99 protein-coding genes, 8 pseudogenes and 1 riboswitch (2 of these 108 running past the window's edge) are annotated in these 115343 nt (G+C 65.3%); of the genes and pseudogenes, 56 read left to right on the top strand and 51 right to left on the bottom strand.

The window, feature by feature from the left end:
• Positions 1 to 122 carry the beginning of a crotonase/enoyl-CoA hydratase family protein gene (locus tag LKE06_RS21875; RefSeq protein ID WP_228001210.1) on the bottom strand. 679 nt of this gene lie to the left of the window's left edge, so only the first 122 of its 801 coding nucleotides appear in the window; the start codon lies at positions 120 to 122; its stop codon lies off the left edge, out of view.
• A gap of 264 nt (positions 123 to 386) precedes the next feature.
• On the opposite strand from LKE06_RS21875, the gene LKE06_RS21870 reads away from it, so the two are divergent.
• Positions 387 to 725: an STAS domain-containing protein gene (locus LKE06_RS21870; protein WP_228001299.1), complete on the top strand. Its 339-nt coding sequence runs from the start codon at positions 387 to 389 to the stop codon at positions 723 to 725.
• 114 nt (positions 726 to 839) lie between these two features.
• On the opposite strand, the gene LKE06_RS21865 is transcribed toward LKE06_RS21870, so the two are convergent.
• Entirely contained in the window at positions 840 to 1877 is a 1038-nt protein-coding gene (locus LKE06_RS21865) for an LLM class F420-dependent oxidoreductase (RefSeq protein ID WP_228001209.1), read from the bottom strand.
• A gap of 116 nt (positions 1878 to 1993) precedes the next feature.
• Between LKE06_RS21865 and LKE06_RS21860 the strand changes: the two genes are divergently transcribed.
• From LKE06_RS21860 to LKE06_RS21835, 6 genes are all read left to right on the top strand, one after another.
• Positions 1994 to 2653: a cyclodeaminase/cyclohydrolase family protein gene (locus LKE06_RS21860; protein ID WP_228001208.1), complete on the top strand. Its 660-nt coding sequence runs from the start codon at positions 1994 to 1996 to the stop codon at positions 2651 to 2653.
• Between the two features lie 160 nt (positions 2654 to 2813).
• Positions 2814 to 3563: a L,D-transpeptidase gene (locus LKE06_RS21855; protein WP_228001207.1), complete on the top strand. Its 750-nt coding sequence runs from the start codon at positions 2814 to 2816 to the stop codon at positions 3561 to 3563.
• 119 nt (positions 3564 to 3682) lie between these two features.
• Positions 3683 to 4402, top strand: coding sequence for a DUF8176 domain-containing protein (locus LKE06_RS21850; protein ID WP_228001206.1), 720 nt, complete (start codon positions 3683 to 3685; stop codon positions 4400 to 4402).
• Positions 4403 to 4607: 205 nt separating this feature from the next.
• A complete protein-coding gene (locus tag LKE06_RS21845) occupies positions 4608 to 5060 on the top strand; it encodes a CBS domain-containing protein (protein ID WP_228001205.1) in 453 nt (150 codons plus the stop codon).
• A 28-nt stretch (positions 5061 to 5088) separates the two neighbouring features.
• Positions 5089 to 6378: an ArsB/NhaD family transporter gene (locus LKE06_RS21840; protein ID WP_228001204.1), complete on the top strand. Its 1290-nt coding sequence runs from the start codon at positions 5089 to 5091 to the stop codon at positions 6376 to 6378.
• A 43-nt stretch (positions 6379 to 6421) separates the two neighbouring features.
• Positions 6422 to 6973: a TerD family protein gene (locus tag LKE06_RS21835; protein WP_228001203.1), complete on the top strand. Its 552-nt coding sequence runs from the start codon at positions 6422 to 6424 to the stop codon at positions 6971 to 6973.
• Between the two features lie 288 nt (positions 6974 to 7261).
• On the opposite strand, the gene LKE06_RS21830 is transcribed toward LKE06_RS21835, so the two are convergent.
• Positions 7262 to 8116, bottom strand: coding sequence for a bifunctional 5,10-methylenetetrahydrofolate dehydrogenase/5,10-methenyltetrahydrofolate cyclohydrolase (locus LKE06_RS21830; protein WP_228001202.1), 855 nt, complete (start codon positions 8114 to 8116; stop codon positions 7262 to 7264).
• A gap of 163 nt (positions 8117 to 8279) precedes the next feature.
• On the opposite strand from LKE06_RS21830, the gene LKE06_RS21825 reads away from it, so the two are divergent.
• Together LKE06_RS21825 and LKE06_RS21820 are read left to right on the top strand one after the other, a co-directional pair.
• Positions 8280 to 9152, top strand: coding sequence for a YdcF family protein (locus tag LKE06_RS21825; RefSeq protein ID WP_228001201.1), 873 nt, complete (start codon positions 8280 to 8282; stop codon positions 9150 to 9152).
• 54 nt (positions 9153 to 9206) lie between these two features.
• Positions 9207 to 10037, top strand: coding sequence for a putative protein N(5)-glutamine methyltransferase (locus LKE06_RS21820; protein WP_228001200.1), 831 nt, complete (start codon positions 9207 to 9209; stop codon positions 10035 to 10037).
• A gap of 147 nt (positions 10038 to 10184) precedes the next feature.
• Here the strand turns inward: LKE06_RS21820 and LKE06_RS21815 are convergent, their stop codons facing one another.
• The 3 genes from LKE06_RS21815 to LKE06_RS21805 are packed head-to-tail and all read right to left on the bottom strand — an operon-like array spanning position 10185 to position 13099.
• Positions 10185 to 11111, bottom strand: a complete 927-nt coding sequence (locus LKE06_RS21815) for a short-chain dehydrogenase/reductase (RefSeq protein WP_228001298.1) — start codon at positions 11109 to 11111, stop codon at positions 10185 to 10187.
• Between the two features lie 42 nt (positions 11112 to 11153).
• Positions 11154 to 12227: a PDR/VanB family oxidoreductase gene (locus LKE06_RS21810; protein WP_228001199.1), complete on the bottom strand. Its 1074-nt coding sequence runs from the start codon at positions 12225 to 12227 to the stop codon at positions 11154 to 11156.
• Positions 12224 to 13099, bottom strand: coding sequence for a metal-dependent hydrolase (locus LKE06_RS21805; RefSeq protein WP_228001198.1), 876 nt, complete (start codon positions 13097 to 13099; stop codon positions 12224 to 12226). Before LKE06_RS21805 ends, LKE06_RS21810 begins: the two co-directional genes overlap by 4 nt.
• Before the next feature lie 44 nt (positions 13100 to 13143).
• Between LKE06_RS21805 and LKE06_RS21800 the strand changes: the two genes are divergently transcribed.
• Positions 13144 to 13848: a TetR/AcrR family transcriptional regulator gene (locus LKE06_RS21800; protein WP_228001197.1), complete on the top strand. Its 705-nt coding sequence runs from the start codon at positions 13144 to 13146 to the stop codon at positions 13846 to 13848.
• Between the two features lie 481 nt (positions 13849 to 14329).
• Positions 14330 to 14719, top strand: a complete 390-nt coding sequence (locus LKE06_RS21795; protein WP_228001196.1) for a hypothetical protein — start codon at positions 14330 to 14332, stop codon at positions 14717 to 14719.
• A 135-nt stretch (positions 14720 to 14854) separates the two neighbouring features.
• On the opposite strand, the gene LKE06_RS21790 is transcribed toward LKE06_RS21795, so the two are convergent.
• Positions 14855 to 16708: a hypothetical protein gene (locus tag LKE06_RS21790; protein WP_228001195.1), complete on the bottom strand. Its 1854-nt coding sequence runs from the start codon at positions 16706 to 16708 to the stop codon at positions 14855 to 14857.
• 321 nt (positions 16709 to 17029) lie between these two features.
• Here LKE06_RS21790 and LKE06_RS21785 point away from each other — a divergent pair, with 321 nt between their 5' ends.
• Entirely contained in the window at positions 17030 to 18493 is a 1464-nt protein-coding gene (locus tag LKE06_RS21785) for an MDR family MFS transporter (RefSeq protein WP_228001194.1), read from the top strand.
• Positions 18494 to 18668: 175 nt separating this feature from the next.
• Here the strand turns inward: LKE06_RS21785 and LKE06_RS21780 are convergent.
• The 7 genes and pseudogenes from LKE06_RS21780 to LKE06_RS21750 form a co-directional block, all read right to left on the bottom strand.
• Positions 18669 to 18940 (bottom strand): annotated as a pseudogene (locus LKE06_RS21780) (Ada metal-binding domain-containing protein).
• Between the two features lie 13 nt (positions 18941 to 18953).
• A complete protein-coding gene (locus LKE06_RS21775; protein WP_228001297.1) occupies positions 18954 to 19619 on the bottom strand; it encodes a 2OG-Fe(II) oxygenase in 666 nt (221 codons plus the stop codon).
• A gap of 103 nt (positions 19620 to 19722) precedes the next feature.
• Positions 19723 to 20331, bottom strand: coding sequence for a methylated-DNA--[protein]-cysteine S-methyltransferase (locus LKE06_RS21770; RefSeq protein WP_228001193.1), 609 nt, complete (start codon positions 20329 to 20331; stop codon positions 19723 to 19725).
• The gene (locus LKE06_RS21765) at positions 20331 to 20804 is read right to left on the bottom strand and encodes an RNA polymerase sigma factor (RefSeq protein ID WP_228001296.1); all 474 of its coding nucleotides are present in this window, start codon (positions 20802 to 20804) and stop codon (positions 20331 to 20333) included. The genes LKE06_RS21770 and LKE06_RS21765 overlap by 1 nt, the downstream gene beginning before the upstream one ends.
• Before the next feature lie 49 nt (positions 20805 to 20853).
• Positions 20854 to 22782, bottom strand: coding sequence for an exodeoxyribonuclease V subunit alpha (gene recD, locus LKE06_RS21760; RefSeq protein ID WP_228001192.1), 1929 nt, complete (start codon positions 22780 to 22782; stop codon positions 20854 to 20856).
• 76 nt (positions 22783 to 22858) lie between these two features.
• A complete protein-coding gene (locus tag LKE06_RS21755) occupies positions 22859 to 26251 on the bottom strand; it encodes a UvrD-helicase domain-containing protein (protein ID WP_372477406.1) in 3393 nt (1130 codons plus the stop codon).
• Positions 26248 to 29829 (bottom strand): exodeoxyribonuclease V subunit gamma, encoded by a 3582-nt coding sequence (locus LKE06_RS21750; RefSeq protein WP_228001191.1) that lies wholly within the window; start codon positions 29827 to 29829, stop codon positions 26248 to 26250. Before LKE06_RS21750 ends, LKE06_RS21755 begins: the two co-directional genes overlap by 4 nt.
• Before the next feature lie 237 nt (positions 29830 to 30066).
• Here LKE06_RS21750 and LKE06_RS21745 point away from each other — a divergent pair, with 237 nt between their 5' ends.
• Both LKE06_RS21745 and LKE06_RS21740 read left to right on the top strand, forming a co-directional pair.
• Positions 30067 to 30264: a hypothetical protein gene (locus LKE06_RS21745; protein WP_228001294.1), complete on the top strand. Its 198-nt coding sequence runs from the start codon at positions 30067 to 30069 to the stop codon at positions 30262 to 30264.
• A gap of 250 nt (positions 30265 to 30514) precedes the next feature.
• A complete protein-coding gene (locus tag LKE06_RS21740; RefSeq protein ID WP_255649596.1) occupies positions 30515 to 31264 on the top strand; it encodes a serine hydrolase in 750 nt (249 codons plus the stop codon).
• A 63-nt stretch (positions 31265 to 31327) separates the two neighbouring features.
• Here LKE06_RS21740 and LKE06_RS21735 read toward each other — a convergent pair whose 3' ends face one another.
• Positions 31328 to 32815: a cytochrome P450 gene (locus tag LKE06_RS21735; RefSeq protein ID WP_228001189.1), complete on the bottom strand. Its 1488-nt coding sequence runs from the start codon at positions 32813 to 32815 to the stop codon at positions 31328 to 31330.
• A gap of 227 nt (positions 32816 to 33042) precedes the next feature.
• On the opposite strand from LKE06_RS21735, the gene LKE06_RS21730 reads away from it, so the two are divergent.
• The gene (locus LKE06_RS21730) at positions 33043 to 34518 is read left to right on the top strand and encodes an NAD(P)/FAD-dependent oxidoreductase (RefSeq protein ID WP_228001188.1); all 1476 of its coding nucleotides are present in this window, start codon (positions 33043 to 33045) and stop codon (positions 34516 to 34518) included.
• 218 nt (positions 34519 to 34736) lie between these two features.
• Positions 34737 to 35573 (top strand): DUF4564 domain-containing protein, encoded by an 837-nt coding sequence (locus LKE06_RS21725; RefSeq protein WP_228001187.1) that lies wholly within the window; start codon positions 34737 to 34739, stop codon positions 35571 to 35573.
• A gap of 873 nt (positions 35574 to 36446) precedes the next feature.
• Here the strand turns inward: LKE06_RS21725 and LKE06_RS21720 are convergent.
• On the bottom strand, positions 36447 to 37946 hold the full coding sequence (locus LKE06_RS21720; RefSeq protein ID WP_228001186.1) for an MFS transporter: 1500 nt from the start codon (positions 37944 to 37946) through the stop codon (positions 36447 to 36449).
• Positions 37947 to 38050: 104 nt separating this feature from the next.
• On the opposite strand from LKE06_RS21720, the gene LKE06_RS21715 reads away from it, so the two are divergent.
• On the top strand, positions 38051 to 38737 hold the full coding sequence (locus LKE06_RS21715; protein WP_228001185.1) for a TetR/AcrR family transcriptional regulator: 687 nt from the start codon (positions 38051 to 38053) through the stop codon (positions 38735 to 38737).
• 50 nt (positions 38738 to 38787) lie between these two features.
• Positions 38788 to 39768 carry a zinc-binding dehydrogenase gene (locus LKE06_RS21710; RefSeq protein ID WP_228001184.1) on the top strand — a complete coding sequence of 327 codons (981 nt, stop codon included), beginning with the start codon at positions 38788 to 38790 and terminating at the stop codon, positions 39766 to 39768.
• A 99-nt stretch (positions 39769 to 39867) separates the two neighbouring features.
• Here the strand turns inward: LKE06_RS21710 and LKE06_RS21705 are convergent, their stop codons facing one another.
• Positions 39868 to 40431, bottom strand: a complete 564-nt coding sequence (locus LKE06_RS21705) for a DUF3558 domain-containing protein (protein ID WP_228001183.1) — start codon at positions 40429 to 40431, stop codon at positions 39868 to 39870.
• 235 nt (positions 40432 to 40666) lie between these two features.
• A complete protein-coding gene (locus LKE06_RS21700) occupies positions 40667 to 41347 on the bottom strand; it encodes an O-methyltransferase (RefSeq protein WP_228001182.1) in 681 nt (226 codons plus the stop codon).
• Positions 41348 to 41882: 535 nt separating this feature from the next.
• On the opposite strand from LKE06_RS21700, the gene LKE06_RS21695 reads away from it, so the two are divergent.
• The gene (locus LKE06_RS21695) at positions 41883 to 42458 is read left to right on the top strand and encodes a hypothetical protein (RefSeq protein WP_228001181.1); all 576 of its coding nucleotides are present in this window, start codon (positions 41883 to 41885) and stop codon (positions 42456 to 42458) included.
• Positions 42459 to 42980: 522 nt separating this feature from the next.
• Here LKE06_RS21695 and LKE06_RS21690 read toward each other — a convergent pair.
• The 5 genes and pseudogenes from LKE06_RS21690 to LKE06_RS21670 all read right to left on the bottom strand — a co-directional run.
• A complete protein-coding gene (locus LKE06_RS21690; protein WP_228001180.1) occupies positions 42981 to 43217 on the bottom strand; it encodes a hypothetical protein in 237 nt (78 codons plus the stop codon).
• Positions 43218 to 43388: 171 nt separating this feature from the next.
• A complete protein-coding gene (locus LKE06_RS21685) occupies positions 43389 to 43916 on the bottom strand; it encodes a hypothetical protein (RefSeq protein ID WP_228001179.1) in 528 nt (175 codons plus the stop codon).
• Positions 43917 to 43920: 4 nt separating this feature from the next.
• Positions 43921 to 44100: pseudogene (ureC, locus tag LKE06_RS32665) on the bottom strand (urease subunit alpha); the annotation flags it as partial.
• Between the two features lie 300 nt (positions 44101 to 44400).
• On the bottom strand, positions 44401 to 44799 hold the full coding sequence (locus tag LKE06_RS21675; RefSeq protein WP_228001292.1) for a PaaI family thioesterase: 399 nt from the start codon (positions 44797 to 44799) through the stop codon (positions 44401 to 44403).
• 135 nt (positions 44800 to 44934) lie between these two features.
• Positions 44935 to 45048, bottom strand: a pseudogene (locus tag LKE06_RS21670) (redox-sensitive transcriptional activator SoxR); the annotation flags it as partial.
• 226 nt (positions 45049 to 45274) lie between these two features.
• Between LKE06_RS21670 and LKE06_RS21665 the strand changes: the two are divergent.
• The 10 genes and pseudogenes from LKE06_RS21665 to LKE06_RS21620 form a co-directional block, all read left to right on the top strand.
• Positions 45275 to 45571: pseudogene (locus tag LKE06_RS21665) on the top strand (cobalamin/Fe(3+)-siderophore ABC transporter ATP-binding protein); the annotation flags it as partial.
• 36 nt (positions 45572 to 45607) lie between these two features.
• Positions 45608 to 46000, top strand: coding sequence for a BlaI/MecI/CopY family transcriptional regulator (locus tag LKE06_RS21660; RefSeq protein WP_228001178.1), 393 nt, complete (start codon positions 45608 to 45610; stop codon positions 45998 to 46000).
• A gap of 62 nt (positions 46001 to 46062) precedes the next feature.
• Complete coding sequence (locus LKE06_RS21655) at positions 46063 to 47001, top strand: M56 family metallopeptidase (RefSeq protein WP_228001177.1); 939 nt, start codon at positions 46063 to 46065, stop codon at positions 46999 to 47001.
• Positions 47002 to 47075: 74 nt separating this feature from the next.
• Positions 47076 to 48524: a DEAD/DEAH box helicase gene (locus tag LKE06_RS21650; RefSeq protein WP_228001176.1), complete on the top strand. Its 1449-nt coding sequence runs from the start codon at positions 47076 to 47078 to the stop codon at positions 48522 to 48524.
• 3 nt (positions 48525 to 48527) lie between these two features.
• A complete protein-coding gene (locus LKE06_RS21645; protein ID WP_228001175.1) occupies positions 48528 to 49373 on the top strand; it encodes a DMT family transporter in 846 nt (281 codons plus the stop codon).
• 252 nt (positions 49374 to 49625) lie between these two features.
• Positions 49626 to 51062: a GuaB1 family IMP dehydrogenase-related protein gene (locus LKE06_RS21640; protein ID WP_228001174.1), complete on the top strand. Its 1437-nt coding sequence runs from the start codon at positions 49626 to 49628 to the stop codon at positions 51060 to 51062.
• Positions 51063 to 51306: 244 nt separating this feature from the next.
• On the top strand, positions 51307 to 52725 hold the full coding sequence (locus tag LKE06_RS21635) for a hemolysin family protein (protein WP_228001173.1): 1419 nt from the start codon (positions 51307 to 51309) through the stop codon (positions 52723 to 52725).
• Positions 52718 to 53782 carry a hemolysin family protein gene (locus tag LKE06_RS21630; protein WP_228001172.1) on the top strand — a complete coding sequence of 355 codons (1065 nt, stop codon included), beginning with the start codon at positions 52718 to 52720 and terminating at the stop codon, positions 53780 to 53782. The genes LKE06_RS21635 and LKE06_RS21630 overlap by 8 nt, the downstream gene beginning before the upstream one ends.
• A gap of 40 nt (positions 53783 to 53822) precedes the next feature.
• The gene (locus LKE06_RS21625; RefSeq protein WP_228001171.1) at positions 53823 to 54776 is read left to right on the top strand and encodes a 3-methyladenine DNA glycosylase; all 954 of its coding nucleotides are present in this window, start codon (positions 53823 to 53825) and stop codon (positions 54774 to 54776) included.
• Between the two features lie 316 nt (positions 54777 to 55092).
• On the top strand, positions 55093 to 55605 hold the full coding sequence (locus tag LKE06_RS21620; protein ID WP_228001170.1) for a CAP family protein: 513 nt from the start codon (positions 55093 to 55095) through the stop codon (positions 55603 to 55605).
• A 104-nt stretch (positions 55606 to 55709) separates the two neighbouring features.
• Here the strand turns inward: LKE06_RS21620 and LKE06_RS21615 are convergent.
• The 5 genes and pseudogenes from LKE06_RS21615 to LKE06_RS21595 all read right to left on the bottom strand — a co-directional run.
• Positions 55710 to 56000, bottom strand: a pseudogene (locus LKE06_RS21615) (integrase core domain-containing protein); the annotation flags it as partial.
• Positions 56001 to 56236: 236 nt separating this feature from the next.
• Positions 56237 to 57094, bottom strand: coding sequence for a class I SAM-dependent methyltransferase (locus LKE06_RS21610; RefSeq protein WP_228001169.1), 858 nt, complete (start codon positions 57092 to 57094; stop codon positions 56237 to 56239).
• 20 nt (positions 57095 to 57114) lie between these two features.
• Positions 57115 to 57453, bottom strand: coding sequence for a VOC family protein (locus LKE06_RS21605; RefSeq protein ID WP_228001168.1), 339 nt, complete (start codon positions 57451 to 57453; stop codon positions 57115 to 57117).
• Between the two features lies 1 nt (position 57454).
• Entirely contained in the window at positions 57455 to 57631 is a 177-nt protein-coding gene (locus LKE06_RS21600; RefSeq protein WP_228001167.1) for a CopG family transcriptional regulator, read from the bottom strand.
• Positions 57632 to 57879: 248 nt separating this feature from the next.
• On the bottom strand, positions 57880 to 58374 hold the full coding sequence (locus LKE06_RS21595) for a hypothetical protein (RefSeq protein ID WP_228001166.1): 495 nt from the start codon (positions 58372 to 58374) through the stop codon (positions 57880 to 57882).
• A gap of 766 nt (positions 58375 to 59140) precedes the next feature.
• Between LKE06_RS21595 and LKE06_RS21590 the strand changes: the two genes are divergently transcribed.
• Positions 59141 to 60355, top strand: a complete 1215-nt coding sequence (locus LKE06_RS21590) for an IS4 family transposase (protein ID WP_228001165.1) — start codon at positions 59141 to 59143, stop codon at positions 60353 to 60355.
• 143 nt (positions 60356 to 60498) lie between these two features.
• On the opposite strand, the gene LKE06_RS21585 is transcribed toward LKE06_RS21590, so the two are convergent.
• The gene (locus tag LKE06_RS21585) at positions 60499 to 60942 is read right to left on the bottom strand and encodes a hypothetical protein (RefSeq protein ID WP_228001164.1); all 444 of its coding nucleotides are present in this window, start codon (positions 60940 to 60942) and stop codon (positions 60499 to 60501) included.
• 335 nt (positions 60943 to 61277) lie between these two features.
• Positions 61278 to 62765 (bottom strand): ISL3 family transposase, encoded by a 1488-nt coding sequence (locus LKE06_RS21580; protein ID WP_228001291.1) that lies wholly within the window; start codon positions 62763 to 62765, stop codon positions 61278 to 61280.
• A 233-nt stretch (positions 62766 to 62998) separates the two neighbouring features.
• Between LKE06_RS21580 and LKE06_RS21575 the strand changes: the two genes are divergently transcribed.
• Positions 62999 to 64405 (top strand): outer membrane protein assembly factor BamB family protein, encoded by a 1407-nt coding sequence (locus LKE06_RS21575; protein WP_308188413.1) that lies wholly within the window; start codon positions 62999 to 63001, stop codon positions 64403 to 64405.
• Positions 64406 to 65206: 801 nt separating this feature from the next.
• Here LKE06_RS21575 and LKE06_RS21570 read toward each other — a convergent pair.
• Positions 65207 to 67387 (bottom strand): malate synthase G, encoded by a 2181-nt coding sequence (locus LKE06_RS21570; protein WP_228001163.1) that lies wholly within the window; start codon positions 67385 to 67387, stop codon positions 65207 to 65209.
• Positions 67388 to 67611: 224 nt separating this feature from the next.
• Between LKE06_RS21570 and LKE06_RS21565 the strand changes: the two genes are divergently transcribed.
• From LKE06_RS21565 to LKE06_RS21545, 5 genes and pseudogenes are all read left to right on the top strand, one after another.
• Positions 67612 to 67956 (top strand): SDR family oxidoreductase, encoded by a 345-nt coding sequence (locus LKE06_RS21565; protein ID WP_228001162.1) that lies wholly within the window; start codon positions 67612 to 67614, stop codon positions 67954 to 67956.
• 44 nt (positions 67957 to 68000) lie between these two features.
• Positions 68001 to 68205 (top strand): annotated as a pseudogene (locus tag LKE06_RS21560) (helix-turn-helix domain-containing protein); the annotation flags it as partial.
• A gap of 314 nt (positions 68206 to 68519) precedes the next feature.
• Positions 68520 to 69080 carry an HNH endonuclease gene (locus LKE06_RS21555; RefSeq protein ID WP_228001289.1) on the top strand — a complete coding sequence of 187 codons (561 nt, stop codon included), beginning with the start codon at positions 68520 to 68522 and terminating at the stop codon, positions 69078 to 69080.
• A 42-nt stretch (positions 69081 to 69122) separates the two neighbouring features.
• A complete protein-coding gene (locus LKE06_RS21550; protein ID WP_228001161.1) occupies positions 69123 to 69398 on the top strand; it encodes a WhiB family transcriptional regulator in 276 nt (91 codons plus the stop codon).
• Between the two features lie 165 nt (positions 69399 to 69563).
• Complete coding sequence (locus LKE06_RS21545) at positions 69564 to 71153, top strand: VWA domain-containing protein (protein WP_228001160.1); 1590 nt, start codon at positions 69564 to 69566, stop codon at positions 71151 to 71153.
• A 263-nt stretch (positions 71154 to 71416) separates the two neighbouring features.
• On the opposite strand, the gene LKE06_RS21540 is transcribed toward LKE06_RS21545, so the two are convergent.
• Complete coding sequence (locus LKE06_RS21540; RefSeq protein ID WP_228001159.1) at positions 71417 to 72664, bottom strand: cytochrome P450 family protein; 1248 nt, start codon at positions 72662 to 72664, stop codon at positions 71417 to 71419.
• Between the two features lie 470 nt (positions 72665 to 73134).
• On the opposite strand from LKE06_RS21540, the gene LKE06_RS21535 reads away from it, so the two are divergent.
• The gene (locus LKE06_RS21535; protein WP_228001158.1) at positions 73135 to 73767 is read left to right on the top strand and encodes a TetR/AcrR family transcriptional regulator; all 633 of its coding nucleotides are present in this window, start codon (positions 73135 to 73137) and stop codon (positions 73765 to 73767) included.
• Between the two features lie 76 nt (positions 73768 to 73843).
• On the opposite strand, the gene LKE06_RS21530 is transcribed toward LKE06_RS21535, so the two are convergent.
• The 11 genes from LKE06_RS21530 to LKE06_RS21480 form a co-directional block, all read right to left on the bottom strand.
• Positions 73844 to 75454 (bottom strand): PEP-utilizing enzyme, encoded by a 1611-nt coding sequence (locus LKE06_RS21530; protein ID WP_228001157.1) that lies wholly within the window; start codon positions 75452 to 75454, stop codon positions 73844 to 73846.
• Positions 75451 to 76956: a pyruvate, phosphate dikinase gene (locus LKE06_RS21525; RefSeq protein ID WP_228001156.1), complete on the bottom strand. Its 1506-nt coding sequence runs from the start codon at positions 76954 to 76956 to the stop codon at positions 75451 to 75453. Before LKE06_RS21525 ends, LKE06_RS21530 begins: the two co-directional genes overlap by 4 nt.
• A complete protein-coding gene (locus LKE06_RS21520) occupies positions 76953 to 77567 on the bottom strand; it encodes a MarR family transcriptional regulator (RefSeq protein WP_228001155.1) in 615 nt (204 codons plus the stop codon). The genes LKE06_RS21525 and LKE06_RS21520 overlap by 4 nt, the downstream gene beginning before the upstream one ends.
• A gap of 27 nt (positions 77568 to 77594) precedes the next feature.
• Positions 77595 to 78491, bottom strand: coding sequence for a DUF7064 domain-containing protein (locus LKE06_RS21515; protein WP_228001154.1), 897 nt, complete (start codon positions 78489 to 78491; stop codon positions 77595 to 77597).
• Positions 78492 to 79029: 538 nt separating this feature from the next.
• Positions 79030 to 81840, bottom strand: coding sequence for an aminomethyl-transferring glycine dehydrogenase (gene gcvP, locus LKE06_RS21510; protein ID WP_372477405.1), 2811 nt, complete (start codon positions 81838 to 81840; stop codon positions 79030 to 79032).
• A gap of 174 nt (positions 81841 to 82014) precedes the next feature.
• Positions 82015 to 82115, bottom strand: a riboswitch (glycine riboswitch).
• A 131-nt stretch (positions 82116 to 82246) separates the two neighbouring features.
• Positions 82247 to 82810 carry a MerR family transcriptional regulator gene (locus LKE06_RS21505; RefSeq protein WP_308188412.1) on the bottom strand — a complete coding sequence of 188 codons (564 nt, stop codon included), beginning with the start codon at positions 82808 to 82810 and terminating at the stop codon, positions 82247 to 82249.
• A gap of 200 nt (positions 82811 to 83010) precedes the next feature.
• On the bottom strand, positions 83011 to 83484 hold the full coding sequence (locus tag LKE06_RS21500; protein WP_228001152.1) for a bifunctional nuclease family protein: 474 nt from the start codon (positions 83482 to 83484) through the stop codon (positions 83011 to 83013).
• Positions 83485 to 83711: 227 nt separating this feature from the next.
• Complete coding sequence (gene ftsR, locus LKE06_RS21495; protein ID WP_228001151.1) at positions 83712 to 84524, bottom strand: transcriptional regulator FtsR; 813 nt, start codon at positions 84522 to 84524, stop codon at positions 83712 to 83714.
• A gap of 72 nt (positions 84525 to 84596) precedes the next feature.
• Positions 84597 to 85082 carry an oxoglutarate dehydrogenase inhibitor Odhl gene (odhI, locus tag LKE06_RS21490; protein ID WP_228001150.1) on the bottom strand — a complete coding sequence of 162 codons (486 nt, stop codon included), beginning with the start codon at positions 85080 to 85082 and terminating at the stop codon, positions 84597 to 84599.
• Between the two features lie 170 nt (positions 85083 to 85252).
• A complete protein-coding gene (gene gcvH, locus LKE06_RS21485; RefSeq protein ID WP_228001149.1) occupies positions 85253 to 85651 on the bottom strand; it encodes a glycine cleavage system protein GcvH in 399 nt (132 codons plus the stop codon).
• Between the two features lie 40 nt (positions 85652 to 85691).
• Positions 85692 to 86336 (bottom strand): CDP-alcohol phosphatidyltransferase family protein, encoded by a 645-nt coding sequence (locus LKE06_RS21480; RefSeq protein WP_228001148.1) that lies wholly within the window; start codon positions 86334 to 86336, stop codon positions 85692 to 85694.
• A gap of 121 nt (positions 86337 to 86457) precedes the next feature.
• On the opposite strand from LKE06_RS21480, the gene LKE06_RS21475 reads away from it, so the two are divergent.
• From LKE06_RS21475 to LKE06_RS21460, 4 genes are all read left to right on the top strand, one after another.
• Positions 86458 to 88161, top strand: a complete 1704-nt coding sequence (locus tag LKE06_RS21475; RefSeq protein ID WP_228001147.1) for a GMC oxidoreductase — start codon at positions 86458 to 86460, stop codon at positions 88159 to 88161.
• A gap of 56 nt (positions 88162 to 88217) precedes the next feature.
• The gene (locus tag LKE06_RS21470; RefSeq protein ID WP_228001146.1) at positions 88218 to 89342 is read left to right on the top strand and encodes a DUF2252 family protein; all 1125 of its coding nucleotides are present in this window, start codon (positions 88218 to 88220) and stop codon (positions 89340 to 89342) included.
• A gap of 28 nt (positions 89343 to 89370) precedes the next feature.
• A complete protein-coding gene (locus LKE06_RS21465) occupies positions 89371 to 90267 on the top strand; it encodes a nuclease-related domain-containing protein (RefSeq protein ID WP_228001145.1) in 897 nt (298 codons plus the stop codon).
• 70 nt (positions 90268 to 90337) lie between these two features.
• Positions 90338 to 90979, top strand: coding sequence for a phosphatase PAP2 family protein (locus tag LKE06_RS21460; protein ID WP_228001144.1), 642 nt, complete (start codon positions 90338 to 90340; stop codon positions 90977 to 90979).
• A gap of 16 nt (positions 90980 to 90995) precedes the next feature.
• Here LKE06_RS21460 and LKE06_RS21455 read toward each other — a convergent pair whose 3' ends face one another.
• Positions 90996 to 92930: an acyl-CoA dehydrogenase family protein gene (locus LKE06_RS21455; protein WP_228001143.1), complete on the bottom strand. Its 1935-nt coding sequence runs from the start codon at positions 92928 to 92930 to the stop codon at positions 90996 to 90998.
• A gap of 98 nt (positions 92931 to 93028) precedes the next feature.
• Here LKE06_RS21455 and LKE06_RS21450 point away from each other — a divergent pair, with 98 nt between their 5' ends.
• The 4 genes from LKE06_RS21450 (at position 93029) to LKE06_RS21435 (ending at position 98375) form a co-directional block, all read left to right on the top strand.
• Positions 93029 to 93682 carry a TetR/AcrR family transcriptional regulator gene (locus LKE06_RS21450; protein WP_228001142.1) on the top strand — a complete coding sequence of 218 codons (654 nt, stop codon included), beginning with the start codon at positions 93029 to 93031 and terminating at the stop codon, positions 93680 to 93682.
• Positions 93682 to 94617, top strand: coding sequence for an ABC transporter ATP-binding protein (locus LKE06_RS21445; RefSeq protein ID WP_228001141.1), 936 nt, complete (start codon positions 93682 to 93684; stop codon positions 94615 to 94617). The genes LKE06_RS21450 and LKE06_RS21445 overlap by 1 nt, the downstream gene beginning before the upstream one ends.
• Entirely contained in the window at positions 94614 to 96248 is a 1635-nt protein-coding gene (locus LKE06_RS21440) for an ABC transporter permease (protein ID WP_228001140.1), read from the top strand. The genes LKE06_RS21445 and LKE06_RS21440 overlap by 4 nt, the downstream gene beginning before the upstream one ends.
• Before the next feature lie 204 nt (positions 96249 to 96452).
• A complete protein-coding gene (locus tag LKE06_RS21435) occupies positions 96453 to 98375 on the top strand; it encodes a vWA domain-containing protein (RefSeq protein ID WP_228001139.1) in 1923 nt (640 codons plus the stop codon).
• 100 nt (positions 98376 to 98475) lie between these two features.
• Here the strand turns inward: LKE06_RS21435 and LKE06_RS21430 are convergent, their stop codons facing one another.
• Positions 98476 to 99330 (bottom strand): LLM class F420-dependent oxidoreductase, encoded by an 855-nt coding sequence (locus tag LKE06_RS21430; RefSeq protein WP_228001138.1) that lies wholly within the window; start codon positions 99328 to 99330, stop codon positions 98476 to 98478.
• Between the two features lie 209 nt (positions 99331 to 99539).
• Here LKE06_RS21430 and LKE06_RS21425 point away from each other — a divergent pair, with 209 nt between their 5' ends.
• From LKE06_RS21425 to LKE06_RS21405, 5 genes are all read left to right on the top strand, one after another.
• On the top strand, positions 99540 to 100997 hold the full coding sequence (locus tag LKE06_RS21425) for a threonine/serine exporter family protein (RefSeq protein WP_372477410.1): 1458 nt from the start codon (positions 99540 to 99542) through the stop codon (positions 100995 to 100997).
• Positions 100998 to 101067: 70 nt separating this feature from the next.
• A complete protein-coding gene (locus LKE06_RS21420; protein ID WP_228001137.1) occupies positions 101068 to 101748 on the top strand; it encodes a biliverdin-producing heme oxygenase in 681 nt (226 codons plus the stop codon).
• Positions 101749 to 102303: 555 nt separating this feature from the next.
• Positions 102304 to 104346, top strand: a complete 2043-nt coding sequence (locus LKE06_RS21415) for an SDR family oxidoreductase (protein ID WP_228001136.1) — start codon at positions 102304 to 102306, stop codon at positions 104344 to 104346.
• A 276-nt stretch (positions 104347 to 104622) separates the two neighbouring features.
• A complete protein-coding gene (locus tag LKE06_RS21410) occupies positions 104623 to 105282 on the top strand; it encodes a TetR/AcrR family transcriptional regulator (RefSeq protein ID WP_228001135.1) in 660 nt (219 codons plus the stop codon).
• A 2-nt stretch (positions 105283 to 105284) separates the two neighbouring features.
• Complete coding sequence (locus tag LKE06_RS21405; RefSeq protein WP_372477404.1) at positions 105285 to 106970, top strand: FAD-binding dehydrogenase; 1686 nt, start codon at positions 105285 to 105287, stop codon at positions 106968 to 106970.
• Between the two features lie 19 nt (positions 106971 to 106989).
• Here the strand turns inward: LKE06_RS21405 and LKE06_RS21400 are convergent, their stop codons facing one another.
• Both LKE06_RS21400 and LKE06_RS21395 read right to left on the bottom strand, forming a co-directional pair.
• A complete protein-coding gene (locus LKE06_RS21400; protein WP_228001133.1) occupies positions 106990 to 107928 on the bottom strand; it encodes an expansin EXLX1 family cellulose-binding protein in 939 nt (312 codons plus the stop codon).
• A 193-nt stretch (positions 107929 to 108121) separates the two neighbouring features.
• The gene (locus tag LKE06_RS21395) at positions 108122 to 108859 is read right to left on the bottom strand and encodes an IclR family transcriptional regulator (RefSeq protein ID WP_228001132.1); all 738 of its coding nucleotides are present in this window, start codon (positions 108857 to 108859) and stop codon (positions 108122 to 108124) included.
• Between the two features lie 183 nt (positions 108860 to 109042).
• Here LKE06_RS21395 and LKE06_RS21390 point away from each other — a divergent pair, with 183 nt between their 5' ends.
• Together LKE06_RS21390 and LKE06_RS21385 are read left to right on the top strand one after the other, a co-directional pair.
• Entirely contained in the window at positions 109043 to 109522 is a 480-nt protein-coding gene (locus LKE06_RS21390; RefSeq protein ID WP_228001131.1) for a nuclear transport factor 2 family protein, read from the top strand.
• An 83-nt stretch (positions 109523 to 109605) separates the two neighbouring features.
• Positions 109606 to 110658, top strand: a complete 1053-nt coding sequence (locus LKE06_RS21385; RefSeq protein ID WP_228001130.1) for an aminotransferase class V-fold PLP-dependent enzyme — start codon at positions 109606 to 109608, stop codon at positions 110656 to 110658.
• On the opposite strand, the gene LKE06_RS21380 is transcribed toward LKE06_RS21385, so the two are convergent.
• Positions 110644 to 111063 carry a 3,4-dihydroxy-2-butanone-4-phosphate synthase gene (locus LKE06_RS21380; RefSeq protein WP_228001129.1) on the bottom strand — a complete coding sequence of 140 codons (420 nt, stop codon included), beginning with the start codon at positions 111061 to 111063 and terminating at the stop codon, positions 110644 to 110646. The genes LKE06_RS21385 and LKE06_RS21380 overlap by 15 nt on opposite strands.
• A gap of 237 nt (positions 111064 to 111300) precedes the next feature.
• On the opposite strand from LKE06_RS21380, the gene LKE06_RS21375 reads away from it, so the two are divergent.
• The 3 genes from LKE06_RS21375 (at position 111301) to LKE06_RS21365 (ending at position 113333) form a co-directional block, all read left to right on the top strand.
• Positions 111301 to 112200: a helix-turn-helix domain-containing protein gene (locus LKE06_RS21375; RefSeq protein ID WP_228001128.1), complete on the top strand. Its 900-nt coding sequence runs from the start codon at positions 111301 to 111303 to the stop codon at positions 112198 to 112200.
• Entirely contained in the window at positions 112190 to 112399 is a 210-nt protein-coding gene (locus tag LKE06_RS21370; RefSeq protein WP_228001127.1) for a DUF397 domain-containing protein, read from the top strand. The genes LKE06_RS21375 and LKE06_RS21370 overlap by 11 nt, the downstream gene beginning before the upstream one ends.
• Positions 112400 to 112847: 448 nt before the next feature.
• Entirely contained in the window at positions 112848 to 113333 is a 486-nt protein-coding gene (locus LKE06_RS21365) for a hypothetical protein (protein WP_228001126.1), read from the top strand.
• Positions 113334 to 113446: 113 nt separating this feature from the next.
• Here LKE06_RS21365 and LKE06_RS21360 read toward each other — a convergent pair.
• Together LKE06_RS21360 and LKE06_RS21355 are read right to left on the bottom strand one after the other, a co-directional pair.
• A pseudogene (locus LKE06_RS21360) lies at positions 113447 to 114002 on the bottom strand (IS5 family transposase); the annotation flags it as partial.
• A gap of 84 nt (positions 114003 to 114086) precedes the next feature.
• Positions 114087 to 114929 (bottom strand): IclR family transcriptional regulator, encoded by an 843-nt coding sequence (locus LKE06_RS21355; RefSeq protein WP_228001125.1) that lies wholly within the window; start codon positions 114927 to 114929, stop codon positions 114087 to 114089.
• 174 nt (positions 114930 to 115103) lie between these two features.
• Between LKE06_RS21355 and LKE06_RS33285 the strand changes: the two are divergent.
• Positions 115104 to 115232 (top strand): annotated as a pseudogene (locus LKE06_RS33285) (VOC family protein); the annotation flags it as partial.
• A 24-nt stretch (positions 115233 to 115256) separates the two neighbouring features.
• Here the strand turns inward: LKE06_RS33285 and LKE06_RS21345 are convergent.
• Positions 115257 to 115343, bottom strand: partial view of an NAD(P)H-dependent amine dehydrogenase family protein gene (locus tag LKE06_RS21345; protein ID WP_228001123.1) — the 3' end only. 996 nt of this gene lie beyond the right edge of the window; only the last 87 of its 1083 coding nucleotides appear in the window; its start codon lies off the right edge, out of view; its stop codon occupies positions 115257 to 115259.

Genomic DNA, 115343 nt, shown 5'->3' with positions numbered 1-115343 from the left:
TCGACAGCGTCCTCGATGGCACCGATGATGTCCTCGTCGGTGATGACGTTGCGCGTCTGCGGACGATTCAAGGTCCATGTCACGACATCATCGACGCGACTGACCAGGAGCGGATCGCTCATATTCATGACTCCAATTCGGATAGGACGATGCCGACGTCGACGATAAACAGTCCGTCGGCCCTCACCGTGCCAGGGTTGCGGTCGAATTCCGCAACTGCTTGGGTGATCCCCGCTGCCACCAGCAGGTACGGTAGGTTCGCGCGAACAGAAATTCCTTGCGGTTCGCGGCACTTCCGGAGTCGGTGCGGCAAGATCGGGCGGTTCATGGCAGATTGTGATGATGTGACCAATTCTTCCGGAGACGCGTATCCCCTCGCGGACACAATGACCACCACGGTGACAATGCCCGACGGCGCGACGGTGCTGACGGTGGCCGGCGAGGTCGACCTGGCAACGGCGTCCGCGCTGGAAGCCGCCATCGAGGGCATTCTGGGTGGCAAACCGGCGGCCCTGATCATCGACCTGACCGCGGTCAGCTTTCTCGCCTCGGCGGGCATGGCCGCACTCGTCGGGGCACATCAGCGGGCCGGAGAGGCGACAGCCATCGCCGTTGTCGCCGATGGCCCCGCGACCAGTCGCCAGCTGAAGATGACGAACCTGGATCAGGTATTCGCATTGCATTCGAGTCTGGACCAGGCTCTGGCCGCATTCCGCGAATCCTGAAGTCCGGCAGGCCGACAGCTCGCGGCCCGGGCCGTCACCGCGCCCGAGGCAATGGCGGCGGACAGTTCGCGTCGAACTGTCCGCCGCCGTATCGGGGCGAACCGCGTCCAATCCTCAGCAGAGTTCGCGCAACTGCTCGACCAACTTGACCCGCTCCGCCGCGGTGGCGGCCATCGGGACGACGTTCAACACGGTGACGCCCGCCTCGGCGAACGCGGCGATACGCTCCTTGACGTAGCCTGCGGGGCCGACGAGGGAGATGGCGCTAACGAGGTCGTCCGGGACGACCTTCGCGGCCTCTTCCTTCTTGCCCGCCAGGTACAGCTCCTGGATACGATCAGCCTCGGCGCCGTAACCATATTTGGTTGCCAGTGCGTGGTAGAAGTTCTGGCCCTTCGCACCCATGCCGCCGATATAGAGCGCGAGGTGCGGTTTCACGAATTCCAGTAGCGGCGTGACGTTTTCGCCGATCGCCAATGCGGGTCCGGCATACACATCCAGCGCGCCCAGAACCGGATCACGCTTGGCTAGGCCGGCATCGAGCGATTCGCCCCATATTTCCTTCGCCTTTTCCGGGAGGAAGAAGATCGGCTGCCAGCCTTCGGCGATCTCGGCGGCCAGCTGTACGTTCTTCGGGCCGAGAGCCGCGAGCAGCACCGGAATACGTTCGCGCAGCGGGTGATTGATCAGCTTGAGCGGTTTGCCGAGGCCGGTGCCCTCGTCTGCGGGCAGCGGGATCTTGTAGTACTTGCCGTCGTACTCGAGGCGCTCGCGACGCCACACCTTGCGGCAGATCTCCACGAGTTCCCTGGTGCGCCCGATCGGCGCGTCGTAGGCCACGCCGTGGAATCCTTCGATCACCTGCGGGCCCGAAGCGCCGAGGCCGAGCACGAAGCGACCGTCGGACACGAAATCCAGGCCCGCCGCGGTCATCGCGGTCAGGCTGGGGGTGCGGGTGTAGATCTGCAGAATGCCCGATGCGAGTTGCAACCGGGTCGTTTTGGCAGCCAGGTAGCCGAGGGCGCTGACGGCGTCGAAGGAGTACGCCTCGGGGACGAAGACAACGTCCAAGCCGGCCTGCTCCAGGTCGGCCACTTCTGCCGCGGCCTCTTTGAAACCGCCTGAGTAGTTGATGCCCAATCCGATCCGCATAGCACTCAACATAACCGCAGCTACGGACCGGGCATGCACCGGCCACCCGCGCGCGAGCGGTAGCGTATTCGCGATAGTTCCCGTTGTCGCCGAAGGAAAACGAAAGGCTACCCGCCGTGTCGCAGCCCACCACGTCATCCAAGGAAACTGCGCCCTCTTTCGGCGGGGCCACTCTCGGGCAATACCTGGCCGACTTGGCCGCGAAGGTCCCCGCACCCGGCGGCGGCGCGGTCGCCGCGCTACATGCCGCACAGGGCGCGGCGTTGGTGGCCATGGTCGCGCGCTACACCACCCGGGCCAAGGATGTCGAGCACCGCCCGATCATCGACCGCATTATCGAGGCCGCCGACGCCGCACGCGATCGCGCGATCGCCCTCGCCGACGCCGATGCGGCCGCCTTCACCGCGGTCGGTGCGGCCTACAAGCTGCCGAAGACCACCCCCGAGGAACTCGCCGGACGCACCGAGGCGATTACCGCCGCTCTGGTTCAGGCCGCGCGGGTGCCTGCCGCGGTCGTCGACGAGGCCGATGAGATCCTGTCGCTCGCGGCGGAGCTGCTCCCGATCGGCAACCCCAACGTCGTCACCGATATCGGCGCGGCGGCCGATGCCGCTCGCGCCGCAGCGACGAGCTCCCAGCTCAATATCGAGATCAACGTCGCGTCCCTGCGCGCCGAACAGGGCGACCGATTCGCCGCCGTACTAGTGCGTGTCGAGGAGATCATGGCGCGCGCCGACGGCCTGCACGCCGACGTGCTGCACGCCGTACGCAGCTGACCGGCACGGCGGAATTTTATCTACACCGCACGTAGCGAGATCACTGCCCGCCGGAACAGGCACGCGTACACGCCTGCCGTTACTCTTTCGGTACCTCGTGTTGATCATGAAGTCCTAAAATGGATCTCTGCCTACCACACCGTCTAGAAGGGGTGGAGCCATGAGGAGCGTGCTTCGCTACATTTTCCTCGTGATCATGGTGCTGGCCTTGGCCACATTCGGATCCGGAGCGGCATTCGCCACATCCATCGGGACGTCATCAGCCGACAAAATCGCGGCTGTGAGACCATCGGCCGACCAGCAGGTCGGCGTCGCGCACCCGGTCACGATCCGGTTCACCACAGCCGTCGCGGATCGTGCCCGCACCGAGCGAACCGTCGACATCAAGTCCACACAATCGCTCGCGGGCACTTTCGCATGGCAGAGCGATCGCGAATTGACCTGGACGCCAACGGGATTCCTGCCTGCCAGTGCACCCATATCGGTGCAGATAGGCAATGCGCGCACCGAATTCCGAACCAATGCCGGTGTTGTGGGTGACGCCGACATGTCGAATCACACCTTTACCGTCACCGTCGGCGGTGTCGCCCGAACCATGCCGGCCTCGATGGGGAAACCGGGTTATGAGACCCCGACAGGAACCTTCCCGATTCTCGAGAAGTTCCGTTCCGTGGTCTTCGACTCGCGCACCATCGGCATCCCGCTGAGCTCGCCCGAGGGGTACGTCATCAATGGCGAATACGCCGAACGTCTCACGTGGGGTGGCGTTTTCGTACACTCCGCGCCTTGGTCGGTGGATTCACAAGGTAATTCGAATGTCAGTCACGGCTGTATCAATCTCGCCCCGGATGACGCGACGTGGTACTACGAAATGGCTGGTGTCGGTGACCCGGTCACCGTGCACTGGTAGAGGTCACGATGGACGGGCGCCGTTCGAGCCCGTTACTTGCATTGCGCCGCATCCACAGTATTCTGCGGAGCTATCGAAAGGGAACGAACCTGACGGTATGAGCTGATGAAGGCGGGGAGATGGATCGACCGGGTATGCGCACGCGGCCGAAGAAGCCCGATTGGGGTGACCGGTCCGAGTGGATCGACCCGCTACCGCCCGCACAGCAGCCAGCGCACAAGCCCACTCCGGACTACTCCTATGCCGACAGCGATGTTTTCGACCGGATGATCGATCGGTCCCGGGTGCGACGGTGGTACCAGCTTCCGTCGAGCCGTCGCCGATGGGTTCCCGCACTGATCGGGTTCCTGGCAGCGTCCGCGGTCCTGGTCACCGTATTCCTACTGTTGCGCTCTGCCCCGGCACCGGCCCCCACCGCAGCACCGAATCCGTCGCCGCCCGCCCGACCGGCACTCACGCCAACGGCGGAATGCCCGGCCCGATCGGTAGGCAACATCATTCAAGGCAACGGCCAGGGTGGGGCGGATTCCGGTCCCGCTGTCATCCTCGCGTTCCAGTACGCCTATTACGTCTCCCGTTCCAGCGAGTTGGCCCGCACGGTGGTAGCGCCTGACGCCGCCGTCTCCCCCGCCCCCGAAATCCAGCAGGGCATCGACACCATCCCGGCGGGCACCACGCACTGCGTCACCATCACCCCCGGCGCGTTCGCCGGCCAATACCTCGTCCGGATCAGCGAATACCGCCCCGGTATCAAAGCTGTCGCCTATAACGCCCAACTGGTGACCACCGCCCGTAGCGGCGACCAAACCCTGATAACCGCCATCGCGGCGGCCCAGTAGCCCTACGCCGGGTTTGCCCTCGCTCGATCTTTACGGCATCTTTACGGGTGGTGCGCCGGGAAGTCTGGTCGGCAAACCCGACCCGTATCGCGGGCCGGGAGGTCCGGCGATGGGAAGTTCCTGGTGCGCGCGCTCAACTCCGGTGTGACCATGGACGGCGACGGATATCGGTCGGCAACTGCACGACGGGTCGTATCGTGCTGGTATGCAGGCAAGTCAGATAGCCGAGGATTATCCCGCAGTGCCGGTGGACTCCGATGCGCTGGCCGCGGCGAAGCTGCTGGCCGAACATCGGCTACCTGGGATCGTGGTGGTCGATGGCAATTCGGCTCCGCTCGCGGTGCTACCCGCCTCGCAGGTGGTGCGTTTCCTGGTGCCGGGCTATGTGCTCGACGATCCATCGCTGGCCGGTGTGTTGTCGGAGTCGGTGGCCGATCGGGTCGCGGAAGCGTTGCGTGGCAAGACCGTTGGCGAACTGCTGCCGGAATCGAAATCGAAGGTAGTGGTGCCGGTGGCACGTGCCGACGACACCGTGGTGGAAGTGGCCGCCTTGATGGCGCGGTGCCGGTCCCCGCTGGTCGCGGTTGTCGACGAGAAGCGGATAGTCGGGGTGATCACCGCGTCCCGCCTGCTCCAAGTCGCGCTTTCGGCGACATAAGTCGCGCCTGCCGGACGGGTGACCCACGATGACCGCGGTCGCGGTCGTCGTGTTCGTGGTGGCGTATGCGCTGATAGCCACCGAACGCATCCACAAGACCACGGCCGCGCTCGGTGGCGCGGCGGTCATTCTGGCGTTCGGGGTACTCGATTCCGAGCAAGCGTTCTACTCCCACGACACCGGTGTCGACTGGGATGTCATCCTGCTCTTGTTCGGGATGATGGTCATCGTCGGAATCCTGCGCCAGACCGGAGTTTTCGAGTACACGGCGATCTGGGCGGCCAAGCGCGCCAAGGGATCTCCGGCACGAATCATGATCATGCTGGTGTTGATCACCGCGGTCGCGTCGGCGTTTCTGGACAATGTCACCACCATCCTGTTGATCGCGCCGGTCACCCTGCTGGTGTGCGACCGGCTCGGCATCCGGCCCGCGCCATTTCTGATCGCCGAGGTATTCGCATCGAATATCGGCGGCGCGGCCACGCTGATCGGAGATCCGCCCAACATCATTATCGGCAGCCGAAGCGGGTTGTCGTTCAACGACTTCCTGGTGCACATGATGCCGATCGTGGTCATCGAACTGGTCGTGTTCACCCTGATTCTGCCGGTGCTGTTCCGTGGCTCGTTCGACGCCGACCCCGGCCGCATCGCCGATGTAATGGCACTCGACGAGCGCGAAGCGATCCGGGATCGACCGCTGCTGATCAAATGTGGCGCGGTCCTGCTGGCCGTGTTCTGCGGCTTCGTCGGCCATTCGGTCCTGCACATTGCCCCGGCGGTAGTGGCGCTACTCGGCGCGGGTGTGCTGGTACTGATCTCCGGTGTCGAGTCCGAGGACTACCTGTCCGGTGTCGAATGGGAGACGTTGCTGTTCTTCGCGGGACTGTTCGTGATGGTCGGGGCGCTCGTCGAAACCGGTGTGGTGGCGAGGATGGCCCAGTGGGCCGCCGACGCCACCCACGGCGACGCGCTGGTGGCGGTGCTGCTGATTTTGGTGGTATCCGCGCTGTTGTCGGGGATCATCGACAACATTCCGTATGTGGCGACGATGAGCCCGCTGGTCGCCGACCTCGCCGCGGGCGTCGACAACCCTATACATGCCGATGCGCTGTGGTGGTCGCTGACGCTGGGCGCGGACTTCGGTGGCAACCTCACCGCCGTCGGCGCCAGCGCCAATGTGGTGATGCTCGGCATCGCGGTGCGAGCCGGTGCGCCGGTTTCGTTCTGGGAGTTCACCCGCAAAGGTGCGGTCGTCACCGCCGTCACCGTCATTGTCGCGGCGCCGTATCTGTGGCTGCGCTATTTCGTTCTGAGCTGACAACCAGGCGACAACGACGCCGCCCCGACCGATAGGATCGATAATGTTCATCACGCTTCGAGACGAGAGCGGGACCGCACTCGACTATGTCACCATGGCGCTGGGTTGGGATCCGGTCCGCACCCGCCGCAGGCCCGGCTCACGAAGCAAAGACATCGATCTGAACGCGGCCGCACTGTTGTTCGCCGGGAACGCGATCGCCGATGTCGTTTACCACGAACAGCTCATCTCCCGGGACGGTTCGGTGCGTCACCTCGGGGACAGCACGACCGGAGAAGGCAAGGGCGACAACGAGATAATCACAGTCGACCTCACTCGATTGGCACCGGAGGTCACCACGGTGATCTTCGTCGTGACGTCGTACACGGGTCAAACCTTCGAGCAGATCGAGAACGCGTTCTGCCGCGCCATCGACGGCGTCTCCGGCATCGAAATCGCCCGCTATGACCTCAGCGGCGGCGGCGCCTACACCGGCCTGGTAATGGGCAGAGTGGTTCGCGCGGACGGGTTTTGGCAATTCGAGTCGATCGGCGAGGGGATACGGGCACAGCACCCGGTTGAAGCGGTGGCACAGCTGACGGCCTTCGTGATGTAGCCAGGCGGCGCCGATTCGGATGTCAGCCGCCCACCAGGCGGCTCGGGCATCAGCCTGGGGCAGTTCATGCTGCTGAGACCGTTCGCCCCGGATGCCGCGATCGCCTCTCAGCAGCTGAGCGCCTCGACATCGCCCGGACGGACACCCCCGCCGACTGTATGAAGCAGCAACACACTACGAGAACGCGCGCATCCCTTCGCCCGGTCATCGAGCTATCGGCGACTGCGACGCCACTACACGACAACCACCGCACCGGCGGTTCACATCATTGGCGAGTCGTCTGCGAATTCAGGCGCGGCGAGCGTTTTCGGCGGCGGTGACGACGTGCCGCATGAGCAAGGCCGTGGTGACGGGGCCGACGCCGCCGGGGACGGGGCTGAGGGCGGATGCTTTAGCGCGCACGGAGTCCGCTTCGACATCGCCGACGATTTTGCCGTCGGGGGCTTCGTTGGTGCCGACGTCGACGACGACCGCGCCCTCGCGGATGTGTTTACCGGTGACGAGGCCGATGCGGCCCGCGGCGGCTACGACGATGTCGGCGGTGGCGGTTACCGAGGGGAGATCGGCGGTGCGGGAGTGGGCGATGGTGACCGTCGCGTTTTCGGCGAGCAACAACTGCGCCAGCGGCTTGCCGACGATATTGGAACGCCCGACTACCGTCACATTTCGACCCGACAGCATGATCTGGTGCTGCTTCAGGAGTTCCACGACCGCCTCGGAGGTGGCGGGGACGAAACCCTCGAGGCCGCTGGCCAGTAGCCCGAGCGACAGCGGGCTGACGCCGTCGACGTCCTTGGTCGCGGCGATCGAGGAGCTGACGTCATCGAGAGTGATGCCGGCGGGCAGGGGCGTCTGCAACATGATCGCGTCGGTGGACGCGGCGGCGCTGTGCGCCTCCAGTTCGGCCCGGATTGCGGCCACAGTCGCATCGGCACCGAGATCGACTGTCTCACAAGCGATTCCGATCCGCTCGGCGGCCTTGCGCAGCGAGTTCACATACCAGGCGCTGGCCGGATCGTCATTGGCCACGATCAGGGCCAGTCGCGGCGCGGTCCCGCTCGCGGTGAGCACGGCAGCGCGCACTTTGGTGTCGGCATTGATGGCGGCGGCGAGTTCCTTGCCGGTCAGCGAAACGGTATCCACGTTGTGACAGCCTAATAGGCGCCGTGAAATAAACCGCGCACTACGCCAAGCAATTACCGGCATATGGCCGATACCAGTCGTATCGTGATGGTTGCTTGCCACCGGCTAACTGCCAGCTGACTTACCGAATGCCCCGTTCATGCGTGGAAAGGTGTCGACTGTAGTGAAGATCTCGAGGCATTGGAAGACCACGGTCGCGACGACGTTCGCGATCGTAACCATCACCGGCCTGGTCGGCGGCCCCGCTCAGGCGGCCCCGGACCCCGACGCTCTCTATAACTCCGCCCAGCGCAACTTCACCGACGGCAACGACGACGCAGGGCGATCGGAGCTGCGCGAACTGATCGGCGCCGATCCCACCGACGCCGAAGCACTGTCCCTGCAGGCCATCTGGTCGCATTACGCGGGCGACCTGCCCGCACTGACCGATGCCATGGCCCGACTGAGCGTGGTCGATCCGGGCATGGCGGCGGGAACCAACAATGTGATCGGCGCGGTCACCGCCGCGGTCGGCACCCTACCGAACCCGCTTCCGGCGATCGTTGGTCCGCAAACCGGGATCGTCGTACTCGGCTACGGCTTGCTGCCCGACGGCGCCCTGCGTCCGGAGCTGGTCAACCGTCTGACGGCGGCCTGGCTACAGGCGATCGCCTCGCCGTTCTCGCCGGTGGTTGTCACCGGCGGCAACCCTCAGAACGGTATTACCGAGGCCGAGGCCATGCGCAACTGGCTGGTCGGTAAGGGCCTGCCCGCCAACCGGATCAGTGTCGAGTCGCGCGCCGGTTCGACGGTGCAGAACGCCCTGTTCAGCACCAATATGCTGCGTGATCTCGGCGCGAACAGCGCGGTCGTGGTGACCTCTCCCAACCACATTCGCCGCGCGGTCGCCGACTTCATCGTCGCGGGCACTCGCGTGGTCGGCGCGACCACCTCGCTGGAACAGTTGGCCTCACAGCTGCTACCGCCCGCCAAGCAGAACCAGCGCGGTATCTATCTCGACGCCACCCGCACATTCCAGCTGGCCACCGCGCGCTAGTCCGGCGGATATCGACTGGCCTGCTCCGGTCCGGCACGGCAGGATGTCCAGGTGATGTCACCGGGAAGTACCGATCTCGTCGCGCGGCTACGCGCGGCCGGCAGCGTATTCGCCGAGGAAGAGGCGGCGCTGCTGGCCGCGGCGGCCGCGGACACCGGCATCGATCTGGAAACCCTGGTTACACAACGCGTTTCGGGGACACCATTGGAATACCTGGTGGGCTGGGCCGAATTTCACGGAATGCGAATCGCGCTCACCCCCGGAGTATTCGTACCCAGGCAGCGCACCGCGTTTCTCGTCGACCAGGCGGCAGCGCTGGCTCGCGGATACAGGCACCCCGTGGCGGTCGACTTATGTTGCGGCTCCGGCGCATTGGGGCTCGCACTGGCCACCATCCTCGCAGCCGACGGGATAGCGATCGACCTCGCGGCCGCCGATATAGAACCCACCGCGGTCGAATGCGCCCGCCGCAATCTCACCCCCATCGGCGCATCGGTCTATCAGGGCGACCTCTTCGAGCCGCTCCCCCGCGACCTGCGCGGCCGCATAGACGTTCTACTCGCGAATATTCCATACGTGCCGTCCGGGATGATCGCCCGGATGCCTCCGGAGGCACGCGATTACGAGCCACGCACCGCACTCGACGGCGGCCCGGACGGCCTGGACATCTTCCGCCGCGTCGTCGAGGACGCCCGAATCTGGCTCGCGCCCGGCGGTCACCTCCTGGTCGAATCCAGCACGCAACAGGCACCGCTGGCCACCGCGATACTGGCCGAACACGGTTTCCGCGCCGATGTCACCGAGTCCGATGAGCTCTATGCCACGGTTGTAATCGGCCATATCAACGCCGGTCGTGAGGTGTTCAGGGCTTCTTGCGGCCGGTGAATTCGTCCATGGAGTGATAGATACCGACGGAGTTGAGGAACAGGTCATGCGGCTTGGTCGGGAGCAGACCGGAAATCGCTTTGTTCAGGCGCCAGTGTTGATATGCCCGGCATCTTCCCCGCCGAGTCCTGAACCCGATCCGGCGGTTCACCTATCGCGAATCGGACTCTTCGACCGCTGTTGGAGATAACGCTCTTCGACGCGATTGATCAACGCGCGCACACCTTCGTCGTCGGCGAGGTACTGGTCGAGAACGACATTGACAGCGCCACGCAACAGGGCATAAGCCTCCCATTGCACTGGTGCGATGGTTCGGGCCGCCCGGCAGGCGATGCCCGAGGCGATCGACTCGGCGGCTTCGCTCACAGTGATGCGACGGTCCAATGGCCACGGCAGCAGCGTCGCCACCTCCGCCCCGAGTTCGTCCTCGTCCAGGGTGTCGTGCGTCATCGCGGTATCGACGACGCCGAAATACGCGACCCCCGCCGTCGCGCCGACCGCGGCGAGTTCCACGCGCAATGCCCGACCGAACTGTTCGACAGCGGCCTTACTCACCATGTACGGCGATCCGGCCATGCCGGGCGCGAAGGCCGCGGCCGAGGACACCACAACAACATGGCCCCCGACCGCGATAATGTCCTCCAGTGCCGGGTGCACCGTATTGAAAACGCCGGTGAGGTTGATCCCGATCACCCGGTCGAAATCCGCTGGGTTCATGGTTCTGATGGTCGCCGGGCGCGGAACCACGCCGGCATTCGCGACCACCACATCGATTCGGCCGAACCGCTCACGAACCCGGGAGATGGCCTCGCGCATACCGATTCGATCGGACACGTCCGCCCGCAGGACGAGCGCCCGCTCACCCATCGAGCGCCCGACCCGCGCGACGGCGGGCTGGTCGATGTCGATCAAGGCAACAAACGCACCTGCGCCATAGAGTTGTTCGGCCAGCGCGCGCCCGATGCCGGTGCCCGCGCCGGTAATGACGACCACCCGATCGTGAACATCGAACTCCGTACCGGAGCCCATCGGTAATCTCAGCACTTGACGGGCGAGGCCGAATACGAAGCTCATCACACCTCTATCTTGCTCCAGCATTCCCGCCACGCCAATGGTTTACAGATCCAGTTCCAATTCGCCGCTGCGCGAGCGCGACACGCAGGTGAGCATCGAACCGTCACGGTCACCGCCGGTCGGCACCCGATCGCGGTGATCGACCTCGCCCGCCAGGACTCCCGCCCGGCAGGTACCGCAGAACCCCTGCTGGCAGGAGTACGCGACACCGGGCACAACCCGCCGGATCGCCGTCAGCGCGGATTCGTCGGCGGCGACGTCGACCTCGGTCGCGCTGCGGCGCAATCGAATACGAAATGACCTGCCATCGCGTACCGGCACCGCCGAGAACCGCTCGGTATGTAGCGACGCCGTCGGGTCGTGTAGCGACAGCACCTCTCGCGCGGCCTCGGCCAGCGCGGGCGGACCGCACACATACACCGCGGCGCCGGTGGGCGTCTGCGAGAAGATCATCCGCGGATCCGGCGTCCCGAACTCGTCGTCCGGTCGCACCACCACATCGCCGCCGGTGTAGCCCGCCAGCTCGCACAGGAACGGCATCCGCTCCCGTTGACGCCCGAAGTACATCAGCCGCCATGGTATTCGGGCGCGCTCGGCCTCCGTCAGCATCGGCAGGATGGGGGTGATCCCGATGCCGCCGGCCACGAAGAGATATTCCGACGCCGAAATCAATGGGAAGGCATTGCGCGGCCCGCGCACCGTCAGTCGGTCACCGGCGCGCAGTTGCTCGTGGATCTCTCGAGAACCGCCGCCACCATTGTCCAAGCGGCGCACCGCGATTCGATAGCGGCACCGGTCGGCCGGGTCGCTATTGAGCGAATATTGCCGTTGCCGTCCGGACGGGAGGAACACGTCGATATGCGCGCCCGGCGTCCACGCGGGCAGCGGCGCACCGTCTGGGTCGCGCAGCTCCAGGCTGACCACCCCGTCCGCCTCCGGCGTAATCCGGCCGATTTCGACCTCGAAGTCGTATCCGGAGTGGCGCACCGGGCGCGGATGCGAAAGTAACCGGGCGGCATCGCCTTCGACGAAAACGCGTTTGTAGGCGTCCACCGCCGAGGCGATCATTCGCAGCCCCGCGCCGGGCCGAAACCCCGACCCGACCCGCGCGGTCATGCGTTCGCCGCCCGCGCGGCGGGCGATTGCGCGAGATAGCGCAGCGCATTGTCCATCGGGCCGAGCTGAGAGGGATGGAAGCCCGGCCGCAGGTAGCGCGGGATCTCGGTCAGGAAGGTGGTGGCGCTCGGCACCAGGCCGCGCACCGACGCACCGGCCAGTTGCAGCGGCCACCACCATCTCCCCTTGTTCGGAGAGGGATCACACTGGAACAGGTACCCGCCCGAAATCACGAACAGCACAAGCAATCCGCCACTGGCGATCAGCGCCTGACGTGCTTTGCGCCCGTAGCCGCCGTCCAGATACATATACGCGTCGTAGACCACGCTACGATGCTCGACTTCCTCGGCGCCGTGCCAGCGGATGAGATCCAGCATCGCCGGATGCATCCCCTTGGCCTCGAGCTTGTCATTGGTCAGCAGCCACTCCCCGATGACGGCGGTGTAGTGCTCCATACCGGCGAACAGCGCAAGCCGTTCGCACAACCATTCACGCTTGGCGCGGCCGGTCAGCCCGTGGTCGCCGAGTACCCGATCGATCAGCCAGCCAACGCTGTCCACCATCGGCGCGACGTCGAGCCCGAGCCTTTCCAGCTGGCGGCGCGCCTTCTCATGAGACCCCGCGTGCATAGTCTCCTGACCGATGAAACCGCGGACCTTCTCGCGTAATCGTTCGTCCTCGATCAGCGGCAGCGCTTCGGTGAGCGCCTGCGCCATCGCGCGTTCGCCTTCGGGCAGAACGAGGTGCATCACATTGATGACGTGCGTCGCCATCACTTCGCCGGGGATGTAATGCATTGGCACCGTGTCGAAATCGAAGTCGACGTCCCGCGCGTGGATCGCATGCGCCTGGTCGGTGTAGGCAGCGGACATACATTGAATGTATTTCTGCTATCAGTTGATGTCAACATCACATGATGTCAACTTCTGGCTCGTGGCAGGATCGAGACATGGACGCCGAATCCGACGGATCAATACCGGGCATGCGCCGCTGGCGTGGCCGCCCGCCCGCTGACCGGATCGCCGCGCGCCGCGAACAGCTCATCGAGGCTGCCATCGAGCTGATGGCCACCATCGGCGCCGCGGAAACCTCCATGCGCGGAGTCTGCAGGCAGGCCGGGCTGACCGAGCGCTATTTCTACGAGAGCTTCCCAAACCTCGACGCACTGTTCACCACCGCGCTGGAGACGGTCGTCAACGACGCCCGCGACCAGCTCCTCGCGGCACTGGCCACCGCACCTGCCGACCCGGAAAAGCTTTTCCTCCATGCGATTTCAGCATTCACAGACTACATCGTCGAGGATCGAAGACGCGGCAGGATCATGTTTGTGGAATCCCAGACAACGCGCGTGCTCGGCGACCGCGGCTATGAGCTCATCGAGCAGTTCACCACTCCGATCGCGCTGACTATCGGACTCGGGACCGACGGGCAACCGGTACCGGACCCCTCGGACATCGCCCTGAACTCGCACGCGATCTTCGGCGCGATGGCCTACATGTACCGTCCATGGCTCGATGGAGCCATCGACATGTCGCGAGAACGGTTCGACAACCACGCGACCAGGGTGCTGCGCAACATCGCGGACGCGCGCTCGTCTGAGTCGTCCACTACGGCGGGTTAGCTTCTACCGCAACATAGTTGAAGTTTCGACACCATCCGGTCGAGTCCGTTGGGACCGGTCGAGTCACGAGCGCGTAGCTCGCAGTGCAGTCACTCACAATCCACTGGGTGGCACACCATCTCAGCACCCCGAGCGGTGCCGTCCAGCGAGTCATCTGTAAATTCGCCAGACTTCGCGGCTGCCAAATTTTTGGTGCTGGTCACCGGCGCGTTCACGCTGTCGCCGCTCACACCGATACGGTTTCTCGGCCTCGGCATGATCATCGACGCCACCTGGTCCGGATGCTGCTGGCCCCGGTTTTGGTGAAGTTGATGGCCGCACCAACTTGTGGCTACCCGGGACGGGCGGTCCGCTTCGCCCGAGTGTAGCCGTCGTCGAGCGGACTTCGCGGACCCCGCCCAGTGAATCTGCGTCCATATGGAACCGGCCGGTAATCCGGTGCGTCTCTATCTACAACGCCGACCACTGGAAGGACGACCCCATGGCTGTGGACAGCGCATTCGGTGCCTACATCGAGGATGCGAAGACCGGGACGTTGCGGGTGCGGATGCAGCCGCGGGCTTTCATCGATATCGACAGGGCCTGCCAGGAGTTGATCACCGATCTCGCCACCGCGCAGAACGACGCCCGTGCGTTCAGCGAGCAGGCTCGCTGGGGGCTCGGCGAGGACAGTCCTCGACTGTGGTCCGCGATAGAACTGGTGAAGCTGTTGCGCGAGAAGGCTTTCGGCGGATCCAACAACGCCTACGACACCCTGGGCGACTATCTCGCGGTGGCCACCGAAATTCAGGCGTTGCTCGCGACCGTCCGCGATACCTTCGAACGCACCGACGACGACTTCGCCAGGCGGCTGCACGAGATCAGACCATGAGGGTCCGCCCGCCCCCTGCGGTCTTCCCTATTGCGGCGACCGCGCTCGTGCTGATCACCGGATGCGGTGGCGGAATTCCCCGATGGCCAAGAGCGATGACACGTGAGATCGCCGCCATCGACCGCATGCCGGCGCTCAATTGTCGTAGGACGCGACGCCGACGGGACCGACGCCGAGGCATATGTCCAGTCCTGGTGTGTGAGCACCGATCCGAAGGGCGGAACCGCTACCGACCACACGCACGAAAACGGTATTCAGGCCCTGTTGAACTGGGGCCACGACCGGTTCACCGTGTTCGAAGGATACGGTGATCTCACCGTCCCGACTCGCGAGATAGTTGAGTTGGGCCGTCCATTCGTGCTCGAGCATCGGGCCGTCGAGCGGTACGTCGATGGGCTGGGCACGGTCGATCCGGTAGCCGCAGTCCGGGTCAGGGCCTGGTCGGATGCTTCGGTTCCACCAGACCGCCGCTTCGACGATTTCACCGGTATCGGTGATCATCCGCAGGTGCGGTGTCGAATCGGCGAAGGTTCCCCGAGGTGTGATGGGCGCGAGCACCCGGCTTGTCAGATTCTGCGGGTATGCCAATGGACTCAGGACATTCCACGGCACCTCCTGATCGAGCAGGGGTACGCCATCCCATTCGCTAAGTGCCGAATTCACGGTGGTGACATATGTTTTCGTCGGCCCGGCGCGCCACGATCGAAAGAACGTATGCGTGGACCAGAGACTGCTTGCGACGAATACCAGCACGAACGCGATCGCCACACACGGGCCGGGACGAGACGCGTCCGCTCGCCACGACGTCCGCGCGGGCGCACGCAGCAGCAGCGCACCGGCGGCGGTCAGCACCACCGCTACGTCGGCGAGGTAGCGCAGGGACTGCATCAGTTCGGTCGCGGTATTCGGGCCACTGCGCGCCAGGGCCACCGGTAGCTGAGCCACCAGGATGTATGCCGCAACCACCAACCAGACCGGCCCCACCCGAATCCGTGCCCGCATCGACACCACGACCACCGCACCCAGCACCACCCATGCCGCCGCCACCGCCCACCACGGCGCATTCGCCCACGGAGTCGACGGCAGCCACCGCTCCCAGATCCACGGCCCGCCGAGCAGGGTCGGCACAATACCGCTCGACGTCGCACGCGGCAGCAACTGCCTCAATTCATCCGGACTGCTGTGCACTGCGGCCACGTTCACCACCGTGAGGTATCCCGGCAACCAGCAGGCGAGCACCAGGCCGGATCCGATCCACAGTGCGCGACCTCGTCGGGCCACTACTCGAATCGGTGCCGCGTCGCCGTCGACGTGCCGAGCGAGCGCGGCGACGGCGAACGCGACGAATGCGACGATCACCGATTTCTCGAAGAACAGCAGCGCCACCACCAGCACCGCGATCCCCGAGATGGCGTAGCGGCGTCGACCGGTGCGATCCAGCAGCACCGCGTCGGCGATCACCCAGGCGAGTGCGAATTGCAGCGGCAAGGCATTCAGCGCGGCGGCCCACCATGCGAACGCGGGCAGTGTCAACGGGGAGAACAGATAGAACACCAGCGGGATCAGGATCTTCCACCGCACCCCCACCAGCACGATCAGCATCCGCAGCACGGCTAACGATGCCGCGAGTTGAAGTATCAGTGTCGACGCCACCGGCCCGGCCCATGTCAGCGGCGCGACCGCGGTCACCACCCAGGCCGTGGCGAAGGCGAGCGGCATGAAGTGCCCGTCGTGGTTGTACAGCAACAGATCCGTCGACCACAGCGGATATTTCGCCGCCCGGCTCACCAGGATGAGATCGTCCCAATAGAAGAACCCACCCCCGGCCACCCACCATCGGATTGCCAACTGCGCGATGATGACGCACCCTGCCGCGACAACCACTGGTGGCACGTTCCGCAACTGCCCAAGCAGCCGGGTCGTCGCCGATGTCGCCGCCTGTCTCGGGACGCGCACGGACCTCGGCAACCCGATCTCGGCGGTGTCCATGGGATCCCACCGTAGTCCCGACGACATGGAGCGAGCGATGACGGGCAATGGTCCAGATACGCGGGGAGGCACGTGACCAGGCTCACGATCCGGTTCCGATATCTCGCCGTAGATACCGCTGACCAGCAACTTCCGCGGAGTTCATGTACGGAGCGGTAGAAAAATCGGGTGTTTTCTGTCGGTGCCGACCGGAATACTGACCCGCGCCCGATGAGTTCGAGCGGCCGAGTCCGTCTCATCCACTGTGGCGCCGGGACGCGATCCGGTGACTCCGCAGCGGGCCACACACTTTCTGCCGACACCCATGCTCCGGAGGTACCGATGCCCGCCGAACCATCCGCTCCCACCTCGGGAGGACGGACACCGACCGTCATTCGGGTGTTGGTGCTCGCGACCTTCGTGGTGATCCTGAACGAGACCATCATGATCAACGCGATCCCGCGCCTGATGGCCGACCTCGCGGTCACCGAGCGCTCGGCGCAGTGGGTGTCCACCGCGTTCATGCTCACAATGGCGGCCGTCATCCCGACCACCGGCTGGTTCCTGCAACGGGTATCGACCCGGCAGGCGTATGCCGTGGCGATGGGGGTCTTCCTGGTGGGTACCGCACTGTCGGCGGTCGCGCCGTCGTTCGCGGTGCTGTTGCTCGGGCGGATCATTCAGGCCGGTGGCACCGCGGTGATGATGCCACTGCTGATGACGACCCTGATGACTGTTGTGCACGAGCACGACCGCGGCCGGGTCATGGGCAATGTCACCCTTGCCATTTCGGTGGCGCCCGCGATGGGTCCGGTGATTTCCGGGTTGGTACTGCAAGTCGGTTCGTGGCGTTGGCTTTTCGTGCTTGTCCTGCCGATCACGGGAGTTGTCACCTGGCTCGGCCTGCGCCAGCTGGAGAACGTCGGTGAACCGCAGATGGGGGCGATCGACTGGGCCAGCGTGTTGCTGGCTGCGTTCGGGTTCGGCGGTCTGGTGTTCGGACTCAGCCGGTTCGAAAGTGACAACCTCACCAGCCCGGCACTGATCGTCGCGGCGGGCGTTGCGCTCATCGCCGGGTTCGTCCTTCGTCAGCTGCGCATGCAACGCACCGGTAACCCGCTGCTCGACCTGCGGGTCTTGCGGGCCGGCACCTATACGAAGGCGCTGGTGCTGATGTCGGTCGCGTTCATGACGATGCTCGGGTCGATGATCCTGTTGCCGTTGTATCTGCAGAACTTGCGTGAGCTGAGCCCCTTGGCGACCGGCATGCTCGTGATGCCGGGCGGATTTGCGATGGGTCTGCTCGGTCCGACCGTCGGGCGCCTGTTCGACCGGTTCGGCGGACGCTGGCTGGTGATTCCCGGATCGATCGGAATCGCCGCGGCGTTGGCCGGATTCACCCAGATCTCGATGTCCATGCCGTACTGGCAGCTGATCGCCCTGCACATCGTGCTGATGGTGTCGCTGGCGGCGACGTTCACCCCGGTCTTCACTCTCGGCCTCGGTGCGCTCCCGCAGCACCTGTACTCGCACGGCAGCTCCATGCTCGGCACCCTGCAGCAGGTCGCCGCGGCCTTCGGCACCGCCCTGGTGGTGACGGTGATGTCGGCCCGCAGCACCACGCTGGTCGACGGCGGCGCCGACCCTGTCAGCGCCGACCTCGACGGCATGCGCCTGGCCTTCTTCGTCTCCGCCGCCTTGGCACTGGTCGTGATCGCGATGGCAGTGCTACTGCCCAGCCGGGCCACCGCACCGGAAGAAGCTGACGAGCCCGACACCACGCCCGTCGAATTGGTCAAGAGCTGAACGGAATTCAGCACGACCCGGACTGTTCGGCCACCTCGCGCGCTTGTGCGGCAACCGATCGGCCTGGGTGGGTTGGCGAGAAGACGATGACCAACGCAAAACAAGCTGGTCATTCGAACGTGGGTACGGGCCCGAAAGCTACCGCGCATCCGGATCCGCGTCATCGACTGATCACTCATCGACAGCTGTTGGGCTGCGATGCTTTCCACGCCCGGTATTGGCCGGGCAGGCAGACAGCGCAGGGACGGTAACCCGCTGCGACCGCCGTGGCCTCGTCGGCGAAGAAGACGCGGTGGCGGCGGTACGGCCACTGGCGAGGGCGCGCAGGGCAGACGGGCAGTCGAGGCGGCCGTAGATTTTGGTGCGACGGTGGCCGCCGAATCCGCCAGGGCTGTGGCTGCGGTATGGGCGGCCATTGGTGCCGGTCAGGGTGAATGCTTCGGACATGGTGTGGCGCTGGTTATTCGGCGTCGTGCAGGACGAGTCCGAGGGTGCGCCGGACACCGGTCCGTATTCTGCTTACGCCATGGCGGACGGGCGCGCGCGACCATCCGCGACTGCTCGGGGTAGGCCGGTCCCGGGTGGTGAAGATCAGGCCGTGGCCCTGTTCCAGGACGGTGACGGTGCCCTTGGATTGGGCTCGGGGGCGTTGTTCGACGAGCAGGAATTCGCCGCCGGTGTGGTCGATACGCGGTCGGTCGAGGCCGATCACGATCTGCAGCGGAAAGACCAGATCGCCGTAGAGGTCGCGGTGCAGGGCATTCCAGTCGTTTTCGGTGTAGCGCAAGAGGATCGGCGTCGGGCGGCGCTGCCCGGCCGCGTGGCAGGCATCGAGCCAATCAGCGAACTCGTCGGGCCATGGTGCCGGATCGCCGAGACGTTGCGCCCACGACCTGGCGATCGGCAACAGCTTGTGGTAGAAGACGGTTCGCAGCGCGGTGATGGGCTCTGGCACCGGGTTCGCGAAGTACCGGTAGGTGCCCTGCCCGAATCGGTGTCGCGCCATATCGACGGTGGAGCGAAATCGCGGTAGGTCGTCCCACATCGCACTGAACTCGGCACATTCCTCCGGAGTCAGCAGCGGTCCGGTTTGTGCGCATCCGTTGGCGTCGATCTCCTCGGTCAGCGCCGCCTATGGTTGGGCATCGACTCGATCCGACAGGGGCACAAGAGTTTTCGATTGTTTCATGGAAGTCTCCGGTTTGTTGCGGATAGCGGATAGCGGTGACTCAGGCCGCTTCGAGCCGCAACAGCGCGTCCTTGGCGGCGATGCCACCCACGTATTGGCCGATGCTGCCGTCGCTGCGGACCACGCGATGACACGGGATCACCACCGGTAGCGGGTTGTGGGCACACGCCGACCCGACGGCGCGCACGGCCCGCGGGTTGCCGACGGCAGCCGCGACCACGGCGTAGCTTTCGCGCCTGCCATAGTCGATCGTTTGCAGATGCTCGATCACCTGACGACGGAAGCCACCGGTGAGCTGGAGATCCAGCGGCAGGTCGAAATGTGCTCGGCGGCCGGTGAAGTACTCGTCGATCTCGCGCGCCGCGCCGTCGAGGCGGGCCGGTGCGGCGAGGACTCGGGGGCTGACCCGGGCGGCCAGCGTGGCAAGCACGGCGTCGTGGTCCTCGTTCGGATAGGCGACGCGAACCAGCCCGGCCGGGGTGGCTGCCAGCAGTAGCGCGCCGACCGGGGTGTCGAGGGTCCGATAGGCGACATCGAGCAGGCCGGCGGTCTGCGCTGCGGCAGCCAGGCGACCATGCAGCTCGGCGAGGAGATTGTGGTCGGGGGTCAGTCCGTCGAAGAGGCCGTCCCCGTGGTCGATCGTGGCCATCATGTTCGATCCTTCGGGTAGAGCTTGCGTAATGTTTTGAGCCCGTCCGCTGCGGCGCGGCGGGCGGCGTCGGTCGAATTACCCAGGAGCTGAGCGATTTCGGCGTGTGGCAAACCTGCCAGGTAGTGGTAGGCGACAGCTTGGCGTTGTTTTGCCGGCAGCGCCGCGAGAGCCGTCCACAGGTCCGGGTCGTAATCGGCGGGATCGGCGTTGGAGGCCGTGCGTTCGGGCAGCGTTTCGGCCGGGACGGGCGCGCGGGTGAGTGCCCTGCCCACATCGATCGCGCGCCGGTGCGCGACGGTGACCAGCCAAGCCTCGATGTTCGTGCCGGAGTCGAGATCGGGATAGGCACGCAATGCGGACAGGAACGTCTCCGACCAAGCGTCGGCGGCGTCGATAGGACCGAGTACCGCCCGGCAGACACGCAGCACCATCGGGCCGTATTCGGCCACCACTTGTTCGAACGGAGGCAAACTCACACTGGGTAGACGTCGGCGGCGCCGAGAACGTGAGATGGCGATGTCACGGCGTACCCGGCGAACTACGCGACAGGCCGCTGGCACGCAACACACGGCGAGCGATGCCCGCCCGGATGGACTCGTCGGTGCCGATGACGCGGACGTGGCTGCGGGCCCGCGTGACAGCGGTGTACAGCAGTTCCCTGGTCAACAGCGTGGACTCGGGTTCGGGCAGGACTACCGACACGGTGTCGTACTGGCTGCCCTGGCTGCGGTGAATGGTCATGGCGAAAACGGTGACAACAGCGGGGAACTGGGTTGGATGCACCAGGTAGGGTTCGCTACCCCGTTGCAGCGCTGCCCGCACAGAACCATCCGGCATCCGCACGATAACGCCGGTGTCGCCGTTGTAGATGCGGGCCTCGTGATCGTTCGCGGTGACCAGCAAAGGTTGGCCGGGATACCAGGAACCCTGATAGGGCTCCGGGCCCGCGCCGCCCGCGAACGCCCATTCGGCCGCCATCCGGTCCCAGCGTTCGACACCGAACGGGCCCTGGCGGTGCGCGCACAGCAGCCGATGTGACTCCAACGCCGTCAGCGCGCCCGCAGCGTCGCCTTCGAGCGCGGCCGCGGTCACCTCCTCGGCCGCTCGCACTATGTCGGCGCGGACCGGCGCGGTCTCCTCGGGCGCGCTCAGCGACAGTTCCGTGCCACCCGCACGCAGCAGTTCGAGTGCGGCATCGGCGTCGCCAGCGCGAATCGCGACCGCGAGTTCGGCGATCTTGCCGCCGAAGCGGCGGCCGCGGGTGAGACGGACAATGCCACCGCGCATCCGAGTGCGTTCGAGGTTTGTCAGCGCCTCCGGATCATCCTCGGCCGCCACCGATTCCAGCGAGTCCGTCACGAGGATCTGATCGAGCACCGGATTCGGCGCTCCGACAATGGGTCCCGCGACCAGATCGGCCAGTACCGCGCCCGCGTCGACCGATGCGAGCTGATCAGGGTCGCCGACCAGTACCAGTCGAGTGTCGGGACGCAGCGCCGCCAGCAGACTGCTCATCATCGTCAGCGACACCATGGAGGTCTCGTCGACAACGATCACGTCGTAGGGCAACCGATTGAATTCGTGATAGCGGAACCGGGTGGTTCGGCCACGCTGCCAGCCGAGCAGTCGATGCAGGGTGGCGGCGGTGAGTTCCGGCAGATCGAGCGAATCGGCCTGCTCGCGCACCGCTTCCTGAAGGCGCGCAGCCGCTTTGCCGGTCGGCGCTGCCATAGCGATGCGGAGCGTGGGCAGTTTCGGTTGCGCCCGTCGGTGTGTGTCGAGCAGCGCCAGGATCCGGGCGATGGTATGGGTCTTGCCGGTCCCGGGCCCACCGGCGACCACGGTGGTCCAGTGGGTGGCGGCCAATGCCGCGGCCAGACGCTGCCGGTCGGGGGCGGCACCGATCGGGGCGTCGAAGAGGCGGTCCAGTTCCCGGCGCACCGCGGCCGCGTCGACAATCGGGTGGTCGCCGGAGCGTTCGGTGAGCACGCGCCGAATTGTCTGCTCCTGCTGGTAATACCGATCCAGATAGAGCAGCGGGCCCGCGTCCTCGCGCCACTGCGCGCCGGCAGGGTCGGCGTCGACGAGTCGCAGGGGTCGCAGCGGGCCGGCCGGCCCACCACACACCAGCGGGCTGATCCGGAGTGCGGCAAGGACTGCGTCGATATCGGGCCACGGCAAGGTCGCCGGATCTACCCCCGCACCGGCATCCCAGGTCTCATCGGCGTCTACGCCGATCTCCCGCATCCGCAGCAACTCCAAACACACCGAACCCGACCGCACCGCTCGCACCGCAAGCGCGGCCGCGAAGAGAACTTCCTCCGAGGACTCTCGTCCCATCCGCCCGAGCCGCAGCGCCACGTGCACGTCGGCTGCCGACAACACCCCTGCCTCATTGAACGTCCGCAATAACCCGGTCCCCCGCTGCGCCAACTGAATAGACGTCACCGCGCCACCTCCTTCGCCGGTCGCCATCCGCCTCGAACAACCACCACGGTCGCGAGCACACCGAATCGTCCCCGGCTCACCGCGGTGCCTCGCCTGCGAGCAGGTCGGAGAGGGCGATGATGAGTTCGGCGGGCGGGTTCCAGTCGAATACGCCGCAGCCGGTGGGGGTTTCGGGACCGACCATGCCGCGGACGAACAGGTAACGTGCCCCGCCGAGGTGGCGAGCGGGATCGTAATCGGGCAGGCGCCAGCGCAAATAGCGATGCAGGGCCGCCGAGTAGAGCAGTGCCTGCACGGGGTAGTGGGAGCGCAGCATTTCGGCGGCCATGCGGTCGTGGGTGTAATGGTCGACTGTGAGATCGCCGGTGCCGAGACGGTTGGTTTTGTAGTCGACGATCACGAATCGGGCTCCGGTGTCTTCGGTGACTCGCAGGACCGCGTCGATGCTGCCGGTGAGATAGCCGCGCAGCGGGATGTCGTCGAGAGCGTCCAATTGGTCTGCGTAGCACACGAAATCGTCATCAGATGGCAGATGATTTCGCAGCAGCCCGGCAATCTGACGCAGTGTCGCGGTGTGGGCGCCCGGGGTGTCGCCGCCGGCGAGCGGCAGCTCGAATTCGAGTTCGTTCAGCTTGTCGCGACTGGAAATATCGGCGAGACAACCGAATCCGAGTGGGGTGCGCAGGACAGCCAATAATGCGGTGGCCAGTATTTCGGGATCGGCCTCGGCCATCAGGTCGTCGGTCGCTTCGCGGCAGCGAGCGTGCACCTCGGTGATCGGGTCGGTGGCATCGGTGTCGATCAGCTCCAGCACGCCGTGCACCAGTGTGCCGAATTCGGCGCCGTAAGGCAGATCGTTCATCAACGACATGGCACCGGATACGGCGGGCCCGACCTCGGCGACGTACAACGCGGCGGGTTCATCTTCCGGTCCTTGCCCCTGCTCGGGCTCGACATCGGTGGCGGCAATGTCGTGGGCGCCCGCCGTCAAGGCCGAGTACGAGGTTCGCCGCCATTGCTGGTCCAGGATGCGCGAGAAATGGGCGGCGGCGAGCGCCCCGGTGGGCGTCTCGACCCGAACCCGCCGGAGTTCGACGGTCTCCGCACCATCGATACCCTCGACCGAGACCGCCTCGGCCGCACCCGCACCCCACGCCGAAAGTCGCTGCACCGCTATGGCATCCGTGGGAACCGGCGCACGGCCCGGAACGAGATCACCGCCATCGGGGCGACCGAGAATCATGCGGTGCAGCGGTGAGGCCGCGGTAGAAATCGCCGGTGCCCACCATGCGACGACCTGGCACATTGCCCGAGTGAGCGCGACATACAGCAGCCGTAACTCCTCCCCGGCTTCCTCGGTTTCGCTGCGCATTTTACGTTCGGCGTAACCACCGGCATCCTGCCCGCCGACATCGAGAACTCGCGCGCCGTCGTCATCGTGGTAAAGCAGCGTCGCGGGGTAGGGATTCTTCGCACTGTCCCAGGCGAAAGGCAGGTAGACGATGGGAAATTCGAGGCCCTTGCTGGCATGCACTGTGGCGATCTGCACTGCCGCCGCGTCCCGATCGAGCCTGCGGCTGCGGTCGGCGACCGACCCCGATGCCGGATCACGCACCCGATCGGCGAGCCAGCGAGTCAGCGCGGTCAACCCGAGCCCCTCGGCCAATGCCACTTGATCGAGCAATTGCGCGATATGCCGCAGATCGGTCAACTGACGCTCACCATTCTCGATGGCCAGCAGTCGTTGCGCCAAATGTGCCTCGGCCGAGAGCTTTTCGAACACCGCCGCGAAACCGGTTCGAGCGAACAACCGGGCGGCCTCACGCAACTGCGCGCTGATACGGCCGACCAGATCGGCACCGCCGCTGTCGATTTCGATCGCGGTAACCCCGAGAAGCGCGGTACACGCCGCCAGCCGGACACGGTCGGCCCGGTGCGGCTGCTCGAGCGCACGCAGCAACCACAACCAGTCGGTGGCACTACTCGTGGCGAACACACTGGTGCCGCCCGCAAGCACCGAAGCGACCCCTACTCGATCCAATGCCGACCGCACGACATCGATTTGAGACCTGGTCCGCACCAACACCGCGATATCACCGGGACCGATTCCCCGATGTAGCGCAGTCGTACCGAGGCCGGCGTCATCCGCGGCCCCGGGCAGTGGTCCGTTGGACTTCCCCTCCACCGTTGCCCCGGATTCCAGCAGCCGGACGATCTCGGCCGCGAGGTCCTCGGCGACCTTGGCGCGCATCCGGCCGACAGCGGGAAACCCCGACTTGTTCAGTGGTCCCGCGCCGGTGCGTGGGAGACAGCGCAGCCGCAGCGGCGTGATGAGGTCGACGGGTCCGGCCAGCCGGGTCCATGGACGGGTGGCGGCGACCGGATAGACCGCGATCTCCTTGTGGCCCAGCGCGGCTCCGCCTTGTAAATGATCGAGCGCGGACAGTAGACCCGCGTCGCTGCGCCAGTTGGTGGTGAGTTCCTTACGAGTGTCAGCGTGATCGATGGCGTCGAGATAGCTGAGGACTTCCGCGCCACGGAAGGCGTAGATGGCCTGTTTGGGGTCACCGACCAGGACGAGGGTGCTGTGACCGTGAAACGCCAGCCGCAGAATGTCCCATTGCAGCGGATCGGTGTCCTGGAATTCGTCGACGAGGGCGACCCGGTAGCGGTCGCGAATACGGCGGCGGGCGCGTGGACCGTGTTCGGGGTCGGCGAGTACGTCGTGTAGTAGGACCAGCAGATCATCGAAGTCACGCAGGCCCGCCAGCCGCTTGCGGCGCTCGGTCTCGGCGCGCGCCGCGGTCCCGAAGGCCACCCGCTCCCCCGCAGCCCCGTCGCCCTTCGGGACCAGCATGGCGTGTCGATCCCGCACCGCGGCGAGCGCCAGCGCGTGCGCCTCTTTCCACGAGAACGGCGGTTCGGTACGGGCGTACCGATGCAGATAGAGGTCGTCGACGACGGTCCCGACCAGGTCATCGATATTTTCCACCAGTCGCGAGCTGGGATCGTGCTCGCCCGCCAGCCCCAACTCGTCGAGCATGCGCTGGCAGAAGCTATGGGTAGTGGCGATGGTGCCCGCATCGAAATCCGAAAGCGCCGTGAGCAATCGGTCGCGCCGGTACCCTATCTCGCCCGAATCCGTTTGCGCCATAAGCCGGATCAACGAGTCGGAATGTCCGCGTGCTGCCACCGGGTCGGCCAGCGCCGCCGCGACCTCGACGAACCGATCCCGGGTGCGCTCCCGAAGCTCCTGCGTCGCGGCCCGGCTGAAGGTCACCAGCAGCAACTGCGAGATGCCGATCCCGGCCTCCGCCACATACCGGACCGCGAGACCGACGATCGCGTGCGTCTTCCCGGTTCCCGCGCTGGCCTCGAGCACTGTGGTCCCGGTCGGCAAGGGCCCGTCCGGGTCGAACCGGTCGGCCGCCGCCACCTCGGCGACGGCAACGGCGGTGTGCTGATTCACGGCTGCCCCTGGGTTTCGGCGGCGAGCAGTGGCGCCCACATGCGACGGGCGAGGGCACCGAAGCGAGTAGGTTCACTCGGTTCACCGGGCGGGGCGGGGGCTTCGGTGAGGTGTTGCAGCCGTGGCGCCGGACCCCAGACGTAGCGCAGGTGGCGGTCGGCGTGATCGCCGAAGAGGCCGGGGCCGTTGGGACCACCGTTGAATTCGCGTTCGCCCGCGGCCATGGCCTCGTCGAAGTTCGCGCCACGGAAGCGGCGCTCGGCATAGGCGGCGGTGGCGCCGGGGGCGATCGGGAGGGGCTCGGTGAGTCCGGCATCGCGCAGCCTCACCAGCTCACGCAGGGTCGAGAGCGCGGCAGGACGGTCGGGTGCGGTGAGCACCGAACGCCATGCGGGACGGCCGAATTGGCCACGGCCAGTGGTGACCGCGCGCCAACTCCGATCCTCGGTGACGGCCAGCGCGAGCAGCGATACCCACGCCGCGATCCGATGCTTGGGCGCAAGCCGGGAGAACGTGGTCCTGACCAGTGATTCGCCATGCACCTCTGGCACCGTGCCGGTGAGGCGTCGGCCGTTGCCGAGGTCGATCGCGATGTCGACGGCGCGGGCGGGCCCCTCGTACTCCGGCAACGACGCGCGCACCAATTTGTCCACGGTGCTCTCGACCTCGTCGAGGACGGCCGCGCCGAAACCGAAGGGCGGCAAGGTACCCCGCCGCCATTCCGCCGCTCGCAGTGCGGCCGGATCGGCCCCGGTGAGACGTGCGGACAGCAGACGTTCGCCCAGTTCCCATTTCGCGAGACCATCGAGTTCGATGGGCAGCCGGTCGGCAATGTCCTCGTCGTGATCGGGCACCCGCAGTCCCAGGCGCTGCCACAGGAAGGCGCGAATCGGGTGCTCGGCGAACGAAATCAATTCGGACAGTGCGATATCCGCGAGATCCTGCGCGGGCAGCGGCGCGGTCAGGAAGTCCGGGCGCGGCGCGGCGGGCGCGCCGGCCGCCAGCGCACCCGCCAGCGCGACGGAGTCGAAACTGAAAGGGTGCTCGGCCAGGAAATTGCGACGGTCGAAGCCCTGCAATGGATGTCGAGTCACGACCTCGGACATGCCCGAGGCGCCGACGTGCGCCCTGATCGCGTCGAGCAGTTCGGCGACCGGAATGGCAGGCGGGCGGTGCGCGCCGGTGACCGGGTCGGCGCCGGTGTGGAATACCAGCAGCTGCTGCCCCGCTGCCATCATCGCGTCCAGCAGCAGCTGCCGGTCCTCACTGCGCGAATCACGTTCGCCGAGCAGCGGATTACGTGCCAGCACATCGTCACCGTCCACGCCTCCCGGGCGCGGAAACACCTCGTCGTCCAGACCGAGCAACACGACCACCCGATGTGGGACCGACCGCATCGGCACCATGGTGCAGACGGTCAGCTCGCCGGTACGGAAGTTGGCTCGCGTCGGCCTGGCCGCGAGCCGCCCGGCCAGCAGCACCCCGATATCGGCCAGCCGCAACACCACATCACCCGCATGCTCGGTGGCTGCGGCCAGTTCGCGGCGGGCCTCGGTGCGCACCCACGCCTGACTGTCGGGCACATCAGCCAGCAGTTCCAGGGATCGCCCGAGCACTGTCGCCCACTCCTGCGCGGCGCGCGGACCGCGCAGGTCACGCAGACAGACAGCGAGACGGTCGATGAACTCCGCGAACCGGCCGGCCAGATCGACGTCGTTGCTGTCCACGTCGTCGAGCGGTAGCGCCAAATCCAGCCAGTCCTCGGCGGATTCGTCCGCTGTCACCCCGAGTAAGATCCGGTCGACAGCGGCGTTGAGGGTGTTCTGCGCGAAGTCGGCCAAGCCGAATGCCTGGCGTTGCCGCTGTCCGATGCCCCACCTGGCCCCGGACTCGGCCGCCCACTCACGCAATCGCTCGATATCGTCATCGTCGAATCCGCAACGGCGCCGGACGGTTTCGGATGCCGCCAGGTCCAGCACCTGGGTCACCGTGACGCGCCCGTCGGCCAGTTCCAGCAACACCCCGATCACCGCGAGCAGCGGATTGGTCACCCCGCGCCCGCGATCGGCGAGCCGAACCCGCAATCGGTGCGCCGGATGAGCCGAATCACCAACGGCTTCAATTGTTTCCGATGTCCGCTGCCCGAATGCCGCCCGCACCAATGGTGCATACGCCTCGACCTCGGGACACATGATCAACACATCGCGCGGCTCCAGTGTCGAGTCACCCGCGAACAACCCGAGCAGACACTCCCGCAATACCTCCACCTGCCGGGCGGGCCCATGACACGCGTGCACCTGAATGCTGCCGTCGCCACCCATCCGCCCCGATGCCGGCGGCCAGACGTCGTCACGGATTCCCGCCTGAATCGCCCCGAGCAGCGTGAGCCTCCCCGGCCGACCATCTACCCGGTCCGCACCGGCACCGTACACGGACGAATCGTCACGGGACGCGACTGATGCCACGGCGTCGTCCACAACGACGTCGCCGAACAGGGCATCTTCCGCGCTGTCTCCACCCGCCGTGGGTGCGCGCAACGTATCCTTTTCCCGCACAACGCCTTCCGAAGCGTGGCCCACCACAACACCATCGGCCTCGGCCTCGGCCTCGTGCGACGCTCCGCCGGACCGCACCCGGTTCTGTTGCGCAAGCGAATGGCGAGTATCGGTCGTCGCGACCACAGCCAATCGCTGTTGCAGTTCTCGCACGTCCCGCGCGAGACCGGACAACAGCGGATGTCGGACATGAGTCGCGGCGAGGTCATCCGCTCGCATAAGCACGGCGCGGAGCCCGGCCAACTCCGACCACATCACCGGACTCGGGTGCGCCAGCCACAAATGAATGTCACGGTGTCGCGCCAGCGCCGAGATGACGGCGAGTTGATCGCTCGGCAATCGAGTCACACCGAACAGCGAAAGCCGCGGTGGTAACTCGAGGAGCTCCGGACGGGCACACAGCCGCTCGCACGCCCCCGCCAAACGTTCCGCCGGGCTGGGTACACCGATCTCGGCCCGCAACCGCCGCCACAGCGCGGGCTGCCACAACAGGTCTTCCGGCACCGGGTTCCCGGCTCCATCGGTATCCGCGCCCTCGGCCCATTCGGTGATGAGCGCCGGGCGCTGCGCCGCGTAGCTGTCGAACAGCGCACCGAGGTGCGCCGCCGTGGCATACCGGCGCCCGACCCGGTGGTCACGTCCAGGATCGCTCGCCCCGACATGCCTGGCCAGCACCGCCGACCATGGTTCGGACACCACCGAATCAAGCACCCGCAGCAGCGTCCACACCACTCGCTGCGGCGCCCACGGATCCTCTGGTGGCCGCACCCCGCTCGCCGCGGCGAGTACTTCGGCGACCAATCCGGCAGGCGAGGGGAACTCGATATTCGCCGCGACACCGTCCCTGGCACTTCCCACGCCGAGGACCGTAGAGAGCCGCTGCGTCAGCCAGCGCTCCACCCCCTTCGCGGGAACCGCCACCACCTCCGCGGCGAACGGGTCATCCAGCGGTGCCGCGAGCAACGCGGCGAGTGCGTCCGCCAACGCGTCGGAGCGCTCGGCCCGGTGGATGTGCAGCGGCATCTACGCCCTCTCGTCGGCCGGAGATCCTTCGTCGAAACGCCCCGGGCTACGTGCACGTTTATACGCCCAGCGATCGGCACGCAACTTCGGGCCCCCGCTGTCGGAGAGTGAAATAAGCCACACACGAACGAATTACTCCGCCGTGTCACCTCGGCTCGAACGTCGCCGTGTGCGACAGTGCTCAACCGGGGAGGAGCGGGAGACTGCACGAAAGGCTGGTTCGCGTTCATGGTTGCCATGGTGATTCCCCTTGTTCCGAAAGGCGGGTTCACAGTCCGCCGAGTCGGAGACAGATGGGAGTTGGTCAACTCACGCTGCTACGGCCGCGCGGTCGTCCTACATTCGTGGCCTCGTGACAATCACGCCGAAGCCTTCGCGCACTGCTATCGGCTCAACGGGCGGACCGTCGAGGAACTGCGCGCGGCGTTCCGCTGAGCACTCGAAGAGGGTCGAAAACCGCTGCGGTGCAAGCAGAAATCTCGCGGTATCACACTGGCGTGCCAAGCTCAAGACGTGCGTCGGGCGCCACGATGTGCGATCGTGATCCCTCGTGCGTTCCCCCTTGGCCATCACCCGGGCCGTTCCCCGTGTAGCCACATCCGCCTGTGTCCTCGCCGCTGCGGCGTTCTTACTCCCCAGCGCGCCCGCGCTCCTTCCGATTGCGCAGGCCGCCCCGCCCGCGCATATGCAGGGGTGCCTACCCGGCTTCGATTGCGATATGAGCAGCCGGATCGCTGCTGTCGACGCGTATTTGAGCACTCGGCCCGGCGTGACCGGCTACGTAGTTCGCGACCGGGTCAGCGGCGGGGTCTACGCGAACGAGAACGCGGAGAACTCGATCTGGACCGCGTCGACTATCAAGCTTGCGATTGCCGTCGATCTGCTCGACCGCGCCAGGGTCGGCGCGATCGGCCTGTCGCCGGAGGATCGCTCGATGATGGAGTCGATGCTCGCGACTTCCAATGATGCCGCCACCGACTACCTGTGGAACAAGTACGCGGGTCTCGACCGCATGGCCTACAACAATGCCTTCCGCGCCAATGGCATGGTCGGCCTCGTCCCGCAACCAACCAACACCGCACTGTTCCCGGACTGGTCGTTCCAGAAATGTACGCCCGCCGACCTCGATCGGCTGATGGACTTCGTCTTCAACCGCATGCACCCCGACGACCGCAATTACCTGTTCGACCGGATGCGCACGGTGGACAGCAACCAGCATTGGGGTCTGTGGGGCGCGGGCGAGGCGATGCGCCCCGGCCTGAAGAACGGCTGGTCCGAGGAACAGGGCGGCTGGGTGGTGAACTCGGTCGGCTTCGCCGGGCCGGACGAGCGCTATACCCTCGCCATCATGAGTTCGCTCGGTGGCGACGGCGGCTACACCGAGGGCGCCGAGACCGATACCAAGGTCGCGGAAAAGCTCTTCGTCGGACGCTGACCCAAGTCGAGCGCGGGCACCGGACGGCGATCGACGTTCGGTGCCCGCGCCGTATCGGAGTGTCTATCGACGACGCAGCGCCACCGGAGCACCATCCCTCGGGAACGGAATTGTGCTGAACCCCCACGGCATTCGGTATTCCTGCGGGATACGCCACTCGTAGTCGCGCACCATCGCCGCGATAACCGACTTCACCTCGAAGGTGCCGAAATGCATGCCGATGCATTTGTGCGCACCGGCGCCGAACGGCAGCCAGGCCAGCCGATGCGACTTATCCTCACGCCGCTGCTCGCCAAAGCGCTCCGGATCGAATTGTTCTGGCCTGGTCCATAATTCGGGCAGAACATGGTTGACACTGTAGGCAAGGTCGCACGCGGTGCCGGCCGGAATGTAGTGTCCGGCGATCTCGGTATCACGCACCGCCCGCCGCACCAACCCCGGCACGGGCGGGATCAATCGCAGGCTCTCCTTGATCACCAGGTCGAGGTCGCGCAACCGGTCCAAATCAGCGATTGCCGGTGCGGCACTACCGATTTCATGATCGGCGGCCAGTACTTCCGCACGCACCCGCTGCTGCCACTCGGGGTGCTTTCCCAGGTAGTAGGCGACGGCGGTGGCCGTGGTCGTGGTCGTGTCGTGAGCGGCCATGATCAGAAAGATCATGTGGTTCACCACATCCTCGTCACTGAATTCGGCGCCGTCCTCGGTGCGCGCGTGGCACAGGCCGGAGAAGAAATCCGGTGTCTCGGCGTGCCGCTTGCGCGGCAGCATCGCGGTGAAATATTCCTCGAGCACCTTCCGGCCGCGCAGCCCGGCCCGCCAGTTGCCGCCGGGCACCGAATGCCGAATGATGGACAGGCCCGCATGCGTGCAGTCGACGAACGCGTCGAGCAGTGCTTTGCGTTCGGTACCCACATCGACGGCCATGAAGGTTTCCCCCGCGATCTCGAGGGTGAGTTCCTTGATGGCGGGATACAGCCGCACCATCCGACCGGCCGCGTCATCGCGCGGTACCCAGCGCTGGATAGCGGTGCGCGTCACCGGCGTGAGCGCGGCCAGGTGTGCTTCCAGCCGGTCTCTGGTGAACGCCTGCTGCATGATCCTGCGGTGGAACATGTGCTCGTCGAATTCGAGCAACAGCAGACCGCGTCGGAAGAACGGGCCGATGAAATAGTCCCAGCCCTGGCCGAAATCGCGACGACGCTTTCCGAGCACCTCGTCTATCGCGTCGGGCCCGCAGACCAGTACCCGATCGATGCCCAGCGAGGTGTTCAGCGAAACCGGGCCGTACCGGCGATAGCGGTCCATCATTTCCGCGGGTCCCCAGCGCAGATAGTGCAGCCCGCGACCGAGATAGGGCAGCCCGGCGTCGCCGTGCACGGCCGTGGTCGTGCTGCCGAGCGGTGGTGTGGCCAGTAGCCGACGCCGTTCCGGGACACGGCGCAACGCGCGGTCGATCAGATGGGCATCTGGAATTTCGATCAGCGATACATTCTCGGATTCGGGCTGTGCGCTGGGCTTTCGGTTGCGGACACGATGCCCGGTTGCCATGGCAAACCTCCCTGAACGACAGTATCGATCGTATTCTCTTCCTCACATTCATTCGGTCGGTTCGCGAACGCGACGCTCCCTCTCGGCGGATCGACGGCCACGCGGTTTCGCAGCGCAACGCGGCAGTAACCGGGATCTCGCCGCGACGGCCGCGACAGCGCCGACTACCGTTGGTCCGGTCAGGAACGTTCGTGGGGCCCAGCCCAGGTCTGTCGAGGAGCAGGACGATGAGCACTGAGTCTGTCGAAAATCGTCGTCATCGGGTGGTGGTTATCGGTTCGGGCTTCGGCGGCTTGTTCGGAGCCAAGCACCTCAAGCATGCCGACGTCGACGTAACACTGATCTCCAAGACTTCGACGCATCTGTTTCAGCCGCTGCTCTACCAGGTCGCCACCGGCATCCTCTCGGTCGGCGAGATCGCGCCCGCCACGCGCTTGGTGCTGCGCAAACAGAAGAACGCGCAGGTGCTGCTCGGCGATGTCATCGATATCGATGTGCAGGCAAAGACGGTCACCTCCCAGCTGCTCAACCAGAACACCGTCACCGAGTTCGACAGCCTGATCGTCGCGACGGGCGCGCAGCAGTCCTACTTCGGTAACGACAAATTCGCCACCTACGCCCCTGGCATGAAAACGATCGACGACGCCTTGGAACTACGCGCGCGCATCCTCGGCGCGTTCGAGGGCGCCGAACTGGCCACCACGCAGGAAATGCGGGATCGCCTACTCACCTTCGTCGTGATCGGTGCGGGGCCCACCGGTGTCGAACTCGCGGGCCAGATCGCCGAGCTGTCCGATCGCACCTTGGAGGGGACGTTCCACAATATCGATCCGCGCGACGCGCGCGTGATCCTCCTCGAAGGCGCGGGCGCGGTGCTCGGGCCGATGGGCCCGAAGCTGGGCGGTAAGGCCAAGCGGCGGCTGGAGAAGATGGGGGTCGAAATCCAGCTCAACGCCATGGTCACCGACGTCGACGCCCACGGCGTCACGGTGAAGGACGCCGACGGCACCGTCCGGCGCATCGAGTCTTCCTGCAAGGTGTGGTCGGCCGGCGTGCAGGGCAGCCCGCTTGGCAAGATGCTGGCCGAGCAGTCCGAGGGCACTGAGGTCGACCGTGCGGGGCGTGTCATCGTCGAACCGGACCTCACCATCAAGGGACACCCGAACATCTTCGTCGTTGGCGACCTGATGTCCGTACCGAATGTCCCCGGAATGGCACAGGGCGCGATCCAGGGCTCGACATACGCGGCCAAGCAGATCAAGGCCGGACTGACAGACGAAGCGCCACAGGAGCGCAAGCCGTTCAAGTACTTCAACAAGGGCAGCATGGCGACGGTGTCGCGGTTCAGCGCCGTGTGTCAGATCGGCAAGCTGGAGTTCGGTGGGTTCATCGCCTGGCTGGCCTGGCTGGCGCTGCACCTCTACTACCTGGTCGGCTATCGCAGCCGGATCGTCACGGTCATCCAATGGTTCGTGACCTTCCTCGGGCGCAGCCGCGGTCAGATGGCGGCGACCGAGCAGTGGGTGTTCGCCCGGCTCGCGCTCGAGACCGTCAATGCCGATGAGGAGGACGCCGACGAACTCGCGGCCGCGCTCGGCGCACCACCCGCCGAGAACGGAAAATCGGTGGAACGGCTGTCGGTGGAGAAGGCGAAAGCCCTGGACAAGGCGCACCAAGCTGCCGCCGATCGCAAAGTGGGCTGAACCAAACTTCAGCCCCGGTCAGCACCCGCGAATATCCCGATAATTCAACATCCGCCCGCCTACCTGGAGAATACTCAGACTCCAGCTCGAATAGCACACAACAGCTAATTGGTAGCAATTATTGGCTGTTGTCTCGCCTGAGTTTCGACCAATCCGCCGAGGCCCGGGGTCCGAATGCCGGAAAGCATGCGTGACATTTCTCCGGACGAAAGGCGAACATGGGCACAGGCAAGCACAGGGCTCCCAATCTCCAGCGGCGAAAAGTGGGGTCGATAGTCGCAGCGGGGGCGATACCGCTGGTTCTCGCGCTGGTAGGTACCGGAACCGCACACGCCGAGCCCGCGCCGCCGAGCTCGGTGACGAATCTGGAGCCGGAAGCGAATCCGGAGGCGAATCCGAATCCGGAGGCGGGGCCGAATCCGGAGCCGAATCCGCCCGCTGCCATCCCGGCCGAGCCGCACAGCTCGTTGCAGGGGTTACGACCCGTTCCGGATACCAGCTACCTCGCTCCACTCGGTGCGCTCCACGCACCGGAGCCGGTGGCCCCCGTCGCACCGATCGCACCGCCGCCCGGGCAGCTCCGGTTCGGAGGTGTCGCGGTCGGGGCGCCGGATTGGATCGATCCGCAGCAGAGCGTGGAGATCAATGGCCCTGCTGCGGTCACTGAGGCCAGTATCGCGACCTTCCTCGATTCGGTCGGTATGGAGCGCAGCAGGTCCGATCTGATCGCCGGGCAAACTGTCGCCGGTGCCGCCATCGGCGCGGCGGCAGGCGCGGCGGTATCCTCACCGCTGGCCGCGACCTCGGCGGCGGTTGGCGCGGTGGCCGGCTTCATCTCAGGCGTGCCATTTCTCCCCATCGGCCTCGTCATCGGTCCGGTGCTCGGCGCGGCCATCGGCACCGCCGTGATCACCGTGCCCGCGTCAGCGGTCGGTGCGGCGGCGGGCGCGGCGCTGGGGGCGATCGGCGGACTTGCCGCGCCGTCATACGGCAGCGAAGCTCCGCTGCCACCCGTCCAGGACCAGCCGACACCGGACGCCCCTATCGCAGGCTGACGCCACTGAAATGGCGGTTCCGAATAACCTTCGGAACCGCCATTATTTGTGCCCGCATCGGTCGGGCACACCGAAAACATGGCGGCAAACGCACTGACGGTCCGTTCCTGCCGAGACGCGGACGAAAGGGGTGATATTCCGCGCGATCCTGACGGCGCTCGACATGCAGTAGGAATGAACATCGACCACCATGCCGCGAAAGCGGTTTACCGACACCGGGAGCTGACGATGCCGGCAGCGGTGCTGCGCGTACAACGGAGTCTGTTGCGCCGCAGCGAATTTGACGCCCATCAGGCACTCTGTAATGTCCCGGTTCGGGTGCGCAGGAACCGGCGGGAGCCAGGACGAGGACGGCCGGTTGTCTGTGCCGGATGGTCGTCGGGATAGACCAGTTCACGCAATTGTATTCTCTTGCGCGAGTCTGCGAACCGACGAAACCGTGTCATTATTCATTTCGAGTGCCTCACGATAGGCTCCTGCATGAAAAAGGCGAATCGCGACGTCACCTCGAAACCCGGCTTTGGCATGTATATCTTCGGTCGAAGCCAATTGGTACGGGAGCAATTCCGAACCCAATTACCGCCCGCGCGGCATCGAAATCGGCGCGGCGGCTGCGGCAAACGCCGATCGATTGCCACCAGGACAGCCGGATCGATGTCGGCACGCTCGGCCAGTCGGGTGAGCGCGTTCGTCAAGGCACCGCGCAGCACGGGCGATTTCACCTCGAAGGTGTTATCCAGGTGACCTCGGCACCGTCGGCCGTCGCACGCAGCCGCGTGCTACCTGCTTCGTGGCGCAACGGCGGTACCTAGGCACGGATCAGATAGTCCATCGGCACCGGGCGCTCGCAGCCCACGATCTCCTTGGCGAGTTTCAGTGCGGCCGTGGTGACTCGTCAGCGCTTCGACTTGTGGCCAGGTATGCCACCGCGGCCATCGCGAGCAACAATACGGCGCCCACCGAAGTCGCGACATGCATGCCCGACACGAACGATTCCCGCGCGGCGTGAATCAGCGACGTATCGGAACCCGCCTCCTCGACCGTCTCACCGAGGGTGGCGGCGAAGTTCCCACCGGACCGGAAGACCAGTGCCGCAACCGAACCCAGCAAGGCCAGCCCCAGTGCGTTGCCCAGTTCGAAGCTGGTCTCGGAAATACTGACGGCCGACCCGGCCCGCTCGGGTGGAACGGAGGAAACCGCGACCTCCGACACCAGGGTGAAGGCGAGGCCGTATCCGATGCCCGCGATGGTGGACCCGACGAGATACCACATGATCCCGCCGTCCACACCGACACCGAGCAGCAACAGGTTGCCCAGCGCCGCCGCCAACAGCGCCAGCACGAATGTGCCGCGCACCCCTATGCCCTGGGCCACCCTGGCACCGCCCATCGAGAACACGAACACCGCGACCGCCATCGGAATGCCGAACATGGCCGCCGCCAACGGGTCTCGCCCGGTGACCGATTGCAGGTAGATGCTGGTCAGGTAACTCATGGCAGCCAGCGACATCATGCCGGTCAGGCTGGCGCCGATGGCGACCGAGAATTGGGCGCGGCCGAACAACCGCAGGTCGAGCAGCGGTTCGGCCAGCTGCCGCTGTCGCCGCACGAAGACCGTCAGCAACACCACCCCGACGAGCCCGATGACCAGCGCCGACCAGTCGAGGCCCTCGGCCGCAACGTGTTTCACCGCGTACACCACCGGCAGGATTCCGCCGATCGACAACACCACGCTCGGAATATCCAGCGGACCGAGGAGTGCCGAGCGTTGCTCGGGCAGCAGCAACGGCCCGAACACGAGCAGTATCAGCAGCACCGGAATGTTGATGAGGAATACCGAGCCCCACCAGAAATGGTGCAGCAATAGTCCACCGAGAATCGGGCCGACCGCCGACCCGCCTGCGAAGAAGGCGGTCCACACGCCGATGGCGGCGCCGCGTTCGCGGGCATTCGGAAAGAGGCTGGAGATCAGTGAGAGGCTCGACGGCAGCAGAGTCGCACCGCCGACGCCCATCAAGGCCCGCGCGGCAATGAGCACTGCGGCGCTCGGCGCGAATGCCGCGATGATCGACGCGACACCGAAGACGGATGCACCGATCAGCAGGATATTGCGTCGTCCGATCCGGTCACCGAGGTTGCCCATAGTGATGAGCAGGCCGGCGATGAGAAAGCCGTAGATATCGAGAATCCACAGCTGCTCGGTGGCCGACGGGTCGAGGTCGAGGGTGAGGGTCGGCATGGCCAGAAACAGCACCGAGATGTCCATCGACACCAGCAGGACCGGTAGCAGCAGCACCGCGAGGCCCAACCACGCGCGGCGCGATCCGGTCTGCGACGACTCCGCCTCAGACCGCACTGCCTGCACCTCTGTCATTCCGTAACCCCTGTTCATGTCAATTCTCGACGACGCGTACGGCGTACGCACAATCCCGGGTACAGTGTACGCAGCCGGTCCGGGAACTGAAAGCGAGTTATGGGATGACTGAGCCGAAGCTCACCAAGGACGCCATCGTCGACACCGCGATCACACTCGCCGACGAAGAGGGACTCGACGCACTGTCCATGCGGCGTATCGCCGACCGGATGGGCGTCGGCGCGATGTCGCTGTACCGTCACGTCACGAACAAGGACGAGCTGATCGCAACCATGACCGACGTGGTCGCCGGCCGCAGCCCCTACCCCTCGGCCGAGGGGCAGAACTGGACCTGGCGCGACCGCGTCCGCATCGCCGCGGAGATCGATTGGGGGCTCTACCAGCAACATCCGTGGATACTGCTAGCCTTCGCGATGCCGCGCTACAGTTTCGGACCGTCGAGCCTGGATTGCCTCGCCTGGCTGGTCGAGGGGCTGCGCGAGTTGAATGTCTCCACCCGCGAAGCGACCACGATGGCGTTCACCGTATGGAATTACATCTCCGGCGCGACGCTGCCACAGATCAGCGGCGCGTTGTTCGCCCGCGAAGGAATCGACCCGGACGCCCGCAATGGGCTGCGCGATCTGCTGCAAGGGAAATCACAGTTGCCGATCCCCCCGGCACTCGCCGAACTGGACGGCGCTGGAGCCAGCGATCTGGCACCGGAGGATCTGCTGCGTACCGGCCTGTCCGCGCTCTGCGACGGATTCGAGGCGCGGGCCGCCCGGAGAGCACCGGTTGACCTGAACTGAACTTCAGGTTGCAGAGTGGCTATCGACCGTCTCACGAATCAGGAGCCACCGTGCACGCTATCCAACTCCACGCCTTCGGCCCGGCCGAAAACCTGTGCTACGCAACCGTTCCCGATCCGGAGCCCGGTGCCGGCCAGGTCCGGATCGCGGTGGCGGCCGCCGGAGTTCACGTCGTCGACACCTCGTTGCGGCAGGGACTGCCCGGCCCGTATCTGCCATCGGAGCTGCCGACCATCCCGGGACGAGAGGTCGCGGGGACCGTCGATGCGCTCGGCGCTGATGTCGACTCCGACTGGCTCGGCAAACAGGTCGTGGCCCATCTCGGCGCGGCTCCCGGCGGTTACGCCGAGCTCGCGGTGACCGATGTGGCTCGGCTGCACGAGATTCCGTCAGCTCTCGACGCGGCCGAGTCGGTCGCGATGATCGGCACCGGCCGGACCACAATGGGCATCCTGCAGTTCGCGGACGTCGGCGCCGATAGCGTCGTCATCGTGACCGCCGCCGCCGGCGGCATCGGAACACTGCTGGTTCAATATGCAAAGAGCCAGGGCGCCACCGTGATAGGGCTGGCAGGTGGTCCCGCGAAGGTGGCGCGAGTAGCCAGGAACGGCGCCGATATCGCCGCCGACTATCTACTCCCCGACTGGCCCGCTCAGGTTCTCACCCAGCTCGGCGAGCGGCGCGCCACCGTCTTCTTCGATGCCATCGGCGGTGAGACCGCAAGGGCCGCTATCGATTTGGTCGGCAAAGGTGGCGCCCATCTGGTCTACGGGTACTTCGATGACGATCCGCTGACACTCAGCGGACACGAGCTCGCCGAACGCGCTATCACCTCGGAAGTCGTGCTAGGCCCACCAATGCTGCAGCGCGCGGGCGGCGACATCCGCGTTCTCGAGGACCGCGCGATGGACGCGGCGGCGACGGGCCGACTTCACCCGGCGGTCCACCGATTCCCGCTTGCCGCCGCGGCGGCCGCGCACCACGCCATCGAAACCCGCGCGACCATGGGCAAGGTCGTCCTCATCCCCTAAACCAGCATCTGTGCGGAGTACCTCACCCGTGTCGGTCACCGACGAAATATGTGCGGGTAGCTAATTGTCCAGTCCCCCAGCATGTTTACCAACGAGGTGTCAGCGTGGAAACACCGGTGTCAGCATCTTGGCCGCGGAGCGTGTGTGCGCACACGAGTCAGCGGCGTTTTCCGATGTCGCGCGATTCGACGTGGTGACCACGACCAGTCCCTGCCCCGAGGGGAAAGCCATCTCGCAGGTCGGTCCGTATTTCTCCGACTTTCTGCGGTGCTGGACTCCGCCGCGGCCGTTGAAGGAGACAACGGTGGAGTCGACGTTATCGGGTCTGGCATCGAGGTCCTGCGTGGAATGGATCGTGGCCGAGATTCCCAGGTTGAACTCAGCGTTGTTCCAGGAACACACCTTCCATCCCGGTTCTTGCACATCCGCGACACCGGCCCCTCTCGTCGAGAGATCCATGCCGAGTTGTTGCAGTACCTCGTCCGAGACCTGGGTGCACGGATCCCACAGCGCCGCTGTCACGGCCGATACATCGGCCGCACTCGATGTCGGCGATCCATCCGTGGTCGATCCGCAGCCGGTCACCGCCAGCGTCACTCCCACCAACCCCACCACACTCGCCGTCGTCCGTCGCCCCACCAGTGCCTCCCAATCGGCCGTCACATCGCGTCGAAGTCTATGACGCGGCAGACCGCAGTCCGGTTCCATCAGATCACGCCGCCGTACCACTGGAGACGCCGCGCGCGGCAGGAACCAGTATGAACTCGGACCGTCGGCCGACCGACATCGCCGCGAAATTACCACGGCGCCAATGCGACTCGCGCGGCCTCACCTCGTGCCGCGTAAACGCGGCCCGCGCGACCAGTCGCCGATCTCACGGGATCGTCCCCTCCGACGATCAGTCGGTCGTTTCTCCGTTCACCACCGCGTAAGCGAAACCGTCCCAACCCTTCGCGCCGACGGTCTGCAGCACCGTCGCGTCCACGCGCGGATCATTGGCCAAGAGATCGATCAGATCGCGGCTCGCGCGCACGGCCGGGTCGTCGGATGCACTGTCGGCCACCGCGCCATTGCGGACGACATTGTCGACGATGATCACCGCACCGGGGCGGGTCAAGCGCAATGCCCACTGTACGTAGTTCGAGTTGTTCACCTTGTCGGCGTCGATGAATACCAGGTCAAAGGGCTCGGGTTCCTCGGCCTGGAGCACCGGCAGGGTGTCGAGCGCGGCGCCGACGCGAATATCGACTCGCTCACCAACACCCGCGCGGTCGAGATTCGCCCGCGCGACCTCGGCATGCCGGGGCTCGAATTCGAGGGTGACCACCGCCCCGTTCGCCCCGACCGCCCGCGCGAGCCACGTCGTGCTGTATCCACCGAGCGTGCCGATCTCCAGCACCCGACGCGCCCCCGTCGAGCGCGCGAGCAGATGCAGGAACTTCCCCTGCGCCGGTGACACATCGATCGCGGGCAACCCGGCCGCGGCATTGGCTTCCAGGGCAGCCGCAGTGGAATCTCCATCGCCCACCAGCTTATCTACGAGATAGCCATCAACTTCGGCCGAATCGAAAGTCGTCATACCGGAAGTCTGCCACCGACGGCCGTGGGCGTTCCATTGGGCAGAATGCTCTCACTCGAGCCAAGGATTGCGCTGGTAATACAGATCTTCTTCGCTGGCTCGTCGGGCACAACGATTGCCCATGAGCAGGCTGGGTTCCTTCCTGCGCGAAGCCCCGCAATGTTGTGTTGATGGTGCTGCCCGTTGTGTTTCGCGCCGCGCCTGGGGTTGCTGTGCGTATGCAGGTGCTGATGGCTGTGAGCGGGAATTGGCTGGGCGAAGTGTTCGAACCGCGCTCCATGCGGCATTTTCGGACACTCCTCCGGCTTGCCCTCTGGCTGCGACAGATCGCGCGACCAGCGGCATGCCAGGCACCGGAGCCTGTTCACCGGCACTGACCCCGTTCTCTGTCCCCGTCGTCTGGTGACCTGGCATTTTGCCATCGTTGGCCATCGGGTTCGCCCCGGCGTGTAAGTTCTATCTCAGTCGAGGGGATGGTGAAAAAGCGTGTGCCGGTTGGCATCTGACACCCCGAGGTCGTTTGTGGAGGTGTCGTTTGCTCACGTCTCTGGTCGTTGTTCTGGGGCTGCTGGCGGCGGTGCTGGTCGTCGCGGCGTGCGGTGACCAGCGCAGGCGGTGGTGGAAGAGGCATGCCTGGCGGTACCGGGACCCGCAGGCGTGCGAGCCGTCCGATGCCGCGCTGGTGGCCTGGCGGGTCGCGAAACTGGTCGCGGCGGCCGTCCTGGTCGCCGGGACGTTCGTCGTGAACGGCCCGGTCCGCAGTGCCTTCGCCTACGACCAGCGGGACGTGTGGGCCGTCGCCGTGCAGGCCGCCGCCAGGCTGAACGGCCGCACCCAGGACAACATCACCGAGGTAGCCCTCACGCAACGGGCCCGCAGGGTGGTGGCCGACGCGGCGGGAGACCGGGCCAGGTTCAAAGAGGGGACCGGGACCTTCATGGAGGACCGCCCGAAGTACAGCCTGAAGTACAGCGTCAACACATTCGAGATCACCAACGCCGACGGCGACCATCCGGTCTGCCTGACCGTCTTCGCCGACCGACTCCCCGAATCGACGGCCGAGGTCGCGAAGATAACGACCGAGACCACGATGACCGAGGGCCGCTGCTGAGGTCGTAGACGCCACCTTGGCGCCCTGCCTAGGGGCGGGTACGGATCGCGAAGACGGGTGGTGGGCTCTCGATCGTAACGAACCGGTCGATCCGACTCGCGCCCATACCCCCGGCCAGCCGTGGGCGCTTGCTGAATGCGCATCTGGCCGGATCGTCATCGCAATGACTGGCCATCCACGAACAGTGCGCTCAACGGCATGAGCGTGCGTTCGGTGGGCACGCCCAACCGACTGGACACGCTGGCCGATGACGTCAGATTTCGCCGATACCAACGGATCTCAGACCAGCTGGCTGGCACCGATAACCGACGTCAGGATTGACCAGCTTAGCCATGCTGAGCTTCTGGCGTCGATCGGGCCCGCAACGCGTGGTGCGTTGATGGTCGTTGGGCTTGGCCAATCAGTAGCTGGGTTCCCGGGGACAGCACGGATCATCGGCATCGGCGACACCACCTCCAGTCAGATTGCATCTTCAGGATCTTCCCCTGCGCGGCATATCGACGGGCTCGCAGTGTTGTTCGGTCAACACGGCGTTGCTGGTGCGGGGCGCGATGGCAGCAACACGAGCTGAACCTGGCCATCGGTTGGGCCTGCCGTGTTCCTGATCCGTTCCACCTGCGCTTTCTTTTCCTGGATGTGGGCGAGGGTGGTTTCGAGGCCGATGATCTCGCCCTCCCAGTTGTTCGCCCTGGCTTCGTCGAGCAGCCGGTGGGTGTCGGCTTCTATCGACAGCAGGCGTGGCAGTTGGTCGGGGTCCATGCGCATCATCGGGCAGCGCACGCCTACTTCTCTGAACTAACTGGCCGTGCCCAGCCAACGTCGACCGAATGCACGCTCGTAGCCGATTATGGGATATTCAGGCTGGCTGTGATCCGCGGCGTTGCGTAGCGGTGTTCTCGCGGCGTCAAGTGGCACCGAGGATGCGGTGGGTCACCTAACGTCGGGGCTCCGAATGGCCTGGCCGTCCAGCAGGCGGCGGATCTCATGGTCCGGATATGGGGTGCTGCGGCTCTTCTGCTGGAACGCACGCGTGAATGCGGACATCGCCGCGGCGATCGGTGCGTGCCGGGTGAGGAGCGCGGCGGCCTCCTCGGGGATGCCCTCCGGCGGTTTGCCCTCGGCGATGGCGCGCACCATCGCCGCGCGTGTCTCCCGGTCCTCGCGCCGGCGGCCGTACAGGGCGGTGAGCAGCCAGTTCACCAGGTAGGTGGCGGTGTAGCCGCGGTCGTAGCTCTGGTTCTGGTCGAAGAACGCGGCCTCGGTCGGCGAGAGGTCGAACCCGCAGGAGAGCGCGAGGCCGTAGTCGCTGACGGCCCGGTAGTCGATGCCGTCGTCGGTGCTCAGCCATCCCGGGTGGTCGGTGATAAACATGAACGTCGGCGCGCCTCGTTGGCGGCTGCCGCACGTCCGGCGCGGAACCGTGCCAAGCGACACCGAATCGACCGGGCGGGTGAACACCGGTTCAGAACAAGAAATACCGTTGCGCCATGGGCAGTTCCGTTGCGGGCTGTTCGGTCCACACCTCCCCATCGATGCGCACCGTGAAGGTATCGGGGGTGACTTCGATGCGGGGCAATCGCGTCTTATTGCGCATGTCGGTTTTCGTCACTTGACGAATATTTTTGCCCGGCACCAGTTTTCGTCCGCTTTTGCCGATGGCGCAGACCCATCCGTCGCGAACACCGATGTCGGCCTTGATGATTCCCGATGGTCGATGACGACCGCCCCGGTGATTACGGTGTTCGGCGCACCATCGGCCCGAGGCGCGCTGGCCTGACCCATACCATGCCGCGCAGCGCATTACCTGCCGCCAACGAATCGTTGCCGAATGCATGTGCCGTTCCTGCTCGTCGGTGACAGACGCATCCTGGCTCCGCAGCGGCCGGGTCGGTGGCAACAGTCATTCCGGCCCGGTCGTTCCGGCCCCGCCCAGCGAGCGCACTCAGTCGCGGGCGGGCAGGTTCTGCAACCGCACCTGGCCGCGTGCCACCGTGCGGCCTTCATCATTGGTGAGGACGACCTGCCACAACTGCTGCAATCGACCACGATGCAACGGCGTCGACTCACCGAATACCTTGCCCGCACTGACCGCGCGCAAGAAGTCGGTGTTGTTGTTGACCCCGACAACGGTTCCCCTATTGCCCTGCGCGTCATACCAGACCCCGCCGCCGATACTCGCGAGTGTTTCGACGATTGTGCAGTACACACCGCCATTGACGATGCCGGCCATCTGCAAAAGTTGCGGTCCCACGGTCAGCTCACCGCGCACGATATCCGGCGTGACCTCAGTGAACTCGAGTCCGATCAGATCGGTGAAGGTGTTCTTGCTGAGCTCGGTCATGCGCTCGGGCGTGATATCCGCGAGTGACTGACCCGGATCGACTTCCTGCTGTGTCATGCATCCACCTTTACATCAGACAAATGCACCCGCGAGTTCGGGTATCCGCGCATTGATGTGGCCTGGAGGCCGGATCCGTCAGATCCGGCAAGCGCCGACACCGTGATCACCTAGCTCGTCCTTCGGGTTGAACAGATTGCAGGATTGCAGCGACAGGCATCCGCATCCGATGCACCCGGCCAATTCCTCCCGACCCGATTGGTCCGGCGCAGCGACCTTGATGCACGTTCCCGATCGCCGCACGTCCTGCTATGGGTCGAACGCACCTACACCCGAGCATGCACACACGCCCGCTTGCACACTTAGGTAAGCCTGACCTACACTCAATTCGGCGTCAGGATTGAGTGAGTCCCGAGGGCTGCGGAGACCCCGATCCACTGCCGCGGCGGGCTCCATGTCAACCACATGGAGCCCGCCGCACGACAATCTCGGACGCACTGTCGTCATGGTGCCGCACGATCTCAACCTCGCAATCCGCTACAGCGATCACCTCATCGTCATGCGCGACGGACGGATCGTCGCGCGGGGCATTCCAGGAGACATCATCAATGCGGGCCTGTTGCGGGAGGTGTTCGACCTCGAGGCGTCGGTGTTCGAGGATCCGATCTCCGGGCGGCCGATGATTGCGCCCATCGTCACCAGGCACGTGCTCGCGTCGCATAACAGTCATATGACAAATGCCACACAGCTACCGACCAGTTACGACACCATGTAGTACGCAATTGTGTCGTTGGGTCCGTAAACTCGAGGGATGGCAGGTCTAGGTGAACTCGAGAAAGCGGTTATGGACCAATTGTGGTCGAGTGACGAACCGCAAACGGTCCGGCAGGTACACGAGGCATTGGCTGCCCGGCGCGAGCTCGCCTACACCACGGTGATGACGGTGTTACAGCGGTTGGCGAAGAAGAACCTGGTGGTCCAGCGCCGTGACGATCGTGCCCATCGCTACGCACCGGTGCACACTCGCGACGAACTGGTCGCGAGTCTGATGTTCGACGCGCTACAGCAGGCCGACGAAGCAGGCAGTCGCGCGGCGGCGCTGGTGCATTTCGTGGAGCAGGTCGGCAGGAACGAGGCTGATGCTTTGCGCGAGGCACTCGCTAAGCTCGAGGCATCCGAGGACACTGCGCCACCGTCGCAGTAGTCTTGGACCGTCCTCACAATGCCGTGAGCGCCGTGGCCCCACCAACGCAGTGAGCTGAGTCGATGAACGCAACCGCGCCGGTCTTCGCCGGACTCGCATTGCTTCTCGCGGGGCCTGCCCCAGCACTGTTGAGCAGGGCTACGTGGACCTATCGGACGCCACGAGCAGCGCTCGTCCTGTGGCAGGCCATCGCGCTAGCCGCCGTGCTCAGCGCATTCGGTTCGGGTCTGGCCATCGCCGCCGAGCTGCTCGTTCCAGGAACCGATGGACGGCCGACGACCTCACCGGCCAGGGAGATCGACGCACTCGGTCTGCCACTGTGGCTGGTCTACGTCTTCGTCTTCGCGCTGACGCTCATGATCGGTGGCAGGCTGATCTACGCGGCTATCCGAGTCGGCGTGCACACCCGTAGGAGGCGCGCCCGCCACCGCGTGCTGGTCGACCTGCTCGATCAGGGCGGACCGCACCGGCGCGCGGCCGATATCCGAGTGCTCGCCGCAACCGAGCCGATCGCGTATTGCCTGCCCGGCCTGCGCCAGCGGGTCGTCGTCAGCGAAGGCACGCTGACGAATCTGCGAGACGCCGAGATCACCGCGATCCTCAGCCACGAACGCTCCCACCTTCGGGCTCGCCACGATCTGGTGCTCGAAGCCTTCACCGCCGTCCACGAAGCCTTCCCCCGCGTTGTGCGAAGCAGGGCCGCGCTCGGCTCGGTGAAGCTACTGATCGAACTGCTCGCCGACGATTCCGCTGTCAAAGTCACCGGCCCGACGCCGCTGGCGCGCGCGTTGGTCGCCTGCGCCAAGTCGACCGCACCACAGGGCGCCCTCGCCGCGGGCGGTCCGACCACATTGATCCGCATCCAGCGACTGGGCGGGCGAATCGGCGACCTGCGCATCGCCACGGCGGCCTACCTGGGGTCGATGGCGATCCTGGTCGTTCCGACCATGGCGGTCGCGGTACCGTGGTTGGTCGAACTGAATCGGCTTTTCCGCAACTGATTCGCACCGGTCGCACTGGAAGACACACCCAGGCAGACCTCATCACAGCCTGCACCGAAAGGCACACACCCCCTTTGACCTCCTCGACCCCTGCCACCACGGCGCCCGCAACGAGTTTCGCGGACCTGGGCCTGCCCGTCCCGCTTGTTCAGGCGCTGCGCCGCGACGGCATCGAGGCCCCGTTCCCCATCCAGGCCGCGACGGTGCCCGACGCCATGACCGGCAAGGATGTACTCGGCCGTGGCCCGACCGGATCGGGGAAGACGCTCGCATTCGGGCTGCCGATGCTAGCCCGGCTCGCCGGTGCCGCCGCCAAGCCCACTAAACCACGTGGTCTGGTACTTGTGCCGACCAGGGAACTGGCCATGCAAATCGAACGCGCGCTGGACAATCCGGCCCTGGCTCTGGGTATGCGGGTCGCGGCAGTGGTCGGTGGCGCGCCGATCAAACGCCAGGCCGACCGGCTCGCTCGCGGCGTCGACCTGCTCATCGCGACACCGGGACGGCTGGAGGATCTGATCAACCAGCGTTCGGCCGATCTGTCCGAGGTTCGCATCACCGCGCTTGACGAGGCCGATCACATGGCCGATATGGGTTTCCTGCCCCAGGTCACCAAGTTGCTGGACCGTACCCCGCAAGACGGTCAGCGCCTGCTGTTCTCGGCCACCCTCGACGGTGAGGTCGACAAGCTCGTCAAGCGCTACCTGCGCTCACCGGTGACCCATTCGACCGCACCGCCGTCGGCCTCGGTCGCCACCATGTCGCATCACCTGCTGCACCTACGCAAGGCGGACAAGCGCACCATCATTGCCCAGATCGCGGCGCGCGAGGGGCTCACCATCATGTTCGTGCGCACCAAGTACGGCGCCGACCGGCTGGCCAAGCAGTTGCGCGCGGCGGGGATCGCCGCGGGCGCGCTGCACGGTGGCAAGGCGCAGAACAATCGGACACGGACCCTTGCGGCCTTCGCCGATGGCTCGACCCCGGTACTCGTGACAACCGATGTCGCCGCACGCGGCATCCACGTGGACGGGATTTCGCTGGTAGTCCACGCAGATCCGCCTGCGGAATCGAAGGCGTACCTGCATCGCGCCGGACGCACCGCTCGCGCGGGTGAGGACGGTGTGGTGGTCACGCTGGTCACCGAGGACGAGCGCGACGATGTCGACAAGATGACCCGCAAGGCTGGTGTGGAGATCGACGCAGTCGAGGTTCGCCCGGGTGACCGGCAGCTGATCGCGATTACCGGCGCGAGGCAGCCGTCGGGGGTCGCGGTCGTCGCTCCTGCCGCGGCGGGTTCGTCCGACGCCGCACAGAAGGAAGAACCGGCGCAGCGACGAGGTTCATCGAAGCGCGCATCGGCCAACACTGGTTTGACGGGTCAGGGCCGCTCGGGCGTTCGCGACGCGGGTTCCCGACAGCAGCCGAGCCGGTCGGGCTCCGGTGACACGCCCGGGCGTTCGCGACGCCGCGCCGGTCGCGCCCAGGGCGGCACGAACTCCCGCAATCGCGGAGCTAACTGACCGGTGTCGAATCACCCGCTCGGTGCCATCATTTGCGCGCTACTCGCGGCGCTGCTTTTCGCACTCGCCGCGGTGGCACAGCAGCATGCCGCTGCGGCGGTGCCCGAAGACGCGTCGCTGATTCGCACGCTGCTGACCAATCCGCGGTGGTGGGCCGGAATCGTCGGCGACGCGGGCGGTTACGCCATGCAAATCGCCGCGCTGGCCTTGGGCGCGGTGCTGCTCGTGCAGCCGATCCTGGTCAGCATGCTGGTTTTCGCGCTGCCGCTGTCGGCCCGCCTCAACGGCCGCCGGGTCACCGGACGAACCTGGGCGACCGCGCTCGCGCTTACCGCCGCGCTGGCATGCTTCCTTATCGTCGGCGACCCGACCGAGGGCAATTCCAATGCGCCACTTCATCAGTGGCTGATCCCGTTGACGATTTTACTCGGCCTGATCGCCCTTGCCGTCGCGGCCGGAATCGCCACAGCCGACGCGGGCCGACGCGCCATGTTGCTCGGTGCGGCGGGCGGTTCGTTGTTCGGCCTGGCTGCCGCGCTCACCTTCTACGTCGTCACCTTGTTCGAACACGGATTGGGTCACGTTCTCGGCAGCTGGCAGACATGGTTACTGGTGGCCTCCGGCCTCATCGGGCTGTACTTGCAGCAGCGGGCCTTTCAAGCGGGTCCGCTCGCGGCGTCACTGCCCGCCGTCACCATTACCGAGCCTCTCGTCGCCGCCTTCATCGGTATAACGGTCCTCGAAGAACGACTGCGCACCAACGGTGTCGGTCTCGTGGTGATCGGCATCACCGTAATCGTCATGTGCGTCACCACAATCCAATTGTCGCGTGTTCAAGCCGACGCCTGACCAGCCGACATCGCGATCAGTGTGCCGTAGAGATGCCCGTCGGCGATGTCCGAATCAGGGAATCGGCGAAGGACGGCGGAATCGGTGCGAGCCGCGGTTCTCCCGCATCAGGCCGGGCAGCACGAGTTCGTGACGGGCACCGATCAGCAGAGCGGTTGCGGCTACCGGATCGACTGCTGTGACATTCCGCACCCACCACCGGGGCGCTGAAGAATCGCGCGCGACACCGCCTTCGCGTCTACCATCGTTCGAGTGCAGTTTCTCCCTGGACATCAGCCGCCGTACGACCTCACCTACAACGACATCTTCCTCGTCCCGAATCGGACGGATGTGGCGTCTCGGTTCGACGTCGATCTGTCGACCGTCGACGGATCCGGCACCACCATTCCGATCGTCGTGGCGAACATGACCGCCGTCGCCGGCCGCCGCATGGCCGAGACTGTCGCGCGCCGCGGCGGCATTGTCGTGTTGCCGCAAGACCTGCCGATCAGCGCGGCCGCCGACACGATCGCCTTTGTCAAAAGCCGCTCGCTCACCGCCGACACCCCGGTTACCCTCGACCCGGACCGCTCGGTGTCCGAGGCCGTCGCCTTGATGCACAAGCGTGCACACGGTGCGGTGGTGGTCGTCGACGGCGGTAAGCCGGTCGGCGTGGTCACCGAGGCGGCCTGCGCCGATGTCGACCGGTTCGCCCGGCTGCGCGATGTCGTAGCCACCGATTTCATCACCGCGCCCGCCGACACCTCGCCGCGCGACATCTTCGAACTCCTCGAAGCCGAGCACGCGACCCTGGCCGTGCTCACCGCCGCGGACGGCAGCCTCGCCGGAGTGATGACAAGGACCGGTTCGGTACGAGCCGGGATCTACCAGCCCGCTGTCGACGCACAGGGCAAGCTGCGCGTCGCCGCCGCCGTCGGCATCAACGGCGGTGTGGCCGACCGGGCGAAATCGCTCGTCGACGCGGGCGCCGACCTGCTGGTGATCGACACCGCGCACGGGCACCAGGCGAAAATGTTCGAAACCCTGGGCGCCATCCGCGATCTCGGACTCGGCGTGCCGCTGGTCGCGGGCAACGTGGTCTCCGCTCGAGGCACCCGTGACCTCGCCGAGGCGGGCGCGGACATCATCAAGGTCGGTGTCGGCCCCGGCGCCATGTGCACCACCCGCATGATGACCGGCGTCGGCCGCCCGCAGTTCTCCGCTGTCGCCGAATGTGCTGCCGCTGCAAAGGAACTCGGCGTGCACATCTGGGCCGACGGTGGCGTACGGCACCCGCGCGACGTCGCTCTCGCGCTGGCTGCGGGCGCGTCCAACGTAATGATCGGCTCCTGGTTCGCCGGAACCTACGAATCGCCGGGCGACCTGCGCGTCGACCGCGACGGCAATGCTTACAAAGAGAGCTTCGGCATGGCCTCCAAGCGTGCCGTCGCCGCCCGCACCGCCACCGACAGTGGTTTCGACCGCGCCCGCAAGGCACTGTTCGAGGAGGGGATCTCCACCTCGCGAATGCGTCTGGATCCTGAACGCCCCGGCGTCGAGGACCTCATCGACCATATTTGCTCCGGTGTGCGCAGCGCTTGTACATACGCGGGCGCCCGCAGCTTGGCCGAGTTGCACGATAAGGCGGTGCTGGGCGTCCAATCGGCAGCAGGCTTCGCCGAGGGTCGTCCGCTGCCCAGCGGCTGGTAAGAACCCCCCGCCACCGCGGGCGGCGCGATTCGACACAGGTAACATAAGGGTTGCCGGATTCCGGCACTACACTTCCGCTTGCCGAAAGGAACACGTTGTCACCCGCGTCCGAGGGCGCCGCACAGGAGGGCTCCTCTACCGAGCCGGGTGACAAACCCGGCGCCCTCCTACTCGCAGCAGTCCGATCCGATCCAGTTCCTCTCCCCGCTGCCGCTAATGCCGCGCCGTGTGGGTGGTGCTGACGATGTCCATCGTGCTCACGGTGCTCAGCCTGGTCGGGTTTATCGCCTTGACCGCAGGAACCGCGTTGTTCGTTGCCGCGGAATTCTCCCTCACCGCCTTGGAGCGCAGCACTGTCGAGGCGCATGCGCGCGATGGTGACGCGCGCTCGCGCATGGTCCGGCAGGCGCATCACACGCTCTCGTTCCAACTGTCGGGCGCCCAGCTCGGTATCACGATCACCACACTGATCACCGGTTACATCGCCGAGCCGGTGCTGGCTCGACTGCTGGATCCGCTGTTCACCGGGCTCGGCGTCAGCGACGCGACCGCACATGGCATTTCGCTGGCACTGTCGCTGGTGCTGGCCACCTCGCTGTCGATGATCTACGGCGAGTTGGTGCCCAAGAACATCGCCATTGCCAGGCCACTCGGTGTCGCCCGGCTGACCGCGGGACCGATGATCGCCTTCTCGGTGGTGTTCAAGTGGATGATCCACTTCTTGAACGGCACCGCGAACTGGGTGGTCCGCCGCTTCGGTGTGGAACCGGCCGAAGAACTGCGCTCGGCGCGGTCACCGCAGGAACTCGGCTCGCTGGTGCGCACTTCGGCGCTGCGCGGCGCACTCGATCAGCGCACCGCGCAGGTGATCGACCGCTCGCTACAGTTCGGCGAGCGCAGTGCGGAGGAGTTGATGACGCCGCGCGTCACGATCGAATCGCTGGACAAGTCCGACACCATCGCCGATCTCATCGCGGCCGCGAGCCGCACCGGCTATTCGAGGTTTCCCGTCATCGACGGCGACCTGGATAACACCATCGGCGTGGTGCATGTCAAGCAGGCGTTCACTCAGCCAGCCGGCGTACGCAACACCATCCCGCTGGAGTTGCTGGCGCGGGCCGTGCCGATCGTGCCCGCCAGCCTCGACGGCGACGAGGTGCTCGAGCGGGTACGCGCCGACGGCATGCAGGTGGCGTTGGTTGTCGACGAATACGGCGGCACCGCGGGCATTGTCACCATGGAGGACATCATCGAGGAGATCCTCGGCGATGTCCGTGACGAGCACGATGAGGAGGAGCGCGGCGTTCGCCGGGTCTCCGACGGCTGGGACTGCTCGGGGCTGCTGCGCATCGATGAGGTGTCCCGCGCCACCGGTTACGAAGCGCCCGAAGGCGAATACGAGACTCTCGGCGGGCTGGTACTCACCCGACTGGGCCGAATCCCGATGACCGGCGAGGAAGTGGTGCTGCCGAATCCGCATTCGCACCAGAGGTCGTCGAACGACTTGACCGAGGACGGCGGCTGGATCGCTCGCATCGAACGGATGGACGAGCGACGCATCGACCGGGTGCGATTGCTACCGGTCACCGCCGATGTGCTGCGCTCTCTCGTGCGGCACGCCGAGCAGGCGCATGAGGTCGATCAGGAGCACAGTCATGGGTGATCTGTTCGGTGTCCTGCTCTCGGTGGTGTTGCTCGCTGGCAACGCCTTCTTCGTCGGCGCCGAATTCGCGCTGATCTCCGCGCGCCGCGACCGGTTGGAAGCGCTTGCGGCACAGGGCAAACGCAATGCGAATACAGTGATCAAAGCAGGCGAGAACCTGTCGATGATGCTCGCGGCGGCGCAGCTGGGCATCACCATCTGTTCGATCCTGCTCGGCCGGGTCGGCGAGCCCGCGGTGGCGCATCTGCTGGAGGGCCCGTTCGAATTCCTCGGATTGCCCGACCAGTTGCTGCATCCGGTGGCCTTCGCGGTAGCGCTGACGGTCGTGGTAATCCTGCACATTCTGTTCGGCGAGATGATCCCGAAGAACATCGCCCTGGCCGGACCGGAACGCAGTGCGCTGCTGCTGGTTCCGATTCACCTGATGTGGCTACGGCTGGCCCGTCCAGTCATCGCGATCTACAACGCGGCCGCGAATCTGACGCTGCGGCTGCTGCGTATCGAGCCCAAGGACGAGCTCAACGCAACGGTGTCCAGTGTCGAATTGGCCGAGATGATCGGCGAATCGCGTTCGGAGGGACTGCTCGACGAGGAGGAACACCGGCGACTGACGCAGGCGCTCGGCACCTCCGATCGTGTGGTCGCCGACGTGATGGTGCCGCTGGCGACGACCAGGTCGGTACCGTTGCGCGGCAATGGGACCACGCTCGGCGATATCGAGTCCGCCGTCGCCGAGACCGGGTTCTCTCGCTATCCGGTGCGCGCCGTCGACGGTTCGCTGGTCGGCTACCTGCATGTAAAGGACGTACTCGATAAGGTCGCTGACGAGGCGGCCGGGCCGGGTACCCCTATCCCCCGCACCGATATTCGGCCGCTGCCGACGGTCAGCATGGGCACCACGCTGTACGAGGCGTTGGCACGCCTGCGCCGCACCAATAGTCATCTGGGTCGAGTCATCGACGGCCGCGGCAATACCACCGGCCTCGTCGCATTGGAGGACCTGATGGAGGAGTTCGTCGGCACCGTGCGCGACAACACCCACCGGGTGATCGAATGACGGTTCCAATGATCGATGGCCGGTCGCGATGGTGGCCACGATGATCTCCGAGGTGCTGCCCGAACCGCAATGGCGGGCACGGGCCGCGATCCATCGCGCCCGGCTCGATGAACTCGTTGGCCCGTATCTCGAACGCCGTGCCGCGGGGTCGGCGCACCCGGTGATCGATTTCTTGTTCACCTATTACGGGCACAAGCCCGCGCAATTACGGCGCTGGCATCCCGGATTCGGGATCGCGCTGGCCGGTGCCGACGACTACGACGGCGCTCGCGGCTACCACCGCGTCGGGTTATCTGGTCGCGACGCGGATCGGGACAATGAATCTCGAGGTGGCCCAGCACTTCCCGGGTTCGACTCTCGGATGACTGTATTCACCGCCGATCCGGCCTTTCTGGCGCGGCGGCGCGACACCATCGAGTTCATCGCCGATCTATTGCGCGCCACCGCGTCTCGTCCCGCCCAGCTATCGTGCTTCGGGTTGCATGAATGGGCGATGGTGTATCGAGCCGACGAGGTCCGGCACCAGCAGGTGCCGCTGCGGCTGGGACGCACGGGCACCGACTCGGTAGTCGAGTCGATGTCGTTGCGCTGCACCCACTACGACGCGTTCCGCTTCTTCACCCCCGACGCCGTCGGCCGCAATATCGAACCACTGACCCGCGCGGACCAGGTTTCCCGCGAACAGCCGGGCTGCCTGCACGCCAACATGGACTTGTACAAGTGGGGATTCAAACTGGCCCCGCTCATAGCGTCGGATGTGCTGCTGGATTTCTTCGAGTTCGCCTGCGCTGCCAGGGAACTCGACATGCGGGCCAGCCCGTATGACCTTTCCGAGTACGGGTACGAGCCGGTGCCCATCGAGACGCCGGCCGGTCGGGCCGAGTACGTTCGCGCGCAATCGGCGCTGTCCGAGCGCTCGGTCCAGCTCAGGCAGGTACTACTCGAGTTATGCGATGGATTACTGGCCGGCAGGATCCCGGAATCGGCGCGGTAGCTTGCGATCGTCGACCGGGTCGCACTCACTGACTCGGTCAGCAACAGCGATGCGGCCCCCGCGCAACCTCGAGTACATCCGTGTGGTCAGGCCGTCACATGCAGCCCGAACCCCGTCGCCCCTGGCATTTCTCGTCCATCCTCCAGTCGCAGGCTGCGGTCGCATTACTACCATTCAGAGAGTTCGCGCACAGGTGAGCTGACCACCGACATCGCTTCGCCCCCAGAGGCTTTCGTTGTTCGGTGGTACGATCGCCGTTCGATTCAAGGTTGTCTCACCCACCCCTCGGGAGATTGCTATGCGTCCTGGTCGGTATTTGTCAGTTGGAATCACCCTGCTGCTCGCGGCCGCTGTCACCGGCGTGGGCACAGCCACCGCACAGCAAAGCGGTGAGTGTGGCGGCGCGTCGTTCGTCAACGACATGCTCAGCGCACACAACGAATACCGTGCCCGACACCAAGCGCCACCGCTGACCCTCGACCCGGCACTGACCGACTATGCCCAGCAGTGGGCGAACCACTTGGCCGCCATCGGCCAGTTGGAACACTCGACCGACGGCCACAGTGAGAACTTGTTCTACGCGTCGGGGATGCAGGTCACCGGCACGGTGCCAACCAAGGCGTGGTACGACGAGATCAAGGACTATGACTACGACAACCCCGGGTTCTCCAAGGAGACCGGGCACTTCACGCAGGTGGTCTGGAAGAGCAGCACAAAACTCGGGGCCGCGATCACATGCAAAGGTTCCGAATCCTATGTCGTCGCCAGCTATGACCCGGCGGGCAACGTCATAGGCCAGTTCCCACAGAACGTCGGCCGCCTGTCCTGATACCTGCCCCGCGATACTCTCGTTGCATCGTCGCTGGACCAGCTCAGCCAGTCGCTTCAGGGCGAGACTGCCCCGAGTTTGGGTGACTCGCGGGTGTGGTCTTTTCAGGCCGCGAGTGCGGGCCGGTTTATTGTCTCAAACTCGATCGGGGTGAGTCGGCCGAGTCGGCGTTGCCGACGGGTGCGGTGGTAGGTCTTCTCGATCCAGATCACGATCGCCAACCGCAACTCGTCGCGGGTCACTCACCGCTGCCGGTCGAGGGACGCTCTTCTGTAGCAGCGCGAAGAACGACTCCATGGCCGCGTTGTCGCCACATGCCCCGACCCGACCCTCGAACCTCGTAAACCTTTGACCGACAATGCATTCACGAATTTCCGAGACCAAAATTGGCTGGATTCAACTGGTCGTCGCAACACCAATTGATACGCCACTTGATCGGACCACGCCGATTCCTGAGCCGGGGCCGGTTAGGTGCTCATTTCGCATGCATGCGGTCGGCGCCAATCCTCCGGACTGGTACCTGCGCGACGAGCTACTGACAGTCTGGCGTCGCCTCGCAGTGACCGCGTTTGTCTCCCGGATGGATCAGCGACGCTGCCATCGTGACGTCAATTCGCCCGGTAGCACAGCGTCAGGTGGTGGCGATCAGGACATCCTCTCCGGTCGAGGGGCGAAGGCCGTCGGTTCGGTCGGCGAAGTAGCGGTCGGCGAGGGATGATCCTGAGATGTGTCGCACGGACTGGAAGCCGGATTCACGGGCCAGGGCCAGCATTTCGTCAGGGGCGTAGAAGCTGATGAACGGCGTGCCCGATGCGCTCGCGCCTTTTTGGGACGTCTGTAGTCCGGAGCGATCGGCGTCGGCGAGAAGTTCGGTCGGTAGGAGGAACGTCATCGCCACGGTCGAGCCGGGCGCGAGCGCGGCGAGTTGGCGGAGGGTGGCCGCGTTGGTGTCTTTGGTGAGATACAGGGTTACGCCGGTGGAGGCGACGATCGCGGGCTTGCCGGGATCGAAGTCGGCGGCGCACAGCTGATCCCACCAGTTTTCGTTCGTCTCGAAGTCGACGGGCACGAGCCGCAGCCAGTCGGGGATGCCGTAACCGGTCTCGATCAGGCGTTGCCGCTTCCACGCCTGGGGCCCGGGCTGGTCGACCTCGAATACTTTTATGCGGGAAGCGATTTCCGGCCTGCGCTGGGCGAAGGTGTCCAGCCCCGCGCCGAGGACGACGTACTGGCCGACGCCGCTGTCGACCTGCTCGACAACCAGATCCTCGATGAAACGGGCACGCGCCACAATGGCCGCTCGGAATGGGCCGGTGCCGTGCGGGTCCATGTCCGGTCGGCGACGCCAGTCTCTGTCGGGGGCGACGAGCCGCAAGCCGATCTCATCCTCGAGCACATGCGGCGGCGGGTCGACCTGGACGTGCATGGCCCGCCACAGGGCGACACGCACCGCGGTATTCTCCGACACCTCGGTCTGCTCTGCTGCCATGATGTTCTCCCTTCCTGCGGTCATCGTTGAGCTTGGATACTCCAGAGACGGCCATCGGGATCCCGCACGGTCATCTCCTTGGTTCCGTAGTGGGTCTCCTCGAACGGAGTGACCACCTCGACGGCGGGATCGGGGCGGAACGCGGCAGCGTCGGGGACCTTCACCACGATCCGCATCTGAGGTTCCCGATGCTGCGGGACCTCCGCGATGAACACAGAGGATCCGTCACCACGCCGGAGCTGACCAGAGGAATGATCGGTCTCGAATTCCAATTCGAAACCCAATCCTTGGAAGAACTTTGCTGCCTTCCCCCAATTGTGGGTCTCCAGGAACACTGCGTCGATGCCCTCGGTGGCCATATCACGTCTCCTTCTCAGCCGGGTTCGGTCGATTCGCGTGGGTGTCGAGATAGGCGTCCAGCGCATCCGCGACCAACGCCGACAGCGACATATCCGACTCGATGGCGTGGTACTTCACCCGCTTGATCAGCCCGATCGGCAGGTACACGTTGAACTGTTTGACGTCCCGATCACTCACGCTAGCAGGCTAGCATACTATCCAGCTAGCTGACATTGAGGCGGCACACAGCCGCGCAACTGCCGCAATCGCGAGCTGGAGATCAAATTGCCATGCAGCTCCAGCGAGCAAGCATGAATCGCCACCCGGGCGAACGACCGCCCCGAGTAGCCGGCGGCCGAACGATGCTGGGCAGCAGAGTTAGATGGTTGCGCCTGCGCTGATCGAAGTGACCCGCAATTGACGGAACATGCCCCTTGCGAACCAGCTCATGACTCTCGAGTGAACCGATACCAAGCCCCCTCGACCGGCTTAAAGCTGATACCAGGCGACGTTGGGACGGCATTGGGGTAATAGGCGAAGCCGTGCGAGTTCACTCCTGCGCCTTCGGTATAGAACAGGCATCCACCGTCGCGGCGGGTGACAGCGGTGACGGTGTAGATGCCGAGGCGGGTGTGGTGACCGGGGTCGGCACAGTCGGTGGACTGCCCTTCGAGGACGGCGCGTGATAGTTGCCAGCCCACCGTTTCGGGGATATCGAGCAAGACCAGTGCGCACATGGCCGCGATCAAGGTCGGGGCGGTGGCGCTGAGCAGGTAGGCACGATAGCGCATGAGGCCGAGTAGGCCGAAAGGTGTTGCGAGGGCGCCGAATAGGCCGAGACCGACCCACAGGATCAGCCTGATGAACAGTGGACCATCGGCCGCCACCTGCCAGAACAGTGCGAGGCAGCAGACGAGGACGAGGGCGATCAGGAGCCCCATCCAGCAGATGAACAAACGAGGAGTACGCGCCCGAGGGCGCTGGGGTCTAGCGGAGCTCACCGAACCAAGATACGGGCTGCGGCGACGACGTGTGGAGTACCCGATAGCCGAAACCCCCGCCCCGGCCGCGATACAGCCGCCGGAGACAGGGGTGGGTGATCACAGCGGCGGGAAACCGGCCGAGCCCGTAACCGCCCAGTTCCAGAACGACGCCGCACGGTTGGCGAGCAGGGCAACTATATCGAGAACAACGCTTCCCATAAAACTTCCTCACATCAGGCTTTTTCGGGCAGCCAAGGGTAACGGATCGACATCGGGGCAGCCGCCGCCGGTCTCGGGGACACTGACCGCCGACGCACGAATCCCCCTGGCCGCGTAGGGAAACCAGGGGGATTCGTTGTCGAACTGATGACTCTTTACCGGCAGTTCAGCGCCTTGGCCTCGCGGCGGCGACGGTGCAGAATCGGCTCGGTGTAGCCTCATGACTCTTTTTCCTCGCCTGACCTGCGTCTTAACTTAACTCAAATCCTCCAGTGACCGTTTTGTGGCCGTTTTGAGAGAGTCAACACCAACCGCCTGCATATCACCGGGCATCGGCAAGATCAACAACGTGGCGAGCCTCTGGGACGTAGTGAATCGCCCCGGGTTCGATGCAATGCCATTAACTTACGGCGTTTGTGCAGGTCGGCGGTCGTGAAGGCGGGCCGACGGGCCGTGGCGTGAGAGTTGCTGTGTAGCAGATGGTTTCGGGGTAGGGTGCTGGTTCGTGGTGGAGGCGGGCCGGTTGACCGACCGGATCGGGCTGGGTGTGCTGACTCGGGTAATGCACCCGGATCTGGTCGACGAGGTGCTGGTGCAGACCGGTCGGTGTGAGAAGCGGCGGCGGCTGTTGCCGGCGCGGGTGGTGGTGTATTTCGTGTTGGCGATGACGTTGTTCTTCGACGACGCCTACGAGGAAGTGATGCGCAAGCTCGTCGACGGGCTGCGGTTTCTGCGGTCGTGGAGCGAGGACTGGCAGGTGCCGACCTCCCCGGCGTTGTGCAAGGCCCGGGCCCGCCTCGGTGAGGAACCGGTACGAGAGTTGTATCGGCGGGTCGCGGTCCCGCTGGCCGGCGCGGGAACCCCGGGCAGCCGGCTTGCCGGGCGGCGGGTGATGGCTGTGGACGGCGTCCAGATGGATATCCCCGACACCCCCGGCAACGAGGAGGTGTTCGGGCGCGGGAAGACCCATCAGAGCCTGGAGGACCCGTATCCGAAGGTGAAGGTCGTCGGGCTGGCCGAATGCGCCACCCACGCGATCATCGACGCCGAGATCGGCGCGGTCACCACCGACGAACGGGAGATCACACGCCCGCTGCTGGCCGCGTTCACCCCGGGAATGCTGGTCATCGCCGATCGCGGGTTCTACAGCCACGAGTTCTGGCGCGAGGCCGCAGCCACCGGTGCAGATCTGTTGTGGCGGGTGCAGTCCGGACTGAAACTGCATGTCGTACAGGAACTTCCAGATGGCTCGTATCTGTCGAGGTTGATGACCGATGTCGAACGACAGCGGATCCGCCGCCACCGAGCCCGCGGCCTGGACACCGTCCCCGAGGGCGTCACCGTCCGGGTGGTCGAATACGAAGTCGCCAACCGCGACAGCGACTCACCCGGGCCGATCCGGCTAATCACCACTCTGCTCGATCCTGCAGAGGTAACCGCAGCCGAGCTGGCCGCTGCCTACCACCGCCGGTGGGAGTTCGAGACCAGCCTCGCCGAGATCGAAACCCGCCAGCGCGGCAGCTACCGGCTGCTGCGCTCGCAGAGCCCCGCGATGGTGCGCCAGGAGATCTGGGGGCTTCTGACCACCCACTACGCCATCCGCGAACTCATGTATCACGCGGCCGACCTCGGCGGAAACGATCCGTTACGGCTGTCGTTCATCCGCTCTCTCCGCGTTGTCCGGCGACACGTCACCGGGCAAGCGGGTTTTTCCCCCTGACCGGCTCGCCACCGACCTCACCGCCGCCGTCGCGGAGATCCTCGAACGCCCCAACCCGCCACGGCGCCAGCGCAGCTATCCCCGGGTCCTCAAACGCGCCGGGCGCCACAAGTTCAAACGAAAAACACTGGCGCACAAGAACATCAACCACAACCAGCCGCCGGAGATCCGGCTACACCAGCGCGTAAGTTAATGGCATTGGCATCAAACCCGGGGCGATTCAGCGCCGCTGCGGCTAAGCGCGTCGTCATCCGCGTTTGCTCATCGATCGACTCCAGCGTCTTGCCGTCGGCATCGATCGAGGTCGTGAACAGCGTCGCGAACTGGGACTCGACCGCGCAATAGCAATGCTCTACGGCACGCCGCAGTTTGGGCCCTGCAGCTGTGTAGGCGCCGCGGAAATCGTCGAGCATTGATCGCCAGTCGTTGTACTGTGCGCTGATGAACTGACGGCGGTCGTCGAGCCATGCCAGCAACTCGGCCGAAGCCGCCGGCAGAGTCATGGGTTCGACATAGACGGTGAACCGAGAATCGAGGACCGCGATCATTTCGGACAGCCAATGATCTACATCGGCTGGTGATTTCATCGCCGAGCACCTCCACAAGGATCTAACAGCACACCCTGATACCGACGCCATTATCATCGGACCCGAGTCCCGACCCTGTCGGCATCGGCACGCAGCTCCCGTCGACAGCATCTTCACCCAGTTCGCGATCTTCAGTAATGGCCAGCCATTCGCCGACAGCAACGATGCGAGACAGGCCGACGCCGTCGCACGACAACGCCCCGCCCCGCTGATCCCGTCGGCAGAAGAGCGCACTGCAACGGCCCGAGATCTTGGACAGACCCTCTTCGCGGAGTCATGTGTGGGTCTGTCAAGATAACGGCTCTGTCCCACTTTCGGTGGTAGCGGGTCCGGGATCACCCCAGCAGGATTCGGTGGCGGAGTAGCGGAAAGCCCGCGCGACCGTACATTTGGCGTTTGATCAGCTTCGTCTTGGTGTTCACGCCCTCGGTCGGGCCGTTGCTGTGGGGCGGGGTCAGCCCGGCGACCACGGCGTCGTGGTCCTGGTCGAGCCCGGTCAGGAACGGTTCGAGCTCGACGAGCCCGGCCTCGCGGACCTGCTTGATCCATGCGTCGATGTCGGCGCCGCGCCGGTCGGTCATCAGCTGCGCGAACTCGCGCACCACCTCGGCCAGCGCGGTCATCTCCGGGCAAGCGGCCAGCAGTTCGTCCAGGTGAGCACGCCGGGCGTCGGGCAGATTCGCCGGGCGCGTCAAGAGCCAGCGGGTCACCCGCCGCGGTGAGGGCGTGATCTGGTCCCCGTCGAGTCGGCCCTGGTTGACGTATTTGTAGAGCAGGTTCAGGCCCCCGGTGTAGCCGAGCTCGGTGATCTCGGCGAACAACCGCAACACCGGGACGCCGGGCTCAGCGGCTCGGCGGGCACGCAGGTGATCGCGGTAGGCGTCGACCAGACACGCCCGGTACTGGGGCGGGCGGCGCAGTCGCTGCGGTTCGCGCACCCGTGCGTAACGCTTCACAGTGTTCAGCGAAAGCCCCAGCCGCCGTGAGCAATCCAGTAATCCGACCCCCTGATCGAGGAGATCGTGGATCGCGTGCCAGCGTTCCAGAGTGCTCTGCTCCCGGACCAGTGACTGCCGTTTCGGCGCGGCGGCAGCCCAGCAACTGGAGTGCGCGGCGACCGCCTTCTCGGCCGTCTGGGCCAGGCGGTGCCACAGATGCCACCTGTCCGAGTCTTGGATCGCCGCGGGCAGCGCCCGCCGCACGGCCTCGGCGTAGGTGGTGGACCCGTCGCGGGTGACGATGCCGACGCAAGGATGTCCCCGCAGCCACTCGGCGAGGGTGTCGGCCTTGCGGTCGGGCAGCACGTCGATGCGGGCATGGGTGTCGGCATCGATCACGATCGTCGAATACGTGTGCCGGCGGCGCAGCGCGAAGTCGTCGACCCCGATTGCGGCCGGAATCGGTCGCACCGGCAGCGGGATGCGCAGCAGAGCCCGGATCGCGGTCTGCCGCGACAGCCTCACCGCAAGTGCCGCCAGCAGCCGGATGCCGGCCCGCCCGGCCAGCTCCCGCACCACCGACCTGACCTGGCCGGTCAACCGCTGATACCGCTCCAGCACACCAGGCACCTGCTCACGAAACGTGCTGCGACAGTGCACCGTTGGGCACACCAACCGACGAACCCGCACCCGCACGACCACCGGTCGACCATCGAGCGGCACGTCCGTCACCGTCCGCAAGTGGTAACCGTGCACCCGCGCAGACTCGGCGCCACAACCCGGGCATACGGCCGGGCCGCCAGGCGTCCGCGCGCGCACCGAGACCCGCTCACCCTCATCGACCACTTCCTCTACCACTAGCGGCAGCAATCCCGAAAATGCCATGGCGGCAGGCAGATTCACCTCACACACCAAGACATCGTTACCTCAGCGCGCTGGCATCACCACCGAAAGTGGGACAGAGCCGATAGTCCGACACTCCCTTCACAACCCGAACTCTCCGACAGTGGAGGTTCTGAAATACGGATCAAGCCCGTAGGTACCCGACGAGTCGCCTTCGGTGGTGAGCGGTGATGGCGATGGCCCGGCGATGACGTCGATATTGTGGGATTGACGGCGTGCAACGGCCTGTCGACAATGGACGAACCACATTGGGGGGAGTGGAATTGCGCACGACGGTACTCATCGGGACTATTGCGGTACTGCTCGCCACAGCGGCATGCGGTGGTGAGCCTGCTTCGCCACGGGTCACGGGTCCGACGGTGTCGGCCCCCGCCGAGGCACCAAAGGTCCCTCCCACCTGGGAATCTGGAGATTCGCTCGGGCTGGAGACGGGGATATTCGTGGTCGGCGACGTGGTGCTGACAGAACGACCGGGCGCAGTGGTTGCGCTCGACCGGGCATCAGGTCGAGCGCTGTGGCATCGGAGCAATCGAGGCACGTCTTCGTACAGCCCCAGAATGAGGGTCAGCGGTTCGCTCGCTGTCTTCGTCTATTACCCCGGACGGCTGAGCAGTCCGCGCAAGGTCGAATTCGAGGTCGTCGATGTCAAGACTGGCCGAATGGCCTGGCAGGGCAGCGCAACGGCGGTGCATGTCTTCGACACGGCAATTTACCTTGCGAACTACCAGGACGGGGCGTATTCGACGATGCGCCACGATATCCGCGACGGCAGTTCGACCTGGGCCGCACCGGTGTCCGGAGGTATCGACGACGAGTTGGGCGACTTTCGATTCGGACCGGCCCAGCGTGAACCCGCGTATCTCGCCTTTCTGACACCGTTGTCATCGTCCTCGGAGAGTATGTGGTCACTGTTCGAAACGAGCACCGGCACGGCACTCCCTATACACGCCGAGAACCGCGGGTGGACAGCGTTCAGCGTCGGCGATCTGCTGATCGTCCCGGACCACGATATCGATGGCGGGCACTCACGACCCACGGCAATCGCGGACGCCGATGTACAGGGCGAATGCCCTGTGGCATTACAGGCATACGACGGCCACTCCGGCGCTGTCCGCTACACGGCTGTCGTGCACAACGGCCGCACGAACGGCGACTGTCGCGAACGTCTCATGCGCTACTCGCTCGCAGGGGACAACGACACCGGATCACGCATCGCCACCGCCAACGCTGCCGGCGCGACGCAGCTGTTCGATCTCGTAGCCGGAACACCGGTCTGGGAGTCCGACACCCGCGGCACGGCATACGACGTCGATGACCGTTCCCTGCTCGTCGCCGAGCAGGTCGACGGGGGCGGTCTCGCCTTGTTGGACACCAAAAGCGGCGAACGACAGAAGTCGGTGCCCCTATCCGACCTGCGTCCGGGGGAGGCTCACCTCGTCGGCGACCGAATCGTGGTGGGTGGCAGGAGGACAGATACCAACGACTCGCGAGTCACTGTCTACGACCGTGTAACCGGTCACGAGCTGCGTCGCTACGATGGGGACCTGATCGGAGCCGGGCCGGATTGGATCGCCGTACTGACCCAGGTGAGGGGGAAGGGCGTACTCGAATTCCACACGTAAGCACGTGCCAGGGCGGCCGGCCTTGGATCTCCCCGGGCGGCCTCGAGGCCGTGACGGATGCCCTTGCCTGGTGGTTCCTCCGGAGGTCAGGCATCGCTTCATGCACTGTGGAGCTAAGGGGACTCGAACCCCCGACCCCACCCAGCGCATCGAGCCTGCCACTGACTTCGCCGCGTTATATGCCGATGACCGGCAGTTTTCGATCTTGACGTGGTTGGGTATTGGTGGATACCCCCTCCCGTCTTGAACCCCACCGAGACATGTCACGCGAGCGGGTCCTCACCCGCGCGCTGCGGTCTTTGCGCGCCGCCCGCCAAGGCCGCTCCAGAGTGCCCCGAAACCAGGCAGCACCCCCGACCTTTGTCGATTGCCAGAGATTAGCTGCCACGAAAATTAGTCGGCGCGTCGGCGCGACGACACGCCGGAAGCACATAATCGGTGAGTTGCGCGGCCGTGCCGGTCGCGGAAGCGGTTGACGCTCGGACCTCATTCCGGTGGTGGACCGCTGACGCAGTGGCCGATCCACTGTATCTGAGCGACGCACCATCGGCCGCCCACCAAAATCTCACACTTTCGCGTACTCATCAAGGATGGCAGCAGCCATCGGCGCTGGTAGAGCATCGCTTTCTGACACCGACTACCTTCCCGCGTGTGACCGTTTTTGTGACCGTTTTGAGCGTGACGGGCCGGTATCCAAGCTGATCTCCAGTGATTACAGAGGCCCCTCACCTGGTGTTCCAGGTGAGGGGCCTCATTTCGAAAAGAGCTGTCAGAAGCTACTTTTCAATCACTGAACATCACTCACTTGCACGTGGCCTTGGCCTCGCGACGGCGACGGTGCAGAATCGGCTCGGTGTATCCGTTGGGCTGCTTGGTTCCTTCGAGGACCAGTTCCTTGGCGGCCTGGAAGGCGACGCTGCCGGCGAAGTCCGGCGCCAGCGGCCGGTAGCTCGCGTCGCCCGCGTTCTGCTTGTCGACCACGGGAGCCATCCGCTCCAGACTGGCCACCACCTCATCGGCGGTGACGACGCCGTGGCGCAGCCAGTTCGCCACCAGCTGGCTCGAAATGCGCAGGGTCGCACGGTCTTCCATGAGGCCGACGTCCTTGATGTCGGGCACTTTGGAGCAGCCGACACCCTGGTCGATCCAGCGCACCACATAGCCGAGGATGCTCTGGGAGTTGTTGTCCAGCTCCTGCTGCTTGTCCTGCGCCGACCAGTTCGGGTCGGCGGCGAGCGGGATCTCCAGGATCTGGTCGATGGTGGCGCGACGCCCGCCCGCGGCGATCTCCCGCTGTCGCTCGAACACGTCGACATCGTGGTAATGGGTCGCGTGCAGGGTGGCGGCGGTGGGCGAGGGCACCCACGCGGTGTTGGCGCCCGAGCGCGGGTGGCCGATCTTCTGCTCGAGCATGTCGTGCATCAGATCCGGCATGGCCCACATGCCCTTGCCGATCTGCGCCTTACCGGGCAGGCCGGTGGCCAGGCCGGTGTCGACGTTCCAGTCCTCGTAGGACTTGATCCATTGCTGCGCCTTCATTTCGGCCTTGCGGACCATCGGCCCGGCCTCCATGGAGGTATGGATCTCGTCGCCGGTGCGGTCGAGGAAGCCGGTGTTGATGAACACCACTCGCTCGGCGGCGGCCTGGATACATGCCTTCAGGTTCACCGTGGTGCGGCGCTCCTCGTCCATGATGCCGACCTTGAGGGTGTTACGCGGCAGGCCGAGCACGCCCTCGACGCGCTCGAACAGCTCGTTGGTGAACGCGACCTCATCGGGGCCGTGCATCTTCGGCTTCACGATGTAGACCGAGCCGGTGCGGCTGTTCTTCAGTTCGGTGTCGCCGCGCAGCGAGTGGCCGGCGATCAGCGAGGTGATCAGGCCGTCCATGATGCCCTCTGGCACCTCGTAGCCGTCCTTGTCGATGATCGCGTCGCTGGTCATCAGGTGACCGACATTGCGCACGAACAGCAGCGAACGGCCGTGCAGCACAAGCTCGCCGCCGCCGATCGCGGTGTAGACCCGGTCCGGGTTCATGGTGCGGGTGAAGGTCTTCTCCCCCTTGGTGACCTTCTCCGCCAGATCGCCCTTCATCAGGCCGAGCCAGTTTTGGTAGCAGAGCACCTTGTCCTCCGCGTCGACCGCGGCGACCGAATCCTCGAAGTCCATGATCGTGGTGATCGCGGATTCGAGCACGACGTCCTTGACGCCCGCCGGGTCGGTCTTGCCGATCGGCGAGAAGCTGTCGATCTGGATTTCGGCGTGTAGGCCGTTGTGCTTCAGCAACACCGAGGTCGGCGAGGCCGGGTCACCCAGGTAGCCGACAAGTTCGGCGCCGTCGGCGGCGAGCGTGGTGACCTCGTCGTTGGCGAGCGTGACCGCGAGCTTGCCGTTGTCGATGGCGTAGTGCGTCGAGCTGCGGTGCGAACCGTTAGCCAGCGGGGCGGCGGTGTCGAGGAACGCGCGGGCAAACTCGATCACGCGTCCACCGCGGACCGGGTTGTAGCCGGTGCCCTTCTCGGCGCCGTCAGCCTCGGAGATGGCGTCGGTGCCGTAGAGCGCGTCATACAGCGAGCCCCAGCGCGCGTTGGCGGCGTTGATGGCGAAGCGCGCGTTCATCACCGGCACCACGAGCTGCGGCCCGGCGGTGGTGGTGATCTCGGTGTCGACGTTCTCGGTGGCGATCTTGAAGTCCGCCGGTTCCGAACGCAGGTAACCGATTTCGCCCAGGAAGGACTTGTATGCGGCCTTGTCGTAGTTCACGCCCGGGTTCTCGGCGTGCCAGGCGTCGATTTTGCCCTGGATCTCATCGCGTTCGGCCAGCAGGACGCGGTTGCGTGGGGCGAGGTCGTTGATGACCTGCTCGGCGCCGGCCCAGAACGCGGCGGAATCTACGCCGGTACCGGGAAGCGCCTCGTTCTCGATGAACGCGTGGAGAACGCTGGCCACCTGAAGCCCGCCGACCTGAATCCGCTCTGTCATCTACTGCCTCACTTTTGAGAAAGCCGGATAGGAAAAATCGCATCCAATGTTACCCGTCGGTAGTAGCACCGATTCGTCACCCCTCGACACCGAGTCGTCGGTAGCTCCGACCACCATGCGGTGGGTTCCCACGGCCTTGATTGTATCGACCGGCCCACTTAATGCACTAAATGGAACATTTAGTGGAGGCGTGCGCGCCGAGGACAATGGCGTCCGAGGGATCGATGCCCGAACAGTCGTTGTCGGACAAGGTGGTTCTGGAGGCGGCGCGACCCGAACCGCTCACAGTCCCCTATGCCGCCGCCGAGGCCGGATTGGCCAATCCCACCGGCGGACTCGCGCAGAGCTTCGCACCGACGGTGCGGGTCAACACCATTCAGTGCGGTGCGTTCGCCACCGATATCTCCGCCGTGCGGTCGACCGACATGCGAGCGGAGCTGACCAAGCATGTCGCGCTGGGCCACATCGGCGCGCCGAGCGAAATCGTCCGCGCGGCAATATTCTTCGCGACCGACGCGTCGGCATCCTACACCGGCGCGACCCGGACACTGGACGATAGTCGGCGATGAAAGTACTGACATATCGAGGCCCGCAACGGATTTCACTCACCGAGCTGCCTGATCCGATACTCGCGGGACGAGACGACGCGATCGATCGCACAGAATTCCACGGCACCGGCGTCGCCGAGATCGGTGACAGAGCCGGGGTCGAGCGTGGCGCGCTGTACTACCACATCGGCTCCAAGGAGGAACTGCACTGGCAGATTCCTGCGCGACCACATTCAGCTGATGCTCGTGGACGCGCGCCGGATCGTCGACGATGCTCGGTCACACCCCCATCGACTGACCCGAGAACACACCACCCTGGACCGCCGTACACCGCATCCGCCGAAAAATGACCCGACAACGGCGAGTGTGTTGTGCCACCATGTGATTCGACGATGATCACCGATTCCGGGGTGATCGCGAGCACCGAAAGGAGGAGGTGGCTTTGACCAATATGACGGTCGAATCCGTGCTGCGGTGCGACGCATGCGCCGGATCGGATGACAGCCGCCTCCCGGCCGAGCTCTGAGCTTCGCCGCCATCCTCTCGCATTCGCTCACTCCTCCCGAAACATGGTGATTCCCATGATGTTCCACCGTGCCACCGATCCGGTGGCGTTGACTGTCGACAATTGGATACACACCAGCGTGCTGGTGCTCAACGCCAGCTATGAGGCACTCGATGAGATCAGCGCCGAGCGGGCGATCGTGTTGCTGATGGGCGGCGCGGCGGAGTCGATCGCCGATAGGGAGCCGCACTTCCCGATCCGATCCAGGCACCTCGAGATCGCACTGCCCGAAACCATCCGGTTGCTGCGCTATGTGTACCTCGAGCATGTCGTCCGGGCGCAGGACGAGAGCAGGGCCACGCCCGCCGGTGTGCTGCGCCGCGACAGCCACCGCTGCGGTTACTGCGCCGCCTGGGCGCGCACGGTGGACCACATTCGCCCGCGCAGCCACGGCGGACCGAACACCTGGAGCAATCTGATCGCTTGCTGCGCGGCGTGCAACACCAGCAAGGCCGACCGCACGCCCGAGGATGCGGGCATGCGGTTGCTGTGGGAGCCGAAGGCGCCCAATCACCTGGAGAAGCGGCAACGGCGGATCTGGAAACAACTCACCGCCGCCGCACTACCCACGGCCGGGTAGTGCGGTGTCGGTGACCGAACCCGAGGAAGGAGAAGGATCATCATGAACGTCCGATTGGAGACAAGAGCACCGAACACCTCGACACTGATCGATCTGCTCCCGCTCTCGGACAGCAAGGGATGGCACCGGGCCGCGTGCCGCGGCGACCCCAACCACGAGGCATGGTTCCCGTATCCGTCACAGGACTTCGACTATGCGCGCGAGGTCTGCGCCGGGTGCCCGATCCGCGTCGGTTGTGGCGAGTTCGCCGAGCGCACCGGACAGTCCGGGGTGTGGGGCGGCCACGAGTTCGACCGGGGCCGCGTGATCCGCGACTAGGTACGGCCGCCGCCGCAGTGCCGGATCGCGGACACGCTGCTCGACCGAACTCGCGTGAACCTACACTGTGCAGCCGTGGGCACTCATCGCAACGGAACCAGATCTCGAGGCATCAGCAAAGGTCCGGTTATCGCAGCGGTTGCCGTGGTATTGCTAGTCGCCAGCGTGTTCACGTGGTTCCAGTTCCGGGACAGGGCAAACAGTCGCGACTCCGCGGCCGCGGCCGAATGCGTCGAGGGCGCCTCGACCCTCCACGTGACAGTCGATCCGGACATCGCGGCCCCGGTCCGGACTATCGCCGATCAATACAACGCGACCAAGCCCAGGGTCCGCGATCACTGCGCGCAGGTGGAGGTGACCGCCCAGGCGTCAGCGGCGATGGTGGCCGCGTTCACCTCGAACGCGCCATGGAACGACCAACTCGGGCCGCAGCCCGCCCTCTGGATTGCCGACTCCATGCGTTCGGTCGAATCGGTGCGCGTCCCCGGGCTGATCGAGGGCAACCCGACCCCGGTCGCGGCGAGCCCGATCGTGCTCGCCGTGCCCGAAGATTTGCGCCGCGCCCTCGATCAGGCCAAGGTCGCCTGGGCGGATCTGCCTCGCCTGCAACAGGGCTCGCTCTCGGAGCTGGGACTCACCGGCTGGAATGGGCTGCGCGTCGCGCTGCCGCCGGGTGACGCCACCACTGCCGTCGCCGCCGCTGTCGGCTCGGCGGTATCGGGCACCGAACCGCTCAGCGACAAGGCCGCGCAGTCCGGTCAGGTCGTGTCCGCGATCTCCCTGCTCGCCGAGAACGCGCCGCAGACGCGGGACACCATCGCCGCGCTGGGCGCGATGACCGGTTCGCCGCAGCTGTCGAGCGCGCCCGTGCACGCGGTTGCCACCACGACACAGCAGATCAAGGCAGTCGGCGGATCGAGCGGATTCAGCCCCGTTGGCGCGACGCCGGTGGCCGACTACCCGGCCGCGCTCATGTCGGGCCCATGGGTGGACAAGACGCAGAACCTGATCGCGAGCATTTTCGCCGACTACCTGCGGACACCCCAGTCGGCCCAGACCTTCACCGCCGCCGGGTTCGACCCCGCCCCCGCGGCCACCGCCCCGGTCCCATCGCGGACCGCGCTGGACAAGGTGCGCGCGACGCTGGCACACCCGGTGCTCGGCGTGCAGTCCACGGTGCTGCTCGATGTCTCCGCGTCCATGGGCAACGCCGACGGTTCGGGCACCCGCCTCACGAATGTCCTTGCGGCCCTTGCCTCCACCATGAACGTCATGCCGCCGGACTTCGGCCTCGGCGTGTGGACCTTCGGCAAGAACCTCGACGGCACCACCACTCCGTACAAGGTCCAGGCCGCCACCGCACCGCTGACCGACAACCAGCGCAGCACCGTGACCAGCACGTTCGACACCATCGTGCCCACCGAATCCCGGATCGACCAGGCATACCCCGCCCTGCTGGCGGCTTACCGCGCCGCGGTGGAGAACTATGCGACGGCCCGCACCAATTCGGTGCTGCTCATCACCGACGGCCCCGACGACGACTCCACCGTCACCGGCGCGAAACTCCTCGCCGACCTCGCCGACGCCACCGACGCCGCCCATCCCGTCCGCGTCAATGTGATCGTCATCGGCGGCAACGGCACCGAAAGCCTCCAAAACGCCGCCCAACGCACCGGCGGCACCTACACCCGCGTGCCCTCCTCCGACGACATAGCCTTCGGCACGGCCATGGTCGACGCCCTCACCAACCCCTGACCGGTGTAGCGGTTCGGACGGTCCACTGTGGTGCCCTCTACCCCCACCAAGGCCGCGTTCCACCGCTGCCGCGGATCCAGGCCAGTCGATGAACCGCTCGACGGGTCCGTCGTCGCCGCCAGAAATCTCCCCCATTCTTCCGAGCTGACAATCTATCGCTGCTCAATACGCTGGTGAGGCATGCGACTTCGAGCGCCCCGACGGAGCGCCAGACCTCAACTCCGTCGCCACCGCGCTCGGCGGAATCGTCACCATACGTTCAGTCAGGGCAGGCGCAACGGAGCCGAAGGGGGGAACGTGACCGGCAGCGATGTCAGTGACCGATGGAAGGCACCGGGCCGCCAGGTCGGGGGGGCGGCCATACGGATTTCGGGGAGTGCGTCGAGGAGCTGATCGATGGCGTCCTGTGCGATCAGGTACGCCATGGATTTCGCGGGGCAGGTGCGTGGGCCGATGCCCCAAGCCAAATGGGATCTATTGCCGGTGCGATCACCGCTTCGGACCGTTGGGTCGTTGTTGCAGGCGGCGATGCTGATGATGATCGGCTGATGTGCGGGCAGCCAGATGTCGTCGATGAGGATCGGCTGACGGGGGTAGGTGACCATGTAGTTCGCCAGCGGCGGGTCGTTGAACAAAACATCGTCGAGGGCCTCGCGAGTGGACATACTCCCGTCCAGGAAGCTACCACCCAACCGGTCGTCGGTGAGGATCAGCTGCAAGGTATTAACGATCAAGTTCTGCTGGAATTCGATCCCCGCGCCGTATTGGCTTGCCAGCTGATGCACCATCTCGAGATCGTTGAGTTCGGCCCGATGCCGTAGCAGTGCCGAGGTGACGTCTTTGCCGGGTTCGGCACGCTTGAGGCTCACCAACTCCAACATCGCTTCACTGATCATCCTGTTGCCGTTATCGGCGTCGACGCCCTCGACGATCGAAGCCATCCCGGCGGCCATCCGCTGCCCGACCTCCGGTGGGCAACCGAACAGGACATTGAGGACTTCGAATATCAGCGGGAACGTGTATTGACCGATCAGATCGGCAGTTCCGTTCTGGCAGAAGGAGTTGATCAGCGAGATGGCGATCTCTTCCACGGTTGTGCGGAGAGCATAGAGATCAACCTCGTTGAGGCTCTCGGTAGTGGCCTGCCGGAAGCGCACCGCATCTGCCCCGGCGGACCTGGTCGCCATCGGCCGCCACTCCATCATCGGCAGCACAGGACAGTCAGCCGGGATGTCCTTCTGCCAGGTACGCGGATCTGCGGGGAAATGTTCGGGATCGTTGAGAATCCGCAGCGCGGTTTTGTAATCGATCACCAACGTGGCGGGAACGCCCGGCGCAAGTTCCACAGGTACCAAAGAGTGGTACTGCTTGCGCATTTTTTCATAGAGGGCGTGGGGATCAGCGGCGAACTCCGGCACGTATAGCGGCATCCGTGGGTCGTCGGAATCGAACGGCGAGCCGTGAAAAGCTGGGCACGACGCGGCGGATACTCCGGACTGGGTGGTACTCAAGAATGAACTCCAAACAGTCATGACTAGTGCGAACGATGCACCACGGTCGCGGTGGCGTTCGTGCCTCAGCCGAATCCGTGCTGCCGATTGAGAATCTCGATGTGCATTGTGCCCCAAGATGATTGGATGAAGTGACAATACCCCCATATCCCCATACCCGCTGATCTGCTGACCACACGAGTCGGCCCGGTTCCGCTCGACGTGCAGACGAGCCTAGACCACCCGAGCGAGACGGCATTCGGGCACCGGATGATCTCGCGACACCAGCTGCCGCGGCCGAACAACTCCGGGCTCACTCGCGGCGCGCAGGCTGGCTCGCGGGCCGCTGAGAAAGATCGAGTTAGACTCTGTCCGATGCGGTCCGTGCGGAGGGTGTGCTCCCGTCGAGCGTTCGCGGCAGGGGTTCGTCGGTGACGGGGTGAGGGTCGACGACGACATCACAATGTCGGTGGATGAGAGGCAGCGCGGTTGTGACTGACCTGGCAGCAGAACCTCGGCGAGGTCGAGGGCGCCCTGCCGGATCTGACGGAGCGAATACTCGAGATCGGATTCTGCGGGCAGCGCGCAAACTGTTCAGTGAAGTCGGCTACGACAGTGCGACATTCACAGACATCGCGGCCCGTGCCGATGTCACACGCACCAACATCAACCATTACTTCCGGAGCAAAGACGAGCTCTACCGAACACTGTTCGAAGCGGACAAGAGCAGCGTGATTGCGGTAGGCATCGCCGATGCCGAGGCGGAAGCGGATCTCGTCGATCGGATGGCCACGTTTCTGCGCACCGCTATGCAGGTCGAGTCCGAGGACCGCACCTATGTGCGGTTCCTCGCAGCATCCCTGTTCGATGCGCTGCGCAACCCCGCGCTTGGCGGATGGGCGGAGGGACAACTCAATGATGTGCGCAGCTTTATCCGAGCGGCACTGGAGGCCGCCGTGGCCGACGGAACGATCCGCCACGACCTCGACATCACAACGTTCACCGAACTGCTGGTCGCGGTGATATGGGGAATGAGCATGTACGCGGGATTCGTCGGAACGCACGGCCAACTGGAGCCGATGGTCGATCAATTCGTCGACCTGCTGCACGGCAGTCTCGGTTAGGGGCGAGGGCTGGTCGAATCGGGAGCTTCCGTCGGTGCGGCGCCGACGGCCGGGCGCCGGCGCCGCCCCATACGAGTCACCCGAGCACGGTGACAGTGCCTGTATCGCCGTCCAAGCGGATGCGCTGACCGTCGCGAATCCAGTAGCTTGCGTTCTCGGTGCCGCAGACACAGGGGATACCGAGTTCACGGGCCACGATCGGGCCATGGCTGAGCAGGCCGCCGTAATCGGTGACGACCCCACCAGCGACAAGGAACAACGACACCCAGCTCGGATCGGTCGTCTCACAAACGAGGATATCGCCGTCGTCGAGCTCGGTAGTCGACGGATCGCGGACCACCCGGGCACGGCCTTCCACCACGCCACCGCTGGCGGCCACGCCGGTGATGACACCGGAGGCATCCCGTGCGGGCGCGTCGGAGTCGCCCGCTTTAGTCAGGGTGGGCACGCCCGCCCACGATTGGGGCAACCGGTAGGTGCACCGCTCGTCATATCGAGCCTGGCGTTCGGCGACCAGGGCACGCCGATCACCCGTGACGCCGGCGCACACTTCGTCGTAAGACAGGTGGAAGATGTCGTCGATGCTGTCGATCACGCCCGCACCGACCAGCAGGGCGCCCTGTCTGCGTATGACAGCCCTCGCGATATCGAAGGTGAGCAGGTAGCCGGCCTTGCCCTGCTCCCGAAGGGCGATCCAGCGACTGGCCATCCGCACATTCCGGGCGGCGGCGCGGCGCTTGCGTCGGGGTAGGGCCGACTGGAGCTCGACCAAGGCCCGTTGTCGCGTCTCGACTTGCTCCTGGCTCCGATTGCGCGGCGCCCGTGGGCTGTCAGCGGCGATAGCTCGGTAGTCATCGAGCCGGTTGAGCACCGAAGTCGGGTCTTCACGCCACGTCACGCCGGACAACTGACCCTCATTGTTGCCGTGGTAACCATGCCGATCGGTGAACTCGCGCAAGGTGATGTCGTCATGGGCGAGTGCCCACAGGTCGTGCGCGACCTCGCTTTCGTCTGTTCCGGCCCCGGACAACAGTGCGGGCCCGAGGTCGGACAGGCCGAGCCCGGCCAACGTGTCGATCACCCGGTCTGCCAGCCCGGAGCTCACGAAAGCGACGAGCATGTGCATGGTCAACATACGCTGGAAGCGCCGCTGCGCATCAGCCAGCAGCTCGACGCACCCCGCATGGTCGAGGGTATCGATGTCGTCCAGATGAGCCAGCCGCCATCGGCGCAGCTCGGCGAATTCGGCGTCGTGCCGCTTGGGCAACCGCAGGACGGCTCCCGGCGCCTTGGCGGCAATGACCGGATAGCGGCGTGCGCTGTTCGCGTCGACGGTCTCCGGCCGGACGTAGCCGAACAGCTGTTGCTCGACCGCGGTCGCCGATGTACCGGGGGTGATATTCGCGATCTCGCGGAACTTGTCGATGTTCGCCGCGGCCCGCCCGGCGAACAATGTCCAGAACATGTCCTCCGATTTGTCGGGTAGGCGAACCTGTTTCCGTGTGAGAACACCCAATTTCAGGAACGTTGTGCGGGTCGCCAACTCCACCGGCGCGTTGATGAAGGTGAAGCCGAGTGTGGTGAAGACACCGGGGAATGCCTCCGCGACATTGCCGGTCGTCCAGGTGACCGACGGATCGATCGTCGTGTTGTCGAGCGTTTCCTCGACAGTTTCGCGACTGCTCATCGAATCTTCTCCATCTTGCGTCGTTGGAGCAGCTCGGGCAGCGAACCCGGTGCGCCATACGGGGATTCCGCGCACGCCCACTGGGTGAGCAGCGCGATGTCGGGATCTTCGACGGTGGTGGCTGGCACAATCGTGAACTCGCCGGGATACACCACGCCGGTCGCGGCGTCGACGGTGACTTTTCGCCCCGCCAGTGCCATGAGTGTCCCTGTGCCACAACCGACTACGCACGGAATGGCCAATTCTCGACAGACCACCGCCGCATGTGAGGTCGAGCCGCCGAGTTCGGTGATCACCGCGGCGGCGACCGACATCGCCGCCACATCATCGGGATCGGTGGTCGGCCGGGCAAGAATCACCGCTTCGCCCTGGTCCGCTCGTTGCTCGGCATCGACGGCATCGATGACGACGGTTCCGGTCGCAATCCCTGGGCAGGCTGGTTTTCCGGTCGCCACCGGCGCGGTGATGTCTACGTCGGCCTGATCGAGATGCGGGGCGAGCAAGTATCGAACATGGGCCGGCCGCACCCGGTCGAGCGCCTCGGTGGCGGTAATCAGACCTTCCTGCCGCAACACCACCGCATGCCGGATCGCAGCCTCGGGGGATCGCTTGGCCACGCGCGCCTGCAACAGCCACAGGGTGCCGCTCTCCACGGTGAACTCGATGTCCTGCACGTCGCGGCTGTCGGTTTCCAGCTGAGCGGCCGCGGCAAGCAGGTCGCTATGGACCGTGGGCATCGTGGCCGCCAGATCGGCGAGGGCAAGGGCGTCGGCGCGTCCGGACACCACATCCTCGCCCTGACCGCGTGGCAGCCACTCACCGTAGGCTTCGGCACCGCCGGTGAGCGGGTTGCGCGTGAACAGCACACCGGTTCCCGAGCGGTCGTCGAGGTTGCCGAAGACCATTGCCTGCACGGTGACCGCGGTGCCGGCGTCGTGTGGCAGCCCGCGGCTCTCGCGATAGCTGATCGCGCGCGGTGAGTTCCACGAATCGAGCACCGCGACCATCGCGCGACGCAGCTGTTCCCACGGGTCCGTGGGCGGCAGGCAGCCGACAACCTTCTCGAACTGCTGGTCGAAGCGTCTGCGGGTGTCGGCGGCGAATGTGGGATCGCCGCTCTGTTCGGCGAGCGCCTGCTCCACCTCGTCGGTCATGCCCAGATTGAGGATGGTGTCCATCATTCCCGGCATGCTGGTCGCAGCGCCCGAGCGCACGGAGACGAGCAGTGGCCGCGAGGTTGCCGCGAACCGACGTGCGGTGCTCGCTTCCAGTTCCGCCACGGCAGCCGGCACATCGCGCCACACGTCTGCGGGCAGCGCCTCACCAGTAGCACGCATGCGGCGGCAGAGGTCGGTGGTGATGACAAACGCAGGGGGGACGGGGATCCCGAGCGCCATCATCCGCTGGATACTCCACGCCTTGCCTCCGAGCAGGTCCCGATCTCCGGTGGTGGTGGAGTCGAGGACAAGAATCGACGGAGGGTCCAGCGCTGCCGAGGTCATTCCGCCCTTCCCGCAGCAGCCTCCCGCACCCGAGACAGACCCGCGAGTCCGATCAGTTCCTCGTGCAGTTCGAACCAGACCGTGTGGTAACTGTCGATGAGCGGGCGCGCGAACCAGGTCGGGTCACCGGATTGGACCTTCTCCACCGCCGAGGCGAACCGGTTCGGGTATTCCGAGAGCCGTGGCGCGAGTTCGATGAATGTCGCGAGCAGCGGTGCGAAGCGCACGTGCAGATCGGCCAGCCGAGCAACGATGCGGGCATCGTACTCGGCGTCGGTGTGGTCGTTCGGGCGTACTCCATCGATGAGCTGCCAATCGGTGACCAACTGTTTGAAATCCGTATTGACGTCATCGAAGTCGTGGTAGCGCTGTCGCAGCAGCGCCTGGTCGATGGCGGCGCGCTCGGCGGCCAGCAAGGTGTCGAGCCGGGCCCGGCCCGCAGTGGTGAGTTTGACGCGTATTCCGACGCGCTCGACCTCGCCCGCAGCGATGAGCGACTCGACTACCACGGAGATTTCCGTGTCAGCGAGGCCCGCGGCAGCGGCCAGATCGGACTCGCTCGGCCTGCCTTTCAATCGCGCAGCCTGAAGTACGTGGAGGATCTGTGACATGGTGTGCCTACTTTCTCTCGACGCGTACTAGGCGACCCGATGCAGGATCGCCTGCTCGAAAATTCCTCCGCCGCAACGCCCTTCGCTCTCGAGCAACATGAAGTCGTCATAGGCTCCCAATGCGGGCCCTTCGGTCTCGGTGGGGCCCGCAGGGATTCGGAACCCGCCGAGGCGGTCGTGGATCGATACCACCCGAGTGCTGTTGTCGGCGAGTTCGAGACGGGCCCAGCGGTATTGGGCGGCCGCGTCGCGCGCGAAGGTGATGCCGGTGATCTGTGTCGACCGTGTGCTGTCGATGACGAACCCGTCGGCGGTCAGCGCATCATCGGCGCCGCGGAACTTCATGGCCGAGATAAAGGTCGACTCGTCCACCATGAACAGTGCGGCGAACTCGATCCATTGCGACGACTCGTCACGGAATCCCCAGGTGCGATCGCGCATTCCGTGACCGGCGGTGGTGACCGTCGTCCCATCGAGCGTCACGCTGCCGGCGACGGTGCACGCCTGCTGGAAGTGCTGGAGCGGTTTGCCGGGTACGAGCGGCGGAATGACATTGTTGGTGCCGTAGTCGGCGGCGGCGAACAGCGGGGCGTTGCTGAGTTCGGCTCGAACGGTTGGATGATCGACCCGCACGCTGCCGTCGAGGCCGAAGTGGATGCTGTCGCTACTGAATGTTCCCGCATCCAGCGGTTCGATGACCTCGACGACCCGACCTGCCACGGAGATACTGGCGCGAGCGCGGCGGGCGTTGGGCGCGTTCGGCGAGGTCGAGACGTGCAATGTGCCGAATACCTGCGCAGCGGGGTCCCAGAAGGAGAGGTAGGCGTTGTCCTTCCATACCGGTTCACCTGCGCCTGCGGCGTCGGCGCGGATCGGCTCGGCTAGCTTGCCCCAATTTCGCTCGGTCGGTGCGACGGATGTCATCGAGGTCCTTTCTGGTTCGGATGCGCTGACGAGATGCAGATTCAGGCGGTGGCGTTGCGACGCGTCCAGTACCTGCGACGTGCTACCAAATGCCGGGCGTACTTGTGGCACAGTCGGATACACCTGTTGTGCTCACGCACGATCAACGGGTTCGATTACAACGGATCCGGCAGCGGGGTGACGGTACCTCCGGTCGCCGGCGCGGCGTGGATGCGCGCGGATGTGGACAGTGAACGGGCGCGCGGGAACACGGTCGCGATGGCTGGTCACGCCAGCGCCCAAAGTCACTGCGCAGACGTGAGGTTATCCACTAAATGACACGTCTGTCAATATGCAAAAGCTGGCCGCCGTGCGTCAAATCGCTTCAGCATCAAATGGATTGCGCTTCGGGTGTACTTCACGCAATTCCGGTCGACGGCCATGTAGGCCTTTCGCGAGGAGGTGAACAAGCGAGCAAAAGAGTAGTCACCAGGTGGTCAGCCCACCCACCACCTGGACGACTCGCCGCTGGCGACGACCAGCTCGGACCATACCGCGATCAGTCCGCGTATGCCTCCAACGGCGGGCACGAGCACACCAGATTCCGGTCGCCGAAGGCGCCGTCGATGCGGCGCACGGCAGGCCACACCTTGCCCCGATCGGGGGCGATACCCTGCGGGAACACCGCGATCTCGCGACTGTACGGGTGATCCCATTCCCCGACCAGGCAGGCCGCCGTATGTGGTGCGCCGCGCAGCGGATTGTCCTGCACCGGCCATACGCCCGCGGCGACCTGGTCGATCTCGCCGCGGATGGCGATCATCGCGCGGATGAATTCGTCGATCTCGGTCAGGTTCTCGCTCTCGGTGGGCTCGACCATGAGCGTGCCCGCGACCGGGAAGCTCATCGTCGGCGCGTGAAAGCCATAGTCCGCCAAGCGCTTTGCCACGTCATCGACCGTGATGCCGGTCTTCTTGGTGATCCCACGCAGATCCAGGATGCACTCGTGCGCGATGATACCGTGCTCGCCGGTGTAGAGAACCGAGAAGTATGCGTCAAGCCTGCGCGCGATGTAGTTGGCCGAGGCGATCGCGGTCAGCGTGGCGTTACGCAGCCCCTCGGCGCCCATCATCCGAATATAGGCCCAGGTAATCGGCAGAATCGATGCCGAACCGTATGCGGCCGCCGACACCGCGTGCGATCCGGGCTCGCGAGGATCGCCCGGCAGGTAGGGCGCCAGATGTGATCGCACCGCCACCGGGCCGACACCGGGTCCGCCACCGCCGTGTGGGATACAGAAGGTCTTGTGCAGGTTCAGGTGGCTGACATCGCCGCCGAATCGGCCCGGACGGGCAAGTCCGACAAGCGCGTTCAGGTTCGCGCCGTCAACGTATACCTGGCCACCCGCATCGTGCACCAGTGCGCACAACTCGGCGACCTCGTGCTCGTAGACACCGTGTGTGGACGGGTAGGTGATCATAATGCAGGCCAGTCGGTCGGCGTGGTCGGCGATCTTGCTGCGCAGATCGTCGAGATCAACGTCACCGTTATCGCGGCACTTCACCACCTCGACACGCAGCCCGGCCATAGCCGCCGACGCGGCATTGGTGCCGTGTGCGCTGGAGGGGATCAGGCACGTATCCCGGTGTGTGTCACCGCGATCCAGGTGATAGCGACGGATAGCGAGCAAACCCGCGTATTCACCCTGGCTCCCCGCGTTCGGCTGTAGGCTGACCGAGTCGTAACCGGTGATGGCCGAGAGCCAGTCCTCCAGATCGTGGATCACTCGCAACAGACCGGGCGCGTCCTCGACCGGCGCGTACGGGTGCACGCGCGCGAAACCGGGCCAGGTGATCGCTTCCATCTCGGCGGTCGCGTTGAGCTTCATGGTGCAGGAGCCGAGCGGAATCATGCTGCGGTCCAACGCGATATCCTTGTCGGACAGTCGCCGTAGGAACCGCAGCATCGCGGTCTCTGTGTGATAGCTGGTGAATGCCGGATGAGTGAGGTACTCCGAGGCGCGCGTCTCGATGGACTCCACCGGCGTCGCGACCGAACCCGCGTCGGAAGTCAGTGCCGTACCAAAGGATTCGAGTACGGCCGCGACATGCGCGCCGGTCGTCGCCTCATCGCAGGCAATCCCGACGTGATCGGCATCCACCAGCCGCAGATTGATACCGCGCGACTTCGCCTTCGCCACAACGGCTTCCGCACCACCCGGAATATGCGCCAACACGGTGTCGAAGAAGTTGTCGTGCACCACCGCACCGTCGAGCCCGGCCGCGATCGCCGTCGCGTGCCGATGGACCCGTCGCGCGATATCGCGCAAACCGTCGGGCCCGTGGTAGCTGGCGTACATCGCGGCCACGATGGCAAGCAGCACCTGCGCGGTACAGATATTCGAGGTCGCTTTTTCCCGGCGAATATGCTGCTCACGCGTCTGCAAGGCCAGCCGATATGCCATCGTACCGTCCACATCCACCGACACACCGACCAGTCGTCCGGGCAGCTGACGCGCGTGCTCGGAATGCACCGACAGATACCCCGCGTGCGGGCCCCCGAACCCCATCGGAACCCCGAAACGCTGGGTGGTGCCGAAACACACGTCCGCGCCCTGCTCCCCCGGCGGGGTGATCAGCGTCAACGCGAGCAGGTCCGCGCCGACAGCCACCAGCGCACCGCGTTCATGCGCCGCCTCGATGAGTGCGGCCCAGTCGCAGACCTGGCCCGAGGCGCCGGGAACCTGCACCAGCACACCGAAGAATTCACCCTCCGGCAACCCGGCAGCCAGATCCGATTCGACGATCTCGATGCCCAGCGGCTCAGCCCGGGTGTAGAGCACAGTCTTGGTCTGCGGAAACAGATCGGTGTCGATAAGCAGGCGCTCGGATTTGGATCGCCCGGCCCGGCGCAGCAACGTCATCGCCTCGGCCGCCGCGGTGGCCTCATCGAGCATGGAGGAATTGGCGACCTCCATGGCAGTCAGGTCCGACACCATGGTCTGGAAGTTGAGCAACGCTTCGAGACGGCCCTGGCTGATCTCCGGCTGATAAGGCGTATAGGCGGTGTACCAAGCCGGGTTCTCCAGCAGGCTGCGCACCAGCACGGGCGGGGTCAAGGTGTCGTAATAGCCCAGCCCGATCATCGAGGTGGCGGCGGTATTCGAATGCGCGAGGGCGGCGAGCTCGGAGAGCACCTCATGCTCGGTGGCCGCGAGTGGCAACACCTCGAGCCCGGAACCATCCAGAATCCCCGCAGGTAGCGCCGCAGTGGCGAGGTCATCAAGCGAACCGACGCCGACGACGTCCAGGATCCGGGCGAGTTCGTCCCGGTCGGGTCCGATATGGCGGTCGGCGAATGATCGAGTCACGGCAGCTCCCAAGGTCGGGCGGGTCGACCACGCGGTCGACGGGTACCAGCCCTCCCCCTCTGTCGTGGAGCCTGAGAGATTCGGCTGCCGCAGCGCGCGCGGGCCGGCAACCTTTCCCCATGGGCGGGCGATATCCGCACTATCACGCGGAAATCGCCACTTTCCAGAGACATCGAAGCCCGTACGGTCCGTTTGCCTGAGAGATTGACGGGGAGGTGCTGCTCCTTCGGCGCCCGGAACTCTTATCAAGTCCGAGACTCTCCCGCACGGCGGCGACGCCTCGTAAGTTTATGCGGAGCCCAGCCGCATGCGCGCCACGGGACCCAGGAGTGATGGTGTCGTCCTCGTTACGTTGGGCAAAAAGAATGCCCGCCCCAGTACGACGGGCAACTCCTGTCGGTAATTCCTACCCTGTCTTGCGGTTCATCCTCGCCTTGCGACGGTAGGACAGCTCGTCCTCCGGACGATCGGAGGCGGTGCCGCTCACGGCCCGCTCGGCCGGGAAGTTGGCGATCGCTCCGGTCAGTTCACGCATGGCGCCGCCGACCGCGATACCGAACACGCCCTGCCCACCTTGCAGTAAATCAACTACCTCCTCGGCCGAGGTGCACTCATACACCGAGGTGCCATCGGAGAACAGCGTGATTCCAGCCAAATCCTGCACGCCGCGACTGCGCAGATGGTCGACCGCGATCCTGATGTTCTGGAGCGAGATCCCGGCGTCCAACAGTCGTTTGACGATCTTCAGGACCAGAATGTCCTTGAACGAATATAGTCGCTGACTCCCCGAACCCGCAGCACTCCGAATGGACGGTAAGACCAGACCGGTCCGCGCCCAGTAGTCGAGCTGCCGGTAGGTGATCCCGGCGACCTGGCATGCGCTGGGGACGCGATAGCCGACGAGATCGTCGGGGACCGAGTCGTCCGGGAACAGGCCTGGCTGTACCACTCCCTGCGATTGCTCTGCCACTGACCACTCCCTTGCTTCGCCGACGCCGTGGCCTCATCGATGACCCGGCTCCGTTGACCACACACCCAGTCATAACGGACGTGGCCCAACTATCGAGATTACTCCCCATGATTGTCCCGGGAGCCGCATCGTCGGACCAAGCGCGACGCGCGGTTAAAGTCTCGACCTGTAGTTAAGGTCTAAAAGATAGTTCGGATTCCTCAGCTGTCAGTGGCTTTGAAGTCATCCGGCGAGACCGATTCGAGGAACTCTTTGAACTTCTCGACCTCGTCCTCACGCTCGTCGGGCATGACCAAACCCGCCTCCTCGAGTACCGGCTCCTCGGCGTAGATCGGGCAGCCGACCCGCAACGCGATCGCTACCGAATCCGACGGCCGCGCGGAGATACGCAAGTCGTTCTCGAAGACCAGATCCGCATAAAAGGTGCCCTCTTGCAGATCGACGATCCGGACCTCTTTGAGGGTGTGCCCGAGATCGTTGATCAGGATCTTGATCAGATCGTGGGTCAACGGACGGATCGGGGTTACCCCCTCTTGTTCGAGCACGATCGCGGTCGCCTCGGCCTGTCCGATCCAGATCGGCAGATACCGATCACCGGATGCCTCACGGAGCAATAGCACCGGCTGGTTCTGTGGCTGCTCGACCCGGATGCCGATCACGCGCATTTCACTCATGCCTGCGCCTCGCTAACGCTGCGCTTCGGCGTGCGCGAAGCACACCGTGACATCACTCGCTCGCTGCGCTCACTCATCGCACTGCCTCCCAATACTCGCCGGCCACCCAGCATGACTCCCGCAGAGCTCGCCGTACCACCGAGTCTAAGCGAACGAGGAGGGGTGCAGCGATCCGTGTGCGGCCGAAATCGGCGTGTTGCCTCGAGCGGTAGGCGGTGACCGTAAGTTCAGCCGCCGAGTGAGTTCCGCACCGACGCCTTGACCAGACACGTGTGCAATGTCAGCGATAGCGCCGCGAGCTCGCGGACGGTTTCGTCCGCCCTGGCACGCGCCCCGGCGTCCCGGCTCTTGGCGATCGGTGCCGCGATCTGCGCGACCAGCGCCGCCTCCCGATCCGCCGCAAGTTTGAAGGCGCGCAAATGCCGTGCCTCCAGGCCGAATTCCGCCATCGCCTTCGCGGTCCTCGCGAGCGTCACCGCGTCCGCGTCGAAGAAGCCTGCGGCGCCCGGTGCGATCAGGTTCGCGCGGACAAGATCGTTCAGGAATTTCTCGTCGATCTCGGCTTGCGCGAGCAGATCCGCACGGGTGAGCCGGATTTCGTGATCGAATCGCAGCTCATCCGGTGAGACCTCCCCTGGGACGACACCGAGCTTGCGCGGTTGCGTAACTCCGGCGGTCCGCCCGTTGTGACCGGTCGCCGATGGGGTGGGTAGTTCGGCGTCGCGAATGGAGTGCGCCCGGGCGCGGGCTTCCCGCACACCGAGCGACGCCGCACCACTGTCGATCGCTTCTAGCTGTTCCTTGATCACCTTCAGCGGCAGATACTGATCGCGTTGCGCGGTCAGTACGAACCGGAGCCGTTCACAATCGGCGATCGAGAACCGGCGGTATCCGGACGGAGTCCGCTCCGGCCGGATCAAGCCCTCGGCCTCGAGGAAGCGGATCTTCGAGATGGTGATATCCGGGAAATCCGGGCGCAGCAGGTCGAGCACGGAGCCGATCGACATGCCTCCACGCGCCCACTGCGCCGCGCCCGTCATAGCATCGAGTCTTTCATGACACCCAGATCTTTCCTGCCAACACGGCCGTCATGCGGACCCGTGCCGTGTGCGTCACAGACTGCCCACACCCGCAGACGACTCGTTGACCTGAGCGCGCGGACCGGTGAGGAACACCAGGCGGAACTTGCCGATCTGCACCTCGTCGCCGTTCTGCAGCTCCGAGGAGTCCACCGGCTCGCGGTTGACATAGGTGCCGTTGAGGCTGCCCACGTCGACCACCTGGAAGGAATCCTCGTCCTGCCGGAACTCGGCGTGCCGACGGCTGACGGTGACGTCGTCCAGAAAGATGTCACTGTCGGGATGGCGGCCGGCCGACGTGGTCGGCTGGTCCAGCAGGAACCGCGAGCCCGCGTTCGGGCCGCGCTTGACGACCAGGAGAGCCGCACCCACCGGCAGACCCTCGACCCCTTGGACCGGCTGTTCGCCAGTCGACTCTGCGGAGCGCGACGCCTCGACCTCGTTCAGGAAATCCGCACGGAAGACCGACGTCGTCTCGGCCGCGGTCTCCCCGTAACCCGGGTCTTTGTTCTCGCTCACCGTTTCTCTCCTCCTCGAACCTGTTTTTCCATGCACGCAGGTGCTGCCTTCACCACCACAACCTGGGAGTTGTGACGCTAGAACACCGATATCAGCTCATCGGCATATCTGTTGGCATTGACCGTACCCTGCCGGGGCGCACCCGTGCAGGTAGAACTGGGAAGGCTTGATCAGCCCCCGATAACTCCTTGATAACCGGCGGCGTCCAACAGCCCACCAAGTGCTGCGTTCAGGGTTGCTGCGTCGCTCAGCTCCAACTCGAACAGCCAGCCCGCACCATACGGATCAGTGTTCAGTATTTCCGGTGTCTGCACCAAATCCTCGTTCACCGCAACAACTTTCGCGGCCAGCGGAGCATAGATATCGGACACGCTCTTGGTAGATTCGACCTCGGCGATACTCTCGCCCACAGTCACGTCTTTGTCCGTTTCGGGCAGTTGCACGAACACAACGTCACCGAGTTGAGACTGGGCGTAGTCGGTGATGCCCACCCGAACCCGCGTCGGGCCGATCCGTTGCACCCACTCGTGCTCTTCGGTGTACCGCAGATCGTCGGGGGTTTGGGTCACAGGCCGTCCTTTCGTCGGAAATGTTACGCAACTCTAATAGCTACCGGGTCCGGTGCGCCGCAGCCGGTATCGCTCGTGCGACCGCCACAGCCTTCCCGGTGTAGAGCATGCCTGTCCACACATACACAGCCGTACCCCAGACCAGGAATGCCCCGCCGAACGCACGGCCGAAACCTGCCAGCGCCCAATCCATCTGACCGGCCAGCAGCCACGGCAGCGCGGACATGAGCGCGAAGGTGGCCGCTTTGCCCAAATAGATAACATCCGGTGGGTCCAGCTCGCGGCGTTTGTACACCGAGAGGGTCAGGGTGAGAACAAGATCACGCCCGACCAGGATCACCGCTACCCACCAGGGGATCAGGCCGCGGATCACAAAAGCGGCCAAGGTCGTCACCAGATAAAGCCGGTCCACGAATGGGTCGAGCAGCGCACCGAGGCGTGAGGACTGGTCGAGCAGCCGGGCCAGTTTTCCGTCCAGGAAGTCGGTGAACCCGCTGGCGACCAGTAGCGCGAAGGCCCAGCCGTCGGCTCGTTCGACCAGCAGCAACCATAGGAACAGCGGGACGCCGATCAGCCGGAGCACGCTGAGCACGTTCGGGATGGTCAGGATGCGGTCGGCGAAGATACCCCCCGCCGTCGCGCCACCGCGCTCGCCCGGCTTCGTCGGTCCTGATTCCGTTGTCACAAGCCAGTGCATACCTCACCAGGCACTGATCGCGCCATCCGGGTGGTTCCACCACATCCACCCCGGTGACAGAATGAGTATGAAATCATCTCATCAACTACTCGGTGAATGAGAGGAAATCATGGCCGAATTCGACTACGACGTGGTGGTGATCGGTTCCGGATTCGGTGGCAGCGTCAGCGCGCTGCGACTGACCGAGAAGGGATATCGGGTCGGCGTGCTCGAGGCGGGCAGGCGCTGGCACGCCGAGGAAATCCCGAAGTCGAATTGGAATGTGCGCAAGTCGATTTGGGCGCCAAGACTGGGGATGACCGGACCGCAGCGGATCAGCGTTCTCGGCAAATGCGCGGTGTTCTCCGGCGCGGGCGTTGGTGGCGGCTCGCTCATCTATGGCAACACGCTCTACGAGCCGCTGCCGAACTTCTACGCCGACAAGCAGTGGGCGCACATCACCGACTGGCGCTCGGAACTCGCCCCCTATTACGACCAGGCACAGCGCATGCTCGGCGTCGCGCCGAACCCTCGGATGACACCTGCCGACGAGGTGATCAAGGACATCGCCGACGACCTCGGTGTCGGGCACACCTTCCACGCGACCAACGTCGGGGTGTTCTTCAACGAGGACGATCCCGGCACCGAAGTGGACGACCCGTATTTCGGTGGCGTAGGCCCGCGACGGCGCGGTTGTGTGCATTGCGCGCGGTGTTTCACCGGCTGCCCCAACAATGCGAAGAACACCACCACGACCAACTATCTCTATCTGGCCGAACAAGCGGGCGCCGAGGTGCATCCGCTGACCACCGCGACTGCCGTCCGACCGCTGTCCGGCGGCGGCTACGCGATCGAAACCGCGCGATCGGATCGCTGGATTCGTAAGCAGCCCAATACCTTTACTGCCGAACAGGTGGTCTTCGCCGGCGCCGCGCTCGGCACTCAGAAGCTGCTGCACAGGATGCGCGATGACAAGGTGCTGCCGAACCTGTCGCCACGGCTGGGCGAACTGACCCGCAGCAACTCCGAGGCAATCCTCAATGTGGTCAGTCGTTCGCGCCACGATTTCGCCGAGGGCATTGCCATTACCTCGTCGATCCATCCGGAGGCCGATACCCACATCGAGGTGTGTCACTACGGCAAGGGCCAGAACGCGCTGTTCCCGATGTCGGTGCCGATCGTCGACGGCGGCGCCTTCCGATTCTTGCGTTTCCTGCTGGCGATACTGGTGCACCCGCTGGTGTTCGCGCGCAGCCTCAACGCCAGGCATGCCTCGGAGAAGTCGGTGATCCTGCTGGTGATGCAGTCGCTGGACAATTCGCTGACCTCGTTCCGCAAGCACGGTCTACTGAAGACCAAGCAGGGCACAGGAGAGCCGAACCCGACCTGGATCCCCTTGGCGCACGATATCGGCCGCCGCTTCAGCGCCAAGGTGAACGGCGACACCCACGGCCTGGTCATGGACGTGCTGAATATTCCGGCCACCGCGCATTACATCGGCGGGTGCGTGATCGGCGAGGGGCCACAGAGCGGTGTGGTGGATCCGTATCAGCGCGTGTTCGGATATCCGGGTCTGCATGTCGCGGACGGTTCGGCGGTGACCGCCAACCTCGGCGTCAACCCGTCGCTGACTATTACCGCCCAGGCCGAGCGGGCAATGGCTTTCTGGCCCAATAAGAACGAGACCGATCCACGACCGGAACTCGGCTCGGGCTACGAGCGCATCGCCCCGGTCGCGCCACGACATCCGGCGGTACCCGCCGTCGCCCCCGGAGCGCTGCGCTTGCCGATCACGCCGGTAGAATCGACCGATCCCGCGGTGCCTGCGAACTGAGGTCCGCGCTCGGTCCAGCAGCCCTACCGGTGAGATTGCCGCTAGCGTGGGTTGTCGTGTCCGACAGTGGTATCGGCCAACGCACCTACGTGCCCGACGAAGAGGTGCGGGCCCGTGGGCGCGCGTTGCGCGAGCGGGTTCCCGTCACCGCGCGCGATCGCCCGGCTACCTCGGCGACCCGCCCGAGCGTGCTGGAATTCCTCGACGCGAGCAATGCCGGTCGGCTGCCGCATCTGGTGCCATTGCGCATCGGCCGAATGATGGCCTCGCCGTTCACCTTCTATCGCGGCACGGCGGGTTTGATGGCTGCCGACCTCGCGGACGTGCCGTTCATGCAATCGTGGACCGCGCTGCCCGACGAATCGGTGATCGGCCGCACCAAGGCCGATGCCCTGCTCGACGATTTCAAGAAGGCCGCGAAGAAGGCGCGCAAGAACAACAGCGCCAAGGTGGTGGCGAAGTGGACCGAACACCTCGAGGATCATCGGACCGGTATTCGACGGCACCGATTCGTCAGCGACCCACCGATTCTCACACCACTGGCCGACGATATCGCCGACGCGGTCATCGACGGCCTCGCGCACTACGGCGACACCCTGCCCGAATCCCGCCGTACACTGTTGGCTCGATTCGCGGTGTCCGACATCGCTTTTCGGATCGTCGGCACCGGTAGTGTCGGACTGCGCAGCTATGTGGCGCTGCTGCACGGCAACGCGGGCGTGGCGCCGGTGCTGCAGGTGAAGCAGGCCAATCCCTCCGCCCTCTCCGCTTTCCTTCCCGCCACGCGGCCCCGGCACAAGGGTGAGCGAATCGTGCGCGGCGCCAGGCTCGTTCAGTCCGAAAGCGATATTCTGCTCGGTTGGACGTCGCTGCGCCTGCCCGAGGGCGAACTGCCGTTCATCGTGCGCCAATTCCGCAATCTCGAGGGCGATATCGACCCCGCGCAGCTGCCACCGGAAGACCTCGACGATTACGGAAGGTTGGCCGGTGCGCTGCTGGCCAGGGCCCATTCCCGGTCGGTGGATCCACGGCTGCTCGCGGGCTATCTCGACGGTGATGACAGCTTCGATGAAGCGGTGGCGCGCTTCGCGATCCGCTACGCTGATCGCACCGAGGCCGATCATGCCGAATTGGTTGCCGCCGTCGGCGCCGGGAAGGTCCCAGCCGAACAGCCGCAGTAGAGAGTGTCGACGTGAAGGGCGGTCGTAAATGCTCGTGCGAGTGCAGAATCCGGCGGGGACCAACGCCGAGCGCGCGTTGATCGACTGGCTGCGCACTTGGAAGGATCCGGCCAGCCCGCATGGCGTCGCCACCATCAACTGCAGCCTGTTCCACAAGGACCGGCTGCACCAGTTCGACGCGGTGGTGTGGACCCCGAATGGTTGCGTGGTCATCGAGGCCGAATCGCTGGTGGCCCGCCAGGACGGCGTGCTCGATATACCGCTCAACGGTCCGTGGACGATTTCCGACGAGCCCGCGGCCATGGAGAGCCGGGATCGACGGACGCCACTGGAGAAGTCCCGCGAACATACCTTCGCGTTGCAGACCTGGCTGGCGGCGCGTGGGCTCGGGCAGCGCGCGGTGCAGGGTGTGGCGCTGGTCGTCCCGCTGCGCGGCGCGGAACTGACGATCAAGCAGGCATGGAGCGATCCGAGTTTCGATGTGATCCTTGGTAGCGACCAGGGGCGGCTGCGCCACTATTTCGAGACCCTCGCCGAGCAGGAGAAGCACCTGTGGACGGCGAATGACATCGCCGGGGCCTTCCGCAGCCTCGGGATTCTGCCGTATCTTCCTGCGCCACAGGAACTTCTGAACGAGGGCTTCATCGGGCCGATCGACATCACACTGTGGCACGGCGGTCCGCAGCAGGCGCAAGCCGAGGCGTACGCGGACGAACTCGCGAACGCCGAACGCGCGGCGCAGTCACCGGCAATGGTGATCGAGGCACCCTGGTACAGCCCGTGGAAGCTGTACCCGCGGGAATCCGGCGATATGGATCTGGGCCGGGCGTTCATGCGGATCACCCTGGCAATCGGCATGATCGTCGGCTTCGCGTGGGTGCTCTGGTTCGTCATCAGCGCGATCCTGACCTACGGGCCCGGCTGAGCCGCTCGCGGAAGCTACCCGCCGGAGGACACCGCACGATGTGGGTTGATCAGGTGACTATCGTCGAGCTGTGATCACCGCACAGCAGGCAATCGCTTCCCGCAACGCACCCTTGGCGGGCGCGGCGGCGGTATGCGGCGGCCTCACCGTCGCGCTGCCGTTCAGCTTTCCCGGCGACGGCGGCCAGACCGACGCTGACCGCGATATCGCCACGCCGATCCACACCGCGCTCGACAGTCGCCCTGGTGTTTACGAGGCGCTGGTGATCCCGAGCAATGGCTACATCCTGCTCCCGCTGCTGCTCATCGGTGCGGGCTGGTTCGCCTACCGCCGCGAATGGTGGCGCGCGGCAACGATGCTCGTTGTTCCCGAGCTCGCCGTCGCGATCAATACCTGGCTGCTCAAACCGCTCTGGGAGCGGCCGTTGCACGACTATCTCGCCTATCCCAGCGGCCACACTGTGCACCTGGTCGCGATAGCGACCACTTTCGCGCTGCTGACCGACTCGGTACGGGCCCGCGCCGCGGTACTCGTGATCGGCGTGGCCGCGCTGATCGGCGCCGCCGTCGGCATGATCGGTCTCGGCTACCACCTGCCTACCGATATTCTCGGCGGCGCCGCCGCCGCGATCGCGATGGTCATCGTGTTGCGCCTGGCGGCCGAATGGTTGACGAACCGAATTCGGGCCGGCTCAGCGGCGGCACGCGGCTGAGCCCGCCCGGATCGGCTCAGACCGTGCGGTCGTAGACGCTCGCGTCATCGAGCAATGCCGCGCGCAACATGCTCTCGGGCACGCCCATGCCCTCCACCAACGTCAGGGCCTCCGGGCGCAGCCGGTCGACGAGTTCGTTCACGCCGCGCCGCACCGCCTTGGCACGTTCGACCGACATGAAGCGGTGCATGATGAACCACGACAGGTTCTCCTCCAGCGAGGAGTAGACGAACAGGTCGCACACGGTTTCGGCGAGCACACGGGCGTCCGGATCCTCGATTCCCGCGATGCCTTCGATGAATTCCTCGAGCACGAGCCGATCGATGTGTGCGGTGCCCGCGGTGAGAATGTGATCCTGCGCGTTGTTGAACGCCTCGAACGGCCCGGTGTCCTCGGCGCGGGCGCGCAATCGGTGCCCGGCGGTGCGCACCAGGTAGTCCTCGCGGTCGGCGAACAATTGCAGCTGCACCTCGCGCCGAGACAGGTCGCCCTCGTCGACGGTGTCGTCGCCACGGTCGCGCAGCGTCTGAATCAGTTGCCGCACACCGGATCGCTTGCGCACCACATCACCGGCCATGGTCGCCGCGAATCGCACCCAACCCAGGGCGTCGAGGTCGCGGATCTCATCGGAGTACGACGTGAGCAGTTCCTTCGCCACCAGCTGGGTGAGGACCACATTGTCACCCTCGAAGGTAGTGAATACATCCGTGTCGGCCTTGAGCGTGACGATTCTGTTCTCGGTGAGATAGCCCGCGCCACCACATGCCTCACGGCATTCCTGAATCGCACGGGTGGCGTGCCTGGTCTGTGCGACCTTCAGGCCCGCCGCCCGCTTCTCCAGCGCCCGCTGCGCGCCCGGATCCAGATCCTGGCCGGTCTGCACCAGATGCATTCGGCGCACCAGATCGTTCTGCGCGAAGGCCAGCGCGTAGGACCGCGCGATCAGCGGCAGCAACCGCCGCTGGTGGCTGCGGTAGTCGAGAAGCAGCGTTTCGCTGCCATCATCGGGGTCGGAGAACTGACGGCGCTTCAGCGCGTACCGGGTGGCGATGCTCAGCGCGACCCGCGCACCGGCGGCCGCCGCACCGCCCACGCTGACCCGTCCACGCACCAGGGTGCCGAGAGTGGTGAAGAAGCGGCGGCTCGGGTTTTCGATTTCGGAGCTGTAGGTACCGTCCGATGCTACATCGGCGTAGCGGTTCAGTAGGTTCTCGCGGGGAATACGGACGTGATCGAAGATGACGCGACCGTTGTCGACACCGAGCAGGCCGCCCTTGAGCCCGTCGTCGAAGGTGGTCACACCGGGCAGGTCCACCCCCTGTTCGTCGCGGATCGGGACCAGTAGGCAGTGCACGCCCTGGCTCTTGCCCTCGGTGATCAGTTGCGCGAAAACGGCTGCGACCCTGGCATGTTCGGCCGCGCCGCCGATGTAGTCCTTGCGCGCCGACGGTGTCGGGCTGTGCACGACGAATTCCTGGGTGATCGGGTCATAGGTGGCGGTGGTTTCCAGGTTGGCTACGTCGCTGCCGTGCCCGGATTCGGTCATCGCGAAGCAGCCGAGCACGTCGAGGGAAATCAGTCGCTTGATCACGTCCGTGTGCCGGCCGGTACCGAGATTCTCGACCGCACCGCCGAACAGCCCCCACTGCACGCCGGACTTCACCCATAGCGACAGGTCCACGTAGGCCAGCATCTCCAAGCCGACCACGGCCGCGCCGGGTTCACCGGTGCCGCCATGCTCGAGACGAAAGCCGCGTTCGGCGTATCCCATCGTCGCGATGACACGCATCTGGTCGAGCACCCGGGCCCGAGCGTCCTTGTAGTTCAGAGAGGGGTCGCCGGCGAATTCTTCGCCCGCGAGTTGCTTACGAGCGCTTTCCCGGACGTCCCCCCAGGGGCCGTCGAGTGCTACGCGAAGGTGATCTGCCGTCGTCGAGGTGCCGGTAGTCATAACCCGACGATAGCCGGATCGCTCGGCCGGACCCGTGACACGACATCTGTCGCGAAACTCTTGTAGCAGATTGAACGAGCGTTTAATATACTGCACATGTGTTTAACCGAGACCCCCTATCGCAAGGATCCGCCAAGGACCTGACCACCGCGGCTCGTATTCGCGACGCCGCGATCGAGCTGTTCGGAGAGCAGGGATTCCAGGTCGGAGTCCGCGCCATCGCCGCCGCGGCAGGCGTCTCACCGGGATTGGTGAATCACCACTTCGGCTCCAAAGACGGCCTGCGTGCGGCCTGCGACGAGCGGGTACTCGAGCTGACCAGAGACAAGGAGGCCAGCGCGATCACCGAACCGTCGATAGCGAAAGGCATGCTCGCCACTCTGGCCGAAATCGAGGAATTCGGCCCTCTGGTCGCTTACATGGTGCGCAGTCTGCAAGCAGGCGGGCCACTAGCGGAGTCCCTCTTCGAACATATGGTCACCGACGCCGTGGTCTACATCCAGGCCGGTGTCGACGCGGGCGCCATCAAGCCGAGTCGCGATCCGGTCGCGCGCGCCAGATACCTGATGATGCTCAACCTCGGCGCCACCCTGCTCTATGTGCAGATGCACCAGCGGGGTGGCGAAAAGCTCGATTTCCGCAAGCTCGTCCGCGACCTCACCGACGAGCTCACCCCTCCAGCCCTGGAGTTCTACACCCAGGGATTGATCACCGACCCAACGATTTTGGACACGCTCAACAAGGAGAAATGATGTCCGACATCATCGAAGTTCATGATCTCCGCAAGAACTTCGGACACGTCGCCGCCCTCGACGGGCTGAATCTGACTGTCACCGAGGGTGAGATCCACGGCTTCCTCGGCCCCAACGGGGCAGGCAAGTCGACCACGATCCGGACCCTGCTCGGGATTCTGCGGGCCAGCTCGGGCAAGGTCGAACTATTCGGCCGGGACCCGTGGACCGATGCCGTCGCCCTGCATCACGAACTGGCCTATGTCCCAGGCGATGTCACGCTGTGGCCGTCACTGTCCGGCGGCGAGACCGTTGACCTGCTCGCCCGTATGCGCGGCGGAATCAACGAGCGACGGCGCACCGAACTCATCGAGCGCTTCGACCTCGATCCCCGCAAGAAGGCACGCACCTATTCGAAGGGCAACCGACAGAAGGTCGCGCTCATCTCCGCGTTGGCCTCCGATGTCCGGCTGCTGCTGCTCGACGAGCCGACCTCGGGCCTGGATCCCTTGATGGAGCGGGTTTTCCGCGAATGCGTGCAGGAGGCGAAGGATCGCGGCGCCACCGTGCTGCTGTCGAGCCACATCCTCTCCGAGGTGGAGGCGCTATGTGATCGGGTGACGATCATCCGGGCGGGGCGCACCGTGGAGAGCGGCTCACTGTCGGACATGCGACACCTGTCGCGCACCTCCATTACGGCCGAATTGCTCGGTGACCCAGGCGATCTCAGCCGCATCCCTGGCGTCGAGGACATCGAGCTCGACGGCTCGACACTGCGCTGCCAAGTAGAGGGCGAGCATCTCGGCGAGCTGATCCGAGTACTCGGGGACACCGGTGTACGCAGCCTGACCAGCGCACCACCGACGTTGGAAGAACTCTTCTTGCGGCACTACCACGTCGGTGATGACAGCGCGCAGTCCGCCACCACGCAGTCCGGAGAGAAGGTGCGGGCATGACCACCGCCACCGTCGGCAGGCACTACGCCGCTCCGGCCGCGCGCGGCTCCGCCGACTTCGCAGGCACCGCCCAGCTGCTGCGGCTGTATCTACGGCGCGATCGAATTGTCCTGCCGCTGTGGGTACTCGCCTTCGGACTGCTGCCTGCCTTTTATGTCGCGAGCACCAAGAGCGTCTACGACACCCAGGCCCAACTCGACACCTACGCGACGTCCATCATGAACAGCCCGGCGCTGATCGCCATGTACGGGCCAGTGTTCAGTACCGAACTGGGTTCCATCGGATTGTGGAAGGCCGGACCGTTTTACGCGATCATCGCGATCGCGACCATCCTCACCGTCATCCGGCACACCCGGGTCGAGGAGGAGACCGGTCGCGCGGAGTTGGTTGGCGCCACCAGCATCGGCCGCTTCGCCGGCCTCACCGCCGCCTTGGTAATGACCGGCGCGGGCTGCGTAATCTCCGGAATCATCAGTGCCCTCACGCTGTACGGCAGTGACCTCCCCGCCGCCGGTTCGCTGGCCTACGGCGCCACCCTCGGATCCTCCGGACTGCTATGGGCCGGCGTTGCCGCAGTGGCCGCGCAGGTGAGTGTAGGCGCGCGGGTCGCGCGGGGTGTGGCGTTCGCCGCGCTCGGCACCGCGTTCGCGTTGCGGGCGGTCGGCGACGCCGGAAACGGTGTGGTGTCGTGGTTTTCACCGCTGGGTTGGTGCATCAATATGCGGCCCTACGCGGGCGAGCGCTGGTGGGTGCTCGCGCCGTTGATCGCAGTCGCGGTGCTGAGCATCGTCGCGGCGTATTCGCTACTGCGCCACCGCGATACCGGTTCGGGGCTGCTGACCGAACGCCCCGGACCACCAGTCGCGGCACCCACACTGTCCGGCCCGGCGGGCCTGGCCTGGCGACTACAGCGCGGCACACTGCTGGCCTGGTCGATCGGATTCCTGCTCTACGGATTGCTGATGGGCAGTGCCATCACCAGCGTGAGCAAAATGCTCGAGGACAGCCAGCAGATCCTCGACATAATGGCCAGGATGGGCGGCACCGATGTGCTGCAGGACTCCTTCGTCACCTTCGCGGTGTCCATCCTCGCGATCGCGTCGACGGCGTATTCCATCTCCGCCGTGCTACGGCTGCACGAGGAGGAATCCAGCCAGCGCGCCGAGGCCACCCTGGCCGGATCGGTGAGCCGGGAACGATACGCACTGAGCCACATCGGTTTCGCGCTGCTGGGACCGGCGGTCATCCTGGTCGTGGCCGGCTTGGCGATCGGGACCGTCTACGGCGCGGTGGACGGCGATATGGCGGGCAAGCTCGGCGGCTCGCTCGGCGCCGCGGCGGTCCAATTGCCCGCCGTATGGGTGCTGACCGGGATCACGGTGGCGATCTATGGGATCGTGCCGCGCTATACACCGGTTGCCTGGGGTGTGCTGAGCGTCATGATCTTGATCTTCATCGTCGGCTCGCTCGACGGGTTGCCGCAGTGGGTCCGCGACCTCGTTCCGTTCACGCATCCGCCGAAGCTGCCCGGTTCACCATTCGAGGCCGCCCCGGTGCTTTGGTTACTCGCCATCGCCGCGGTGCTGCTCGCGGTCGGTGTCGTCGCGTTCCGCCGACGCGATCTGCGCTGACTCGAAACACGGCCCCGCCCGGAGTTGCCGACTCCCGGCGGGGCCGTGGCATGCCGGTTGAGTGAACGCGGCGGCTTGTGCTCGCACCTGCCGAGCTGCTGTTGGGAACACTCAGCAAAGACACCGCATCGCATTTGTAGGTAGTGTCCGATTCGCACAACAGCGCGAGACAACACAACAGCGCGAGACAAGCAGACGAGGACCATGTCGAGATTTTCCAGACGGCTGACCGCGGTGGTAGCGGTCGGCCTAACCAGCCTTTCGGTCGCCGCCCTACCCGCACAGGCGCAGGAGAGCTCCGAGCAGGCCCCGCAGTACGCACCGACCATGCTCATCCTGGATGCCTCCGGCTCCATGCAGCGTCCCGATCCGGCGGGCACGATGATGGAAGCGGCCAAGAACGCCGTTCATACCTTCGTCGACGCGGCGCCCGCCGAATCCAAGGTAGGGCTGACCGTGTACGGCACCGGTACCGGCAACAGCGAAGCGGACAAGGCCGTCGGCTGCCGTGACGTCCAGGTACTGCACAAGCCCGAAACCCTGGACAGGTCCGCCCTCGGCACCGCGGTCGACGGCATCGAGGCCAGTGGCTGGACGCCCATGGGCACCGCATTGCGCCAGGCGGCCGCCGCCCTCCCGAATTCCGGGCCACGGTCGATCGTGCTGGTCTCCGACGGCGACGACACCTGCGCACCGCCCGATCCGTGCGAAGTGGCAAGGGAATTGAAGCAACAGGGCGTCGACATGGTGATGCACGCCATCGGCTTCGCGGTGGACGCCAAGGCCCGCGCCCAGCTCACCTGCATGGCACAGGCCACCGGCGGCACCTATACCGACGCGGCGGACGGACCCGCCCTGGAGCGCACCCTGCCACGGGTCACCGCCGCCGCGTTACGCAACTACAAGGCGGCGGGGACACCCATCTCGGGCACACCCACCTACGAAACCGCCCCGGTGGCGACACCTGGTCAATACCTCGACACCATCGGCCAGAAGGAGACCCGCTACTACGCGGTCGACGTCCCCGACGGCGCCACGGCGTACTTCAGCGGCACCATCTCGTTTCCCCGCCTGCCCAACGTCAATCCCGCCCGCGACAACAACGTTCTCGAAGTGCGGATCTACGGCGCGGACGGGCACGACTGCAACAAATTCGAATTCGAGCAGGTGACCTCATCCAGTGGTGGCGCCGCGCTCACCGTTGCCGAGACCTTCGACGGCGCGACCGAGCAACGCGATGGCAAAAACACTAGCGCCGACAAATGCAAGGGCGGCGGCCGCTACTACTTCGCACCGAAATGGGCCAGTGTCTCCGATGGCGTACCGGAGCGGCTCCCGATCGAATTGCTCGTCGGCATAGAGCCCGGCGTCACCAATCCCGGCCCCGCCGCTGTCGCGCGACCGCTGACCTTCGCCGAACCCACCGGCACGGGCACCGCTGTATCCGGCGGCGGATCCTTCAATGTCGCGTCTACTCTCGATGGCAGCGGTCGCTACACCGACACGGTCCGGCCGGGTGAGTTCGTCTTCTACCGGGTCAAGCTGAACTGGGGACAGGGGCTGGCATATCGCGTGCATTACGGCGCGAACGGTGGCCGTGGGGTGGAGAACATCTCCAATATCCGCACCACCCTCTACACACCTGCCCGCGAGGAGATCGACTCGGATTTCGGGGCGTACGTCGGCACCGACGATGTGTTGCCCTCGAACAAGGACGCGCTCGCCACCGTGCCGATCCGCTACAGCAACCGCACATCCGACACCATCGAAAACCGCAAGCAATCCCTCGCGGGTTGGTACTACATCGCGGTCAAGCTCGGTTCCACCTCCGCTGCGGGCGAGGACCTACCGGTGCAGATCAAGCTGGATCTGACTGTCGGCGGAAAAACCGAGAGCGGTCCGACGTATTCGACCACCGCCGACAACGGGATTTTCGCCGAGAACGCCACCACCCCAACGGGTGGCGGCAAATCCGGTGACGGGCACACTCCCCAGAGTTCGGCCAGTGCGTCGAGCGACAGCGACTCGTCGTCGACGCTGATCGTCGCGGCGATCGCCGGTGCTGCCGTCATCGCCGTGCTCAGTGTGCTCACCGGCTGGCTGCTCGCGCGCAGAAGGCGCGGCTGAATACCGCACGCCGCACAGAGTCAACGATTCTGTGCGGCGTGCGGCGGTCCAGGTAGTGCCTCGCACCCGAGGCGATGCGGGGTGCGGTGGATCGAGGACCTCAGCGAGACGAGTCGATACCGAGCTTGCCCGCCAGTCGCGTGAGATACCCCCGGACATCGTCGGCGTCGCGGTCCGGGAGGCCGAAAACCGCCTCGGTAACGCCATATTCGGCCCATTGCGCCAACTGGGGCGCGTCATACCGACCGGCGAGCGCGATGATCTCCGGGTTGCCCGCTCGATTGTGCTCGCGCCAAACACGGTGCAGCAGTTCGATCTTCGTGCCCAGACCGTCCTCGGTCGGCGTGGTGAGCCAGCCGTCGGCATTCTTCGCCAGCCAGGTGAAGGACTGCTCGGTACCCGCCGCGCCGAGAATCACCGGAATGTTCTTCTGTACCGGTTTCGGCCACGACCAGCTCGGACCGAAGTTCACGAACTGCCCCTCGAAGCTGGCTTCTTCTTCCGACCAGATGGCCCGCATGGCATCGAGATGCTCGCGCAAAACCGTGCGGCGCTTGTTCGCGGGCACGCCGTGGTGGGCGAGTTCGTCGGTATTCCAACCGAATCCGACACCGAGGCTCACCCGGCCGCCGGAGAGGTGATCCAGCGACGCGAGGGTCTTGGCGAGGGTGATCGGGTGATGTTCGGCAGGCAGCGCCACCGCGGTGGACAGGGTGATCCGGCTGGTCACCGCGGCGGCTGTACCGAGCGCGACCCAGGGATCGAGGGTGCGCAGGTATCGGTCGTCAGGCAGGCTCGCGTCTCCGGTACGCGGATGCGCGGCGGCCCGGACCACCGGAATATGGGTGTGTTCCGGCACATAGAACGAGTCGAAGCCGGCCTGCTCGGCGGCCGCGGCCGCATCGGCGGGCGTTATGCCCCGGTCGCTGGTAAACAACACAATTCCGTACCGCACCGTACCCTCTCCCATCGCCGAACTAGAACAAGTTCTATCACATGGGGCCGATCGACACGCCCACCTCCGAACAGCTCGGGTGACGCCGACGCGTGAAGATGACTAGGTTCGCGGGCATGGTTATAGACGCACTCGCGAGGGGAGACGATACGAACCCGCCGCTGGACGAAGAACGGCGCGGCAGGCGGCGATTGCGCCGCGCGTTGCGAATACCCATGGCTACCAATGCCATCGGCAGGCTCGTCGCCGACCGGCAGGCCACCGCCGACACCATCGTCGCGGCGCCGACACCGCTGCAGCCGATCGATCTCACCGACGACGCCGCCGTCGCCGAGGTGCTCGATTTGGCCGTGCGGGTCGGCGAGGTCGTGCTCGCGTCGGGCACCAGCGTCGGCGATACGACCACCCAGGTGCGGTTCATTGCCGCCACCTACGGGCTGTCGCGCTGCAGCGTCGACGTCACCTATGACGCGATCACGATCTGGGCCGACCGAGGCCCGCAGCTACCACCAGCCAGCACCATGCGCATCGTGCGCTACCGCGCACTGGATTTCACTCGGCTCGCCGCGGTGGACCGACTGACTCGCCGCATCCGCAACGAGGTCGTCGCACCCGACGACGCGCGGGCCGCGCTGGATGTCATCACCTCGGCGCCGCACCCCTACAACCGCTGGGTCGCAACGTTCGGCTGGTCGCTCATGGCCGCGGCGATCGCGGCCCTACTCGGCGCCGGTGTCCTGGTCGCCACGATAAGTTTCGCCACCACACTGGCGATCGACCGGGTCAATCGCGTGCTCAATCGCATCGGCCTGCCCTTCTTCTTCCAGCACATGGTCGGCGGTGTCATCGCCGCCACCCCCGCCGTCGGGCTGGCCACCCTCGCCGGGCCGCTGAATATCGACGTCGACCCGACGCTGATCATCGCCGCCGGAATCACCGTGCTGCTCAGTGGATTACAGCTGGTCGGTTCGGTACAGGACGCCATCACCGGCGCACCGATCACAGCGGCGGCACGCATGCTCGAGGTGGTGATGATGACCGGCGCCATCATCGCGGGTATCGCCGTGGCACTGCGTATCGGCTATGTCGTCGGTGCCACGATCCCGCCGGTCTATCTGGATAGTCGCACCATTACCGATCTGCCGATCAAATTGCTCGCGGGCGCGGTGGCCGCACTGGCGTTCGCATTGGCCTGCTACGCCGAGCGCCGGGCGCTGGCCGCCGCCGCGTGCAGTGGTGCGGCGGGCACCATCTGCTTTCTCGTGGTGCAGCAAACGGGTTTCGGACCGGTGGTGTCCTCCGGTGTCGCCGCAACCCTGGTCGGCCTGGCCGGTGGTCTGATGGCGCGGCGGGCGTTGACTCCCCCACTGGTCGTCGCGGTCGCGGGCATCACGCCGCTGCTGCCCGGCCTCAAGGTGTATCGCGGGTTGTACGCGGTCCTCTATGACGAACTATTGATAGGAGCCAACCAACTGTTGGCGGCCATCGGCGTTGGTTGCGCATTGGCCGCGGGGGTGACGCTCGGCGAGTGGGTCGACCGCACGGCGCGCAGGCCGCGGATCCTGAGCCGCTTCGGCTCATTGCGCCGGCCGATCGTGCGCCGTCGCCGCGCCGATCGCGGATTCCGCGCCGCATTGCGCGGAACACGGGTGCGACCACGACCGTGAACCGGTATCGTCGTTCCGGTTAGTTAGGGCAATCAACAGCTCAGCACCAGATAGCGAGGTGGTTTCGGATATGTCGGACACAGTTCCCTCGGCGGACGCAACACCGTTCTCGACCGCGATCCGTACCGCCACCCAGCAGCAACACACCGAGGCCGAGAACTCCCGGTTCATGAGCGACATGCTCGGTGGCGAGCTCGGCGTGGATTCCTACCATCGCTATACCGGCCAGCTCTGGTTCATCTACCAGGCCCTCGAAGGGCGCTGGGAAAGCCTGGCCGACGATCCGATCGCCGGTCCGTTCATTCGCACCGAACTGGCGAGGAGCGCCGAACTGGAGCGCGATCTGACCCATTTGATCGGCGCGGATTGGCGTGCGAGCCTGGAGGCGCTGCCCGCGACCACCGCCTACGCCGCCCGCATCGATGAGTGCGCCCGCGACTGGCCCGCGGGCTACATCGCGCATCACTACACCCGGTATCTCGGCGATCTGTCCGGCGGTCAGGTCATCCGGGGTACCGCCGAAAAGCTCTGGGATCTGCCGCATCGCGGCGACGGAGTGCGCTTCTACGTCTTCGACGCGGTAGGCAATCCCGCCGCTTTCAAACGCGAATACCGCGCACTGCTGGATCAACTGCCGCTCGACGATCTCGAGCGGCGCCGGGTGCTCGACGAGGGCCAGCGGGCCTTCGCTATGAACACCGCGGTATTCCAGGAACTGGCCGCCGAGTTCCCGGCTCGGCGTCCGTCCTGATTCGGCATCCGACGAGTTCGTCGGCTAATCCCCTGCGCGCTGGGTGATCTGGCCGGAGTACCTGGCTCGCAGTGCGGCCCCGCGAAGTTCGTGCAGTAGTCGATCAGGTCATCCATCGGTACCGCGAGGCATCCCCCTTGCTCCCCCCACGATGACACGTTCCAGCATGCCGACCACCGACAACGCGAAGATGACCACGATCTGGGCCGACGGTCGGTGCGCGCAATGGATCAGCAACCGAACGGACTCCGCGGCTGCGACAGCCTCACAGCTCTGGACAAGCACCACTTCGAACTTCAGGTAACCGAAAATCTATGTAACACATACCCTTTGACCTGCACCGACGGTGACGATCCCCACAGCCACACTGCCCTCGATAAGTTTGCTCCGGCAACATCGAACCCATTACAGTTGTCTATAAGTCAGGACGAAGATGTTCCTACTTCGGTCCGACCGCTAACAATCGGGGGCCGACTCATCGAAGTCCGCATCCACTGCTGCATGCCGGATGAGCGTTGTGTGACAACAGGGTTCGAGCTACAGCTGGAGAGGGCGATGGCTACTTACATCGTTACGGGCGGCACCGGTTTTCTGGGGCGACGGGTCGTACAGGGACTGCTCGACGCGGAACCCGACGCCACTGTGCACGTATTGGTGCGCGCCGAATCATTGGGGAAGTTCACCGATCTCGCCGAGAACTGGCACGACGGTGAGCGAGTAATTCCCCTTCTGGGTGACCTCACCGCCGATGGGCTCGGCCTGGCCGGGCCGGCGCCGAAGGCCGATCACGTAATCCATCTCGGCGCGGTCTATGACATGACCGCCGACGAACAGACCGCCCACGCGGCGAATGTCGCGGGCACCCGATCGGTGATCGCCCTGGCGAGCGACCTCGGCGCGATCCTGCATCACGTCTCGTCGGTCGCGGTAGCAGGTAATCACCAGGGCAAGTTCTTCGAGGAGGACTTCGATCTCGGTCAGCGGCTCAACTCGCCGTATCACCGCACCAAGTTCGCCGCCGAGAAATTGGTCCGCCAGTCGCGTGGGGTGCGCTGGCGGGTGTACCGCCCGGCCATCGTGGTCGGGGATTCCCGCACGGGTGAGATGGACAAGATCGACGGGCCGTACTACTTCTTCGCGGCCATCGCCAAGTTGGGCGCGCTGCCCACCGACCTGCCGATGCCGCTGCCCGATCTGGGTGCCACGAATATCGTGCCGGTCGATTACGTCGCCGCCGCGATGGTCGAGTTGGTGCGCCGCGCCGGACTCAACGGACGCACCTTCCACCTGGTCAACCCTGAGCCACAGCCCTTCAGCAAGATCTACGCGGCCCTGGCCACCGCGGCCGGTGCGCCCAGCGGAATCGGCGCGGTACCCGGTAGCGGGCGCGCGCTCAGCCGGCTCTCCAGCATTCCCGGCGTCGCAGCCGTCCGGGATTTCCTGTTGGAGCAGTTGGGAATTCCGGCTACCGTCGCCCCGCACACCGCCTTCTCCGCCGAGTTCATCTCCGACTCCACGCGCGCCCAGTTGCGCGGCACCGGCCTGTCGGTGCCGTCCTTCGATAGCTACGCCGAGCGGCTGTGGTCGTATTGGCGCGACAACCTCGACCCCAACCGCGACCGCCCGGCCGACTCCGGCTGCCCGTTCACCGACCGCGTCGTCCTCATCACCGGCGCGTCCTCGGGCATCGGACTGGCCACCGCACACGCGGTCGCCCGGCGCGGCGCCACGGTTGTGATGGTTGCGCGTGGGCGCGACGACCTCATCGCGGCCGCTGACGCTATTACCGCCGAAGGTGGTGTGGCACATGGCTATCCATGCGACATCACCGATCCCGATGCCGTCGACGAACTGGTCGCGACCGTGCTCGCCGAGCATGGCCACGTCGACTATCTGGTGAACAACGCGGGCCGCTCGATCCGGCGATCAGTGCTGAACTCCACCGATCGCATGCACGATTTCGAGCGGACGATGGCGGTGAACTACTTCGGCGCGGTGCGCCTGATCCTCGCACTGCTGCCGTCCATGCGGGCCCGGCGCTTCGGCCATATCGTCAATATTTCCTCGATCGCCGTCCAGACGAAGGCGCCCCGCTTCGCCGCCTATGTAGCGAGCAAGTCGGCGCTGGACAACTTCAGCGATATCGCCGCCGTCGAAAATCGCGATGCCGGAATCACTTTCACGTCGGTTCGGATGCCACTGGTCCGCACCCCGATGATCGCCCCTACCGAAATCTACCGTTCACTGCCGGTGCCCGATCCTGACCAGGCGGCCGCGATCGTGGTGCGCGCCCTCACCGATCGCCCCGATCGCATCGACACACCTGTCGGCACCTTCGCCCAAGCCGTGGAACTGTTCATGCCGACCGTCAAGCGGACCATCATGCACCAGGGCTTCCGCGTCTTCGGTGAATCGCATGCGGCGCAGGGAAAGTCGCCGGTTGTGGTGGCGACGCGCGATACCGTCACCGAATCTGCGGCGACTCCGGCACGCGGTCGCGGCGCACTCGTCGCGCTCGCGCCCGTGCTACTGCCGCTCATGGCGCTGCCGGGTCCGGCCGCCAGGATCGCCCGCGTGGTCCCCGGCCTGCACTGGTAGATCGGCGATCATGGTGCCATGGCCGATGACACCATCAAATTCTTCAAAGCCGAGATGGGCTGGGGCGAGGGGTTCCGGGGCTCGCGGCGGGCGACCGGGTCGAATTCGATTATGAGGCCGCCCAACAGGATAGCTTCCGCTATCGCGCCACCCGAGTCCGCAGGATCTGACCCAGCGGTTCCCGCGTCAGCAGGACTCCGTTCTGATACATTTTTGTATTGAATACACCGATGTATCCGACGGCCGCAGAGCCGATGTGCCGTGAGGAGGTTCGCCATGCCGACGTCCAGCACTGCCGCGACCCCGGCGAGGCGGATCACTCGCAGACGGTCCGAAACCAGAAATCGGCTACTCACGGCCGCGTACGAGGTGTTCGCCGAGGAAGGTTTCGGCCGCACCACCGTAGAGCGCGTCTGTGATCGCGCCGGGTTCACCCGTGGTGCGTTCTACTCCAACTTCTCCTCGCTCGACGAGCTGTTCCTAGCCATGTGGGAGCAGCGGTCGGCGGCAATGCTCGCCGAGGTCCGCGCGACCCTCGACGACTTCGCCGATAACGGCGTTACCGATATCGGCGCCGCGGTCGAACTCCTGGATGACGCCGTTCCGATCGACGAGGCGTGGTACCGCATTACCGCCGAATTCACCGCCCACGCACTGCGCACTCCGGCGCTGCGACAGGTGATGGCCGCGCGTGAGGCGACGATAGTCGCGGCGTTGATGCCGACGGTGACCAGCGCACTCGCCCGCGTCGGCCGCTGCGTCGCCGATCCCGACGCGCTCGGACAGGCCCTGGTCGCGGCGCACGACGGCACCACCGTGCAGATTCTCATGCGGCCGCGCAGCCGCCGAGTGCGGCGCGCCCGCACCGAACTCTTGTGTCACATCGTGCTGGCATACAGCACCGCAACCGACCCCGCCCGCGAAACCGAAGGATGACCATGACCAATTGCAGTCCCGAATTCGCGCAAGAGGCAGACGTCATCGTCGTCGGCGCGGGTCTGGCCGGACTCGTGGCGACTCACGAGCTGGTCAAGGCGGGCCGTAAAGTGCACGTACTGGACCAGGAAAACCGCAACAACCTTGGCGGACAGGCATTCTGGTCACTCGGCGGGCTGTTCTTCGTCGACAGCCCTGAGCAGCGCCGCCTCGGAGTCAAGGACTCCTACGAACTGGCCATGCAGGACTGGCTGGGCTCGGCCGGGTTCGACCGAGACGACGAGGATCTGTGGGCCCGGCAATGGGCACAGGCGTACGTGCGGTTCGCGGCTACCGACAAGCGGGATTACCTGCACGACTTGGGTTTACGTGTCACACCGCTGGTTGGTTGGGCCGAACGCGGCGGCGCTTTCGCAGACGGTCACGGAAATTCGGTGCCACGCTTCCACCTCACCTGGGGCACCGGCCCCGAGGTGGTCCGGGTCTTCGCCGAACCGGTGCTGGCGGGCGAACGCCGCGGACTGGCCGGATTCAGCTTCCGCCACCAGGTCGACGAGCTGATCGTCGAGGACGGCGCCGTGGTCGGTGTGCGTGGCAGTGTGCTCGAGGACACCGATATCGAACGCGGCAAGTCTTCGTCCCGAAAAGTTGTGAGCGACTTCGAATTCCGAGCCAAAGCCGTCATCGTGACCTCCGGCGGCATCGGGCACAATCATGAGCTGATTCGCCGCAACTGGCCCACCGAGCGGCTCGGCCCGGCGCCGGAGACCATGATTTCCGGTGTGCCCGCCTATGTAGACGGCCGGATGCTCGGTATCGCCGAGGCCGCAGGCGGTGCGATCGTCAACCGAGACCGGATGTGGCATTACACCGAGGGCATAAATAACTGGGATCCGATCTGGCCCGACCACGCTATTCGCATCATTCCCGGACCTTCGTCGCTCTGGTTCGACGCAACCGGAAAGCGCCTGCCCGCACCGTGTTTCCCCGGATTCGATACCAACGCGACCATGAAGGAGATCCTGGCCAGCGGCTACGACTACTCCTGGTTCGTACTCACCCAGTCGATCATCGAAAAGGAGTTCGCGCTGTCGGGTTCCGAGCAGAATCCGGACATCACCGGCAAGGACCTCAAGCTCACTCTCCAGAGCCGGGTAGCCAAGGGCGCGCCGGGTCCGGTCGAAGCATTCAAAAAACACGGTGTCGATTTCGTGGTCGCGGACAATCTGCGCGAACTGGTCGCGGGGATGAACAAGATCGCGCGCGGACCACAACTGGACCACGACGCTCTCGAACGTCAGATCGTCGCCCGCGACCGGGACGTCACGAACAAGTACTCCAAGGATGCCCAGTTGATGGCGATCACCAACGCCCGCCAGTATTTCGGCGACAAGGCAGGCCGGGTCGCCAAACCGCATCGCATCCTCGATCCCGCGCACGGCCCGTTGATCGCGGTGCGGTTGAACGTCCTCACCCGCAAGACGCTCGGCGGTCTACAGACCAACCTCGATTCGCAGGTGATGCGCGCGGACGGCACCCCGCTGCCGGGCCTCTACGCCGCAGGCGAGGTCGCTGGATTCGGCGGTGGCGGCGTGCACGGCTACAACGCGCTGGAAGGCACCTTCCTCGGCGGCTGCATCTTCTCCGGACGCGCCGCCGGACGCGCACTGGCTACGAAACTGTCCTGACCGCAATGGTTTCCGAGCATCAGATCCGACAGCTCGGGGCCGCGCCCGCGATCTCGGGCCGTGTCGATGTCATCGGCGCCGGCACGGCGGGGGCGGAGCCACCGGACTGCTCGGTGTAGAGCGGTGTGCCGGTGGCGTGGCGCCCCGGTTCCAGCGAGATGTCGGAAATCTCGACCTGATGCCCCTGGATGTCGGTCACCCTCGCGGAGAACGGTCCCGCGCCCGCACCCGAGATAGTCCAGTAGTTGTCCATGCCGCGGTGGAGTTCCCGCCACGAGCTACCGGTCGCCGATCGCAGTGCGACCCGCTGTATGGGATTACCCGATCCGGTCCACAGAATGGCGAACCAGCCCGCTGTCGAATCGGGTTTGACCTCGTAGAACAGCTCCGGCGCCGGGTGCGGATCCCGGACCACGGAATAGCTCACCTGCGCGATCCCGGCAGACCGTTCGGCGATCTGCTCGAAGGCCGCGGTGCTCAAATCCAGTTGTCCGCGAGCACAACCCGGGCAACGGTCGGCGACCAGCACGCGCACATCACCGTGCGGTCCATGTACGTCGAGGTAGGCGCCGCACAGGTCGGCGCGGCCGTACTCCTCGGTCGACACCCCAACATAGAAGCCGTCCGGCGGCAGCCCGCGAATGGAGCACGACGCCCCAGCGCCGAACGCCGTGTACCGTGCCTCGCCGCGTTGCGTGGGCACCGGCGCGTCTATCTCCGGGTCGAGCCAGACACCGGAACTACTGTTGGACAGTGCCATTCGTGATGTCGCGTCATCAGCGGCCGCGGCAGGCACGGGATCGCACGACGCCGGTTCGGGTCGCGTCACCCACACAACCACCCCGACAACCGCGATCAGGGCCCCCACTGTCGGCCACAGCCAACCCGTGCGCGCCTGTGGTTCCTTGATCGGTACTCGGTGCACCGCTATCCCCGGCTTCCGGCTCACCAAACTCACGGACTATCCATCCTGACCACACCAAGGAAAGCAGCCGAAGGGGCAATCCGTGGCTCGAACGAAAATCTTATCGACGATCCGCATCCACTTCCGCAAACTTGCAGCAAATCCTCAGCATCCAACTGGCCATTATCCATGAAAATCGGAAAAGATACGGCGCCCATATCAGACCGATAGGTCTGCTCGCGCTCGGTCAGCGGCGGCGAGCGTGGCGCGGAAAGAGCGCCTGCGCGGATTCGTGAGCGACTTCGAACAGCACGCGGGCCAGGACGGCGGTATCGAGAGCGGGATGGCCCGCACCCGTCTGACCCGATAGCGACAGGGCGCAGGGCGCGGCACCACGGCCCCGGATCGGGACCGCCACGCACGCTATGCCATTGGCGGATTCTTCGTTGTCGAGCGCGACCCCCTGACGTTGCCGGGTGCGGGCCAGCTCGCGATGCAATTCGGCTCTATCACAAATGGTTCGGGAGGTCAGCTGGGTCAGCCGGTCCGGGAAGGAAGTCCCGACGATGCTCGATTCGTGGGTCGCGAGCAGCGCCTTGCCGAGGGCGGTGCTGTGCGCGGGCATCCGGCCGCCGAGTCGGGTCGGAATATGCACGGTGCCGCGACCGCCCGCCTTGTCGAGATACAGCACCTCACGACCGTCGAGCACACCGATATGGCCGACCAGGCCGGTCCGTTGACACAGATCGTGCAGCAGCGGACTCACCACATCGCGAATCTCATTGTGGTCGGCGGCGAGCCCGCCCAATTCGAACAGGCGCATACCGAGGCGATAACCACCGGGGGCGTCCGAGAGCCAGCGCAATCGGATCATCTGATCCAGGATGCGATGCACCGTCGAGCGGGGCAGCCCGGTACGTTCGGCCAGACCGAGCAGCGTCAGCACCGGGGTCGAAGTGTCGAAAGCGTCCAGGATCAGCGTCATTCGCTCGATCATGGACACCGGCGGTTGCGTGGTCCGAGCGGCCGTTGGACTCGCTGCGGCCCACAGATCCTCAGGCCCATAGTGAGGCATCACCTCGATCGTCATGGCTAACCTCCCGTGTAGCCCCTACAGCTTAGAAGGATTTCGATTACGCACCACCCCCGCGCGTGCCAAGGTAGAGCGATGGATCTCGCCGCCATCGAAGCTATTCGCCAGCTCAAATACCGTTACTTCCGGACGTTGGATTTCAAACGATGGGACGAGTTCGCCGATACGCTCACCGTCGACGCCGCCGGACGCTATGGCACGCACGCCCTCGGCGAGCCGCTCACACTCGACGGGCGCGCGGCCATCACGGCCTTCATGCGCGAGAACCTCGGCCCGTCGATCGTCACTACCCATATAGCGACTCACCCCGAAATCACCGTTGACGGTGAGACCGCCACGGGCTCATGGGCTTTCGAGGACACGGTGATCGCGACCGATTATCGCGTCCTGATCCGCGGCGCGGGCTACTACACCGATGGCTACCGCCGCGACCCCGACGGGCAATGGCGCATCACCACAACGGGTTACCAGCGGATCTATGAGTCGAGCCAGTCCCTCGCCGATACTCCCAGCTATCGGTTGCTCACGAATATGTGGGCCACACCGGGCGATTGACGGCCGCCGCCCGGAGTGGGAAGCGGTCCAGTGTCGGACCGCTGGCGCTGGACGAGAGCACCTCAACGGCGGATGCTACGAGCATGTCCGCACTTGCGCCAGCAGAGTTCACGCCCGAAACCGTCTACCTCAATACCGCCTCCTACGGCCTGCCGTCGGCGCGGGCGCTGACGGCGGTGCGAGATGCCAACGCGCAGTGGGCAGCAGGCCGCAGCACACCAATCGAGTACGACCATCTGGTCCCCGATTTGCGTGCCGGTTTCGCGCGGCTACTGGCCGGTGCGGTGGCCGATGACATCGCGTTGGGTAGCACTGTCGCCGGACTCATCGGCCCGTTGGCCGTGGCGCTGCCGCCGGGTGCGGAAGTGTTGCTCGCCGATGGCGAATTCTCGTCGGTGTCATGGCCTTTCGTGCACCGCGACGATCTCGAGGTGCGGTTCGCTCCGTTGGAGCGGTTGGCCGAGGAGGTGCGGCCCGAAACCGCGTTGGTCGCGGTCAGCGTCGTGCAGTCGAAGGATGGGCGGGTCGCGGATCTTCCCGCGTTGCGCGCGGCCACCCGGGCGCACAACGCCCGGCTGCTGATCGACGCCACCCAGGCAACCGGCTGGTTGCCGCTGCGTTTCGCCGATGCCGACTATTGGGTGTGTGCCGCGTACAAATGGTTGATCGGCGCCCGCAGCGTCGCCTTCTTCGCCGCGGCACCCGAAGCGATCGCGAATATTCGCCCGCTCGGCCCGGGCTGGTATGCCGCCGCGGGCGGGCGAGCCGAGCTCTACGACCCGATCGCATTGGCCGCCAGCACCCGTCGCTTCGACGCGACGCCGGACTGGCTCGGAGTCATCGCCGCCCGGGCCGGCCTTTCTCTCATCGAGGAACTCACTGTCGACAAGATCGGCGCCCATAACCTCGAGCTCGCCGACCGCTTCCGGACCGGCGCCCGCGCACTCGGCTACGAACCGGTCCCCCGACGCTCGGCGATCGTCGCCATCCCGGATGCGGGCGACGCCGCCCCCATCGCACTCGAACGAGCCGGCATCGTCGTCTCGGTACGCGGCGGCAACCTGCGCGTCTCCTTCCACCTCTACAACGACACCACCGACGTCGACCGAACCCTCGACGCACTACCGAAGCGGTAGCCCCGGACGAGACACAGTCGCGTCCAGCCGCTCCGACAAGAATGGTGCACTCGCGCGGGCTCGGTCGGCAGCCGAAATACCTGTTGTCACACCGGATGTCGCGTCCACTGATACCGCGCACGCGGCGCCCTTGGGGTCCTCGGGTGCTCGAGCGAGGTCGGGGTACCGGCCGGGAGCGAATGACACCATCGGAGTCGCGTCGGATGCATTGTGCACGAGGATGATTGCGGGGGGCCGGACGGTGTAGAGGTACTGGTAACCCAATTGTTCAGCGTGGCGGCGTATCTCGACTGCGTGACGCAAGGCGTGCTGTCCGGACACATCCGCGCGCACCAGTCCCACCGCCTTCGGCTTTCGGTGCTGGATCGGCGGCAGGCCAGCTGTCTGGATAGTGTGTGCGTCCATCGGTCCCCTGAATCATGGTGGTGGCGTGCGGTTTCGGAGGCGTCCGGGTAGTGACACTCGCCCACTGGATCGGTTCCACCCGGAACACCGAAAACCAGCACACCACCGGCGACCGACGGATACCATCGGGAAACGAGAACCCAGTCCTGGTTTGCTCAAATGCCCAGGAGGGGACTCGGTTCCGGAGCAGACAGAGATCGATTTCCAACCCCGCACGACTCGATTTCAGGAGACCCGTTGACCAGCCCTGATGAAGAAGGCCCCTCGTCGACCCTGCCGCGTCGCCAGCTCGGACGCTTCCTCCGCGACCGCCGCGAAGCAACCGGGTTCACGCTCGCCGAGGCAGCAAAGCTCGTCGATCTATCCCGGGCTGTGCTCCAGCGCCTGGAGACCGGGCAGATTCAGAAGATCCGCAGACAGGATGCGCAAGCGCTGTGCGAGGTGTACGGCGTTGATGCCGCCGACACCAAGGCGGCGGTCGACCTTGCGGTGCAGGCCAAGGCCAAAAGCTGGTATCACGCGTATGGCGGTCTGTACAGCAGCGCCTTCAACATGTACGTCGGGCTCGAAGCCGCCGCGCGGCGGCTCACCACGTACCACGAACACGTTCCTGGCCTGTTGCAAACCGCCGACTACGCACGCGCTGTCATCGGCGCGTACCCAGAGTTCGACGGCGACGACATCGACAGGCGTGTGGAGCATCGCCTGCGGCGGCAGGCCATCATTACCCGCAAGACGAGTCCCGCCGTGCTGGAAGTCATGCTGCACGAATCGGCACTGCACCGCATTGTCGGCGGCCCGAAGATCATGGCTGCCCAGCACCGGCACTTGGCCGAAATATCGAAGCGGCCCAACGTCATGCTGCGAATACACCCTTTCAGTGCGGGGCTGATCTGGGGCATGCCACATGGCTTGTTCACCATCGTGGAATTCGACACGAACACCAAGGGTGAGCCGGTCGAACCACCAATCGTCTGTCTAGAGGGAGGGCCGAATCAGGATGTATACCTGGAGAAGTACGGAGAGGTGAAGCTTTATAGTGAACTTGCTTCAGCTATCCGGAGTACATGCCTGGATGAAGTGGAAACGCGAGACCTGCTGCGGCGGGTAGCAAGGAGTTACAACGGTGAACGATGACCCATCCAAAGCAAAATGGTTCAAAAGCAGCTACAGCGGCAGCGGTTCACAGTGCGTCGAAGTAGCGTGGCTCGAAGAAAGCATGATCGGAGTCCGAGACAGCAAGAACCCGACCGGCCCGGCCCTCATGTTCACACCGGGCGAATGGGACGCCTTCACCGCAAGCGTACTGGGCGGGGAATTCAAGCGCCCGGCCTGAGCACTGAATCTTCTGAACCACAGTAAAACTCGCGGCCCTGCTTCGCGTACCACACGCGGAGCAGGGCCGCGGCGTTTCCGCACTCGAAGAGGCGCGGTTGTGTGGTTGCGATGAGGTGCGCCCTCGGCTGCCGGATAGCGCCGATGTTGGTCTTGCGAAAGCATTCCGAGCACGGCCCAGCTGGTCGTCGGCAAATCGGGAACCTCGGTCGCCACAGCGGGTTTCGCATCGGTCACGCTAGAACTAGATCGGCTAGCCGTGTCCTGTAAGTCGTCCGAGCTGGAGGATCAGTCGATGTCACTGGTCCATTCGACTCGACCTCACCATCGGTGTCATCGGTGATCATCACGTAGTTCGAGGCTGCCGCACCGGAGCGCCGTTTCGGCGGTTCACACGCAGAGACGAAACTCGGTTGTGCGCGACTCGACGAACCTGACATCGTGTCCAGGTGGCCGTACTTTTGGGTGAAAAGAACAGGTTCGCTGTTGAAGTTGGCGATTGGGCCTCGGGGCTGCGTCGAGTGGACCTGTGGGCGGCCGATCAGTGGTTGACCTGCGACGACAATATGGCCTTTGTCGAGCAGTTCCGCCGCTCTGTGGAGGAAACTGCTGTCTCGGTACGTTCCGGGCATGTTCCACCGCTGCCCTTTGCCGGGCTGTCTCCGGTGGCCACTCATCAACGGTTCAAGACCGCGACCGACGACGACCCGATTTGCGAGCTGCGTGAGCAGTTTTGGTTCCTTCACTGGGGTCCCACGACCGATAACTTGGTGACCTACGTCTTCCGCGACGGCGACCACTTGGTGATCACGTTGCAGTTCTGGCGTGAGGCGCATTTGCTAGATCATCCCGAGCATGTGGGAAGGGTCTTCGAGGTCAAGATCGAGCCTGCGGAATTCGCTGGAATCCTCGAAAGTCTAGGTTCAGCTCTGTAGGTCATCGGAGCCAGAGGATGATGGCGGCGATGGTGAGTTCGGCGTGGAAGTAGGCGACGCGTTTGGCGTACCGGGTGGCCAATCCGCGGAATGCTCTGTCTGCGATGACTGCCCTCGGGTCCGGTGCGGGCGCGGCCCCGGCCGATCCGGGCTACCTGGATACCGTCGAGTAATACTGTCAGCTGCGGGTTGTCTCCGGCCTGGCCAGCGGTCAACACGATCCGCATCGGTAGCCCGCGTCCATCGACGGCGAGGTGGATCTTGCTGCTCAACCCGCCCCGGGAGCGTCCGAGTCCTTCCCCGTCGATCGCGAGGGCTTCGATTCCGGGTGCACCGCCCCCTTTTTCCGGGCGCCAGCAGCGTGCTGATGAGCCCGGACCACGCTGGAATCGACACTGATGACCCACTCGACCTCGCCGATCGAGTCGTCTTTGACGATCACCTGATCCAGCAGACGTTGCCAGGTGTCATCGGCGGTCCATAACCGCAACCGCTCGTGCGCGGTTTTCCACGGACCGTACCGCTCGGGCAGGTCACGCCAGGGTGCTCCGGTCCGTAGTTTCCACAGGATCGCGTTGATCACCTGCCGGTGATCACGCTAGCGTCGAACGGTTGGATTCGGGCCCATGCCCGATCAGTCAACTCACCCCGACCTACCACGACATACAGCTAATACCAACCACCACAACGAATTACAGGACACCCTCTAGGCATATACCCACCCGGAGGACCGATCCCACGGCACCGATCGAGTCAACGCCAGCGGGCATGACGAGGGAACAGGGTGCGCGCGGACTCGTGGGCGACTTCGACGAGCACCCTGGCCAAGCGGGCGGTGTCCAAGTTCGGCCGCTCGCCGCCGATTCGACCGGACAGCGAAAGCGCGCCGACGGCGGCGCCACGTCCACGAATGGGAACCGCGACGCACGCAACGCCATTGGCGGATTCCTCGTTATCGACCGCGACGCCCCGGCGGTGCCGGATACGGGCGAGCTCGCGATGCAATTCGGGTCTGTCACCGATCGTTCGCGCGGTCAGCCGCGGCAGCCTGGCACGAAAGGATGTTTCGACAACGCTCGGTTCGAGCGTGGCGAGCAGCGCCTTGCCGACGGCCGTGCTGTGTGCGGGCATGCGACCGCCGAGGCGGGTTGGGATTTGCGCGGTGAGGCGGCCACCAGCCTTGTCCAGGTAGAGCACCTCCCGCCCATCGAGAACTCCCAGGTGCCCGGCCAAGCCGGTGCGCTGACACAAATCGTGCAGCAGTGGACTCACCACGTCACGGACCTCGTTGTGGTCGGCGGCGAGCCCGCCCAATTCGAACGGGCGCATACCGAGGCGATAACCACCTGGCGCGTGCGCGAGCCAGCGCAATCGGATCATCTGATCCAGGATGCGATGCACCGTCGAGCGCGGCAGCCCGGTGCGTTCGGCCAGACCGAGCAGCGTCAGCACCGGGGTCGAACTGTCGAAGGCATCCAGAATGAGGGTCATTCGCTCGATCATGGACACCGGCGGTTGCGTGGTCCTGGTATCCGCCGGTCCCGTCCCTGCCCACAATTGCCCGGGCTCGCGGTAGGTCATCACCTCGACCGTCATGGCCGACCTCCAGTGTGTAGCTCGATATATCTCCAATCACATTGCCGCCGTAGCGGCCAGAGGGAATCCCGGAGACTACGGAGATCGCTACGGATCTTCTCGGTAGCCGGAATCCGTTATTGACAGCCCCCCCGAGCCCCTCGCTTACCTTCATGCGCGCACAAACAATCCCGCATCAAACAACGACCAACCGACTGTGGCCCGCCGTCGGGCGAGCCACAGTTCAGACTTACTCGTCGAGGGCACGCGGTGCTACCGGTCCCCGACCTCGATGCCGCTTTCCGTTTCTACACCGATGTGCTCGGCTTCCTCGGCTGCGGCATCGGGTCAACTGGTTTCAGCGGAGCGCGCGGCCGGTGTGGTGATCAGCGGGAGGTCGAGGGCAGTGAGGATTCCCGGTTGTGCCGCCACTAC

Origin of the sequence: Nocardia australiensis (assembly GCF_020733705.1) — a bacterium.
Lineage (GTDB): Bacteria > Actinomycetota > Actinomycetes > Mycobacteriales > Mycobacteriaceae > Nocardia > Nocardia australiensis.
The sequence above is the reverse complement of the archived record's forward strand: the minus strand, read 5'-3'. Positions and strand labels throughout refer to the sequence as shown.

Excerpts from the sequence above, each read along its gene's own strand:
- LKE06_RS21870 (WP_228001299.1), top strand. The coding sequence starts at position 387 with ATGACCACCACGGTGACAATGCCCGACGGCGCGACGGTGCTGACGGTG.
- LKE06_RS21865 (WP_228001209.1), bottom strand. The coding sequence starts at position 1,877 with ATGCGGATCGGATTGGGCATCAACTACTCAGGCGGTTTCAAAGAGGCC.
- LKE06_RS21855 (WP_228001207.1), top strand. The coding sequence starts at position 2,814 with ATGAGGAGCGTGCTTCGCTACATTTTCCTCGTGATCATGGTGCTGGCC.
- LKE06_RS21850 (WP_228001206.1), top strand. The coding sequence starts at position 3,683 with ATGGATCGACCGGGTATGCGCACGCGGCCGAAGAAGCCCGATTGGGGT.
- LKE06_RS21845 (WP_228001205.1), top strand. The coding sequence starts at position 4,608 with ATGCAGGCAAGTCAGATAGCCGAGGATTATCCCGCAGTGCCGGTGGAC.
- LKE06_RS21840 (WP_228001204.1), top strand. The coding sequence starts at position 5,089 with ATGACCGCGGTCGCGGTCGTCGTGTTCGTGGTGGCGTATGCGCTGATA.
- LKE06_RS21835 (WP_228001203.1), top strand. The coding sequence starts at position 6,422 with ATGTTCATCACGCTTCGAGACGAGAGCGGGACCGCACTCGACTATGTC.
- LKE06_RS21820 (WP_228001200.1), top strand. The coding sequence starts at position 9,207 with ATGTCACCGGGAAGTACCGATCTCGTCGCGCGGCTACGCGCGGCCGGC.
- LKE06_RS21815 (WP_228001298.1), bottom strand. The coding sequence starts at position 11,111 with ATGAGCTTCGTATTCGGCCTCGCCCGTCAAGTGCTGAGATTACCGATG.
- LKE06_RS21810 (WP_228001199.1), bottom strand. The coding sequence starts at position 12,227 with ATGACCGCGCGGGTCGGGTCGGGGTTTCGGCCCGGCGCGGGGCTGCGA.
- LKE06_RS21805 (WP_228001198.1), bottom strand. The coding sequence starts at position 13,099 with ATGTCCGCTGCCTACACCGACCAGGCGCATGCGATCCACGCGCGGGAC.
- LKE06_RS21800 (WP_228001197.1), top strand. The coding sequence starts at position 13,144 with ATGTCAACTTCTGGCTCGTGGCAGGATCGAGACATGGACGCCGAATCC.
- LKE06_RS21795 (WP_228001196.1), top strand. The coding sequence starts at position 14,330 with ATGGCTGTGGACAGCGCATTCGGTGCCTACATCGAGGATGCGAAGACC.
- LKE06_RS21790 (WP_228001195.1), bottom strand. The coding sequence starts at position 16,708 with ATGGACACCGCCGAGATCGGGTTGCCGAGGTCCGTGCGCGTCCCGAGA.
- LKE06_RS21785 (WP_228001194.1), top strand. The coding sequence starts at position 17,030 with ATGCCCGCCGAACCATCCGCTCCCACCTCGGGAGGACGGACACCGACC.
- LKE06_RS21770 (WP_228001193.1), bottom strand. The coding sequence starts at position 20,331 with ATGGCCACGATCGACCACGGGGACGGCCTCTTCGACGGACTGACCCCC.
- LKE06_RS21750 (WP_228001191.1), bottom strand. The coding sequence starts at position 29,829 with ATGCCGCTGCACATCCACCGGGCCGAGCGCTCCGACGCGTTGGCGGAC.
- LKE06_RS21745 (WP_228001294.1), top strand. The coding sequence starts at position 30,067 with ATGGTGATTCCCCTTGTTCCGAAAGGCGGGTTCACAGTCCGCCGAGTC.
- LKE06_RS21740 (WP_255649596.1), top strand. The coding sequence starts at position 30,515 with ATGCAGGGGTGCCTACCCGGCTTCGATTGCGATATGAGCAGCCGGATC.
- LKE06_RS21735 (WP_228001189.1), bottom strand. The coding sequence starts at position 32,815 with ATGGCAACCGGGCATCGTGTCCGCAACCGAAAGCCCAGCGCACAGCCC.
- LKE06_RS21730 (WP_228001188.1), top strand. The coding sequence starts at position 33,043 with ATGAGCACTGAGTCTGTCGAAAATCGTCGTCATCGGGTGGTGGTTATC.
- LKE06_RS21725 (WP_228001187.1), top strand. The coding sequence starts at position 34,737 with ATGGGCACAGGCAAGCACAGGGCTCCCAATCTCCAGCGGCGAAAAGTG.
- LKE06_RS21720 (WP_228001186.1), bottom strand. The coding sequence starts at position 37,946 with ATGACAGAGGTGCAGGCAGTGCGGTCTGAGGCGGAGTCGTCGCAGACC.
- LKE06_RS21715 (WP_228001185.1), top strand. The coding sequence starts at position 38,051 with ATGACTGAGCCGAAGCTCACCAAGGACGCCATCGTCGACACCGCGATC.
- LKE06_RS21700 (WP_228001182.1), bottom strand. The coding sequence starts at position 41,347 with ATGACGACTTTCGATTCGGCCGAAGTTGATGGCTATCTCGTAGATAAG.
- LKE06_RS21690 (WP_228001180.1), bottom strand. The coding sequence starts at position 43,217 with ATGGACCCCGACCAACTGCCACGCCTGCTGTCGATAGAAGCCGACACC.
- LKE06_RS21675 (WP_228001292.1), bottom strand. The coding sequence starts at position 44,799 with ATGACCGAGCTCAGCAAGAACACCTTCACCGATCTGATCGGACTCGAG.
- LKE06_RS21660 (WP_228001178.1), top strand. The coding sequence starts at position 45,608 with ATGGCAGGTCTAGGTGAACTCGAGAAAGCGGTTATGGACCAATTGTGG.
- LKE06_RS21655 (WP_228001177.1), top strand. The coding sequence starts at position 46,063 with ATGAACGCAACCGCGCCGGTCTTCGCCGGACTCGCATTGCTTCTCGCG.
- LKE06_RS21635 (WP_228001173.1), top strand. The coding sequence starts at position 51,307 with ATGTCCATCGTGCTCACGGTGCTCAGCCTGGTCGGGTTTATCGCCTTG.
- LKE06_RS21630 (WP_228001172.1), top strand. The coding sequence starts at position 52,718 with ATGGGTGATCTGTTCGGTGTCCTGCTCTCGGTGGTGTTGCTCGCTGGC.
- LKE06_RS21625 (WP_228001171.1), top strand. The coding sequence starts at position 53,823 with ATGATCTCCGAGGTGCTGCCCGAACCGCAATGGCGGGCACGGGCCGCG.
- LKE06_RS21610 (WP_228001169.1), bottom strand. The coding sequence starts at position 57,094 with ATGGCAGCAGAGCAGACCGAGGTGTCGGAGAATACCGCGGTGCGTGTC.
- LKE06_RS21605 (WP_228001168.1), bottom strand. The coding sequence starts at position 57,453 with ATGGCCACCGAGGGCATCGACGCAGTGTTCCTGGAGACCCACAATTGG.
- LKE06_RS21595 (WP_228001166.1), bottom strand. The coding sequence starts at position 58,374 with ATGGGGCTCCTGATCGCCCTCGTCCTCGTCTGCTGCCTCGCACTGTTC.
- LKE06_RS21585 (WP_228001164.1), bottom strand. The coding sequence starts at position 60,942 with ATGAAATCACCAGCCGATGTAGATCATTGGCTGTCCGAAATGATCGCG.
- LKE06_RS21580 (WP_228001291.1), bottom strand. The coding sequence starts at position 62,765 with ATGGCATTTTCGGGATTGCTGCCGCTAGTGGTAGAGGAAGTGGTCGAT.
- LKE06_RS21570 (WP_228001163.1), bottom strand. The coding sequence starts at position 67,387 with ATGACAGAGCGGATTCAGGTCGGCGGGCTTCAGGTGGCCAGCGTTCTC.
- LKE06_RS21565 (WP_228001162.1), top strand. The coding sequence starts at position 67,612 with ATGCCCGAACAGTCGTTGTCGGACAAGGTGGTTCTGGAGGCGGCGCGA.
- LKE06_RS21555 (WP_228001289.1), top strand. The coding sequence starts at position 68,520 with ATGTTCCACCGTGCCACCGATCCGGTGGCGTTGACTGTCGACAATTGG.
- LKE06_RS21550 (WP_228001161.1), top strand. The coding sequence starts at position 69,123 with ATGAACGTCCGATTGGAGACAAGAGCACCGAACACCTCGACACTGATC.
- LKE06_RS21530 (WP_228001157.1), bottom strand. The coding sequence starts at position 75,454 with ATGAGCAGTCGCGAAACTGTCGAGGAAACGCTCGACAACACGACGATC.
- LKE06_RS21525 (WP_228001156.1), bottom strand. The coding sequence starts at position 76,956 with ATGACCTCGGCAGCGCTGGACCCTCCGTCGATTCTTGTCCTCGACTCC.
- LKE06_RS21520 (WP_228001155.1), bottom strand. The coding sequence starts at position 77,567 with ATGTCACAGATCCTCCACGTACTTCAGGCTGCGCGATTGAAAGGCAGG.
- LKE06_RS21515 (WP_228001154.1), bottom strand. The coding sequence starts at position 78,491 with ATGACATCCGTCGCACCGACCGAGCGAAATTGGGGCAAGCTAGCCGAG.
- LKE06_RS21500 (WP_228001152.1), bottom strand. The coding sequence starts at position 83,484 with ATGAGTGAAATGCGCGTGATCGGCATCCGGGTCGAGCAGCCACAGAAC.
- ftsR (WP_228001151.1), bottom strand. The coding sequence starts at position 84,524 with ATGACGGGCGCGGCGCAGTGGGCGCGTGGAGGCATGTCGATCGGCTCC.
- LKE06_RS21475 (WP_228001147.1), top strand. The coding sequence starts at position 86,458 with ATGGCCGAATTCGACTACGACGTGGTGGTGATCGGTTCCGGATTCGGT.
- LKE06_RS21465 (WP_228001145.1), top strand. The coding sequence starts at position 89,371 with ATGCTCGTGCGAGTGCAGAATCCGGCGGGGACCAACGCCGAGCGCGCG.
- LKE06_RS21455 (WP_228001143.1), bottom strand. The coding sequence starts at position 92,930 with ATGACTACCGGCACCTCGACGACGGCAGATCACCTTCGCGTAGCACTC.
- LKE06_RS21445 (WP_228001141.1), top strand. The coding sequence starts at position 93,682 with ATGTCCGACATCATCGAAGTTCATGATCTCCGCAAGAACTTCGGACAC.
- LKE06_RS21440 (WP_228001140.1), top strand. The coding sequence starts at position 94,614 with ATGACCACCGCCACCGTCGGCAGGCACTACGCCGCTCCGGCCGCGCGC.
- LKE06_RS21435 (WP_228001139.1), top strand. The coding sequence starts at position 96,453 with ATGTCGAGATTTTCCAGACGGCTGACCGCGGTGGTAGCGGTCGGCCTA.
- LKE06_RS21420 (WP_228001137.1), top strand. The coding sequence starts at position 101,068 with ATGTCGGACACAGTTCCCTCGGCGGACGCAACACCGTTCTCGACCGCG.
- LKE06_RS21415 (WP_228001136.1), top strand. The coding sequence starts at position 102,304 with ATGGCTACTTACATCGTTACGGGCGGCACCGGTTTTCTGGGGCGACGG.
- LKE06_RS21410 (WP_228001135.1), top strand. The coding sequence starts at position 104,623 with ATGCCGACGTCCAGCACTGCCGCGACCCCGGCGAGGCGGATCACTCGC.
- LKE06_RS21405 (WP_372477404.1), top strand. The coding sequence starts at position 105,285 with ATGACCAATTGCAGTCCCGAATTCGCGCAAGAGGCAGACGTCATCGTC.
- LKE06_RS21395 (WP_228001132.1), bottom strand. The coding sequence starts at position 108,859 with ATGACGCTGATCCTGGACGCTTTCGACACTTCGACCCCGGTGCTGACG.
- LKE06_RS21390 (WP_228001131.1), top strand. The coding sequence starts at position 109,043 with ATGGATCTCGCCGCCATCGAAGCTATTCGCCAGCTCAAATACCGTTAC.
- LKE06_RS21385 (WP_228001130.1), top strand. The coding sequence starts at position 109,606 with ATGTCCGCACTTGCGCCAGCAGAGTTCACGCCCGAAACCGTCTACCTC.
- LKE06_RS21380 (WP_228001129.1), bottom strand. The coding sequence starts at position 111,063 with ATGGACGCACACACTATCCAGACAGCTGGCCTGCCGCCGATCCAGCAC.
- LKE06_RS21355 (WP_228001125.1), bottom strand. The coding sequence starts at position 114,929 with ATGACGGTCGAGGTGATGACCTACCGCGAGCCCGGGCAATTGTGGGCA.